Below are 111,085 nucleotides of genomic sequence, written 5' to 3' on the forward strand. Positions count from 1 at the left end.
GTGGCGCTGCGATGAAAAGGGGGCCTTCGCCCCGCTGGGCTCCATGGTGGGCAAGCTGACCGGCCGCCCGCTGCTGGGCGGCAACGCCATCGAGCCGATGCATGATGGTGACAGGGTCTACCCGCGCATGCTGGCCGCCATCAACGCGGCCGAGCGCAGCGTGCTGCTGTGCTCCTATATCTTCCGCGCCGACAGCATTGGCCGCCAGTTCTGTGATGCCCTGATCAGGGCCCACGAGCGGGGGGTGGCAGTGCGCGTGCTGGTCGATGGCGTGGGGTCGGGTTATTTCAATTGCGGGGTCGCCCGCATCCTGCGCCATGCAGGCGTGCCGGTGGGGCAGTTCATGCATTCCATGCTGCCGTGGCGCATGCCGTTCATCAACATGCGCGACCACAAGAAGATTCTGGTGGTCGATGGGGTGACCGGCTTCATGGGCGGGCTGAACATCGGCGAGGAAAACATCGCCGCCTCCCACCCTGCGCACCTGGTATCAGACACGCATTTCCAGCTCAGGGGGCCGGTCGTGCACCAGTTGAGCGAGGCCTTCGCGCGGGACTGGGCCTTCACCATGGGCGAGGAACTGACGGCGCACGTCTTCTTCCCCCCTCAGGCCAGTTGTGGCGAAACGCCCAGCCGCATTGTGACCGCAGGGCCGGACATGGATCTGGAAAAGATCGAGTACACCATGCTCCAGGCCTTCACCATGGCGCGGCACAGCATCAGGCTCATGACGCCGTATTTCCTGCCTGATGACCGGTTCCTGACCGAACTGGAACTGGCCTCGCTACGCGGCATCGAGGTGGATATCGTGGTGCCCGCGCACAGCAACCACACCCTGCTGGACTGGGCGCGGGCGGCCAACCTGCCGCGCTTTCTGGATTCAGGGTGCCGGATCTGGATGGCGCGGCCGCCCTTCAACCATTCCAAGCTCATGGTGGTGGACCGGCACTGGTCGTTCGTGGGCAGTTCCAACCTCGACGTGCGCAGCCTGCGCCTGAACTTCGAGATCAATCTCGAAACCTATGACGCTGCGCTGGCGGGCTCGCTTGATGATTTCATCGCCAGCCACCGCCACATCAGGCTCACGCACCATGATCTCGATCGCCGCCCGTTCGTACGCAAGCTGCGTGATGCGGCGGCCCGCCTCTTTCTGCCCTACCTCTAGGCGCGGCTGCCCGTGGGGCGCAGCGTGACCGATATGGGCCGGTGGTCGGAGGCGTAATTCTCGATTACATGCCGCTCGGCGCAGGTCAGGCCGCGCACCAGGCAGCGGTCGAGGCGTATGGGCAGCATGTCGGCCATGCGGTGGGTGGGCGCACGTGGCCCCACATCCTGAAAATGGCGGATCAGCGCCGGGCCAACCTGATTGAAATCCCCCAATATGGCAGCCCGATGCGGCAAAAGCTGCACGATGCGGCGCAACTGGCGGCGGTTGAGCAACTGCCCGTGTGAAAGATGCACGTTGGCTACGACAAGCGACCGGCATTCGATCACCTGCGCCACCCGGCGGATGAGCGTGCCCGCGGGCAGGGTGCAGGTCAGCGGCTGGCGGCGATAGGGCCACGGGCTCCAGCATGCCAGCCCGTGAATGCGCCCGGGCAGGGGCGAGCGCGCGTAGTGGCCGCCAATCAGGGTGGGCAGGGTGTCGATTTCCACCGTGGCCTCCTGCATGAGCAGAAGGTCCGGGCGCTCGGCGTGGATCAGGTTGATCACGTCGCGCACTGTCGCACCAATGCGGCGCAGCAGGTTCCAGCTGATGATCTTGACCCCATCTCCCTCACGCGCGGGCGGGGTCAGGTCCAGCCGTGGCGGCGTGCCGTGGCGCGGCTGGACGGAAGGCAGGCGGAGATAGGGGCGGGCAAGGGTCATGGTTCGATAAACGGCTCGCGGATTTCATCAGGAACGGGATCGCGGCGGCGCACGTCGCCCGCTGCGAATTCGGCGGTGAGCGTATAGCCCACGCCAATCAGCACGGGACCAAGGAAAATGCCCAGCCCCCCGAAGGTCAGCACGCCGCCAAGCACGCCAAGCACCGTCAGCAGGTAGGGCATCTGCGCGCCACGGGCAATGAACATGGGGCGGATGATGTGGTCGGCACCCGATACGATGATGGTGCCATACAGCAGCAGGAAAATGCCCCAGCCGGGATGGTGGGTGATGAGCAGGAAGACGGAGGCGGGAATCCAGATCAGCGGCGCGCCGATGGGCAGCACCGCGACAAAGGCGGTAACTGCGCCCAGCAGCACCGGGCTGGAAATGCCCGCGATGGCAAACCCGATTCCGGTCAGGATGCCCTGGATGATGGCCGTGCCCAGAATGCCGTAAACCGTGCCGCGTATGGTGCGGCCCACGATGCCCAGTATCCGGTCGGCATACACGCCCGCGATGCGCCTGACCACGGCCACGAACGTGTTGCCCAGCGCGTCGCCGCCCAGCCAGAAGAAGAAGGAAATGAACAGCGCCATGGCCAGATGCGCCAGCCCGCTGGCAAGCTGCATCATGGCGCTGAGCACCGACTGCCCGATGCGCCCGGCATAGGGGCGCACGACCTGGTCTATGCTGCCGACATCGGCCGACCATTTCTGCCATTTTTCAACAATTTCGGGGCCGAAATGCGGGATATGGGCAATACGCGCGGGCAGCGGCGGCAGGTGCAGCGCGCCAATGGCGTTGACCATGTACTGCAAGGTGGCGGGCACATCGGCAATGCTGCTCGACACCACGATGGCCAGCGGCACCACCAGCACCAGCGCGCAGAGCAGCGTCATGACCAGGGCTGCGGGCAGCAGCGACATGCGTGCGCGCAGCCGCATGAACACCGGCCAGGTGGAAAAGGTCAGGATCGCGGCCCAGAGCAGGGCCGTAAGGAACGGATAGAGGATGAGAACGCAGCCGAATGCGATCCCCCCCAGCATCAAACCCATCATGATACGTTCGACCATATCGGTGGCCTATCTCCTCCTGCCATGAAACGAAAGACAAATGTTCAGGACTTCCGCTCCCGTCGTGTATGCTGCACCTTATTGCCGAACACGCAATCGCTTGAAGACCGGGAGAAGGTATGCATCCGCTGATCTCAGCCAGTGATCTGGCGCAGGCCATCCACAATGGTGGTGATATTCTTGTGCTCGATGCCTCCATGGCTCTGCCCGGGCAGGCCTTCGACCCGCAGCAACGCTTTGCCAACGCACATATAGCCGGTGCGGTGCGCTTTGATATCGATAGTTTTTCCGATCCGGATTCTCCCCTGCCGCATACCATTCCCGGTCAGGCCCGCTTCAGCCGCCTTGCCACCGAGCGCGGCATGGCCAATACAAAGCGCATCGTGTTCTATGATCAGGACGGCATGGCCTGTGCCGCGCGCGCGTGGTGGCTGACGCGCCTGTTCGGCCATGAAAGCGTGCAGGTGCTTGAAGGTGGCCTGCCTGCATGGAAAAGTGCAGGCCTGCCGCTGGAAAGCGGGCCGGACCTGACCACGCCTGCGCCTTTCATCAGCCGCCCGCGCTATGATCGGCTGCACGGCACGGGTGACGTGCTCGACATCGTGCACGGGCGCGTGCCCGGCCTCATCCTTGATGCCCGCAGCCGTGGCCGCTTTGAAGGGCGCGACCCCGAGCCACGCGCGGGCATTGAATCCGGCCACATGCCCGGCGCGCGCAGCCTGCCTTATGGCGAACTGCTCGATGACAGCGGTCGTTTCCTGCCCGTTGCGGCGCTGAAGGCGAAATTCGAGACGCTGGGCGTGACCGACACCACCACCGTCACCTGCTCGTGCGGCAGTGGCATGACCGCATGCATGATCGCGCTGGGGCTGGTCTGCGCGCAGATGGGTGCTGGCGAGCCGGTGGTGTATGATGGCTCATGGGCGGAGTGGGCCTCGACGCCCGATGCGCCCATCGTGTGCGGCGCGTAAGGGCGGACAGGCAGCATGACCGATCCGATGAACCTGGTGCCGGCAGACCTGCTGGAAAGCGTGGTGCGCGGCTGGCGCGACCTCTCGCCCCGGCTCGTGCCCCTTGGCCGTGATGCGCCGCAGGGGGGAAAGGGCGTATTCGTCAACCCGCCTGCCGAGCGGGGCTCCACCGTGCTCTTCTCCAGCGTCGGGGCGATGGAGCAGGCGGGGCAGGGACGTTATGGGGATGAACTGATCTATGGCGCCATGGGCACGCCCATTGGCCACCGGCTGGAGCAGGCCATAGCCGACATCGAGGGCGGTACGCATGCGCAGCTCGTGCCCTCGGGGCTGGCGGCCTGCGCGTTGCCGTTCCTGGCTTATGCGCAGGCGGGCGAGCACTGCCTGCTCGCTGATTCCGTCTATGGCCCCACCCGCCGCTTTGCCGAGAAGGTGCTGCGCCGCTTTGGCGTGGAGATCACCTACTTCCCCCCCACCGCGACCGAGGCCGAACTGCGCGGCCTGATCCAGCCCAATACCCGCATCATCTTTGCCGAAAGCCCCGGCAGCCATTCATTCGAGGTGCAGGATGTGCCGATGCTGGGCCGCCTCGCGGCTGAAACCGGCGCGCGCCTGATCGTGGACAACACATGGGGTATCGGCCTGTTCAGCCCGTTTGCCCATGGGGCGCATGTGTCGGTGCAGGCGCTGACCAAATACCCTTCCGGCCATTCCGATACCATTATCGGCGCGGTCACGGTGGCAAGCGAGGCCGACTGGCGCCCCCTGCGTGATGTCGCCATTCAGGCAGGGCAGGTGGCAGGCCCCGATGACTGTGCGCTGACCCTGCGCGGCCTGCGCACCATGGGCGTGCGCCAGATGCAGCAGGCCGCAACCGCGCTGGCCGTGGCGCTGTGGCTCGAGGGTCGGCCCGAGGTGGCGCGCGTGCTGCACCCGGCCCTGCCATCGTGCCCCGGCCATGAATACTGGCAGCGCGATTTCACCGGCGCGTCCTCGCTGTTTGGCGTGGTGTTTGACGCGGCTTTCACCACTGATGACATGGTGGCGATGATTGACGGACTTTCCCTGTTCGGCATCGGGGCCTCATGGGGGGGATATGAAAGCCTGGTGCTGCCCACCACGGGCGGCATTTCGCGGCAATGCCCGTCGGTGACGCAGGCCGGGCCAACCTGCCGCCTGCATATCGGGCTTGAAGCGGGCGAGGCGCTGGTGGCTGATCTGGCCCGTGGGCTTGATGGCATGTCTGCTGCCCGCCACGGGCACGGGCCAGCCTGATACAGATCAAGGTTGATCTGCCGCCCCGGTGAAAGAGTCACACTCCGGATGCCGCCCCCGCCGCCCTGACCGGGCTGGCGGGCGGCAAGGTGCAACACCGGCCCGCTTAGGGCAGGGCAGTGAAACTGAAGGTGCAAGATGGCTGGCAAGATGAAGGCGGCGGTAGTACGGGAATTTGGCAAGCCGCTGACGATCGAGGAACTCGATATTCCGCAGATCAACGCAAACCAGATTCTGGTCAAGGTGGATGCCTGCGGCGTCTGCCATACCGATCTGCATGCCGCGCGCGGCGACTGGCCCACCAAGCCCAACCCCCCGTTCATTCCCGGCCATGAGGGAATTGGCCATGTGGTCGAGGTTGGCAGCAACGTCAACTGGATCAGGAATGGCGACGTGGTGGGCGTGCCGTGGCTGTATTCCGCCTGCGGGCATTGCGAGCACTGCCTGGGCGGGTGGGAGACGCTGTGTGAAAAGCAGGAGGATACCGGCTACTCGGTCAATGGCTGCTTTGCCGAATATGTGGTGGCCGATCCCAATTACGTCGCCCACCTGCCCAGGGACATTGATCCGATCAAGACCGCCCCGGTGCTGTGCGCGGGGCTGACCGTGTACAAGGGCCTGAAGATGACCGATACGCGGGCAGGGGAATGGGTGGCCATTTCCGGAGCGGGCGGACTTGGGCAGATGGCCATCCAGTATGCCGTAGCCATGGGACTGAACGTGGGCGCCGTTGACATCAGCGATGAAAAACTGGCCGAGGCCAGAAAACTTGGCGCGCGCGTAACCGTCAACGCGCTCAAGGAAGATCCGGTTGCCACCATTCGCGCGCAGACGGGCGGCACGCATGGCGTGCTGGTCACGGCGGTGTCGGACAAGGCCTTCAGCCAGGCCGTGGGCTATGCGCGGCGCGGCGGCACGGTGGTGCTCAATGGCCTGCCGCCAGGCGACTTCCCGCTTTCCATCTTTGACATGGTCATGAATGGCACCACGGTGCGCGGCTCGATCGTGGGCACGCGGCTCGACATGATCGAGGCGATGTCCTTTTTCACCGATGGCAAGGTGAGCACCGTGGTCAGCCCCGACCGGCTCGAAAACATCAACACCATTTTCGATAATCTCGAACATGGCCGGGTAGCAGGCCGCGTGGTGCTCGACTTCCGCAACGGGGCTTAAGGCAACCCGGACCGTTTTTGAGCGTTTGGTTCAATGACAGGGCAGGGTGCCCCCTAAGGGTGCCCTGCCGCAACAGAAAACGGACGGACAGGTAAAGACATCATGAAAAAGACAGTGATTGCGGCAGTGCTGTGTGCAACCGGCCTGAACGTGGCGACGCTTGCGCCAGCACTGGCTGATTCGTGCGATGGCGTAACCGATCATGCCGAATGCGAAGTGCGGCTCAAGGCGCACGAGACCAAGGAAGGCACGCGCCATACCGCGCACAAGGCCCACAGAAAAGCCGAGGAAGGCACCGATAGCGCCAAGGACTGGGGCGACCGCACCGGCAAGAAGCTGGATAACTGGGGGCATGACACCAAGGGTGACATGAGCCAGTTCTTTACGGGTCACCGTTAAGGCGCGTGTTTGAAACAACGCATTGATGAAATTTTCTGGATGCCGCCTTTTGAAAAAGGCGGCATTTCTTATAAGTCAGTATTGATGCGTCAGCATGACCTGTCTGTGCCTTCGCGTTTTACAGGGAAACGGTCACGGCATCGAGTTTGACATCAAGACTTTTGTCAAATTTACAGGAAAAGAAACCGACACCTGTTGAAGGCGCCGAGAAGCCAACATCATCTATTTTTGTATCGATTTCATTTTTATTATCATGAACAGCTTTATAATTTTGTAAAACAATCCGGATTTATCAAATGTTCCATACGGGATCCTGAATTCGACATTGTCTATGGTATAATCTTTTTTGAATTCAATTTTCAGCTCTGCTCCAAATTTATATGAAACAATACCTGCAATTCCAGAAACGCTGTGCCTGCGCATGGTATTTATAACAAATAAATCAGCTATATGGATCAGGTCCGTATTTTTTCAACAGGGAAGATATCCATAATAATGTTCTTTTTTCATTGTATAAAATTCAGGTAAAAATAGATCATTCATATCAGATTGACCAGACATTACGTGCCAAAGCGTTGTGTAAACACCTTGCCATTAAAACTATGCGTGCAGCAGGCGCATGTGGGTTTCAGGCTGTCCTCGTTCATCTCCGGCGCAACGAGGGATAGGATGCCATCCTCACCCACAAAAAGACCGCTGAAATAAGAATTTTCGTCCGCCCGGAAGTAAGCGCACCTGTCCGCTTCGCAGGTTGCGACCATCCAGAATATCGGCGCGGTGCCGTCCAGCCTTGCACAGGCTTCCCTGAATACATCGTCCCATCTCTGCCCAACGCGTGATAATAAAAACCGGAACAGCGGCGTATAATCGCGCCCATGCTGCTGGCCACCATGCATGGAAGCCTGCAGGGAGGGGTTGTTCAGGGCTTTTTTTGTGTGCCGGTCCCGACTGAATTTTTGACCTGAACCATGTTTTACGCCCCGCGTCCGGGTATTGACCTTTCTGTAAAGCGGTCTGGGTGTTCCACGCATCTGTACCTCGTGGCTGAAGGTATATGAAAAAGGGGAGGCGTTGCGCACGCCTCCCCCTGCTGGTCTGAATACAACCGCGCTTACGAGTGGTGGTGATCAGCCGCCTCATGCTCGCGCCAGCCGCTTTCAATGGCGTGCAGGAAGGTTTTGAAATGCTTCTTCACCTCATCGGGCGAGGCCTTTTCCATCACGTCCTTTTTGGCTGCCGTAAGTGTGGCGGCGGCATGGATCAGGGCTGCGTGGATGACGTCGGTCGGTTCTTTGCTCATGGAATTCTCTCCGTTACGTGATGCGTCACGATGGAATAGGACTTCCGCGCTGGCAACCATGCGCCCTGCATGACTGCCGTTCCCTCCCAGGCCCTTGATCTGGCGCATTGGCATCACGGGGGGCGTATCGCTTGTGCCGGGGAACTCCAGGGCCGCCCTGCCGTTGCCTTGGGCAGACACAGACCAGATGGGATATAATATGTTTTCAAGGCTTACCGCACTTGCCCTTGCCACCACGGCGGCTCTTGCCCTGCCGGTTGCAGCCCATGCCGAGCCGGGCGGCTGCGTCAAGGGCGCCGTGGCGGGCGGGGTGGCCGGGCATTTTGTTGGCAGCGGTCACGGCAAGGGTGGCGCTGCGGCAGGCTGTGCCGCAGGCATGGTGCGCCGGCACAATGCCCGCAAGGCCGAGCGGGAAGGGGCCGCGCAGCAGAACCAGCAGCCCGAGGGTGGCCAGCCCGGTGGCAATGGTGCGCCCCCGCCGCCGCCCACCAATGGCAGCAGCGAATAATACCGCACGCCATGGTCCGTCAGGGTACCGCCCTGACGGAGGATGCCCCCATGGCCCATGCGTAACACATGGTCAGCTGGTTGCGCGGGTCGGGGTTGATGCCAACGAAGATGATGTCCTTGTGCACATAAAGCAGCTTGTGTCGTGGCCCCATGGTGACCTGATGCAGTACGACCGGCTGGTCACGCGCCACCTGCGCGCGGGTGCTCACCGCCCAGTCATGGCTGATGCGGGCCAGCAGCGTCAGGTCGGGTATGACAATGGCCAGATGCATGACGGCAAGCCCCGCGCAGGTAACCGCCATGACCCGGCTGAAAACCGGCCCCACCGGGCATGAAAACAGCAGGCAGGCCAGATAGCACACCAGAAAGACACTGGCCGGATACGATACCCGGGCCGCCAGTGCCTGGCGGGGGAAAATGAGCAGCAGCAGCATGTAGGCCAGCGCCAGTGCGGCAAACATCCAGCCCCGCCCGCAGCGCAGGCAGGCGGGAAAGCGCAGCTGCCGTCGGCCTACAAACAGGCCGATGCCAATCAATAGCACGAATGGCACCCAGAACGGGTCGAACAGGCTGCCCAGATTGCCAATCAGCGCATCCAGCCGGTCGGGCGGCGAACTTGGGGTCATCAGGCGTTCCCGCACGTAGTTGCCAGGTGCGATGCCCAGCGTGAATGTGCCCAGCGCGTGGCCTGCCGCCAGCGCCCAGGGCACGGGGCGGCTGTTTTTCCACGCCCATGCGGCCCACCCCAGCAGGAACAGCGCCATCAGGAGCGAGATCGATTCCATGGCCGTGGCGATCAGGAACACCGCCCCGTACTGCGCCGCGTTCATGCGCGTGCGCCCCGCCAGCACCCGCGAGAGGATCCACATCTCGCCCGCAACAGCCCACAGATAGCCAATGGCGCCGGTTTTCCATAAGGCGACCTCGGCAATGGTGCGTGGCAGCCACCACAACATCAGAAAAACCAGCAGGCACTGCGCAAACCCGGTGCGCGCCGAAGGATCGGGTTCATGCCCCGCCTCGCGCCTGCACATATGCACCACTACATGCACCAGAAACACGAATACGCCTGCATTCACCACCGCAAACGCGACCAGCGAGCCATAATGGTGCAGGTCGAGAATGAAAAAGGTGACAAGGGTGATGAACCACCGCCCGGTCCAGAAAAAATAGTTGCCCCACACGATATGGAAGATCATCCGCGGGCTGAACGGGATGGTGCGGCAGTAATCATCGGCCCAGAGCGGCGTAACCCAGTTGGCCCACAGCAGAAACACGAAGCACAGGCCAAGGGCCAGCTTCTCACCGGGCAGGAAGCGGGGGGCGGTAGGGGCTGGCACGGTCATGGGGCGGGATCTTTTTGCGGTGTGGGGCCTGCGTGCGTAACACGGCATGGCGCATACGCGAAAATGATGACCCATAATGCGCCCTGAGGCGGGGTTGTGTCATGGATAAAGGACTGTTGCATCGCCTATGAAGGAAGAGTGAGCGGCGCACTCGATCCGAATGGCGCCGCAGCGCAGGGGATCAAGTCACGTGTCACAGCCCGTATCTTCGCCCATCGCCACGCCATGCCCGCCGCAGGCTTCGCCGCCGGGTGCCACGGGGGTGCGCGCGGCGTTGACCACCGCCATGGCGGGGCTGCTCGTAGGGCTCGATACCGGACTGATTGCCGAGGCGCTGGGCTTTATCGGCCACGATTTTCACGCAAGTGCGCGCGCGCAGGAGTGGATCGTGTCGGTGCTGATGATCGGCGCACTGCTCGGCTCGCTCGGGGCGGGAGTGTTCTCGCGCCGTTTTGGCCGCAGGCTGGCGCTGGGCACAGCCACGCTGCTGATCGGGGCAGGCGCGCTGCTTTGCGCCACCGCCGGGCTGATCGGGCAGATCCTGCTCGGGCGGTTCCTGATCGGGGTGGCGATTGGCATCTGCACCTTTACCGCACCGCTCTACATATCGGAACTGACCACCGGCAAGACGCGCGGCACCATGGTCTCCACCTTTTCCATGCTCCAGTCGTGCGGCATCCTGCTGGGCTATCTGGCGGGGGGGCTGTTTGCGGGCGGCGGGCACTGGCGGCTGATGGTGGGGCTGCCGGTGGTGCCAGCCATGGCGCTGTTTGCCGCATGCGCGGTGCTGCCTTCCAGCCCGTCCTGGCTTGCGGCCCGCGGCCGTTTTGAGGAGGCGCGCAAGGTACTGTGCGACCTGAGGGGCGATGAAGCCGAGGCCGACCGCGAACTGGACTGCATCCGCCAAGAACTCGGCGCAGGCCGCGCAGTGGGCGGCTTTGCCCTGTTGCGGGCGAAGCCGTATTTCCGCCGCTCGGTGGCGCTGGGCATCGGGCTGCAGATCATGCAGCAGCTCACCGGCATCAACGTGGTCATGTATTACGCCCCCAAAATTCTGGAAGGCGCGCATTTTGGCACCACCGCCGCCGCATGGGCCACGGTGCTGGTCGGGCTGGTCAATGCCGTGGTGGGCGTGGGGGCCATCTTTATGGTCTCGCGCTGGGGGCGTAGGCCGCTGCTGGTGTCAAGCTGCGTCATCATGGCCTGCGCCCTGGGCTGCGCTGCCGTAATCGAGGGGATGCACCTGCAGGGGCTGGGCGCCACGCTGAGCCTGATGGCGGCCCTGCTGGTGTTTGTGGCAGGCTTTGGCATGGGGGCGGGGCCGCTGGTGTGGACCCTGTGTTCCGAGATCCAGCCCATCGCGGGGCGTGACTTTGGCGTGGCATGCTCCACGCTTGCCAACTGGGGCATGGACTGGGCGGTGAGCAACACCTTCCTCACCATTGTCGGGGCAATGGGGGCGGGATGGACTTTTGCCGGGTTCAGCCTGATGAATATCGGCTTCGTGCTGTTTACCGTGCTGCTGGTGCCCGAGACGCGCGACGTGCCGCTGGAGGTGATCGAGCAGCACCTCGAGGCAGGCCTCCCGCTACGCCGCATCGGGCGCTAGTGTCCTGATTCTGAAGTTTCGCTGATTTTGGTAGTACGGAGGCAGAATCGCTTGACGGCCTGCAGGATGTCGTCGGCGGATCTGGTCCATTTGAAGGGCTTGGGCTGTTCGTTATGGACGGCGATGAAAGCCCTGATGTCGGCCTCCAGGGCTTCGGTCGAACGGTGAATGCCGCGCCTGATCTGCTTTTCAGTGACGAGAGCGAAAAACCGCTCCACCTGATTGATCCATGAGGCCCCGGTCGGCGTAAAATGAACGTGCCAGCGCGGGCGCCTGGCCAACCAGTCACGGATCAGCTTCGTCTTGTGGGTGGCATAGTTATCCATCACCAGATGGATATCGAGGTCAGTCGGCACATTGGTTTCGATCTGGTCAAGGAATTTGCGGAATTCCGTGGATCGGTGCTTCGGATAACACTTTCCAATGATGGTGCCGGTGGCAATGTCGAGAGCTGCGAACAGTGAGGTCGTACCGTGGCGGGTATAGTCATGTGTCCGCCGCTCGACCTGGCCGGGCCGCATCGGGAGCATGGGCTGGCTGCGATCCAGCGCCTGGATCTGGCTCTTCTCATCCACGCACAGTACCAGCGCACGCTCCGGCGGTGCCATATACAGACCAACGATGTCGCGGACCTTCTCCACGAAGAGGGGGTCGTTCGACAGTTTGAAGGTCTCTGTTCGATGCGGCTGTAACCCGAACGCTTTCCAGATGCGATGGATCGTTGACGGTGCATATCCCACGGCCTGTGCCATCGAGCGCAGCGACCAATGCGTAGCACCGCGCGGGGTTTCTTCCAGTGTCCGGCGGATCGTCTCCGCGATTTCCCCGTCGCCGATCGAGCGTGGTGTCCCCGGCCGGGGTTCATCGTAAAGCCCGTCCAGACGGTCCGTTGCAAAACGCCGGCGCCACTTGCCAACCGTGTTGATGTCCGCGCCCGTCAGGTCACGGATCGCCTTGTTCTCATGCCCATCGGCTGCGGCAAGGACAATACGGGCTCGCCGCGCAAGCGCCTGGCCCGTCTTGCGCGCCCTTGCCAGAGATTCCAGTTCCTGACGCTCCAATGCCGTCAGTTCAATCGCAACCGCTACACGTCCCATTCGATTACTCCTGCCATCAGGATAATCATATAAACTTCTCGATCAGGACACTAGAACCCGCGCATCGGCCCGTGGCTGTAGTGCAGCAGCATGCAGCCCACCGCCGTCATGTGCGTGCCAGCGCCCAGCACCACCATCACGTGCCACAGCACGTTGGAAAACGGCATGTTCTCGCGCATGTAGAACACCACCCCGATGCTGAAGAAGAAGAGCCCGAGCACGATGAGGAAAAAAATCGGGCTGGGCAGCATCCACGCCTGCGGGTCGGGGCACAGGAAGAAAACCCACGCCACGCACAGGTAAGGCACGACATGAAACCGGCGCGACCAGGTGAAAAAGCACATCTTGGCTACGATGCCTGCCGCAGCCATGGCCCACAGCACCGCGCAGAACCACAGGCTGGCGCGTCCCTGCCCGCCAAGCAGTATGAAGGGGGTATAGGTTGCGGCAATGGCGACGAAGATGATGGACTGGTCAATGCGCTGCAACCCGCCCTTGAGGAGGCAGGGCGGGCAGAAATTATAGGCCGCCGATGACAGGCAGGTGCCCAGTATGCCACCGCAGTAGAGCATGGTAACACCCGCCGCCAGGCCCGAATGCATCAGCATGGCCGTGTGCAGCAGCCACACGACGCCATAGCCAAGCCCCACGACGCCGATGATATGGACCGCAAGGTCGGCCGCCCGTTCGGCCACGGAATAGATGGGGAAACGCGTGCGGGTGCTCATGCGGCGGAAATTACTCCTTATTTCTGCTCTGGTCCGGTCCTGTAGCGTGAATAAGTCTGTTTCCCCATATGCAGAAGCGTTCAGGCCGCACCACGACAGCGCATGCCTGACCTGAGGCTGGCCTGCTGTCATAGCGTGCGGCCATGCAACGCGCAAAGCTGCCCCATGCGGGCGGGGCTTGCGGGGCAGGGACCTTGTGGCGCACAACGCGCCCCGAATGACAGGGAGAAAGCAGGACATGGCCCGATCATGGCCACTGGTCTGGGTGCTGGTTGCGCTGGCAGTAGGGCATTTTGCGTGCGGCGTAGCGCTTACGCCATGGCATGTCGTGGGCATGGTACTGGCGGGGCTGGGCTGCTTCGTGCTGGTCTGGGGGCTGTTTCTGGGCGGCCTGATGCTGCTGGCCTATGTCAGCAGCCTGTTTGAACGCACGGGCAGCAAGATGCGGTGGTAGGTGGCAGTCGCCAGCAGGTGCTGTTTACGGCGATGGTCTTGGGCAGCATCCCCTGCATTTTCTCCGTTGTGAAAAAATTGGCATCAGTGAAGTCATTTTCTGCCATGGAATGCGCTCTTGCGCCGTCGGCTGTTCCGTACATAAAAAAACAGGGGTTTCCCCCTGTTTTTCGTGGCGGTGCGGGCCGCTTCAGCGTGCGGTGCGTTCGCCGGTCACGTGGGCGCACAGGGCCTGGATCTCGGCTGCGGTTACGCCCTCGGGGTTGTGCTCGGCCTTCCTGGCGATCTCGTGCTCGGTGCCCGAGGCGCGGCCATGTTCCTTGGCAACATGCTGGGCAATGGCAATCACCTCTTCCTTCTGCAGCAGCTTGGGCTCTTTCAGGCCTTTTGCTGCAAGCTTGTGCATGTGTTCGCGGGCGGCGGCGGTGGGTTTGTCAGTCATGGTCAGGCTATCCTGTTAACGTGGCGCGCAGTCTGCGCGTAAGGGCGTGTTATAACTTATAGGATGCACGACCTCACATCGTATTTTACATATCAGCTTTGTGCTGCCCGGTGTGGGCAGTCCCCTTGACGGAAACCCATATGCAAACGCCCGTTCCCCCCGCGCCCGATAGCGCCCTGACACGCCTGGCACCCACGGTCGGGCTGACCGGCCCGCAGCAGGCGCTGATGGATGAAGTGCTGGCCTTCTGCCGTGCCCACACAGCCGATGCGCATGCGCTGTTCGTAATCGAGGGTGACGCGGGCACGGGCAAGAGCCTGCTGCTCAACACGCTGTTCACCGCCATTCAGCACGCGGCTCGTGGCCGGGATGCACAGGACCCGCTGCACGGCACCCATAACTGCCTGCTGGTCAACCATCCGGAAATGATCAAGCTGTACCGCAACATTTCCGAATCCCAGCCCAGCCTGCGCAAGAAGGATTTCGAGCGGCCCACTACTTTTATCAACCAGATGGCGGGGCATGGGCGGCGTGCCGATATCGTGCTGGTGGATGAGGCCCACCTGCTGCTGACCCGCAGCGACCCCTATAACCGCTTCAGGCAGGACAACCAACTGGCCGAGATCATCCGCCATGCCCGCATTGTGGTGATCGTGTTTGATGCAAGGCAGGTGCTCAAGTTCAAGAGCCTGTGGACCGATGAGCGCCTGCGCGCGCTTGTTGCGGGTTATCCGGTTGTAATCCGCAGGCTGGACCAGCAGTTCCGCATGCATGCCCATGCAGATGTGATGGAGTGGATCCGCGCCCTGCGCGATGGCTGGCTGCGCGCGCTACCGGCACCGCAGCCTTTTGATTTCCGTATTTATGATGATGCGCAGGCTCTGTACGAGGCCATATGCCAGCGCAACGCGCAGTACGGGCTGTGCCGCATGCTGGCCACCTATGATTACCCCTACACCCTGAACGGGCAGGACCATTTCATTACCGAAGGGCGTTTTCACCTGCGCTGGGACCGCGCCATGCCGCAGGCCCGCCTGCCCTGGGCGGAACGGGCGGATACGATTGATGAGGTGGGCTCGGTCTACACCATTCAGGGTTTTGACCTGAATTATGCGGGTGTGATCCTTGGCCCGTCCGTAACCTGTGACCCGGCCACCGACCGGATCGTGATCGACCCCACCCGCTATGAGGACCGCGCCGCCTTTACCGGGCGCGACGGGGTGGAGAACCCGCCCGCGGTCATGGCGCGGATCATCCTCAACTCCATCAACGTGCTCATGACACGCGGGGTGAGGGGACTTTACATTTATGCCAGCGATCCCCGCCTGCATGCCCGGCTCAAGGTTTTATGGAACGCGCGGCAGGCTGCTCCCGCCGCGCCGTAGGGGTTCAGCCCTTCTCGCCAAGGCGCTTGAGGTAGGGCAGGATTTCAGAGCCGGATTCAATGGCGTGGCCGAGAACGGTCTCGACGAGTGTTGCAAGCCCCTGCGCATCAAGCCGCGTGAGGATCACGCTCAGGTCATGCCTGTCGGCATCGGAAAGCTCGGGGGACTGGATGATGCGCCGTTCAATCGCCGCCTTCATGGCGTCGGTGGTGAAGGGCATGTCGATAATCTGGTCTTTGCTCATGGCCGTAAATTTCCTGCAAGAATAAAGGAACAGGCCATGGTACGGGTTGCCGGTTTTCCGGCAACCACCCTGCACGCGATGCGGTTATGCGTTTGCTATTACAGGTGTCTGGCAGGCTTTCAGCCCTGTTCGGGCTGATCCATGGTGGCCATGCGGTGCAGGCGTGCCGTTTGCGAAAAGCCACGCATTTCCTGTGCGATGCCCTGGCGCTCCAGCCGCCGCAGGCCCGTGGCATAGCCAATTTCCTGCTTGAGCTGACCGAGCAGCATGTTGGTGCGACCGCGGAGCATCGTCTTGAAACGATCCATGTCACATCTCCCCTAAAAGATTTACAGAGCAATGCTGCGTTAAACGCATGCCAGATAACAGCACGACGCATGGAGGAATGCAACGTCTAATGCATACCTGACAGACATTTAATGCATAAATGAGAGGAATGGCCGGGGTTCGGCTTGCGTGAAGGGCTATAGGCCCCAGACTGCGGCAGAAACAGGCATGACAGGCCGGATGAAGACCTCGCTCCTGCTCGGAAGTGCATGAGGAAGGGAAAGTTCCAAAGACCTGTTGCCTTGGAAAGCATGATGATCAATATATTTTGTAGAATTATGTTTCATTAATTGTAAAATAAAATACATGTCGTTAATATTATATATTGTTTCATGCAGAACAATAAAATCCCACGAAATTATGCTTTAAAGCATGCGTGGTAACTGACAGATTGATTATGTTGGACCCGGCCTGTCGTTTTACGGCCCCATGATAACGTACGGCCTGGCCTGAAAATTGTAGGGAAAGCAGAATAATGGAGAACAGGCAGGCGCTTTCCCTTAAAGAAAAGACGGCCTATGGCTGTGGTGATGCCGCCTCCAACATGATGTGGGGCATGACGTCATCCTACCTGATGTATTATTATACAGATATATATGGCCTGCCGCTGCCTGCCGTATCATGGATACTGCTGGTGGCCCGTGTTGTGGATGCTTTCTGCGATCCGGCCATTGGCTATTTTGTTGACCGCATGGGCGGGCTGATCGTGCCGCGCCTGATCCGTGCCCTTGCCATTCCCTTTGGCATGACGGGTTTCCTGTGCTTTCTGGCCCTGCCGCTTACGCCTACGGGGAAAATCCTGTGGGCTGGTGCAACCTATATCGTGTTCGGTGCCATCTATTCGTGCATCAATACACCCTATGGTGCGCTGGCCGTGATGATGAGCCGCTCCGCCACGGGGCGGGTTGGCCTCAATGCATTCCGCATGATGGGCTGTCAGGCCGGATCGCTGCTTGTGGCGCTGCTGACCATTCCCGCCATTACCTGGCTGGGTGGGGGCGAAAGTGCGGCGCAGCACCGGTATGGCATGGCGGTGTATGTGCTGGCCCTGTCGGTGCTTGGCAGTATGTTGTGGCTGTGCGTGGCGCGTGGCTGCACCGTAAGGCACCCATCAGCACCAGTCCGGCAGGATCTTATGATCACGCTGCGCCATCTTCTGGGAAACCGGCGATGGGTGCTGAGCAATCTGCTCGCGTTCTTCTATTTTGTAGGACAGGCGGCCCTGTTCGGGTTCGTGCTGTATTACGCCCGCATCATTCTGGGCGGCACGGAGCAACTGGGCGCCAATATCATTACCTTCGTCACCGTCCTGCTGTTTGTGGGCGTGCCTGTATGTCTTCCGCTTGCCAGGCGTATGGGCAGTATCCGAAGTGGGATCATATGCCTGATCGCGCAGGGAGCAGCCTATCTGGCAATGGCTGTGGCGGGTGCGTCCATGACAGGTTTTTTCCTGTCCATAGCGCTTCTGGCACTGGCGCAGGGCGTAATGTCTCCGCTGTATTACACCTTGCTGGCGGAAGCCGTGGATGACGGTGATGCGCAAACTTCGACCGGATCGGCCGGTCTGGCGTATTCGCTCAACACATGGGTCACGAAACTGGCGATGGGGCTGACCGGCTTCGTTCTGGCGCAGTTCCTGTCACATGGTCATTACGTTGAAGGTGGGGGAGTGCAGCCATCGGAGCTGTCATTCTGGATTATGGCCGGGTTTGTCTGGCTGCCGCTGGGGGCGGTCTGTATGCAGGCCCTCTGCCTGCTGGCATGGCGCGGCAGGGAATGAAGACTGGGTCATGCATCATGCTGTCTGCTCAATGCAGGGCAGAAAGGCGGCAGTTGCCTGATGCTGGAAAATTAAAGTCTCGTTTTGTATTTTTTTAAATAAAAGATCAGATCTCAGTCAGTCTGCATGCTCCGTTTGTTTTTTTACTTTCAACTCCTGTCAGGGCAAGGCAAGCAGGCTCGATATTCCCGACCCAATGCCATGCGTGGTTGGATATGGGCAGCCATATCACCACAAAAAATTATCAGGGTCAGCAGGTTACTTGCTCTCTCTATTGAGCAGACTTATTGTACAGGCAGATTTTTTCCAGTGCTGTCTGATATTTCCTGAAAAAGGTTTTCCCATGCGCGTCTGTGGCTGGTTGTGCGGTAGTTTCCTGCCCGTCATGCTCCTGTGGGCACCGGCTCTTGCCGCCCCGGCCTACCATCCCGGTTTTGCCTGCCCCCGGCCTGACGGAGCCGATGTGCTGGCAACGGCGCTCTGTGCCGATCCGGCCATGGCAAAAGCTGAACTCGACCTTGAAAAAGTGTTCTATGCCCATCGCGCGCAGGAGGGGACGGGGGCCTATTCGGCCATCAAGGCGCAGGCAGTTGCCTATGACACGGCCCTGCGCAATGCGTGCGCCATTCCGGCAGCGGGTACACCGGGCGCGGTCCTGCCATCGGGGGCGGCTTCATGCTACGTGAAGGTAACGGAGCAGCAGGCCGCCGAGTGGGCAAAAACCCTGAGCGGCCCGTATGCCCAGGAGGCCGCACGCGATATCGACCTGCATATTGCCCTGCAGCAGAAGCTCATCAATGCCGGGTATGCATCCTCTCCCATGGTCAAGGCCGATGGAATTTATGGCGATGGCACGCGCACGGCCATCAAAAGCTGGCAGGCGGCCTATGGGGATGGCCAGACGGGCGCGATTGCGGATGATGAAGTGCCCCATGTCGAGAAACTCGGCGTCTCGCGCGCCGTGCGCTGGGCCCATCAGTCGCCCGAGCCTTCCCTGAGCAGCGATACGAGCGCACCGCCCCTGCTGCGTATCTTCCAGCTCGACATGCTGGGCATCCAGCGCCCTTTTCTTGAGCAGATTGCGGGAATAGCCAAATATGTGAACCACTACTCGGACAAGACCGCGACCTATACTTACATGATAAAAGGCTGTGAACTGACAGCCTATGAACAGGGCGACCAGATTCAGGGCTATGGGCTGAAGGTCACGCCGTCGTGCTCGGTGCCGCTGACGCCGTTCATCCAGAATTCCACCCCTACGGTGGCCGAACTGACACTTGGCGACATAAGTGCCGCGTTGAATGGCAACGCCCGCCCGGTTTCCGACTGCCTTGAAGGCTGCGGCAATGCTGCTGACCCCAATATCGGGCTGATGGAACAGGGATCGCATGCCGAGGATTACGTGAATATTGAAGTCTATGCCCCGGTTGTGGACGATAAGGCGCTTGATGCGTCTTCAAACTGGCAGAATGCGATCAGGAAACATGAAACTGATGATTACATCGTGAACGGAAAGTTCAACTGTGATGGCAAATATGCCGCCGAGGGACTGCATGCCATGCGCGATGTGCCGGTAAAGGAGATTTATGTAGGCAGGGGAGAGTCGACTACTGGCCATGGCATCAATGCGCAGTGTGGCCAGTAAAAAAGACATTGACATCATGGGGTTGGGAAGGGGCGGCAGGGAACAGCGGACACATGTTGTTCTGAGTAACGAATGACTGTTGCATGGTTTTTTTTCATGTCAGTCTGCACATCACTGGTCGAAGGTCCCCTACAGGCTGCCTCTGGCGCCTGCTGCCCCCATAGTTACGAAGTTGCTTCAGGGCGTGATGAGCCTGATTACGTCTGCCCCTGCGCGATCTGGCCAGGCTGGGCAATCAGGCCGGATACCACCATAAGCTGCAGCGGACGCAGGCGCAGGAGAAAACGCGGCAGCCCAGCAGGCCACCTTCTGGCGGGGTGCAGGTGGCGGTGGCTTCGCACCCGTCATGGATCCGTACTGTCATGGCCGGGCAGTGTCCGTATTTGCGCCGCGCGCGCCCATCGCCATGCCGATGACCATCGAGAGATAGACCAGCGCCATCCTGCGCGGCGCCATGACCAGTTCCCACCCCGGCGTAAAACGTTTTGGGGTGGCCTTGTAATCCACCAGATAAGCAACCGGCCCGAGGGCTGCGGTAACGGCCAGCCTGCGCATGAGCCCCGGCTGCCTGCCCAGCGCCCTGTCATACAGCCACGCCCAGAACATGGTGGCGGCGGTGTTGGTGGCCAGCCCCACAAGGGTGGCCTGCCCGCCTGCCGCGTCCATTTGGGCGGCCCTGTCACCATATAGCCAGTGCGCGGTGCAGTTTATGCCTGGACCATACGCGCCCGTCTGCCTGTGGCCCTGCATCATGGCCATGGCTGATGACATGGCGGATCCCATAAGGGTGATCTTGAGTATGCGTGGTATTGCCATGAAACGATGCCCCTGAACTGCGTGTGACGGGAATGCCGCAAGGTTGCCTCACAGCCAACGCAGCCCTGTCCGCCCCGTTTCAATCAGCCTGCTTTCATGTGCAGTATCTGGGGGATATATGGCGCGTGTTGTCGATTACGGGGCATATGACAGCAGCATCGATGAGCGTGTATGTGCGCCATGCCGAGCAGAAAACCAGTGCCGTCAACATGACTCTCCCGGCCGGGAAGAATATCCTTTAGCCGCTCCCATTGGTCGTTGCGTAAACCATAACGCCGCATCTGTCTGCCTCCCCAAAAACCGGGACGACAGTCAGCACAGGCAGCCAGAAAGTACAACCCGCGGCCGCACGCTCGGAGCCTAACTGACTGACGACACGCCCAAAAGCTATCTAATTTATTGTCTTGAAAAGGAGGGAAAATATGCTGCAAATTATGTTATTACGAGTCCATAACACATATTTCCCATATGCATAAATAACAGGTTTATTTATTGCAATAATGAATGTGATGGTTCGAAATTTCAGAGAAAACCGCGAATTATTAGTATAGTTGTGCGCCTTATGCTCAGCATACGATTTCCTGGATTTCTGAAAAATCGATCAGGTATGCGCAAAATGCATATAAGACATAAAGTGACATCAGAATGCATCGTTATTATATATCCGCGATATATCTTTAAAATGAATATATATTACAAGAGGTTGTGAAATAATGAAGGGTATTGTTTTTAATATTCTGGAAGAGGTCGTGGAAAAGAACCACGGCGCGGAAGCATGGGATACCCTGCTGGAGGCCGCCAATGTCAGTGGCGCCTATACTTCGCTGGGCAGCTACCCCGATGCGGAAATGCAGGCGCTGGTAGTAGCAGCTTCAAAGCACCTGGGTATTACGCCGGCCGAATTGCTGCACAGCTTCGGGCGGGATGCCATGCCCATCCTCAAGCAACGCTATCCGGAACTGTTCAGTACGCATCCCAATTCGCGCAGCTTTATCCTGAGCGTGAACAGCATTATCCATCCCGAAGTGCGAAAGCTCTATCCCGGCGCGATGTGTCCGTATTTCCACATGAAGGAAAACGATGATGGCACGCTGGACATGACCTACAGTTCCGAACGCCACCTGATCGACCTGGCGCAGGGCTTTGTGCTCGGTGCGGCCGATGTGTTTGGCGACAGGGTTGAAGTCGAGCGTTTCCCACCCGGATCTGGCAAAGAAAACATGCTGCGGGTGAAGTGGCTATGACCATCAATTCTGGATTGGAGTCAGAAGTAACGGATTATGAAGCCCTGTACCGCCGCATCCGCCGCCGTTATGAGCGCGAACGCGAAGTGCGCATGGAAGCTGAACGCATCGCGGAGGACGGGTTGAGCCAGCTGTATGCGCGTAATCGCCAGCAGGCCTTGATGGAGGCGGTTGCAGCCCAGGCCAATAGTGGCCTGTCTGTGGAGGACATCGTCCGCTTTGCTTTTTCACAGGCCTGCGAGATGGGGCCATGGTGCATGGCACTGGCATGGTTGCCGGACAGTAAGGGCAGCGGCCGGGTGTTCCGTCTGGCCAGCCATCTTTCCGGACATGGAGGGTTCGAAAAACCCCTTGGCTCTGAATTGGTGGCTGTGATTCCATACCTTGTGTGATGATTGGGGGGATGGCTCATGAAGCAGCCGGGTTTCTTTGATGTTGACGAGCGGCTTGCCCGGTTAAGCGGGCTTGGCGATCAGTTGGAGGCATTTTCCCGGACTGTGGATTTTGAGGCGTTCCGCCCTGATCTGGAGAAGGCTCTGGCCTATTCAGACAGGAGCAAAGGCGGCCGTCCCCCGTTCGATCCGGTGCTGATGTTCAAGATCCTGGTCATCCAGACGCTGAACAATCTCTCCGACGAGCGAACGGAATATCTGATCAACGACCGCCTGTCCTTCATGCGTTTCCTCGGTCTGGGACTGTCGGACCGGGTGCCCGATGCCAAAACGGTCTGGCTGTTTCGCGAGCGTCTGACCGAGGCAGGCGCCATCCAGAAGCTGTTCGAGCGCTTTGACGCCACCCTGCGTAACGCTGGGTATCTGCCGATGTCCGGCCAGATCCTGGATGCCACGCTGGTGGCAGCGCCAAAGCAGCGCAATACCAAAGGGGAGAAAGCGGATCTCCGGGCGGGACGTATTCCAGAAGACTGGCAGGACAAGCCCGCAAAGATGTCGCACAAGGATCGTCATGCACGATGGACACTTAAGTTCACGAAGGCGAAGCGGCAGGACGATGGAACCATACCGTCGAGCGATCTCGCCATCCCGTTCTTTGGCTACAAATCCCACATCTCCATCGACCGGAAGTTTCGGTTCATCCGAAAATGGAAGACGACGGATGCCGCCGCCAGTGATGGTGCGCGATTGAGAGAGGGGCTGTTAGATAAAACCAATACGGCCTCAAGCGTTTGGGCTGATACAGCTTATCGCTCGAAAGCGAATGAGGACTTCATGGACAAAGAGGGTTTTGTCTCAAAGGTTCACAGAAAAAAGCCGCATCTCAAGCCTATGCCCCGACATATCCAGAAATCGAATGCTGGAAAGTCCGTGATCCGATCACGCGTCGAGCACGTCTTTGCCGACCAGAAATCACAGACGGGATTGTTCATCCGAACTGTCGGTATCACCCGGGCCACCATGAGGATCGGGCTGGCCAATATCGTCTACAACATGCGCCGCTTCCTCTTCCTCGAAAGGTTGAACGCGAGCGCGTAGTCATCCAGCGGGAGGGCAGTCCCCGATCTGCTCAAAACGCAGATCAAAAGCTACCCCAAAAACCGTAAATCAAATCGCCAAAACCCTGAAATCACGAGCCAGGCGCATCAACCAACGGTTCTTCGATCCCTCCACATGAGAATGCGGCTGCCGGCCGTGCACTGCCTACCGGGTCTGACAATGCGCTATTGCCCAGCATCTGCTCACGTTTGCAGATCGAGTCAGCGCCTCTGTGGCTCGTGGGTGAGGGTACCCGCTCAGGCATGCAGACCGTACTGATGGTGCCGGTCATGGTGAGTGGCCGCATGGCGATGGTACTTGAATTCGATGCCCTGTCGCGCCACGAAAGCGATCCCTATACGCTGGCCATGTTCTCCAACATCGCGCGTCAGTTGTCTCATGTGCTCGAACGGCGGGAGACCGCTGATCTCCTGCGCCACGAGGCCACGCATGATGCGCTGACAGGCCTGCCCAACCGCAAGGCTTTTCTTGCGCGGCTGGATGCTATCATGGAGCGCGACCGGAAAACTGGCCACGATCATGCGGTAATGTTCATCGACCTGGACAAGTTCAAGATGGTGAACGATAGCTTCGGCCATCATGCAGGCGACATGTTCCTGATCGAGATCGTCAACCGTCTGCGCCGCGTGTTCGATACCGAGGAGAACTGCTTTATCGCCCGTCTGGGCGGTGACGAATTTACCGCCATCATGACCGGCCCGCGCGACCAGGCCGCCCTTGAGAAGATCGGTGCGCGCATCTGTCAGGAACTGGAGGCGGAAATGGTGATTGATGGGCATCACCTGCGGCCTTCCGCCAGTATTGGCATTGTCACGTCCGATCACGACCATAAATCCTCGGCTGATATCGTGCGCGATGCCGATCTTGCCATGTATGAAGCCAAGCGTCGTGGTGGCGACCGGGTTATCCTGTTTACACCCGACCTGCTGGCACGCATGCACCACGCGCTGATCTTGCAGGGTGAATTGCCCGATGCGCTGGAACGCAACGAGTTTTTGCTGCATTACCAGCCCATCGTGGATGTGCAGGCCGGACGCGTGGTAGGCCATGAGGCCCTGCTGCGCTGGCGTGACCGGCGCGGCGTGCTGCATGACCCGGCGGCCTTTATCCGCAATGCAGAAGAAACAGGTCTGATCGTTCCTATTGGCAACTGGGTGCTGGAACAGGCGCTGCGCCATGTTGTGGCCTTCAACCGTGACCAGGCGCCGGGGTATGAAATCGCAGCCCATATCAATCTGAGCGCGAACCAGCTTCGCCAGCCCGACATGCCGCGACAGGTACGCGAACTGCTGGACATAACCGGTGCGAAGGCTGAATGGATTGTGCTGGAAATAACCGAGGACGCCCTGCTGCCGGACATGGACGCTTCCGTCCGCCATCTTGCCGCCCTGCGCGGTGCGGGCGCACGGATTGCGATCAACAGCTTTGGCGGCGGCCGCAGTTCGCTCTCGCATCTCGGCATCATGCCGTTTGACATCATCAAGACCGACCGTGGCTTCGTGAAAACCATGGGCACCCATGGCCATACGGTGGATGTGCTGCGCCTTATGGCCGATCTGGGCAAAAGGCTGGACAAAACGGTTATTATCGAGGGGGTGGAGACGCAGGCTGAACAGGACCAGCTACGGACGTTGGGCTTTCGTTATATGCAGGGCTTCCATATCGGTCGTCCGGCCTGACGTCACGCGGCCGGCATTCCAGAAAAGGATTGTCGGCCGTGTTCGCTATGCCATCTTCAAACCAGACCTGCCATGGCGGGGTATTTTCGTAACTTAGGCACAGTTTTCAGGCTGGTACTAGGGCGTGTCGTCAGTTATGGCGCGAGGTTTGAAGGAGCTTGTACTCCTGCCTGATCTGTGATGTTTTCTCCGGATAACCGTCTGTTTATCGAAGCCGTGCTGTATCGTTATCGCGCAGACATTCCCTGGCGTGACCTGCCTGTCCGTGCTCACCAGCATAATGCGGGCGCCCGTAAATAAAGGGGCACGGATCAGGCCATCGGACGGTCCCGTGGCCGACTGACCACCAAAATTCATGCCATTGTCGATGCTGCGTGAAAGGCTGTGGCGCTTTTCCTGACACCCGGGCAAAGGGCGGACATCACTGAAGCAGAGCCATTGCTCGATGAAGTCGATCCCGAGGCCTTCATCGCCGACAAGGCTTATGACGCCGATCCCCTCATCGAAAAGTTTGAAGGCCGGGGGATCACACCGGTTATCCCGTCCAAGGAATAACCGTATCTGTCCACGAACAACCCGTTTTTTCAATTTATAAAAAACGAAACATCATCGAACGGCTCGTCGCCAGACTGAAGCAGTTCAGAGGCATTGCAACACGCTATGACAAGCTGAAATCAACCTTTCTTGCAGCAGTGCAACTCATCTCCGCTGTCATCGGAGCTAACTGACGACACGCCCTAAAACAGGGGAGGGCAGTGTGCTAAAACCGCAAGTTACCGTGTCTGGCAACGGGCCTGAAAAAGCATAAAAATGTAGGGAAATCAATCCTAACGCAGATGGTAGCGGTGGACGGATTTGAACCGCCGACCAAGGGATTATGATTCCCCTGCTCTACCGCTGAGCTACACCGCCATCGCGTTAGGATGAGTGCGGAATACCCGCGCTCCTGGGGCAAGTCAACCCATGTTTTCGCATTCGGGTTCAAAACACATAAAAAAGCCCCGGATTTGGCACATCCACCGGATAGGGGGTACTAAGGCAGACCCACCCCCTAAAACTGTAACAACCAGCAAAAGGCTGCGCATCCTTCGTGAAAACCGAATTTCTCACACTTCTGACCCAGATCAGGCACCTGTTCGGATGGCTGCCGGGACTGCTGTCCTCCATCCTCATGCTGTGTGTGGCCGGGCTGGTGGCGGAAATGTTCAGCCGGTTCATCACGAAACTCATCGTGCGCATACCGGGGCAGAAGCGCGGGGCCTTCGTGCGTTCGTTCACCATGGCCATGCAGCGCCCGGTGCGCATCATGCTGGTCATCGTGTTTGTCGGCACGGCGCTGCCGGTATCGGGCCTGCCATATGACATCATGCAGGCCACCACCCACGCGCTGGTGGTGCTGTTCGTGCTCATGCTGGGTTATGCCGCCGTCGTGGCCACCCGCATCCTGTCCGATGCCTACCTCAAGCGCATCAACGGCAAGGATGACAAGGACGACATCCTGCTGCGCACCCACATGACACAGGTGCGCGTGCTGCGCCGCACGAGCGACCTGCTGATCGGCCTGCTCACCATAGGTGCTGCCCTGATGACATTCGAGCCGGTGCGGCAGTACGGGCTGAGCCTGTTCGCCTCAGCCGGTGCGGCATCGCTGGTTGTGGGTCTGGCTGCCCGCCCGCTGCTGACCAACCTGTTCGCGGGCATGCAGATCGCCATGACCCAGCCCATCCGCATGGAAGACCTCATCATCATCAACGGGGACTGGGCATGGGTGGAGGAAATCACCTCCACCTATGTCGTGCTGCGGGTGTGGGACTGGCGGCGGCATATCGTGCCGATCTCGTATTTTCTTGAAAACACGTTCCAGAACTGGACCCATAATTCGGCGGCCCTGATCGGGGTGGTGTTCCTGCATCTTGATTTCAACGCGCCCATGGACCGTATCCGCGAGCGCCTGCGCGAGATCGTGCATTCCGCGCCGTTGTGGGATGGCAAGGAATTCGCCGTGCAGGTGGCTGACTGCAATGCGCATGTCATGACCGTGCGCGTCATTGCCAGCGCGCGCTCGGCCATGCAGAGCTGGGACCTGCGCTGCGAAATCCGCGAACAGATCATCGCCTTCCTGCGCGATGAATGCCCCGAAGCACTCCCGCGTGAGCGTCTGTCGCATGTAGCATCCGTCTCGGGGCTGGATGTGATGACCGACCCGGCCTCGCTCTCGCCGCCCGTCAGGCGGCCGCCGCCGGGGGCCTATCTTGGCCCGCGCAATGGTGCGGGCGGTGGTGGCGTGGGGCTCAGCGATGGCGGGCAGGGCCATGGCTGAGCAGCCCATGCGGCCTGTTCAGAACGACAGGTAGAGGAACGCGATCACGCCCGCGCCCATGCAGTACCAGCCAAACGGGCGCAGCGCCCAGTCTTCATGGTCGCGGAAGTAGCGCATGAGGATGCCCGTGCACACCAGCGCCACAACGCCCGCCACAATGGCGGCAATGATGGCCATGTGCATCTGTTCGGGCTGGGGTGGGGCATGGCGCAGCTTCAGCGCCTCGAGCACGGTGGCGGCCAGAATGACCGGTTGCGCCATGAGGAAGGAGAAGCGCGCCGCATTCTCGTGCGAGAGCCCGCGCAGCAGCCCGCCCACAATGCACGCGCCCGAGCGCGACAGGCCGGGAAAGAAGGCAAGGCACTGGAACAGTCCGATCACCAGCGCCTCGCCAAAGCCGAGGGCTGCGAGCGGGCGGTCGTTGTGGTGGCGCAGGGTGGCGCGCATGCGGTCCACGGCCAGGAGCATGACGCCGTTGAGGGTTAGGAAAACGGCGGCATAACGCGCCGTGCCGAACAGGTTGCGGATGGCGTGCTCGAACAGGCCGCCAATCAGCACGGCGGGAATGGTGGCCACGCACAGCAGGGCAAGGATGCGGATGCTGTCCATCTGGCATGTCTCGCCATGACGGCCCGCAGCGCCGGTGAACAGTGCCACCCAGTCGCGCCAGAAAAAGACCAGAAGGGCAGCACATGTGCCCAGGTGCAGCATGACCAGCAGGGGCAGGAACATCTCCCCGTGCAGATCGAGTGGCCAGTGCAGCATGGCCGGCACGATGGCCGCATGCCCGAGGCTGCTGATGGGGAACTGTTCGGTTGCCCCCTGAATGATGGCAATAATGATAGCCTGAAGGAGTGTCATTGTCCCCCCGTCCATGACGCAGTAGAATGAAAAGATAAGGCAAGGTGTTGTGCCGCATTCCCCTCGCACCGCATTGCGGCAGCTTTCGGGATGGTGTGGCGCACAGGCGGGCAGGGAACCAGCATGGCACGGCAGAGAAGTGGGGCGATCATATGCAGCGGGCTGGTCCTTCTGGTGGCAGGCGGGTTCTGTATTTACGCCCGGGCCTCGCAAAGCGGTGGATCACATGATCGCTATCCCGTCATGGCGCGGTTCGTTTCAGCCAATGGGCTGAAAGTTGGCGCGGATGTTGACATGGATGGCGTGCCCGTAGGCCGCGTGACCTCCATTGCGCTCGACCCCGCCACCTACATGGCCAATGTGGGGTTTACACTCGACCGCACCGTGTTGCTACCGGAAGATACAGCCATTTCAATCGGTAGCCCCACGCTTACGGCCGATACCGCCCTGATGGTCGAGGCCGGGCAGGCCCCGGGCCGCATCGCGCCGGGTACGGTCATTACCAATACGCGCGAGCCGCTCAGCCTCGAGCAGCAGGTGAGCAACTACATTTTTGGCAATGGCGGCCTGCCCAGCAATTGAATCATCCCGTTATGGCGGATTTTTAACGAACAGCCTCGTGCTCTCGAGCGTGTGCTGCCTGAACCTTTCAGCCCCGATTATGATCAGTATCTTCCGGAAGCTGCCATTGTTTTGATCCGGCGGCACGCTCGCCCGACGGGTTCGGGTCAAGCCTGATCCTGGGCGCAGCACCCGCGCAAACACACCACCGTTCTGGCCAGCCTGCCCTTACGTGGCGCGAAATTGTCTTGTAAGGCAGGCAGGATCTGAAACTGCATTTCCTGTCTTGAGGTCGTGATGACTGTGCCCCGGATTGATCCTTTCCACGCCATGACCATTAGCGCGCTAGCGCATGAACTGGCAGGTGAGGGGCGCAGCATCATCCATATGGAGTTCGGCCAGCCTTCCACCGGCGCGCCGCGTGCCGCGATCGAACGCGCCCAGCACGTGCTCGCCACCGACCCCATGGGGTATTGGGAAAGCCAGGCGCTCAAGACCCGCATCGCCCAACATTATCACGACACCTATGGCGTTACCCTGGCGCCCGAGCAGGTCATCCTGACCTGTGGCGCATCTCCCGCGCTGGTGCTTGCCGTGACCGTCAGCTTCGTGCCGGGCGCCCGCGTGGCCATGGCGCGACCGGGTTACGTGGCCTATCGCAACGTGCTGCGGGCGCTGCATATGGAACCCATCGAGATCGCCTGCGGGGAGGCCGAGCGTTTCCAGCTCAGCGCACAGGCCATCGCCGTCCTTGACCCCGCACCCGACGGGCTGATCCTTGCCAGCCCCGCCAACCCGACTGGCACCATCCTTTCAGCGGATGAAATGCAGGCCATTGTTGCGGTCTGCCGTGCGCGCGGCATCCGCATCATTTCCGACGAGATCTATCACGGCCTGAGTTATGGCGAGCCTGCCCACAGCGTGCTGGAATATGACCCGCAGGCGCTGGTGGTGAACAGTTTCTCCAAATATTTCAGCATGGCTCCGTGGCGGCTGGGCTGGCTTGTCGTGCCGCCTGAAAAAGTGGAGGCCGCCCGGGCGCGCATGGGCAACCTGTTCCTCACGCCCGCGGCATTGAGCCAGCATGCCGCCCTTGTGGCATTTGACTGCGGGGCCGAACTTGACGGGCATCTGGCTACCTACCGGCGCAATCGTGACCTGCTGCTCAAGGCCCTGCCTGAAATGGGCCTGACCCATATCGCACCGCCTGATGGCGCGTTTTATATCTATGCCGATATCCGCCACCTGACCGATGACAGCATTGGTTTCTGCACGCAACTCCTGCGCGATACGGGTGTCACTACCGCGCCGGGCGTCGATTTTGACCCCGTGGATGGAAAGCATTTCATCCGCTTCAGTTTTGCCGTGTCGACTGACCTGATCGAGGAAGCCATCCGCCGCATGGTTCCGTGGTTTCGCGCGCAGGCTGAAAAGGCGTAAAATGCCCTTCATGGTAACTGATGGAGCCTGGCCTGCCGCGCGACCGGACTGGAAGAGCGCAAGAGCTGATACTGGTATTGTTTTCTATTCAATATTATAAATTATTGAAATCATACACACGCCTGAGCGTATATTTTGGAAATATTACGGTTAATTAATTATTATTTGGATTATATGGCGGTTTTTTGTGTAAATATTTTATAAATGCTCTATATTATAGGATTTATCTCCCTGATCGGGGCTATTCTGGCCTATATCAATAGAGATCAGGCTCAGGAACCTTACCAGTCGCATTTTAACGGCCAGTTCAGCCTGTTCCTGCGCGTGCTGCTTTATATGGCTATCGGCGCCGTGCTTTATCTGGTGGCTATGGGTATTACCGCCCTCACGGCTAGAGCCTGTTAGATCTTGAATTTCTTCCCATATTATAGGGATGGAAGAAGGAGACGGAACAGGCACTTTTACGGATGAGACGTGGGCGATCTGGGAGCACCTGATTGAGGCGGTTCGCCCGCGGGGCAAGACGCCACCACATGATCTGCGGCGGACGATAGCAGCGATTTTCTGGCGTCATGAGAATGGTGCGAAATGGCGGAGTATCCCGACTGAACTGGGGCCTTGGTGGCGGGCGGCACACTCGGTATGACTTTTCTGGATGGTACGAACATCAGGGCTCACCACAAGGCGGCGGGAGCCCAAAAAAAGGGGCCTCTTTCGAAGAACGAGACCATCGTGAAGTGCTTGGCCGTTTTCGCGGCGGCTATGGCACAAAAGTCTGCGTGATCGCTGATGGACATGGAAAAGCTTTCGGTTTTGCGCTGGCCCCTGGACAGGCTCATGAACTGCCTCTGGCACCAGCCATGCTCGACAGCCTTCCCGCCATTCCCGCGAAACGACGGGATGGGTCGGTCGCCTGCCCAAAATGGGCCTATCGGTGTCGGCATCTTGTCGAGAACCTCTGGGCTCGCCTCAAGGAGTGGCGCGCTGTCGCAACCAGATACGAAAAAACAGCAACATCGTTCCTCACCGTCATCCACATCGCTGCCGCAGCAGACTGGATCAAGACCTAACAGGCCCTAAAACTGCAAGTCCCTTTTCGTAATCCATTGCCATCTCTGCGCTGGCATTATACTGGGCAACATTTGAAGCAGCCCCGGCACCGCTGATCGCATCGACAGAAGAGTTTCCTCTCACGGCTCCGCCGGCCGCCCCCAGTCCCGCGCTGGCTGCCGTTTCGATCGTATTGGCTATGGCATATTGGGCATCACGATCGTTCGGCGCAATGGGCTCTGCAATACCGGCGGCCACTGGCAGGGTGACAAGGTTTCCAAATCCGGCCGCCGACGTGGCAAGAGCGGATCCGCCAATGCTGCCATGGCCCAGCGCGGCGACACCGGCGTTTCCTGCCGTTTCCAGTAGCACACGGCCGTATCCGGCTTCCTTGAAGGCAGCCAGACCTGAAGCCGCAAGGCTGTCCGAAACCATTCCCCCGACCATTCCCGCGACCTGCGATCCGACCTGCTGGATCTGCAGGTCGTTCTGCATCTGCCGGGCGTCGAAGCTGTTGGTCAGCGGGTGGCTGGACGTCGAGGGCGAGCGGGACAGGTCGCCACTGGTGCTGCCGGCTGCGACCTGCACGTTCGACCCGATGGCCGACTGCGTGACCGAACTGGCATCCTGATGGGTCGCGGCCCGCAGCAGGCCACCGGCATTGGCCGTCACCATCAGCGTGTTCCCCGCAGCCGCTGTCGAGCCTTCCGCCGTCGTACTGGTGACGGTCATGCTCGACTTCTCAAGGTCAAACCCGATATTGGACTTCACCGCGATCAGGTCGATGTTGCCTTTGACGGTGTCATCCTTCTCAAACAGTTTGGAAATGGCATGCCCCCGAGATGCTTATCATCCCATCAAATCCAAACCATAAAAATCTGAATCTCTCTTTTTATCAGTAATGAAAAGTGAGGGTATGCCATACACCAAGATCATGCAGTAAATAATTATGAATATAAATTTCCCCAATTACTCTTATTGTTACTATAATAATATTTTTTATATTTAATATCATATATTATCTAAATGGGTTATGTAAGTTTATATTATTATCGTCCCAATAATACTCTAAATAACGCCATCCTTTATTTTCAAGTATATCTTTTTCTGAATTTGTAATTGGAACAATCCATATTGCAAAAATTTCTATTTCAACCAGATTAATCTGAAATTCATCACTCCTGTATACTGGAAATGTGAAATATATCCCACATATATTATCATTTGACCATATATGATCAAATTTTTTAGGAAAAATAATAAAGCTTCCCCTCTTTGGAAATGGTATATTCCCCTCTATTAGCATCGATGCGTAGTAATCTAGAACCGATGCGGCATTTTCAGAAGCCAGATCTCCATCGAATTCCATAAACCACTCAGATTTTATATCTCTATTATTTAAAACATTACTCAATCCAAGCGTACTCACAAACTGTGTTTCAAATTTTTTTTTGTACTTAATTATTTGAACTTTCTTTTCTATTGTATTAAACATAGATAATTGGATATCACCAAATTCATGTTCAAAAATTAATGGCAATTCATTTTTTGAATTGTTTGTCATTATTTCTTCCACTACATTTACAATTTGAACATTCAAGAGATACACTCTCTTGATAAGAGTCCAGAACGTCCTTCCGTTTAATGCTATGATCAAATACTCTATTGGACCACGATGGATTATGACTCGCATCCCAATCCCTAGGGCCTGTTAGGGCTTGATCCAGTCTGCTGCGGCAGCGATGTGGATGACTGCGAGGAACGATGTTGCTGTTTTTTCGTATCTGGTTGCGACAGCGCGCCACTCCTTGAGGCGAGCCCAAAGGTTCTCGACAAGATGCCGACACCGATAGGCCCATTTTGGGCAGGCGACAGGCCCATCGCGTCGTTTCGCAGGAATGGCAGGAAGGCTGTCGAGCATGGCTGGAGCCAAGGGTAGTTCATGAGCCTGTCCATGGGCCAGCGCAAAACCGAAAGCTTTTCCATGTCCATCAGCGATCACGCAGACTTTTGTGCCATAGCCGCCGCGAGAACGGCCAAGCGCTTCACGATGGTCTCGCTCTTCGAAAGAGGCCCCTTTTTTGGGCTCCCGCCGCTTTGTGGTGAGCCCTGATGTTCGTGCCATCCAGAAAAGTCATGCCGAGTGCCACTCCCTGTTGGCCCTGAACCCGTTCGAGCAGGCGTTCCCACACACCCAGTTTCGCCCAGCGGATGAAAAGCTGTGCCGCGCGCCACCAAGGACCGGGTTCAGCGGGGATACTCCGCCATTTCGCGCCATTCTCATGACGCCAGAAGATCGCTGCTATCGTCCGCCGCAGATCATGTGGCAGCGTCTTGCCCTGCGGGCAAGACGCCTCAATCAGAGGTTCCCAGATCCCCCACGTCTCATCCGTAAAAGTGCCTGTTCCGTTTCCTTCTTCCATCCCTATAATATGAGAAGAAATTCAAGATCTAACAGGTCCTAGCCTTGGTTTCGTGTTCATGCTGCTGCCCGTGGGGGTTGGCCTGTGGTGGTTCGTCAAGACCCTGATTGCCATCATCCGTGGCATGCAGGCGCTGGGTCGTAACAGCCAAGCAACCTGTTCATGAAACTGGCTACCATGACCTGAAAAAGGGCATGCGTGGCCAGTTTTGCTTTATGTGGCTTTCCTGAAAAAACCGTCCCCACCCACCACGGGCGCATGCAGCAGGCGTGCTGCGTCGCTCGTGCCGCCTCAGTCGTTAAGCGGATAGGCGGCCATGAGTTTGCGCTGGCGCAGCCAGGATCGCAGCATGGCCATCGCGCCACTGCTTTTCCAGCCTTCGCGGCGCTTCTTGGCGCCGATGCGGAAGGTCTCGCCATAATGCAGGAACTGCGTGGCGTAGGCCTCGCGCAGGGTGGTACGCGCATCCCAGATATGGGTGGCCTCGGAGCCGACGCCATTGATTTCGATGATCTGGAAATCCTTGCCCTCGCGCAGATGGGCCAGACTTATGGCCTTGGCGTCGATACGGCCAAAATGAAAATCGGGAATGTCGCGCATGATCGCGTTCACCTGTGCCGTCAGTTCGGGCGTAATGTCGATGGCGCAGTCATGAAAGATCGAGCCCTTGCAGTGATTGCCCGCAAAAACGAGCGGCAGCGACTGGCCTGCGGGCGGCACTTCCTGCAGGCGCGGCCTGAGGCGGGGAATGTAGATCTGCGGTACGAGGCGGGTGCGCGGGTCGGCGTGGAGCAGTTCCTCCACCGTGGAGTGGCCATCGCCCGTAAGGCAGGGCACTTCCTTGTAGGTGAGGGAGGTGATGCGCCCCTGAGCCTCATCAGGGTGGCGGATGTAGAATATGCCCACCTCATGCCCGTAGGGGATCAGGTGCTGGAGCATGACCGCAACCCCGCGGCCAAAGGCGGCCAGGCCTTCGCGCAGGCTGTCGGCATCGCGCATGATGCGCACGCCCGTGCCATTGCACCCCACATCGGGCTTGAGCACGACAGGAAAGGACAGGCCCGCCTGCTCCATGGCGGCCAGCGCGCGGGTGGTGTCATTCTCGCCCGTGGTCAGCACCGCGTAGGGGGCGATCCATTTGCGCGCCTCGTCGCCTGCCATGTCCAGGATCGAGCTTTTGCTCTCGCCACACAGCCCGCCGGTCTCGATGCGGGGGTTGGCGGCGGTGGGCAGGCTGAAATCGCGGTAGCGCAGCCCGAGCACGATCCAGTACAGCACGATGGGGGTATAGAAGATCCAGCCGGGCCAGAACTCGAAGGCGGAAACCGTGGGGGCGGCAGGCTGCGCATCGGGCCGGGCGTTCACGGTGGTGGTGGTGTCGGTCATCTGGTCTCGTTACCCTGCAAACGTGCGATCATGCGGCTTATCAGAAGGATGGTCAGGACAAAACCGCCCATGCCCGCCCATTTCCACGTTCCCAGATGGTCGATCAGGAACTGCCCCACCTGGAGCGAGACGAGAAACAGCATGGTTGTCCAGATCAGCGTGGCTGCGATGGCGGCAATGCAGAACAGCCCGAACCGGGCATGGAAGAAACCACACGCGGTATAAAGCGGCAAGCGGGCACCGGGCACGAAGCGGCTGATGAACACGATGCGGAACACGTTGCGGTCGAACCATTTGCCCTCGCGCGCGCCGCCGGGCAGCGTGATCCACCGCCGCGCTGGCGGCCACAGGGCTGCCAGCCTGCCCATGCCATACAGCCCCATGTCACCCACCACGATGCCGATATACAGCGCCACCAGCGCCACCCACAGCGCTACATGGCCGGTGCGCACCTGCATTGCGGTCAGGATCGTGGCAGCATCCTCCAGTATGAAGGTGCCGACGATGATCGCCAGCGCCTGCATGAAGGGGGAGGCGCCCGCCGTGGCAAGGAAGGCTGTCAGCGACGCGGGCATGCAGCGCGCTTTTGCACATCCGGGCGGGGCGGGCGGGGTAAACCGTGGCTGGACAAGAACATGCCTTCTGGTCAGCCCGGCATGCGGGCGGGGCATGCGGGCAGGTAATTAAAGATCGGCCATCCGCCCAACGCGGGGCGGCGTCCGGCGTTCTTGTTGCATGCTTCGCCTATGGTCACAAACGCGAAATTATGTCGCATAATGTATCGCGCTGCCTGCCAGAGGGGCGCAGTCGCAAGTCAGAGATTGAAACGGGCGTGGTGGCGTGGCACAGCATCTGACATGCTCGTACGTCGTCGTCTCCTCCATACAGCCGCTGCTTCCCTTGCCGGGGCGGGTGCCGCGTGGCTGCTGCCCGCGCAGGCTGCGCGCCACAAGTCCCCTGCATTACCGGCGGGCGGCGGGGATTACCCTGGCTTTCTCGCCGCCATCCGGCGCGAGGCGAGTCGGCAGGGGCTGAACGCGCCTGCCGTGACCCAGGCGCTCGACCTGCAGGCGCCCAATGCGCAGGTGATCCAGCGCGACCACAACCAGCCGGAATTTCATCTGACCTGGGCGCAGTACCGCAGCCGCGTGCTCGGCGGGCGCAAGATCAGTGACGGGCGCACGGCCTTCGCCACCCAGCGCGGCGTGCTCGAGCAGCAGGTGCTGACCCGCTACAATGTCTCGCCCGGCGCGGTGATGGGCATCTGGGGGCTGGAATCGGGCTATGGCGCCATGACCGGCAAATTCAATGTGGTCGATGCGCTGTGCACGCTGGCCTTCGAGGGCAGGCGGGCACAGTTCTTCCATGATGAACTCTTTCACGCGCTTGCCATTCTCAATGCGGGCGACATCACGCCCGAACTCATGATCGGCAGCTATGCCGGCGCCATGGGCCAGCCGCAGTTCATGCCCAGCGCCTACCTGAAATATGCCGTGGATATTGATGGCGATGGCAGGCGCGACATCTGGCATTCCATCCCCGACATCTTCGGCTCCATCGCCAACTATCTGGCAGGTTCGGGCTGGGTGGGGGGCGAAAGCTGGGGGCAGGAAATCACCGTGCCCGACAGCGTGGCGCAATCCGAACTCGGGCGCACCCACACCCGCACCCATGCAGAGTGGATGGCCATGGGTGTGCGCCAGATGGGCGGCGCGCCCTTTGCCGACCCCACCACCACCGGCGCGGTGCTGCGCCCCGATGGGCCTGGGGGCGAGGCTTTCATGGTCTATCGCAATTTCGCCGCGATCCGTCGCTACAATCCTTCCGATTTCTATGCACTGGCCGTGGGCCTGCTCGGCAACGAAATCACGTGACGCCTTCCGTCACGCCAGTCGTGCGCGCGGCTGGCACCTACCGGACCAAGGACGCAATGCACACCCGACGTTTTCTTCTGGCTGGGGCCACCAGCCTTCTTGTTTCCTCTACGGCGCTTGCCGCACCTGCGGCCCGGCGCCGCCACCCTGCCGGTCCTGCCGCCGTTGATGCGGCAGCGCCTGTCGTTGCGTCCTCGCCTGCCAACAGCCTGATCGGCCCGATCGACACCATTGCGCGCTGGGCGTGCATTGTCGATTACACCACCGGCGCGGTCATTCTGGAGAAGGCGGCCGACGAACGCATGCCGCCCTCATCGCTGACCAAGATGATGACAGCCTATATCGTGTTCAGCATGCTGCGCGCGGGCAGGCTGACGCTGGAGCAGATGCTGCCGGTGAGCGAGAAGGCATGGCGCATGCAGGGCTCGAAGATGTTCGTGCCGCTCAACGGCACCGTGGCCGTGGCCGACCTGATCCAGGGCATGGTGATCCAGTCCGGCAATGATGCCTGCATCGTGCTGGCGGAAGGGGTGGCAGGCTCCGAGGACCAGTTTGTCAGCCTGATGAACGCACAGGCCGCACAGCTGGGCATGACCAATACCCATTTCCTCAACGCGACCGGCTGGCCGATGGACGGGCATTACATGTCCGCGCGCGACGTGGCGACCATCGCCATGCACCTGATCCATGATTACCCCGAATATTACCATTTCTTCTCGGAAAAGAGCTTCCGCTACAACAAGATCGCGCAGGAAAACCGCAACGCGCTGGTGGTCAAGGGCGTGGCTGACGGACTCAAGACCGGCCACACCGATGCCGGTGGCTTCGGCCTGTGCGCAAGTGCCGAGCGCGGCGGCAACCGCGTGGTCATGGCCATCAACGGCCTGCCCAGCAGCAACGCGCGCGCCAATGAGGGCGAGCGTCTGTTCGAGTGGTCGTTCGTCAATTTCGAGAACGCGACCCTGCTTCATAATGGTGCTGTGGTGGAGCATGCCCCGGTCTGGCTGGGGCAGGCGCCCACCGTGCCGCTGGTGGCCACCCGTGATGTCACGCTCACCCTGCCGCATGGCTGGCAGAACCGGGTGCATGTGAGCATGGACTACCGCAGCCCCGTGGCCGCCCCTGTAACCGCAGGCCAGCAGCTTGGCGAGATGGTGATTGCCAATACGGGTCTTGCCGAGATCCGCATTCCGCTGGTGGCGGGTGCCGATGTGCCGCGCCTTGGCCTGATGGGCCGCGCCACGGCGGTGCTGGGCCGCAAGCTGGGGCATGGCTAGGCCATGACGGGCCTGTTCATTACGCTTGAAGGCGGCGAGGGGGCGGGCAAGTCCACCCAGGCGCGGCTGCTGGCCGAATCCCTGCGCGCGCAGGGTCATGAGGTGGACCTTACCCGCGAGCCGGGTGGCACGCCGGGGGCGGAGGCGCTGCGCGAGCTGCTGCTGTTTGGCGGGCACGGCCTTTCGGCCCGGGCCGAGGTCATGGCCCATTTCGCCGCCCGCGCCGACCATGTCGAGCAGCGCATCGCGCCCATGCTGGCCCGTGGCGGCGTGGTGATCTGTGATCGCTTTGCCGATTCAACCGAGGCCTATCAGGGCTACGGCCTGAGCCATGGCGACCCCGCCATGCTGGGCCTGATCGCCACCCTGCGTGGCCTGATTCCGGTGGTGCCTGACCTGACATTCATGCTCGAGGTGCCGCCCGCGGTGGCCGGGGCGCGTCTGGCCGGGCGGGGCAATGCCCGCACCGATCGCTATGAGGCGGAGGGAGCAGCCTTCCATGCCCGCGTGGCCGAGGGCTTTGATGCCATTGCCCGGCGCGATGCCACGCGCTGCCGCCGCATTGATGCAAGTGGCACGACGCAGGCGGTGCAGCAGGCCCTGCGCGATGTCGTAACGCCGCTGCTGCCCCATGCCTGATCCGCGCACCTGCCGCCATCTGCTGGGTCATGATGCCGCATGGCGGGAATTCCAGGCGGTCATGCGCACGGGGCGGCTGCACCATGCCTGGCTGCTGACCGGACCGGAGGGCATCGGCAAGGCCAGTATGGCCTTTCTCATGGCCCGCGCCCTGCTGCGGGCCGAGGACCATGACAGCCCGGTGGGCCGTCGTGTCACCGCAGGCACCCATGCCGACCTGCTGGTCATCGCGCGTGGCATGGATGAAAAGCGCAATCGTCTGCGCCGCGAGATCGTGGGCGATGACATCCGCCCCATTGGCGCCTTCCTGCGGCGCACGGCAGCCGAGGGCGGCTGGCGGGTGGTGATTGTCGATGGCGCGGAATACATGAACCGCACGGCGGCCAATGCCATTCTCAAGATTCTGGAAGAACCGCCCGAGCGCGCCATCCTGATCCTGACCACAGCCGTGCCCGGCCGCCTGCTGCCCACCATCCGCAGCCGCTGCCGGGTGCTGGGCCTGTCCGCCCTTGATGAAGCGACAATGCGCACCGTGCTGGCCGCCATGCCCGATGCACCCCGGCATGATGCGATCGAGGCCATCATTCCGCTCGCGCATGGCGCGCCGGGCAAGGCGCTCGAACTGCTTGGCGGCGATGGTCCGGCCCTGTCGCGGCTGGTGGCCGGGGTGATGGCGGGCACGGCAGGCGAGGGGGCGGAGTATGACATTGCAGCACAGGTCACAAAACGGGAAAATGACTTTTGCGTCTTTTTCGATCTGCTGTGTGATGCCATATCTCAAAAGGCACGTGCCTTGGCCGCCAATACGGACAGGGTGCAAAAAGCGGATCTGCGCCCGGCCCGTCTGGCCCTGCTGTGGCAGGACATGATGCGGCTGCGCGCGGAGACGGAACAGTTCAATCTGGATAAACAGCAGGCGGTCCTTACGGCCCTTGCGCGGGTGAGTGAAACATGACACGGCGCTACTACGTCACAACACCAATCTATTACGTGAACGGGGCGCCTCATATCGGCCACGCCTACACCTCGGTTGCAGCCGACGTGATTGCCCGCTTCAAGCGGCTGGCAGGCTTTGACGTATTCTTCCTGACCGGCACCGACGAGCACGGCCAGAAGGTGGAGCAGGCTGCCGGGGCAAAGGGCATGCAGCCGCAGGCCTTTGCCGATGCCGTCGCGGCCGATTTCCGCGATATGTACGACAAGATGGACATCTCGTATGATGACTTCATCCGCACTACCGAGCCGCGCCATGTGCAGGCGGCGCAGGCGCTGTGGAAGAAGCTCGAGGAAAACGGCCACATCTACCTCGATGCCTATGAAGGCTGGTACGCAACCCGCGATGAATGCTTCTATGGCGAGGAAGAACTGATCGACGGACCCGAAGGCAAAAAGGTTGCCCCCACGGGCGCTGCCGTTGAGTGGGTGAAGGAGCCGTCCTACTTTTTCAACCTGTCCAAATTCAGTGACAGGCTGCTTGAACTCTATGAAACCCGCCCCGGCTTCATCGAGCCGCAGAGCCGCCGTAACGAGGTGAAGAGCTTCGTGAAGCAGGGATTGCGCGACCTGTCCGTCAGCCGCACCAGCTTCAACTGGGGCATTCCCGTGCCGGGCGACCCCAAGCATGTAATGTATGTGTGGGTTGATGCGCTGGCCAACTACCTCTCTGCCGTGGGCTACCCCGACGAGACGGCGGCGCGGTGGGATTTCTGGCCGCCCAACCTGCATCTTGTGGGCAAGGATATCCTGCGCTTTCACGCCATCTACTGGCCCGCGCTGCTCATGGCAGCCGACCTGCCATTGCCCGAGCGCGTGTTCTCGCATGGCTGGTGGACCATCGAAGGCCAGAAGATGAGCAAATCGCTGGGCAATGTGGTGGACCCGCGCGACCTGGTGAAAACCTTCGGCCTCGACCCCATCCGCTTCTTCCTGATGCGCGAGATGCCTTTTGGCGGTGACAGCGATCTGAGCAGGCGCGCCATCATCACGCGCATGAATGTCGAGCTGGCCAATGACCTCGGCAACCTTGCCCAGCGCACGCTCTCGCAGGTTGCACGCAACTGCGAAGGCAGATTGCCCGCACAGGGCAAACATACCGATGAGGACCGCGAACTGCTGGCCACCGCCAGCCTGCTGCCCGACATCATGCACCAGCAGATCGACCGGCAGGCCCTGACCGATGCGCTGGAGGAAGTGTGGAAGCTGATCCGCGCGTGCAATGCCTATATCGACCATCAGGCGCCGTGGAAGCTCAAGAAAACCGACCCCGAACGCATGGCCGACGTGCTGCGCGTGCTGACCGATGCGCAGCGGGTCATCGCCACCGTGCTCCAGCCCTACATGCCCGGCAGCATGGACAAAATGCTCACTCAGCTTGGCGTGGAAGAAGGCGAGCGTGATTTTGCCGCCCTCGATACCCCGCTGCCCGCAGGCCGCGTGCTGCCCAAGCCGGAGGGCGTCTTTCCGCGTTATGAGGAGCCGGAGGCATCATGACCCGCACGGGACTGACCGACTCCCACTGCCATCTCGACCACTTCTCCGCTGAAGAAATGCCTGAAGTCCTGGCCCGCACGCGCGCAGCCGGGGTGGACGGGCTGGTGACCATCGGCACACGGCTGTCACGCGCGGAGCAGCAGAAGGCGCTCGCCACGCTCGATGCGCCGGACCTGCGGGTGTGGTGCACTATCGGCACCCATCCCGACCATGTGGATGAGGAGGCGCTGCCGACTGGCGCCGAACTCGCGGCCATGGCCGATGATGCCCGCGTGGTGGGCCTTGGCGAGAGCGGGCTGGACTACTTTCACGGCCAAAAAGATGTCCGCCCCCGCCAGCAGGAAAGCTTTCGGGTGCATATAGACGCCGCCCGCCGCACTGGCCTGCCGCTGGTCATCCACACCCGTGAGGCTGATGACGACACGCTGGCCATTTTGCGTGACGAGACCGGGGCACGGGGTGCGTTTCCGTTCCTGATTCACTGCTTCTCATCCGGGCCGGAGCTGGCACGGGGCGCGCTGGAGCTGGGGGGGTATATCAGCTTTTCGGGCATCGCCACCTTTAACCGCGCGCAGGCGGTGCGTGATGTGGCGGCATCCGTGCCTGCTGACCGGCTGCTGGTCGAGACCGATTCGCCCTACCTTGCCCCGGTGCCAAAACGCGGCAAGCGCAACGAGCCGGGTTACGTGGCCTATACTGCCCGCATGCTGGCCGAACTGCGCGGCATGGAGGACGCGGCATTTGCCGAGATGACCACGCGCAATTTCAGTCGACTGTTCACACAGGCGGTATAACGGCATGGACATGATCATACTGGGCTGCGGCGGTTCGGCGGGCGTGCCCATGCTGGGCGGGCCTGACGGGGCAGGGGAGTGGGGCGAATGCGACCCGACCGAGCCGCGCAACCGCCGCACGCGGGCCTCGGTGCTGATCGATGACGGTCCGGGCCGCAGGCTGCTTGTCGATACGGGGCCGGATCTGCGCGCGCAGTTCCTGGCGCAGCGCATCGGCATGATCGATGCCGTGGTCTACACCCATGCCCATGCCGACCATATTCTGGGGCTCGATGAACTGCGTGCCATCAACCGCATCATCAACGGCGCGATTCCCATCTACGGCACGGCGGAAGTGCTGGACGAGATCCGCACCCGCTTCGATTACGCCTTCCGCCCCTGGACGCCGCCCGCCATCTTCCGCCCCATATTCGACGTGAATGTCGTAAGCCTGCCCTCCACGCAGGTCATGGCCGGGATGGAGGTGCAGGTTTTTGCCCAGACCCATGGCCGCACCGAAACGCTGGGCCTGCGCGCGGGGCCGATGGCCTACTGCACCGACGTGGCCGAGATGGACGCGCACGCCCTTGCCGTGCTGCGCGGGGTCGATACGTGGGTGGTGGACTGCTTCCAGCGCGCCACTCACCCTTCGCATGGCTGGCTGGAGCGCGTGCTGCAATGGCGCGAGGTCATACAGCCGCGCCGCACCGTGCTGACCCATATGGGGCCGGATATGGACTGGGCATGGATGCAGGCCAACCTGCCCGAAGGGGTCGAGGCCGCGTATGACGGCCTGCGCCTGACAGCGTAAAGGCAGCCTGCCGGGTGTTTTTTTGCCCTGCATGGGCAGAAAGCGCATGAAGCCCGCGCGTAATGCTTGCCAGCGCCTGCTTAGCCCCCTAAGAGGGGGCGCCAACGGTCGGTGACCCGAGGCGCGGGGTAGCCGCCATCTGCTGACGAGGGCCCTGCATCATGTCTTCCATTTCAAAAACTACATCGACTTCCCGGCTTGAGGATCGCATCCGCGAGGCCCTCGCTTTTGATGACGTGCTGGTCGTTCCCGATGAATCGAGCGTGCTGCCTTCGCAGACATCGACAAAAACCCGGCTGACCCGCAAGATCACCCTCAATATTCCGCTGATTTCCTCGGCCATGGACACCGTGACCGAAGATAATATGGCCATCGCCATGGCGCAGAACGGTGGCCTGGGCGTCATTCATAAAAACCTGACCATCGAGCAGCAGGCCGAGCAGGTCCGCCGCGTCAAGCGCTTCGAATCGGGCATGGTGGTCAACCCGGTTACCGTCTATCCTGACCAGACACTGGCTGAAGTGAACGCCACCATGTCGCGCCACGGCATCAGCGGCCTGCCGGTGGTCGAGCGCGAGACCAACCGCCTCGTGGGCATCCTGACCAACCGCGACGTGCGCTTCGCAACCGACCCCGCCCAGCGCGTGTATGAACTCATGACGCGCGAAAACCTCGTGACCGTGCGCAACGGCGTGGACCGCGACCAGGCCCGCCAGCTCCTGCACCGCCACCGCATTGAAAAGCTGCTGGTCGTTGATGACGAGGACCGCTGCATTGGCCTCATCACCGTCAAGGACATGGACCGCGCGGTGCAGTACCCGCAGGCCAACAAGGACAGCCTTGGCCGCCTGCTGTGCGCCGCCGCCACCGGCGTGGGCGACGATGGCGTGGCCCGTGCACGTGAACTGATCGCGGCAGGCGTGGACGTGGTGGTGATCGATACCGCCCATGGCCATTCGGCAGGCGTGCTGAAAAGCATCGAGCGCATCCGCGCCATCGAGAACGATATCCAGATCATCGCGGGCAATGTCGCAACACCCGAGGCTGCGCAGGCGCTGATCGGCGCGGGCGCTGACTGCGTGAAGGTGGGCATCGGCCCCGGCTCGATCTGCACCACGCGCGTGGTGGCGGGCGTGGGCGTGCCGCAGTTCTCCGCCGTGATGGAAACCTCGGCCGCGTGCCATGAGCTTGATGTGCCCGCCATTGCCGATGGCGGCGTGCGCACCTCGGGCGATATCGTGAAGGCGATCGGTGCGGGCGCTGACGTGGTCATGATCGGCTCGCTGCTTGCCGGCACGGAAGAGGCGCCGGGCGAGGTGTTCCTGTATCAGGGCCGGACCTACAAGTCCTATCGTGGCATGGGCAGCCTTGGCGCCATGTCGCGCGGGTCGGCAGACCGCTACTTCCAGCAGGACATCAAGGACACGCACAAGATGGTGCCCGAGGGCATCGAGGGCCGCGTGGCCTACAAGGGCGCGATGGGTGCCGTGGTGCACCAGCTCGTGGGCGGCCTGCGCGCGGGCATGGGCTATACCGGCTCGGCCACCATTGCCGACCTGCAGACCCGCGCGCGCTTCCGCCGCATTACCGGCGCGGGCCTGCGCGAGAGCCATGTGCATGACGTGTCCATCACGCGTGAAGCCCCGAACTACCGGCAGGACTGATCCTGCCGGCCTTCTCCACAATAACGGTTCCCTGATTCATGACACCCAGCGCACGGCTTTCCGCCGCCATTGACCTGCTTGCCGCAATGGAGGCCACGCCGCAGCGCCCCGCCGATGCGCTGGCCAATGCCTTCTTTCGTGAACGGCGTTATATTGGCGGCGGCGACCGCCGGGCCATCTCGGCACGCGTGTGGCGCGTGCTGCGGCACTGGCGCAGGCTGCACTGGTGGATTGAACGCGTGGGGGGCAAGGTCACGCCCCGCACGCTGGTGCTGGCCATGATGGCGCTCGACCCCGATGCGCGTGAAAACCCGCAACATCTCTTTACGGGCGAGCGCTACGCGCCGCTGGGGCTGATTGGCTCCGAGAGCAGCCTTTATACGCAGCTTGAGGGGCAGGGGCTGCTGCACCCCGACATGCCGGCCGCCGTGCGGCTGGAAGTGCCGGACTGGCTGCTGCCCCGCCTTGAACGCGCTTTTGGCGAAGGGCTGGAAGCCGAACTCGCCGCCATGGATGGCGAGGCGACGCTGGACCTGCGGGTCAACCTGCTCAAATCCGACCGCCCCACCGCGCAGGCTGCCCTTGAGGGGGAGGGCATCCATGCGGTTGATACCACGCTCTCGCCCTGGGGGCTGCGGGTTGCGGGTCGCCAGCCCATTACGTCATGCGCGGCCTTTCGTAGCGGGCTGATCGAAATCCAGGATGAAGGCAGCCAGCTTGTTGTCGCTGCCGTGGGTGCGCGGCCGGGCATGCGCGTGCTCGATTACTGCGCAGGTGCTGCGGGCAAGACGCTGGGCATGGCCATGACCATGGAGAACCGTGGGCATATCGTGGCGTGCGATGTGTCCGAGCCCCGGCTGGAGGGCGCAGTGCGCCGCCTGCGCCGCGCGGGCGTGCATAATGCCGAGCGCCACCTGCTGGTGGCAGGCGACCGCTGGGCGCGCCGCCGCAGTGGCAGCTTTGACCGCGTACTGGTCGATGCGCCGTGCACCGGCACTGGCACATGGCGGCGCAACCCCGATGCCCGCCTGCGCCTGCGCGAGCAGGATCTTGTGGAACTGACCGAAAAGCAGGCCGCGATCATGGACCGCGCCGCAGCCCTTGTGCGGCCGGGCGGGCGGATGGTCTATGCCACCTGCTCCGTGCTGCGCGAGGAAAATGGCGACCAGATCGCAGCCTTTCTGGCCCGCAACCCAGCCTTCTCGCTGGTCGTGCCCGATGGCACGGAGGATGATCTGCCTGCAGGGCTGAGCAGGGACGGGCAGGTCAGCCTTACGCCGCGCCAGCACCATACGGATGGCTTTTTCGCCGCCATCATGCAGCGTGAAGCGGGCTGAAACCGTTATTCCGGAATAAAAAGAAAAGTTTTTGGGTGTCGCTTTTTTTAAGGCGACGTTCCTGAAGCTTTTTGAAAAAAGCTTCACCAAAAACTTTTATAATTTCAGGGTATTATGAGGTCCGTCTTTTCAAGAAGGCGGTATTTTATGGCATCCTGTGCCCGTCCTGTAGGGGTGAAGGCAGCCATCAACAAAGCGTCAGCACAACAAAAGAAAGTCAAAGCGCGCCTGCGGGGTCTTTAACATTCGCGCCGTATTCTGTTGCGGCAAGAAATATTTTTGGCTTATCTATGACGGGCTGGTTCTGGTTTCCTGTCCTGAGGCGTTATTGTTGCACATATACAGTGTCATGTGCCGAAGCTGACGGGATCATGGATGCGGCGCAGGCATGGGCGTGCGCGGGCCTGAGGGGGCGTTCCCCTCCATGATCGACCGGCAGGCTGGCACCAGCGCCATTTGCAACATTATGGGACATCGGGATGCAGGCAACAAACCTGGCAATTGGAATTCTGTTCGTGCTAGGCGGCGGCATTGCGGCCCAATGGGTGGCGTGGCGCTTCAAGCTGCCTGCCATCGTGCTGCTGTTCGCCCTCGGGCTGATCTGCGGACCGGGGCTTGGCATCCTGCATCCGGCCACGGCCATCGGGCCGTATTTCCACCCGCTTGTTTCCATGGCCGTGGCGTTCATCGTGTTCGAGGGCGGGCTGGCGCTTGACCTGCGGCAGTGGCGTGAATCGGGCGAGGGCGTGCTGCGCCTGACGGCTGCCGCCCTGCCCATCAACTGGGTGCTCGGCTCGCTGGCCGCGCATTACGTGGGGCATCTGAACTGGGGCACGGCGTGGCTGTTCGGCGCCATTGTGGTGGTGACGGGGCCCACCGTAGTGCTGCCCCTGCTGCGCCACACCAAGCTGCGGCCAAGGGTGGCGGCCTTCCTGCGGTGGGAGGCGATCGTGAACGATCCCATCGCTGCCATTCTGGCAACCCTGATGCTGGAATGCCTGCTGATCAGTTCCAGCCACACATCCGATGCGTCGCTTGCAGCGGTGGAAATCGGGCCGCACCTGCTGTTTGCCACCATGTTTTCCATCGGGTGCGGCATTTTGCCTGCCCTGCTCATCAAGTTCCTTTCGGCGCGCGACCTGCTGCCCGAGATCCTGCGCATTCCCATGATCCTGGCCTTCGCCATGGGGGTTGCGGCCGTGTGCAACCTGCTCATGCAGGGCGCGGGCCTCATGGCGGCCACCGTGTTCGGCATGGCGCTGGCCAATCTGCACGTGACCGGCATGTCGGAGCTCCAGCGCATCAAGGAATCGCTGGGCGTGATCGTGGTTTCGTGCCTGTTCGTGCTGCTGACGGCGGATCTGCAGCGCACGGTGCTGTCCGAGCTGTCCTGGCCGATCATGGCGCTCACGTTCACGGTCATGTTCGTAGTAAGGCCGCTGGGCATCTATCTCTCCACCATCGGGGCGAGCATGTCGTGGCAGGAGCGGCTGTTCGTGGGCTGGATCGCGCCGCGCGGCATCGTGGCCGCCGCCGTGTCCGGCGTGGTGGGGCTGCAGTTGCAGGAGGCCGGTTACGCGGGGGCCAACATGATCACGCCCGCCGTGTTCGCGCTGATCGCCTCGACCATGATCCTGCATGGCTTCTCGCTCAGGCCGCTGGCGCGCGCGCTCAGGCTGACCCTGTCCGATGAGCCGGCACTGGCCATCATGGGGGCCAATGCGTGGTCCACCAACCTGGCCCGTGTGGTGCATGACCGGGGTGTGCCGGTGCTGCTGGTCGATACGTATGCGCCCGCGCTCAACAAGGCGGCGGGGCTGGGCATACCGGTGCTGCGCGCCGAACTGCTCTCGGTCGAGGGGCAGGAAAGCCTTGAGGAACGCCCTGCCGATTACCTGATCGCCACCACGCCGGATGCCATCTATAACGGCCTGGTCTGCGCGCGCATGGCGCCAGATCTGGGGCGGCAGCGCGTGTTTCAGGTCAGTCCGGGTATTGCGCGGCTGGACCTGTATCACGGGCTGAGCCGGGATTCGCGCGGCAAGGTGCTGGGCGAGCCTGCATGGAATTTCTCGCTCATCGATTCCCGCTACGCCAAGGGCTGGCGCTTTGGCAGCTATATTGCCGATGAAACCATCAGCGAAACCCAGCTGACCGATGGCCCGGCCATGCTGTTCATGATTATTCGCAAGGGTACGGCGATCTGGGTTTTCTCTGCCGAAGATGCGATTCCGGCCGAACCGGCTGAGGGTGACATCATCGTGCTGTTCATGCCGCCGGGGCAGGATGCCACCCGCACGGACCTGCCCGTGGTCGATGGGCCTATTCCGGCGGCCTGACCTCGATTTCCGCAAGGCCCGCAGCGAGCAGATGGCGCAGTGCGGGCTCGGGCAGGGCGATGCAGCCTTCCGTGGGCCTGCCCCCCTTTGGCGGCAGGTGGAGGAAGATGGCCGACCCCGCACCGGAATGGACAGGCGCGTCGTTATAACCAAGCACCACCACAATGTCGTAAACGTGATCCTCGCGCCACAGGCGCTCGTGCCGGGCCGGGTGGGGCAGGGTGACATGGCGGTTGTAATCGGGGCTGGAGGGGTCATCGCACCAGCCATCAAGCGGCGAGAGGGGTTCGACGGGCAGATGACAAACAGGTGATGCCACCCGGTCGGCGCGATAGAACACGCGCCGCAATGGCAGAATACCGGCAGGCGTTGCGTGATCTCCCTCGATTTTGCGGGTTTTTACGCCGCCCGCGCCGATGATGGCGGGCATAATTTCGCGAATGCAATGCAGTTGTGCATCCAGCCCTGTATTCGTTTGCAAAATAGCGCGTATCATGAATTCCTCTGGATCGGGTCGTATTTATGTTATCTCCGGCCTCATCCGGTCTGCATACGGCATCGGGGCCGGCGGGTCATGGGCCTGTCGGGCATGAGGCCAGGCATGAACAGCAAGACAGAGACCGGCTCGATAAAGGGCCGGCCTTAAAGTGATAAAGAGGGTTCGATGGCAGGAGCACGTCCCATACTGATAGCGGACGACGATCAGACTTTACGTCAGATGCTCGTTGAACAGCTACAGATTGATGGTGAATTTGAAGCGATCGAGGCTGGCTCCGTCGCCGAAGCCTGGGAAAAGCTGCAGAAACCGGGGGCGCGTTTTGACGCGATCATCCTCGATGTATCCCTGCCTGACGGGGACGGGCGTGATTTCTGCGCTGACCTGCGGCGCAAGGGCAAGCGCATTCCCATCATCATCCTGACTGGCTCTGATGACGAGACGGATGTGGTGCGCGGCCTTGATGCGGGCGCCAATGACTATGTGGCCAAGCCGTTCCGCATTGCGGAGCTTCTGGCCCGGCTGCGTGCGCAGATGCGCATTTTCGAGAACAGCGAGGACGCGGTCTTCGCCATCGGGCCGTATATCTTCCGCCCCTCCGCAAAGCTGTTGCAGGAGACGGCCAAGAATCGCCGTATCCGCCTGACGGAGAAGGAAGCGGCCATCCTGAAGTTCCTGTACCGCGCGGGCACGCGCCCCGTGCCCCGGCAGGTGCTGCTCAATGAGGTATGGGGCTACAACGCAGCCGTGACAACGCACACGCTGGAAACCCATATCTACCGCCTGCGCCAGAAGATCGAGCCCGACCCCACCAATGCCAGCCTGCTGGTGACGGAAGGCGGCGGCTACCGTCTCGACCCCGAAGGCGGCAAGAGCGCCCTTGCCTGAACGGGCCGCGCTCTGAACCATGGATTGTGACGGGCCGCCCGGTTTCGGGCGGCCCGGTCGCGTTTAAAAAACTGATTTATAAAGATAAAAGTTTCTGGTGAAGTTTTTTCAAAAAGCTTCGGAAGGCGCTGTCTTGCGCTCAGCCTTCAAGGTCGATCAGCACCGGCACATGGTCCGAGGGCTTTTCCCAGTTGCGGGCGGTGCGCAGGACCTCCATGCCGCGCAGGGCAGTACGCAGGTCGGGCGTGACCCACACATGGTCCAGCCGCCGCCCCCGGTTTGACGCACTCCAGTTGCGGTTGCGGTAGGACCACCACGTATAAAGCTTTTCATCCGGCGGTACGAATTCGCGCATGGCATCGATGAAGCCGGTCTGCTGCCAGGCCAGCAGACGTTCCGTTTCCTCGGGCGTGTGGCTGACGATCCTGAGCAACTGCTTGTGGCTCCATACATCCTGCTCAAGGGGGGCGATGTTCAGGTCGCCCACCAGCACGGTGCGCTGCATGTTGCGCGCGGAGAACCACGTGCGCGCCTCATCCACGAAAGCCAGCTTGTGGGCGAATTTGGGGTTCTCAACCGGGTCGGGCACATCGCCGCCCGCAGGCACGTAGAAATCATGCACGTCAATCGCGTCGGCCCCCGTGCCATGGCGCACGGCAATGTGGCGGCAGTCACCCTTTTCGCACCAGTCCGGCGTATCTTCCAGCACGGTTACGGGTTGGCGTGACAGGATGGCCACCCCATTATATCCCTTCATGCCACGAAACACGACATGGCCGAAGCCAAGGGCGCGCACGTCCTCAAGCGGGAACAGGGCATCAGGCACCTTGGTTTCCTGCAGGCAGACGATATCGGGCGATGTTTCCTGGCACAGCCGGGCAAGCAGCGGCATCCGCAGGCGGAGGGAATTGATATTCCAGGTGACGATACGCATATCGGCTGCATTGCCGATCCGTGGCAGGCTGACAAGAATATTTTTTTCTCCTACATGGCGCAGCGCAGGACGAAAACAGGAACGAATGGCAAAAGGCGGCTGATATTTCCTGCAAAAATGCAATCCGGTGAGCACGACACACAGATGCCATAATTTGTCCACCTGTGGGGTTGACAGCCCTGAATCCGGCCTGTCGTGGAGCGGATTTTTTTTCCGGGCTCCGGCTTGTCCAATATAATCGTTTAAAAACAGTAGGTTGTTGTTAGTGATGTTTTTTTGGGCAATCCAAGTACAGGAACGGAAAACCGCCACCCGCACGTTTTTTTCGGCCCCTGCTCCACAGACTTATCCACATTATCGGTGGATGAACGGCTGCCGTCCATGACAACTGCCATTTCCGATGCACCGACCCGCCCGGTAGGGGTGGATGCGATCCATCATGCCCTGCGCACCATGCCGCAGGCCCCCGGCGTGTACCGCATGCTCGGTGAAAAGGGGGACGTGCTGTATGTGGGCAAGGCGCTGAACCTGAGGAAGCGCGTGATCTCCTACACCCATGTCAGCCGCCTGACCGAGCGCCTGCGCCGCATGGTGTCGGAAACGCGCAGCATGGAAATCGTCACCACCCATACCGAGGCCGAGGCCCTGCTGCTCGAGGCCAACTACATCAAGCGCATGCAGCCGCGTTACAACATCCTGCTGCGTGATGACAAAAGCTACCCGTGGATCATGCTGACCGACCGGCACGACTTCCCCCAGATCAGCAAGCACCGCGGCAAGCCGGTCAAGGGGGCTTCGTACTGGGGGCCGTTTGCCTCGGCCTGGTCGGTTAACCAGACGCTGAACCTGCTCCAGCGCACCTTCCTGCTGCGCTCGTGCTCCGATAGCGAGATGCAGGGCCGCACGCGCCCGTGCCTTCTGCATCAGATCCATCGCTGCTCCGCGCCGTGCACCGACCGCATCAGCCGTGAGGACTATGCCGAGCTTGCCGCCCAGGCGCGCAGCTTCCTGGCGGGCAAGGACCCGGACATGCGCGAGAAGCTGGGCCTTGAGATGGAACAGGCTGCCGAGGCGCTGGAATTCGAGCGCGCCGCCGCCATTCGCGACCGCATACGCGGGCTTTCGGCCCTGCAGCAGGATTCCAGCGTCATCAACCCCTCCAGCGTGAGTGATGCGGACATCATCGCCATCTGGCAGATTGCCGGGCAGTCCTGCATTCAGGTGTTCTTCATCCGCGCGGGGCGCAACAATGGCAACCGGGCATTCTTTCCCAGCCATGCGCGCGATGAGAACGCGCCCGACGTGCTCGCCGCCTTCATGGCGCAGTTCTACGATGACAAGCCTCCGCCTGCGCAGGTGCTCGTCAACCAGGACCTGCCGGAGCTTGACGTGCTCACCGCCGCTCTGAGCCTGCGCCGGGGCCGCAAGGTCGAGATCTTCCACCCGCAGCGGGGCGAGAAGCGCGGCGTGATCGAGCATGCCGCCCTGAACGCGCGCGAGGCGCTTGAGCGCAAAATGGCCGAAAGTGCCGGGCAGGCGAAGCTGTTGCAGGGTGTGGCCGACCTGTTTGGCCTCGACTCTCCGCCCAAACGCATCGAAACCTACGATAACAGCCACATTCAGGGGGCAAATCCCTATGGCGTGATGGTGGTGGGCGGCCCGGAAGGGTTTGAAAAACGCGCCTACCGCAAATTCTCCATCAAGGGACCGGTCACGCCGGGCGATGACTTCGCCATGATGCGCGAGGTGCTCGAGCGACGCTTCCGCCGGGCGCTCAAGGACCGCGAGGAAGGCGTGCGCCCAGAGGACTGGCCCGACATCCTGCTGATTGATGGCGGGGCAGGGCAGTACACCGCCGTGCGCGGCGTGCTCGATGAACTTGGCGTGACGGGCGTGACCCTGGTGGGCATTGCCAAGGGGCCGGACCGTGATGCGGGGCGGGAGTGGTTCCATACCGCCGACAGGCCACCCTTCCAGTTACCGCCGCGTGATCCGGTGCTGTACTACCTCCAGCGCCTGCGTGACGAGGCGCATCGCTTCGCCATCACCACCCACCGCGCCGGGCGCTCCAAAACGCTGGTGCGCTCGGAACTTGATGATATTCCGGGCGTTGGACCGGCACGCAAGCGCGCGCTGCTCAAGCATTTCGGCTCGGCGCGTGGCGTGCGGCAGGCTGGTCTGGGGGAACTGGAGCATGCGCCGGGAATCAACCGCGACATGGCGCGGGTCATTTACGGATTTTTCCATCCCGACTGGACAGGAGAGTGAGGGGCTGTCATGCAGATGTGAGCCTGCAAACTGCCTGATAGGCGTTATCGGTATCTTGGCTTTCTCCCTTTCTTGGTTATAGCAGTATCAGCATGCTTACCGACCTGCCCAACCTCCTGACCCTGTCCCGCATCATCGTGGTGCCGATTGTCGTGGCGCTTGTGGTCATCCACACGGCCCAGACCGATTGTGCCGCGTGCGTGCTGTTCATCCTGGCGGGCATTACCGATTACTTCGATGGCAAGCTGGCGCGGGCGTGGAACCAGAATTCCGACCTTGGTCGCATGCTCGACCCCATTGCCGACAAGTTGCTCGTCGGCGCGTCGCTCATGGTCATGGCGGGGCTGGGGCGGCTGCCTTACTGGTGCCTGTACCCCGCCATCATCATCCTGTGTCGCGAGATTCTGGTCAGCGGCCTGCGCGAATATCTGGCTGCCACCCGCGTTGGCCTGCCGGTGACGAAACTCGCCAAATGGAAGACCGGATTCCAGATGACGGCGATTGGCTTCCTGCTGGCAGGCGACAGCACGGCAGGGCTGCTGCATATCGACTGGCTGCCGGTCAATGCTCTTGGCGCCGTCATGATGTGGATCGCCGCCGCCCTGACGCTGATTACCGGGTGGGATTATGTCTCCACCGGGCTGCGCCATGTGGGGCGCGGCACTTCGGGCGCCACCAAATTATCTTCCTGACCTACATGAAAAATTAACGCGCTTCATGGCTGATCGTCCCTGCGGGCCATGCGCCCGCCGGTCTGGCGAGGAGGCGAGGGAAGAGCGTGGTGCGCAATGCAATGGTGCTGTCATTGCTGGTGGGGCTGGCAGGATGTGGCGGGTTCGGGCCGATTCTGGCCGATAACACCGAATTTCCCGGCAGCCTGCCCAATACCCCGCGTGCGGAGGGAGAAAACATGCGCCGCGTGAGCGGGCAGGCCCCGCAGGTGCTGCCGATCATGCCGCAGGCGCGCAATATCTGGCCTGTGCTGCCTGATGGGCGGGCGGTTCCGGCGACCGGGCAGGCGATGGCGGCCATCGTGCCCGGTGGGGTAGAGCATGACCTGCCCCCGGGCAGCGAGATGCAGATCGGCAACGATGCAGCGGACGATGGGCTGCCCGGGCACGTTTCCGCATTGTCTTCTGGACAGGGGGCGACGCATAAGGACGCATCGGATGCGGCGATCATCGTGCCCAATGGCGATGGCACCACAACCGAGGTCAGCGCCGATGGCACGGTGCATGAACAGCAGGCCCCCTGACGTGACCCGCCCCGGCGGGGTGCCGGGCCTGCCCTGAGTGGGAGAGAAGAGCGGAATGCTACGCATTCTTTATTTTGCATGGCTGCGCGACCGCCTCGGCCGCTCCGGCGAGACGCTGCCCGTGCCGCAGGGTGCACATTGCGTGCAGGACCTGATTGCAGCGCTCAACGCGCGTGGCGGGGAATATGCCGCCATCTTCGCCAGGCCCGAACTGATCCGCGTGGCGGTGAACCAGAGTTTCGCCACGATTGCCGCCCCTATTGCCGCGCATGACGAGATTGCCTTCTTCCCGCCGGTAACAGGGGGCTGAGACCATCATGCCGCGTGTCACGATCCGCGTTCAGGCCGAAGCGTTTGATAGCGCCCATGAAACCGCGCTGCTGCTGCGTGGGCACGAGGATGTGGGGGGAGTCGCAGCCTTTACCGGAATCGTGCGGGGTGGTGGCGGGCTGATGGCGCTGGAACTCGAACATTATCCCGGCATGACCGAATCCATGATGCGTCGCATAGCCGAATCGGCCTGTGCGCGATTCGGGCTGGTGGGCTGCACGGTCATCCATCGGGTGGGAAGGCTGGCGGTGGGCATGCCCATCGTGCTGGTGCTGTGTGCCGCCGCCCATCGGGGTGCTGCGCAGGATGGCACCGCCTTCATGATGGACTGGCTCAAGACCAGTGCACCGTTCTGGAAACGCGAGGAATTTGAAAACGGGCATAGCGCCTGGGTCGAACCCCGCGCGCAGGATGAGGCAGCAAAGGCACGCTGGGGCAGCCTTACGGCCTGAGGCGGGGAAAAGAAAAATTAAAAAAATAATCTTTCCCTAAACGCCTTGACGCTAAGCTTGCCGCTGATTCGGGACAACGCTCCCCATTTTCCCGAGCTACATTATCTAGTGCAAAGCAGCATGAAATAGTCCATATATAGGGGCATATCATAAAGCCCCGTCCCACCACGCTGGCGCCCGAAAGGCCCTGCGTGCCTTGGCGCGGGCCGATTACGGAGAATGTAAATGGTCCTGGATGACGTATCCGGCGGCATGGCCGATCGTTCTGCCAACGGGGATGGGATCGTCCAGGGAAAGGACAGTACGCCCATGCCTGACACGTCTGACATGCTGGACAGCGTGGTCCAGCTTCCCGGTCATCATCCCGTGCGCGTGGACCATTCCCGCGATGCGCTGCTCACGGCGTTTGGCAAGGCAACGCTCAACAACCGCTACCTCCTGCCAGATGAGAGCTATCAGGACCTGTTTGGCCGCGTGGCCTCGTATTACGGGGCCAGCCCCGCCCATGCCCAGCGGCTGTATGACTACATCTCGCGGCACTGGTTCATGCCGGCCACCCCGGTGCTCTCCAATGGCGGCACCTCGCGGGGGCTGCCCATCTCGTGCTTCCTCAACGAGGCCAATGACAGCCTGCGCGGTATCGTTGACCTGTGGAACGAGAATGTGTGGCTGGCCTCAAAAGGCGGTGGCATCGGCTCCTACTGGGGCAACCTGCGCTCGATTGGCGAGAACGTGGGTCGCAACGGCAAGACCTCGGGCGTCATTCCCTTCATCCGCGTGATGGACAGCCTGACGCTGGCCATCAGCCAGGGCTCGCTGCGGCGCGGCTCGGCTGCGGTGTACCTGCCGGTCTGGCATCCCGAGATCGAGGAATTCATCGAACTGCGCCGCCCGACCGGCGGCGACCCCAACCGCAAGGCGCTCAACCTGCATCACGGCGTGCTGGTGTCGGATGCGTTCATGCGCGCGGTGGCCGATGATGATGAATGGGCGCTGCTCTCCCCCAAGGACAACACGGTCATCCGCAAGGTTTCGGCCCGTGCGTTGTGGATTCGCATCCTGACCGCGCGCATGGAGCAGGGCGAGCCGTACATCATCTATTCCGACCACGTGAATAACGCCCGCCCCGAGCACCACAAGCTGGCGGGGCTCGAGGTCAAGACATCGAACCTGTGCGCCGAGATTACGCTGCCCACCGGCATGGATCACCACGGCCGTGAGCGCACGGCGGTGTGCTGCCTCTCCTCGCTCAATCTCGAAACATGGGATGAATGGAAGGATGATCCGCAGTTCATCGAGGATGTGATGCTGTTCCTCGACAACGTGCTGCAGGACTTCATTGACCGCGCACCCGATGACATGGAGCGCGCCCGCTACGCCGCCATGCGCGAACGCTCGGTGGGGCTGGGGGTCATGGGGTTCCACTCCTTCCTGCAGGCCAAGAACGTGCCGTTCGAGAGCGTTGTGGCCAAGAGCTGGAACCGCAGGATTTTCCAGCATATCCGCGCGCAGGCCGATGCCGCCTCGCGCAAGCTGGCTGAAGAGCGTGGACCGTGCCCGGATGCGGCGGAATATGGCGTGATGGAGCGCTTCTCCAACAAGATGGCGATCGCGCCCACGGCATCGATTTCCATCATTGCGGGCAATGCCAGCCCCGGCATCGAGCCGATCGCGGCCAATGTGTTCCTGCAAAAAACGCTGTCCGGCTCGTTTACCGTGCGCAACCGCCACCTTGACAAGCTGCTGACCAGCAAGGGCCGGAACACCAGCGATGTCTGGTCGTCCATCACGCTCAACAAGGGCAGCGTGCAGCATCTCGACTTCCTGACCCAGCAGGAGAAGGACGTGTTCAAGACCGCGTTCGAACTCGACCAGCGCTGGGTGATCGAGCATGCGGCGGATCGCGCGCCGTTCATCTGCCAGGCGCAGTCGATCAACATCTTCCTGCCTGCCAACGTGCACAAGCGCGACCTGCACCAGATCCATTACATGGCCTGGAAGCGGGGGGTGAAATCGCTGTATTACTGCCGCTCGCTATCCATCCAGCGCGCCGATGCGGTGAGCGATGGCCAGGAAAAGCGCGACGTGCCGCCCAAGGATGGCGCCAGCCCTCCCGCGACATCGGGTGACTATGAGGAATGCCTCGCCTGCCAGTAAGGTCAGGGGGAAAAGTTTCTGGTGAAGCTTTTTTAAAAAAGCTTTGAGAGAACGCCGCCTTTTTGGAAAAAAGGCAGCGCCCGGAGACTTTTATTCTTTGCAAAAATCCATGCGTCGTTCAGGCCGTAAGCGGCATGCCCTGCTCCAGTATGGCGCGGGCCTGTGGCGTAAAGCGCCCATCTGCCTCATGCAGCACAAGGCCGGGCAGCATTTCGCTGCCGGCGCGTGAATTTGCCCGTCCCTGCACCAGCATGATCCGCGCTGCCTGCCCCGCGCGGGGCCAGAAGGGCAGCACCCTGATCCGGCCCAGCTGCGCGCTCTCCATGGCCGTGCAGCAGGCTGCCAGCAGGCTGCATGGCAGGGCCAGCGTCAGCGTGCCGTGGTGGCGCAACTGGGCGGCGAGAGCACGCACCCAGCCGCCCAGCGCGCCGGTGGGCAGGCGGCGCGCTAGATCGCGCTGGCTGTGGGGCGAGGCTGACGAATCCTGCCCATGCCATGGCGGGTTGGCAAAGGCATGGTCGATGCGGCGCAGGCCGGGGCCGGACAGCAGCGGGTCATCGGGCAGGGCAGGCAGGGTGGCATGGCGCACATGCAGGGCGTGGCAATGGTTGAGCATGAAGTTGTGCCGGGCCAGTGCTGCGGTGGCGCCATCATGCTCCAGCCCGATTCCGGTCAGGCGGGGTACCCGATTCGACAGGCAGAGCAGTCCGGCACCCGCGCCGCATCCACCTTCCATTACGAGCTGGCCGGGGCGTGCGGGCACGAAAGCAGCCATCAGAACAGGCTCAAGTCCGGTCCTGTTTCCGGTCGAAAACTGGCGATAGACCACCTTTCCGCCCAGCAGGTGGCCTGTGGTTACAGGGTCCATGCCTGTGGGGGGGAGAGGCAGGTCATGCGCCGCTCCGTGCCGTGTGCCTGTGTGCTCCGGCTTGACCGTTATTCCAGCGCCGCCCATATACTCATTCTATGTTCATACATTCGGAACCGGGAGAGTAACCTTTTGGCCCTAGCAGTTAGTCTGCCGGAATCCGACGAAACGGCAAGTCAGAAAGACGAAGGGGCTCGCCGCCCGATGGCAGATGGATCAGAAGTCGCCCTGCGCGATCTGGCGGAATATCTTGCGGATGACATGGCGGCGTGCAACCGCGCCATTGTCGAGCGGATGGACAGCCCGGTCGCCCTTATTCCCCAGCTTGCAGCCCACCTTGTGGCCGCCGGTGGCAAGCGGCTGCGCCCGCTGCTGACACTGGCCTCCGCCCGGCTGTGCGGCTACCAGCCCGATGCCACGCACCAGCGCCACGTGGCCCTGGCCGCCTGCGTGGAGTTCATCCACACGGCAACGCTGCTGCATGATGACGTGGTGGATGAAAGCTCGCTGCGCCGGGGCATGGCCAGCGCCAATGCGGTGTTCGGCAACAAGGCCTCGGTTCTGGTGGGGGACTTCCTGTTCGCCCGCTCGTTCCAGCTCATGACGGATGATGGCTCGCTCAAGGTCATGAATATCCTCTCATCCGCTTCCGCCACCATTGCGGAAGGGGAAGTGCTGCAGATGTCCACGCAAAATGACCTCTCAACACAGATTGATCAGTATCTGGAAGTCATTCATGGCAAAACTGCGGCACTGTTCGCCGCAGCCTGCCGCGTGGGGGCTGTCGTGGCCGATCGGGGCGAGGAGGAAGAGCGTGCGCTCGAATCCTACGGCACCAATCTGGGCATGGCCTTTCAGCTGGTTGATGACGCGCTGGATTATGCCGCCGATCAGGCCCGCCTGGGCAAGACGGTGGGTGATGACTTCCGTGAAGGCAAGATCACCCTGCCGGTGCTGGCAGCCTATGCTGCGGGCTCGGCCGAGGACCGTGCCTTCTGGCAGCGCGTGATCGAGGAAAGCGAGCAGAAGCCCGAGGATCTGGATCATGCCCTGCGCCTGATCGAGCAGACCGGTGCCATCCGCATCACCCTTGACCGTGCGACGGAATATGCCGATGCGGCGCGTGAGGCGCTGTCCATCTTTCCGCCCGGTCGCCTGCGCCAGATGTTGCAGGATACGGCGAGCTACACCGTCAACCGCCTGCGCTAGCAGGCGGGGCACCGGAGTCCTGTAGCTGCGGGGCAGGATATGCCCTTCAGGGGCGGCTCGGAAAGCTTCTCCCCCGCCAGAATCTGGAAATCAGAAGAAGTTTTTGGTGAAGCTTTTTTCAAAAAGCTTCGTTCAACGCTGCTTTCTTGAAGAAAGACGGCACTTGGGAACTTTTACGCTTTGTGTTCAATAGCCGGGCTGGCATCAAATGGCTTGAGCGCATCCTGCCTGTAGCCAAGGGCCGATAGTCCCGGCTCCAGGGCTGCGAGGTCACGCGGTAGGGCGGTAAAGCAGAACTGGTCAGGCAGAGTAGAGACGGCTCCTGTCAGGACAGGGCATGCGGCCAGCACGCGGGCGACCTGCCGGGCCACGGCGGGGGCTGGGTCCAGCCAGGTGACATGCGGCGGCATGGCGTCACGCATGGCGTCGAGCAGGAAGGTATAGTGCGTGCAGCCCAGGCCCACCACGTCGATTGCGCTACCGCCGGGTTGAGCGAACAGGCCCGCAAGTTCCGCCCTGAGCAGGGCAGGGTCGGGCGGGGTGCCACGAAAGGCGTTTTCCGCCATGTCCGCCAGGCCGCGTGCACCGTGGGCGAGCAGGGTGCAGTTGGGCGCAAAGCGGGCACTGAGGGCCTTCAGGTAAGGGCGGTGCACGGTAGCCCGCGTGGCCAGCAGCCCGATCGTGCCGGTGCGGGTCTGGTCGGCAGCCCATTTTATGGGGGGCACGCAGCCCACGAAGGGCACGTCATAAGCCGCGCGCAGGCTGTCGAGTGCAAGTGTGCTGGCAGTATTGCATGCCACCACCACCACGCTGGGCCGCAGGCGATCAATCGCCGCGCCCACCAGGCGCACGATCCGCGCGCGCAACTGGGCATCGGGCTGTTCGCCATAAGGGAATACGGCCGTATCGGCCAGATAGTCGATCGGTATGCCCGGCAGGAGCGGGCGGAGCTGGGCTACAACACCCAGTCCCCCAATTCCCGAATCGAAGGCAAGAACGCGCGGCATCAACTGGCCCGTGGGTCAGGCCCCGGCATCACGCTTGGCCTTGAGCGCCAGCGCCTCTTCAGCGCTGCCTACGCCGCCATGCTTGGCTGACCAGGCGCAGGGGTCTTCAAGGAAACGACGCACCTCGGCGGCATCCTTTTCCGAGAAATAGGGTTTGCCCGCGCAGGCTTCCAGCACATCCCACCAGGTGCACAGCGCGTGCAGGCTGATGTCCATATCCGCCAGCGTACGGTACGCACCGGGGAAGACGCCGTAGAAGAACACGACAAAGGTGTGGTCCACGATCGCGCCCGCCTTGCGCAGCGCGTTGGCGAACTGCACCTTCGATGAGCCATCGGTGGTCAGGTCTTCCACCAGCAGGGTGCGCATGCCCTCGGGCACATCGCCCTCGATCTGTGCATTGCGGCCAAAACCCTTGGGCTTTTTGCGCACATAGGCCATCGGCGCCATCATGCGATCCGCAATCCATGCCGCGAAGGGAATGCCCGCCGTCTCGCCGCCCACCACGGCATCGATGCTTTCATAGCCGACATGGCGGCCGATCTTTTCCACTGCCAGTTCCATGATTTTCTGGCGTGCGCGGGGGAAGAAGATGATGCGGCGGCAATCGATATAGACCGGGGATTTCCAGCCCGAGGTCAGGGTGTAGGGATCATCGGGGCGGAAGTTGACGGCCTTGATTTCCAGCAGCAGGCGCGCGGTCATGAGGGCTGCGTCGCGGTCCCATGCGGTTGTGCCTGTTGAAAGTCCTGCCCCATTCCCCGTGGCGTCGTGCATACCCTATCTCCGGCCAAATGAATTGCGTGTACTGAATGTCAGCACAGACGATTAACCGCAACACGGCGGAAAATCCATCGGTGTCGGGGCCAATGGGGGCGGAATTGCCAAAAAAAGGCCGCATCGGAAATATAACGTGACCGGATCAGCAGAGTGTGAGTGCCGGGGTACCTTGCCCCCACGGGGTATTCGCTCTAGTATCTCAATATTAATAATCATTCTCACTAGTGGATCATCGCATCGTGTCTGTTGAAAACAGTCGCATCGCCCGCAAATGCGAGCGTGCCGTAATCACCGCCTACCAGGAACTGCGTGGCGTCGGGACCAGCGATGTGTCGGCTTTCCATGCCTGCACGACCCTCTACCGTATCCATCACCCCGAATCCTCCCTCAACGAGGCAAGGCGTCTGGTATCGGAATGGATCGACCATCATGTGATCCAGAAGCGCCCCGGCCCTACGCCGGGCTGTGAGTGCGACTGACGTAGGGGGGGCCTTCATTCAAAGCCAAAGGGGCAACTGCATCAGCAGTTGCCCCTTTTTGCGTGCCTCGGTCAGACAGAGGATAGTCTGAAAACAGCCTGTGATCATCAGGTTGTTCCTGATGAGGCTTCTTGCGGAAATTTTTCCGGAACGCAGGCTGTTTGAAAAGCGGGGTACCGGGAAGTGTTTTTAAACATGTGACCTGGGGTCAGAAGGCCGCCAGAGAGGCAATATGCCCCCTGGCGGCCGGGCCGTCGTTCAGGCCCGCTTGTCAAACGGCACGAAGTCGCGCTGGGGCGAGCCGGTATAGAGCTGGCGGGGGCGGCCGATGCGCTGGCCGGGTTCCTCGATCATTTCCTTCCACTGGCTGATCCAGCCGGTGGTGCGGGCTACGGCAAACAGCACGGTGAACATGCTGGTGGGGATGCCCATGGCCTTGAGAATGATGCCGGAATAGAAATCGACATTGGGGTACAGGCTGCGCTTGACGAAATATTCGTCGTGAATCGCAATCTTTTCCAGTTCGATCGCAAGGTCGAGCAGCGGGTCGTCCTTGATGCCAAGCTCGCCAAGCACCTCGTGGCAGGTGGCCTGCATGATCTTGGCGCGGGGGTCGAAGTTCTTGTACACCCGGTGGCCAAAGCCCATCAGGCGCACGCCGCTGGTCTTGTCCTTCACCTTGGCGATGAACTCGGGGATGTTGTCCTTGTGGCCGATCTCGGCCAGCATCTTCAGCACCGCCTCGTTGGCCCCGCCATGGGCAGGCCCCCACAGCGCCGCGATACCTGCGGAAATACACGCAAACGGATTGGCCCCCGTCGAGCCCGCAAGGCGCACGGTGGAGGTCGACGCATTCTGCTCATGGTCGGCATGCAGGATCAGGATGCGGTCCATGGCGCGTGCCAGCACCGGATTGATCTTGTAGGGCTCGCTCGGCACCGCGAACATCATGGACAGGAAGTTCTCGGCGTAGGACAGGTCATTGCGCGGGTAGATGAATGTCTCGCCCTGCGTGTATTTGTAGGCCCAGGCCGCGATGGTCGGGATCTTGGCTATGATGCGCATGGCCGACTGGTAGCGCGTGGTCGCATTCGAGACATCCAGCCCTTCATGATAGAAGGAGGACAGCGCGCCAACCGTGCCGCACAGGATGGCCATGGGGTGCGCATCACGACGGAAACCGTTGAAGAAATTGCGGATCTGCTCGTGCAGCAGCGTGTGGTGCTTGATGGAATTCACAAACCCGTCGTACTGCGCCTTGTCGGGCAGTTCGCCGTTGAGCAGCAGGTAGGCCACTTCCATGAAGGTGGCCTGTTCGGCCAACTGCGCGATGGGGTAGCCACGATGCAGCAGCACACCCTTTTCACCATCGATGAAGGTGATCTTGCTGGAGCATGACGCGGTCTCGCCATAACCGGGATCATAGGTGAATACGCCCGCCTGGGCAGGCAGCTTGCGGATGTCGACGACCTCCGGCCCCATCGTGCCGGACAGCATGGGCAGTGCAACATCCTTGCCGTTTAGCGAGATTGTGGCAGTTTTTCCGGACTCGCTCATCTACAACTCTCCTCCTGGGGGCACGCCTGCGCTGGTGGGGCAGGGGGCCCATGTCTCCAACCTCCGGGCATTCTGCCGTTCATGCGGCAGTTTATGGATATGCCCAAATTATATGCCCTGTGTGCCGCAAGGTGCGGCAGTCATCGGGCCTCGGCTCTGACGATAGGAACGAAACCCCCGGCGTGGCAATCCATGCCCCCCCATGCAGCAATGACATTATTGGCAAGACAGGGCGTTCAGGTGGATTTCCCGATCGGTGGCGGAATTCCATGGTTTTTCGGCAGTAAAGCAGGCGATCGAGGCCGGTGGAAAGCCGCGCTGCATCGCCCCTTCAAGGTCAGGCGGGCAACGTTGCGCCCCCCAACCAAACACCAGGGCGCCCAAGGCCGGATTGTGCCCTAATATCATGATATTGCTTGTTTTTTCTGCAATGGCATAGAGCATGTCGCGCACTGTTTCGGCGGTTGCCTCATACAGTTCGTTCACATATCGGATATCGGGTTTCTGATCGCCATAAAATGATCCCAGCGCCGCAAGCGTTTCGACCGTGCGCTGCGCGGGGCTGACAAGCACCAGTTGCGGGGCAAAGGCGCGCGCCCTCAGCCACGCGCCCTGGGCGCGTGCGCTGTCACGGCCATGCGGGGTCAGCGTGCGGTTGAAGTCGGCCTGCGCGCCGATATCGCCAAACGCGGCGGGGGCGGCCTGGGCATGGCGCATAAGTACGAGCTGGTGGGGCATGGCAGCGGTTACTGATCTGTGCCCGCGGCAATGGCCTCATGGTGGCGAATGACCTCGCGGATGATGAAGGCCAGGAATTTTTCCGCAAAATCGGGGTCCAGATGGGCGGCGGTGGCGAGTTCGCGCAGCCGGGCCACCTGGCGTGCCTCACGCGCGAGGTCGGCGGGCGGCATGTCGTTGGTGGCCTTGAGCCTGCCGACCGCCTGCGTGTGGCGAAAGCGCTCGGCCAGCATGTAGATCAGGGCGGCATCGATGTTATCGATGCTGCGGCGCAGCTCTTCGAGCTTGAGCCTGGCTGCATCCTGTCTGGCCTCGGTGGTGTTCATCTGTGTCCGCGCTCCTGCGTTGAAAAAAAGGGGGATGAAAAAAGACTTACAGCACCGGCGGGAGGTCAATCCACGCCAGATGCCCCCCCTTGCCAGCCCCGGTATCGGTAAAGATGGCCCGCCCGCCCATGCGGCCGTGGCGCACCCAGGGCCGCCCGTCGGTGGAGCGGCGGTCATGCCCGCAATAGACCGTATAGCCCGGCGGAATATGATCGACCCAGTTCAGCCTGCGCTCGGGGTAGCCATCCTTCTGCATGCGGCCCGTCGTCTCGCCAAACAGGGCGCGTGACAGCAGGGGCGTGACCGTGCCCAGCCCCGGCGGCGGCAGTTCGCCCAGCATGCGGGCATGAAAGCCGCCATGCACGAATATGGACTGCCCCAGCACGATCCACGCGGGCGCGCGGGCAAGATCGGCCAGCGCGCGCTGGTACACGTCGCTGTTCTCCTCGCGCAAAAAGGCGGCCAGCGTTTCCATCAGCGGCGGGTCGCGGCGCATCTTGCGGCCCTGCAGCGCGCGGGCCAGCTTGCGGTCATGGTTGCCCAGTATGAACAGGCCGCGCCCTTCATCGATCAGGCGCTGCATCAGCCGGAACGCGCCCGCGCTGTCCGGCCCGTAATCCACCAGGTCGCCCAGTTGTATGACAAACCGGTCGGTCGCGGCAGCATGGCGGAAGGCATGCAGGTCGCCATGCACGTCGCCCACCACGCGCAGGGGGCGACCGGCCAGCAGCCCTGCCAGCGGGTGCGCAGGCAGGGGAGGAGGGCCTGGAGGCATGGCGGCTTCCCGCTCGGCGGGGGACGGTAATATGGCATCCCGTGCCATGACAGGCCGATGAGAGGGAAATCGACGTCTCAAACGAAAATCCTCTCCTGTTGGTGGCCGGTCCGGGTTGTGCCCCTTGCTGGGTCTGGTCTCCTATTATTCACAAGATTGGCCGCCATGCACTAGGGGGATAGGTAATAATGTATCCTTAATGACACAAACCGGTTGCATCCGGGTAACGATATTGTACAGGAAAAACCGGAATATATTACCCCCGACACAGACCGGCAGAAGGTATTGAGCCCCTGCCGGTGGCGTGCCTGATGGAGCAAACGTGAAACCGCCAACCGGAGTCCGGGTGCTGTGTCACACTCTTTTGTTGTGACGTAGCCTGCAGTACGGAGAACAGATGAAGGCGTCATGCTGAAGTGAAACGCAGGGAGAGGCGCTCTGGTGCAAAGGGAATACCCGCGCCAGTGCTGCCGCCCCGGCAGATCGGCCCCGGCCAGGGCCGTGACGACGGCATACGACATATCCGGCGCGGTCTCGACCGGCCGGGCATAACGATAAGAGTTTGAGGGAAAGTTCATGATCGACCACACCCGAATCCGGAATGCGGCGCTCCGGGCCAAGATCACCACCGCCGAGCAGGCGGCCTCCCTTGTCCGCCCGGGCAGCACGGTGGGCACCAGTGGCTTTACCGGCGCCGGTTACCCCAAGGCCGTGCCGCAGGCGCTTGCCGCATTGATGGAGCGCGCGCATGCCGAGGGCAAGGAGCACCGCATCCGGCTGCTCACGGGCGCTTCGACCGGGCCGGAGCTTGATGGCGCGCTCGCCAAGGTCAACGGCATCTCCTTCCGCATGCCCTATAATTCCGATCCCGGCCTGCGCGCGCGCATCAACAAGGGCGAGACGGAATATCTCGACATGCATCTCAGCCATGTCGCTCCCATGGCCTGGGCGGGTTTCTTTGGCACGATCGACACCGCCATCATCGAGGCCACCGCCATCCGTGAAGATGGCAGCATCGTGCCGTCCTCTTCCGTCGGTAATTCCAAGACATGGCTCGACACCGCCAAGCAGGTGATCATCGAGGTCAATAGCTGGCAGGACGCAGCGCTCGAGGGCATGCACGACATCTGGTACGGTGCCGCCCTGCCGCCGCACCGCCAGCCCATTCCGCTGCTGCGCCCCGATGACCGCATCGGTGGCACTTCGCTCAAGGTCGACCCCGCCAAGATCGTGGCGATTGTCGAGACCAATGCGCCCGACCGCAACGCCCCGTTCTCGCCGCCAGACGAGACCGCGCGCGGCATTGCTGGCCACCTGATGGAATTCTTCCGCCATGAAGTGAAGATGGGCCGCCTGCCGCCCTCGCTCCTGCCGCTGCAGTCTGGCGTGGGCAACGTAGCCAATGCCGTGATGGGCGGTCTTGAGGAAGGTCCGTTTGATGACCTGACCGCCTACACTGAGGTGATTCAGGATGGCATGCTCGGCATGCTGGAAAGCGGCAAGATGCGGGTGGCGTCGGCTACGGCCTTCTCGCTCAGCCCGGAAGCGGCGGAATCGCTCAACAGCCGCATGCGCGAATTCCAGAAGAAGATCATCCTGCGCCCGCAGGATATCAGCAACCATCCCGGCCTGATCCGCCGCCTGGGCTGTATCGCCATGAACGGCCTGATCGAATCGGATATCTATGGCAACGTGAACTCAACCCAGATCATGGGCTCCAAGATCCAGAACGGTATCGGCGGCTCGGGTGATTTTGCCCGCAATGCCTATATTTCCGTGTTCATGACGCCGTCCACCGCCAAGGGCGGCAAGATTTCGGCCATCGTGCCCATGGCGTCGCACGTCGATCACATCACGCAGGATTCGCAGGTGCTCGTGACCGAACAGGGGCTGGCCGACCTGCGTGGCCTCTCGCCCAAGCAGCGCGCGGAAGTCATCATTGCCAACTGCGCCCACCCCGATTACCGCCCGATGCTGCAGGACTACTACAAGCGCGCCCGTGCGGGCTCGTTCGGCCAGCAGTCGCCGCACCTGCTGAACGAGGCGCTGTCATGGCACCAGCGCTTCATCGAGACCGGCAGCATGATGCCGTAAGGGCCTGCTGGTAGTGGACGGGATGCGGGCAGGTACCGCCCCCGTCACACCATCTATCGGCAATCATAACAGTTTGTGGGTGCCGCCTTTTTTCAAAAAGGCGGCGTTTTCTTGTCAATCTGTTATCTGACCGGTTCGGCATCCACCATTTCGGTCGCGCGTTCGAGGTCAACCGACAGCACACGGCTGACCCCGCGCTCCTGCATGGTCACACCATACAGGCGGTCCATATGCGCCATGGTCAGCTGGTGGTGGGTCACGACAAGGAAGCGCGTGCCCGCTTCCGCCACCATATCGGCGAGCAGGGCGCAGAAGCGGCCCACATTGGCATCATCAAGCGGGGCATCGACCTCATCAAGCACGCAGACTGGCGCAGGGTTGCAGCGGAACACCGCAAAGATGAGCGACAGCGCGGTGAGTGCCTGCTCTCCGCCAGAAAGCAGCGAAAGTGTTGCGAGTTTCTTGCCCGGCGGCTGGGCATAGATTTCCAGCCCGGCCTGAAGCGGGTCGTCATTGCCCACCATGCCCAGATGCGCGCGCCCACCATTGAACATGCGGGCAAACAGTGCCTGAAAATGCTGGTCGATCTGCGAGAACACGGCCATCAGCCGCTCACGCCCTTCACGGTTGAGCTGCCCGATCATGCCACGCAGGCGGGCAATGGCTGATTGCAGTTCGTCACGCTCATGCAGAATCGTGTCGATCTTGCCCGATGCCTCCTGTGCTTCAAGCTCGGCACGTAGGTTGACCGGGCCAAGCTCATCGCGCTGGCGGGTCAGGCGGGCGACCTTGCGGCGCAGGCCGGTCTCGGCGTTCACGCTCAGGTCAGCGGGCACCACGCCCGCTGGCGGCGTTGAGTCCGCCTGCAACTGGGCCAGCAGCACCTGTGCCTGTTCGCGCCTGCCTTCGGCGCGGACCACGGCTTCACGCGCTGCGGTCAGCACCTCTTCCGCCGTGCGGCGGCCCTGCTGCACTTCCGCCATGCGGGTTTCGGCCTGTTGCAGTTCCTCCATGGCCACATCATGGCTGGCTTCGTGCTGCGCCAGTTCGGTTGCAATCGCATCGCGCCGTTCGCGCACGGCAACTGGTTGGGGGGCAACGCGCTCATGCTCGGCCCGGGCGTTGCGCAGGCGGGTCTCGGCGGCCTCGGCTTCAAGGCTGGCGGCCTCCACGCGGGCGGTCCATTGCGTCATGTCCTGCCCGGATGCATCAAAGCGCTGGCGCAGCGTGGCATCCTCGGTGTGCAGGCGGGCCAGGGTCTCGCGCTGTTCGGTTTCCTGCGTGCGCAGGCTCTCGGCCTGTTCACGCAGGCTGGCTAGCGCGTGTTCCAGCCCGCTCATGTCGGGCAGGGCCTCAAGGCGGCCACGAGCGGCCGCAACGGCTGCCTGTGCCTGTTGCAACCCGTCGGTCAGATCGGCCATGCGGGCCTGCCGGGCTTCAAGCCGGGCGCCGGTCTCGCGCATTTTCTGCTCAAGGGCGGCGCGTGCGGCGCGGGCCTGTTCAAGCCGGGTCGTGGCGTCTTCCACCACTATCCGGGCCTGTTCCAGCGCCTGCGCCGCCTGCGTCGCGGCAGCGGTGGCCTGCCGGGCAGCATCCTCGGCCAGTGCCGGGGCAGGCAGGGCGGCAAGCTGTTCGCGCCGGGTGGCCAGTTCCTGGCTTGCGGTGTCGCGGTCGTTTTCCAGCCGGGCCTGTTCGGGCAGCAGGGCCTGCAGGCGTGTCTCCGCTTCTCCATGCCGGGTCGTGGCAGCCTGCAGGGCGCGGCGGGCCTGTTCAAGTGCGGCTTCAGCATGCTGGACGCGGGTGCGCAGCGCCTTTTCTGCCTCCTGGGCCTGTGTTGCAGCCTGCGCCGCCTCCTGCTGGACGCGAGTCAGTTGGTCGAGATCGGGCAGGTCGGCTTCCTGCGCGGTGGCGCGCGTGCAGGCGGCTTCGGTATCCGTCAGGGCAGCCTGTGCCGTGGCCTGCTGGACCGAGAGCGTATCGATCTGGGCCGAGATGGTGGCGTGCTGGCGGGAAAGCTCGGCCTCTGCCGCGCGGGCGGTCTCCAGCGCGTTCTCGGCGGCCATGCGGGCGTCGCGTGCCGCCGTCAGGGCTTTGCCTGCCTGCTGGCGGGTGGTCGCAGCGGCCTGTACGGCCTGTTCCAGCGCCGGAAGCGTGGCGCGCAACTGCTCGAGTTCTGCGCGCAGGCTGCGCAGGCGGCCGAGTTGTTTGAGCCGGAGTGCCGCGCGGTCGGGCAGGTTGGGGGCCTGTGTATAGCCATCCCACCGCCATAGCGCGCCCTCGCGGGTGACAAGGCACTGGCCTGCGGTCAGGCTGGCCTGAAGGGCCGCTCCATCCATGCCATCAGGCAGCAGGCCTGCCGCGCCAAGTGCGCGTGACAGGGCAGGCGGGGCCTCGAGCACGGCGGAAAGCGGCTCGATCCCCGCGGCAGGAAAGGGCGCAGGTGTTGCGGGCGGCAGGTCATGCCATGAGCGGGGGGCCGTGCCCTTGACCACCGCCTCAAGCCCATCGGACAGCACCACGGCCAGCGCGGTTTCCAGCCCGGCGGGCACATGCAGGCTGTCGGCCAGCGTCGCGCCGTGGGCGTGGTCGGCCTGTGTGTCGCTGTGCAGGGCGCGGGCAAGGCCATCGGCTTCCGCTTCCAGGCCCGACAGGCTGGCGCGGGCCTCGGCAAGGCGGGCGGCACAGGCTTCATCTTCCTGTGTGGCGGCAACGCTTGCGGCCTCAGTCATGGCCATGTGCTGGCGGGCGGCTTCCAGTGCGGCGGCGGCGGATTCGCGTTTTGCCACGAGCGCCTGCAGGGCCGCATCGGGCACGGCCTGCCCGCGCAGGCGGGTCATGCTGGCGGCAAGCGTATCGACTTCGTCGCGTGCCCGCTTGTGGGCCGCCTGGGCAGCGCGGAGGGCTTCCTCGACGGCGGTGCGGGTGGCGCGGGCTTCCTTCAGGCGGGCATTGGCCTGAATTTCGGCCTGTGTTGCCTGAGCGCGGGCGTCCTCCGCCGTGGCGCGTCCGGCGCGGAGGGTATCAAGGGTGGCTTCAGCCTCGGTGGCAGTTTCGGCCAGACGCGTGCGCTCGGCCTCGGGCACAAGGTCCGCGCGGGCGTTGCTGACATGATTGCCCAGCGTTGCCACGTCGCGCGCAAGGGCTTCGAGCCTGCTGGCGGCGGTGGCGGCATCCTGCGTGGCCTGCGCATGCACGCGCAGGCTCTCGGTCGCGGCATTGCGGGCAAGGTCAGCCTGTAGCGTGGCATCCGCATGGGCGCGGGTAGCGTCCTCGCGCGCGCTCAGGGCGTGGGCAGCCTGTGCCTCGGCCAAGGTAATCTGTTCGTCATGGGCGGCGATGGCGTCTGCCGTCGGCATGTCGGCTTCGAGTGCCGCGATCTCGGTGGCGAGGGTTGCGTGCTGGGTTGCGAGGCGCTCATGCGCGGCGGTGGTGGTGGCCAGCCCTTCGCGGGCCTGCGTGGTCTGCAGTTCGGCCTCGCGCACGGTGGTGGTGGCCTCTTCCACGCGGGTCGCCATCTCGGTCATGGCCTGTGCCAGCGTGGCGCATTCGGCCTGCGCTGCCTCACGCAGGGCGGGCAGGACGGACAGGCGTTCCTCTACCTGAACCCGCTCGGCCTCAAGCTGCCCGAGCATGAGAGTGGCATCATCACGCCGCGCAAGGGCTGAGACATGCACGCCCTCGCATTCGGCAAGGCGGGCCTGTGCCTGCTCCAGCGCGGCTTCGGCGCGGGCCAGTTCCTCGGCAATGGTCTCGGCGCGGACCTTGAAGCGTTCGAGCGCCGTGCGCCGCGTATCCAGTGCCTCGCGCAGGGCGGGCAGGGCCTTTGTCACTTCGTAATCGGTGAGTACGGCGGTTTCGGCCATCTCTTCGGCGGCCCTGAGGTCGGTGCGGGCGGCGTGCAGGCCCGCCTCGCCCTCGGCCACGCCCTTGTGGGCGCGGGCATGCAGCAATGCCAGAAGGGCAGTCTCGGATTCGCGCAGGCCCTGCGAGAGTTCGCGGTACCGGGAAGCCTGTTCGGACTGCTCTTGCAGGTCACCAAGCCGGGATTCGAGCTGCAGGCGCAGGTCTTCCGCGCGGGCGAGATTGGCCTCGGTCGCGCGCAGCTTGAGTTCGGCCTCATGGCGGCGGCCATGCAGGCCGGTAATGCCCGCTGCTTCCTCCAGAATGCTGCGCCGTTCCTCGGGGCGGGCATTGACCAGCGCCGAGACGCGGCCCTGGCTGACCATGGCCGATGAACGCGCCCCCGAGGCCAGATCGGCAAACAGGGTCTGCACGTCGCGCCCGCGCGTGGTGCGGCCATTGATGCGGTAGCCGCTACCTGCCCCGCGCTCGGCCCGGCGGCAGACCTGAAGCTCATCATGCCCGGTAAAGGGGGCGGGGGCGATTTCGGCCGCCCCTTCCAGCGTCAGGGTCACTTCCGCCATGTTGCGGGCGGCTCGCGCGGTGGTGCCGGCGAAGATCAGGTCATCCATTTCGCCGCCGCGCAGGGCGCGGGCATTGGTTTCGCCCATGACCCAGCGCAGGGCCTCGACCACGTTGGACTTGCCGCACCCGTTGGGCCCGACAATGCCGGTCAGGCCCGGCAGGATCTCGACGGAGACCGGGTCAGCGAAACTCTTGAAACCTGCGATGCGCAGCCGGACGAAACGGGCGGTCATGCTCAGCGGGCCGCCGCTTCAACCTTCTGGGCAAACTGCTCGTAGGTCAGTTCCTGCGCCACCTGCTCCTTGTCATTGAAGCGGAAGGTGGGGGTGCCGTCGATCTTGTACTGGGCCTGGGCGCGGTCTTCCTCATCCATGATGGCATGGCGCAGCTTGTCGTCATGGATGGTCTGCTGGAACAGGTCGGACGACATGCCGGCAAGGGCCGCCATTTTCTGGATCTCGGCCTCTGCTTCCGCCGGTTCCTTGCCAAAGGCCCAGTGATCCTGGCTGGACAGCAGCGCAAGTACGAACGGCTCATAGCGTTCGGGGGCGAGCGTGCGCGCGACCATGCAGGCGGTCAGCGCCACCTGGTCGAGCGGAAAATCGCGGAAAATGTAGTACACCTTGCCCGTATCGATCAGCTTGCTGCGCACTTCGGGGAAGACCTCGGCAGCAAAACGCGCGCAATGCGTGCAGGTGAGCGAGAAGAATTCCTCCACATGCACCTTGGCCGCAGGGTTGCCCACGGCGCGGATGGACAGGCGCGGGTCCGCCGCCTGCGCCATGGCCCGGCCAGACAGCAGGCCACCAGCCATGAGGGTGGGGGTAAGGGCAAGCAGGGTGCGGCGTGTGATGGGCATTACGGTCACTCTCCGGTGGGGGACAGGGGAAGGCGTGGGGCATGGCCCCGGTGGGTATCAGTATTAAGGCGGCGCGGGCCGCGCGTAAATCCATCGTGCCACCATCGGATGGCGCGCCCGTGCCGGCGCGCCATCCGGTCAGGCCTGCTGCGGGGCTGCCTCGCGCGGGGGCAGACGCACGCGCACGCGGCGGATATGGCGGGCATCCGAATCAAGGATGCGGAACACCATGCCGCTTTCATGCGTCACGATCTCGCCGCGCGTGGGCACATGGCCCGCGAGGCGGAACACCAGGCCGCCCACGGTCTCGATCTCGGCCTCGCGTTCCTCGCGCGTGAGCACGGGGCCGACTTTTTCCTCAAAGGCGGCGACGGGGGTGCGGGCATCGACATCGAGCGTGCCGTCGGGGCGTTCGCGCACCATGCTCACGGTCGGTTCGTCATGCTCGTCGGAAATATCGCCCACGATGGTCTCGATCAGATCCTCGATGGTGACGAGGCCGTCGATGCCGCCGTACTCGTCAATGACGAGGGCAAGATGCACATGCCGCAGTCGCATCTGCAAAAGCAGGTCGAGCACGGGCAACTGGGGGGCGACCATGAGCGGCTGGCGCAGCAGCGGCTCCATGCGGAAGGCTTCCGACGTGCCGACATAGGCAATCAGGTCCTTCACATGGATCATGCCCACGATGTCATCAAGCTGGTCGCGATAGACCGGCATGCGGGAATGGTTTTCCCGCCGCATCATGGCCAGGGCCTCATCAAGGCTGATATCGACCGGCATCGCCACGATGTCGGCGCGTGGAATCATCACGTCATCCGCCGTGATGCCGCGCAGGCGCAGCACATTAGCCAGCAGCGCGCGCTCCTGCCGGTCGAGTTCGGAGGCGTGGGGATTGGCGTCATCCCCCGCCGCATCATCGGCTTCCTTGACCAGCGCGGCAATGGAATGGCGCAGCCCCGGTTCAGCGCGCCTGCGGCTGAACAGCGACAGGAATCCCTTGCCGCGCGATCCGGACGGAGGCTCCTCGTTGGCATCGGTTCCGGGGCGGCTCATGAGCGTGCCTCCCGGCTCACCATGCGGCCCGGCTTCCATGGGTTGGCAACGCCAAGGCCGGACAGGATGCGGGCTTCGAGCATTTCCATCTCGCGGGCCTCGCCGGGGTGGTGGTGGTCATATCCGGCCAGGTGCAGCACGCCATGTACCACCAGATGCGCCAGATGGGCGGCCATATCGCGCCCTGCCGCATGCGCCTCGCGCGACACGGTCTCAAAAGCGATGATGATGTCGCCGCCCCATATGCCGCCCGCGATCGGGTATTCGAATGTCAGGACATTGGTGGGCTTGTTGCGCCCGCGATGCTGCCAGTTCATGCGGGCCACCGTGCGGTCATCGGCCAGCACCACCGTGACCGGGCCGTGGCAGCCCGTGGCCATAAGCGTGGCGCGCGCCGCGCGGTCAACCACGCGGGCAGGGTGGGGGACGGCGCGGTTCCAGCGCCTGTCCGCCACCGTGACATCGGGGCCGTCAGGCCCGGCCTTCAGGGCGGCCTGCGTGGCCCGCCCTGCTGCGACCCCGCCCTTGTGGGCAGGGCCTGTGCTACTTCGAGGTTTCATCGTTCTCCTGCTGCGACCGGGCGCGGTGGGGGCGGCGTTCGGCCCCGGCACGCTGGTCGTATGCCTCCACTATACGCGCCACCAGCGGGTGGCGCACCACGTCACGCGATTCAAATCGCATCATGCCGATCCCGGGCAGGCCGTCTAGGGTATCGACCGCCTCCCGTAGGCCGGATGTCACGCCACGCGGCAGGTCAACCTGGCTCAGGTCGCCGGTAATGACCATGCGCGTGCCTTCACCCATGCGGGTGAGGAACATCTTCATCTGGGCAGGCGTGGTGTTCTGCGCCTCGTCCAGAATGACAAAACAGTGCGCCAGCGTGCGCCCGCGCATGAAGGCGAGGGGCGCGACCTCGATCTCGCCCGTGCCCATGCGCCGGATCACCTGATCGCCCGGCATCATGTCATGCAGGGCGTCATACAGCGGGCGGAGGTAGGGGTCGATCTTTTCCTTCAGGTCGCCAGGCAGGAAGCCCAGCCGCTCGCCTGCTTCCACCGCAGGCCGCGACAGCACGATGCGGTCAACCTGGCCCGCCTGCAGCATGGCCACGGCCTGGGCCACGGCAAGGTAGGTCTTGCCGGTGCCAGCCGGGCCGAGGCCAAACACCATTTCCTGCCGCGCGAGCATGGCCATGTATTCAGCTTGGCCAACCGAGCGCGGGGCCACGGGGCCGCGCCGGGTCATGATGGTGGGCAGGTCGGCAAGTGACGGGCCTGCCGGTGCCGTGGCGGTACGGGTGTCGGGCATGGGGGGCACTCCTCCCGTGACATGGCGTGGCGCGGGTGCGGAAAAGGCATGGGCGGCCAGCCGGATGGCGGTATCGACGGTGGCGGTATCGACTGCCTGCCCGGCTGTTGCGCGGCGGTAGAGTTCGGTTAGCGTGGCCTGTGTCAGTTCCACCCGCTGGGCCGCACCCGTAATGGCGATGCGGTTGCCCCGGCAGGCCAGCCGGACATCAAATCCACGTTCAAGATGCAGCAGGTGGCGGTCATGGTCGCCCACAAGCTGTGCCAGCAGCACGTTATCTTCAAACTGCATGGTCACGGTGCGGTCATTGGCCGCGGCCGTGCCACCGGGGGTACGCCGCCCGCCGCTGCGACGGGGGGCGTGGAGCGTGGATTGTGTCTGTTCTCTCAAGCCCTGTCTGTCTCCTCTGTCAGGATACCACCAAGCGAGTTGGTGTACCTGTGGCGGATATCCACATTGGCGATCTGGCCGATCAGGCTGTCCGGGCCTTCAACGCTCACGGCCTGCAGCCATGGGCTCTTGCCCGAAACCTGACCGGGCTTGCGCCCCCGGCCCGTAAAGAGCACGGGCACTACCTGGCCTATGGTTGCATCATTGAATGCATCCTGCTGCACGCGCAGCATGGCCTGGAGTTCCTGCAGACGGGCATCCTTCAAGTCCTCGGGCACATGCATGCCGGCACCTGCGGCGGGCGTGCCGGGGCGGGAGGAGTATTTGAAGGAATAGGCCTGCGCAAAGCCGATCTCGTCAATCAGGCGCATCGTGTCGGCAAAATCGGCATCCGTCTCGCCGGGATGGCCCACGATGAAATCAGATGACAGGGCAAGGTCGGGCCGCGCATCACGCAGGCGGGCCACGAGCGTGCGGTAGTCATCGGCCGTGTGGCCCCGGTTCATGGCGGCGAGCACCCGGTCGGAGCCGGACTGTACCGGCAGGTGCAGGAACGGCATGAGCTGCGGCAGGTCGCGATGGGCCGCAATCAGGTCATCCTCCATGTCGCGCGGGTGCGACGTGGTGTAGCGGATGCGCTCGATGCCCAGTTCCCCCGCCAGCACGCGGGCAAGGCGGGCAAGGCCCCAGGTGCGGCCATCGGGACCTTCACCATGATAGGCATTCACGTTCTGGCCCAAAAGCGTGATCTCGCGCACGCCGCCAGCCACGAGCCTGCGGGCCTCATCAAGCACGGCCTGCGCGGGCCGGCTGCTTTCCGCCCCGCGCGTGTAGGGCACGACGCAGAAGGAGCAGAATTTGTCGCATCCTTCCTGAATGGTGAGAAAGGCGGAGCCGCCCGCAGGGGTCGCGCGGTCGGCGGGCAGGAAGTCGAATTTCTGCTCGACGGGGAAATCGGTCTCGATCACCGCACCTGCCGCGCGGGCGGCGCGTGCCACCATCTCGGGCAGGCGGTGATAGGTCTGGGGGCCGAGCACGATATCGACATAGGGCGCGCGGGCCAGGATTTCCTTGCCCTCCGCCTGCGCCACGCAGCCTGCCACCGCAAGCACGGTGGCCGCACCCTGCTCGGCGCGCGCCTCCTTGACCTTGCGCAGGCGACCGAGTTCGGAGAACACCTTCTCCGCCGCGCGGTCGCGGATGTGGCAGGTGTTGAGGATGATCATGTCAGCCGCATCAGGCGTGCTCACGGCCCGGTAGCCGAGCGGGCGCAGCACGTCGGACATCCGCTCGCTGTCATACACGTTCATCTGGCAGCCCCATGTTATGACATGAAGCCCCCTGGTGGATGACATGCTGGCTTGTGGCGTGGCCACGCCGGGGCGGGGAGACAGGCTGTTCACGGGTCAGGTATCCTCAGGCATCATCGCGGGCACGCGCCCGCGCAACGGGGGCAAGACATCGGGCCTTGCCTGCGTGCGGTCAAGGGTCTTGCCGCCGATAAAGCCGGGAACACATGGTCTGCCCATCAACGCTCCTGGTGTGAAGGGTGAGGTGCCGGACACGGCCCCCTTGCCCGATTCAACCCGATCATGCCTGCGGGAATCGGGGGTATGTCAAGTCAGGAACGCGGGCGTGGAGACAGTTTGCAACATCCCCGGCGCGTTTTGCCCTTCAATGCGACAAATTCGGAACTTATTAAGGGAGAAGCGTTAATATCGGTTTGATCATGCATGGCGGGAATGGCAGACAATACCCTGTGGGCAACTGACCGCATGAAAGAAGACAGCAACAGGGGCAGCACCGTTTGACACGATTGCGTCATCTCCGCCTGGCAGCCAGTGCCAGGCGCGGGGCCGGTTATGTTAGCCTGTTTGCGGTCATGACGGTTCTGCTGCCGGGGCTGCCTGCGGCTTTTGCGGCTGATCCGCAGGACTACACCACGACCATCCGCCCCACCGGCAATGCCGACCTCGATGCAGCGCTCAAGGCGTCTTCCGACCTGCTTTCGCTCCAGAAAACGCAGGCCGTCAGCCCCTTTGCCCTGACCGGGCGCATCCACAACGATTATTCCCGCCTGATCAGCGCGCTGGAAAGCTACGGCTATTACGCGGGCAGCATTACCATCACCATAAGCGATGGCAGCCACAAGGGCGCCCCCTCCACCGATGGCGGGCAGGACGGGCGCGACCCCGACCTGCCGGAATGGATGCAGGCCCTGCCCGCGGGCCACAAGGCGCAGATCAGCATCACGGCCGCTACCGGCCCGCTATTTCGCATCGGCACGGTCACGCTCAACCCCGACAAGGGCGACGGTCCCATCCACCTCAACCCCACCGAGGCAGCAGCCTTTGGCATGAAGCCGGGTGCTGCAGCACAGGCCGAGGCCGTGCTGACGGCGGGGGCGGCACTCCAGACCGCGCTGACGGAGGAAGGCTACGCGTTGGCACATGTCAGCACCCCGCAGGCCTGGCTGCGGCCTGCAACCCATACGCTCGATATTGCCTATACGGTGCATCGTGGCCCGGTGGTGAACCTTGGCGCCTTTGCCTTTGGCGGGCTGCAGCGCACGCACCCGGCCTATATCGCGCGCAGGCTGACCATTGCACCGGGCGAGCTGTACCAGCCCTCGCGCATCGAGCGCGCCCGGCAGGACATTGCCTCGACGGGGCTGTTCTCCGATGTGCAGGTCAATCATGGGGATACCCTGGCCCCTGATGGCAGCATGCCGCTCGATTTCGGCTTTCATGAAGGCAAGCGCCACAGCGTGGGGGCCGAGGGCGGCTATTCAACCGATCTCGGTGGCCGCGCGGGTGTGACATGGACACATAACAACCTGTTTGGCAATGCCGAGCGGCTGCGGCTTACCGCGCTGATCACCGGGCTTGGCGGCTCGGCGGAGCAGGGGCTGGGCTATGATTTCTATGCCGACCTGATGAAGCCCGATTTCGGCTCGCGCCAGCAGAACCTCAGCGCCCGCCTCGAGGGCATCAAGCAGGAACTCTATTCCTACCGCCAGACCGCGCTGCTTGCGCGCATCGGCATCGTGCGCCACGTCAACCGGCACTGGAACGTGTCGTTTGGCGGGCAGATCGAGCAGGAACAGATCGAGCAGATGGGCACCACCAACAGCTATTTCATCCTCTCGGCGCCGCTCACCGCCAATTACGACGGCACGGGCGTGGACAACCCCATCACGCCCGCCACCCATGGCGTGCGCGTGGGGGCCAGCATCACGCCATCGGCCTCATTGACCGATGGCACCTCGTTCTTCGCCATCATGCAGGCCACGGTCTCGACCTATTTCGACCTCAGGCATTTTGGCCTGAGCCGCCCCGGCCGCAGCGTGCTGGCGTTTCGCGGCACCATTGGCAACGTGGAAGGCGCCTCGACCTTCGCCATTCCGCCCGATCAGCGGCTCTATGCCGGTGGCTCGGCCACGGTGCGCGGCTTCCGCTACCAGGGCGTTGGCCCGCAATTTGCCAATACGCGCTACGCCATTGGCGGCACGTCGATGGATGCGGGGTCGTTTGAATACCGCCAGCGCATATTGCAGAAATTCGGCGCGGTGGGCTTTATCGATGCAGGTCAGGTCACGGCGGACCGCACGCCCTTCCAGGGCACGGTGCGGGTGGGTGCCGGGGCCGGGGCGCGCTACTACACCCCCATTGGCCCGGTGCGGCTTGATGTGGCGGTGCCGCTCAACCGCCCCGCCAAAGGCGACAAGTGGGAGCTGTACGTGGGCCTGGGGGAGACATTCTGATGCCGCAAGCTACGCCATCCTCTCCCGCGCCGCGCACGGGGCGGCGCATTGCACGCGCCTGCGCGCTGGGCGTTGGCATTCCCTTCGGGCTGGTGGCCGCAGCACTGGCCATGGTGCTGGTGGCGGCCAATACCGGGGCGGGCCAGCGCGAGATCGAGCGCCGCCTGCCGGGGCTGACCGGGGGCAGCGTGCACCTGTCGGGGCTGGGGGGGCGCTTTCCAGATGCGCTGCATGTGCAGCATCTTGAACTTGATGATTACAAGGGCGCGTGGCTTTCGATCGATGACCTCCAGCTTGACTGGTCGCCCCTGCGGCTGCTCACGCGGCGGGCGGTCATCACCAACCTGTCCATGGCGCGGCTGGCCATTCCGCGCCTGAGCGAGGATGACCCCGCCCACCCGCCCAAGCCTGAAAAGCCCTCGAGCGGCAGCATCCACATGGGCGTGGATATCAGGGCGGTGCATGTGGCGCGGATCGATGTGGGCGCTGCCCTGGCGCAGGTTCCCGCCGCCTTCAGCCTCAATGGCCATGCCAGCCTGGCCGACATCGCCCCGGTGCTCGACCATTTCTCGGTGGCAACCCTGCCGCCAGCCGATATCGCGCTGAAGCTGGTCCGGCTCGACCATCCCGGTAGCCTCGACCTTGTAACCAGGCTGGGCAACAAGGGCGACGTGGTGCTCGACCTGCATGCAAGCGAAGGGGCGGATGGCTTCCTTGCCACGCTCAGCCATGTGCCCGCCCTGGCACCGCTTGACCTCTCGCTGGGGCTGCATGGCCCGCGCGCGAACACGCAACTCGCACTTGCGCTGACTACGGGGGACATTCATGCCAACGCGCACGGGCAGCTCGGGCTGCTTGACCACCATATGGCGCTGGATGTCGCAGCCCATAGCGGCGCTGTAACGGCAACGGGCGGCACGGGCTGGCAGGGCGCGGACCTTGCCGCCAGGCTGGGTGGCACGCTCGACCGCCCCACGGGCAACGGCACGCTCGACATTGACCGCCTGACCTATAACGACACCAGTTTCACCAACCTGCATATGGTGGCCGACGGGCTGAGCGCCCCGGTTGCGGGCCAGCCGGAACACGCGGCGGTGCATGCCACCGTCACGGGCCTGCGCATTCCCGGCAGTCAGCCCATGCTGTTTGCCGCCGATCCGCTGAAACTTGATGTGCTGTGGCGGCCTGACGCGCCAAAGGGGCCGGTTGAACTTGCGCTGTCCCACCCGCTGGCGCAGGTGACCGGGCAGGCCACCACCACGCAGCCGATTGCCGCCACCTTCCATGCCGACCTGCCCGACCTTGCCCCGCTGGCAGCAGCAGGCGGCACGGACCTGCATGGCCATGCAGGCCTTGATGGCAGCGTAAGCCTGCCCGCAAAGGGGCAGGACGGGCAGTTCGGCCTCGAGAGTCAGATCGTGCTTGATGGTGGCCTGCCGGCGGCGGTCGGACTGGTGGGTGATAAAGGGCATGTGAGCATTGCGGGCACGATTACGCCGGGCGGGAAGGGGGGTGATACAATCCGCTTCACCACGTTGCAGGCGCAGGGCCGTACCCTGCAGCTTGATGCCACGCCGACCCGGATCGTAACCGGCACGCCGCTCAATGTGGATGCCACGGCGCACCTGGCCCTGTCGGACCTGCATGCGCTGGCGCCCACGCTCAAGGGGCACATGCAGGCCGACCTGCATGCGGCGGGGCCGGTCAATGACCTCATGGCCAGCCTGAAAACCCAGGCCAGCATCGCGGCCAGCAACACGGCGGCGGGCGATGTGCAGGCCAGCCTGACCATGGCGCACCTGCCGCAGGTCAGGCAGGGGGAACTTGCCATTTTCGGCACGGTGGACCGCGCCCCCATACAGGTCAGCGCCCATCTCGACAGCAATGCCGATAACAGCCGCCACCTGCAGATTGCCCAGTTGGGCTGGAAGAGCCTTGGCGGCACGGCAGACATGACGCTGCCCGATGGCCACAAGGTGCCAACCGGCATGCTTGATGTGCACATGACCCGCCTGGCCGACCTGCATGACCTGACGGGCCAGGACATCAGCGGCCATGTCGCCGCCACCCTGCGCACCACCAGCGCCACGGCCACGACGCCTGCAGCACTGGCGGTGAATGTGGATGGCGCGCTTAATGCCGCCATCGGCCGCATCGACCGGGTGGTGCTCAAGGGTCATGTGCTCGACCCTACGGGCAATGCGCCTACGACCGACCTCGACCTTGCAGTGGATAACGCCCATTTCCGCGATATGGGGGGGCGGGCGCATGTCACGGCAAAGGGGCCGCTTGCGGGGCTGGACGTCAATGCCCAGTCCACGCTCGATACGCCCTGGACCGGCCCCGCCACGCTGGATACGGCGCTGGTGGCCAATATCAGCGGGCAGTCGGTGAATGTACGCCGCCTTGTGGCACAGGCGCGCGGCGAGCAGGTGCGCCTGGATGGCCCGGTCAGCGTGGCGTATGGCAAGGAGATCGCGCTCGACCATCTGCGCGTCAGCCTCACGCCGCCGCGCGGGCAGGCGGGCAGTGTTGAGGCCAGCGGCAAGGTCAGTCCGGCGCTTGACCTGCATGTGGCGATCAACCGCCTCTCGCCAGACCTGGTGGCTCCCTTCGTGCCCACGCTGCACGCGCAGGGCCAGCTTTCGGCCGAGGCCCGGCTGACTGGCACGCCCGCCAGCCCCACGGGCAAGGTCACCCTGCACGGCACGGACCTCAGATACCACACCGATTATACCGCCTCGCTCGCGCCAGCCTCGATCGAGGCCACGGCCAACCTCAATGCAGGTATGGCGCGGGTCGATGCGCAGATCGAGGCGGGGCCGCAGGTCAATCTGGGGCTGCATGGCACGGCGCCGGTCAATAAGGCCGGGCAGATCACCCTGCAGGCCGATGGCAGGGTGGATCTTGCGGTGGCTAATGCCTATCTGGGCGCGCAGGGCATGCAGGCGGGGGGCAACCTGCAGGTGGCGCTGGGCGTGCGCGGCACCCCGGCCCAGCCCCGGCTCAATGGCACGCTCAGCCTGAGCAATGGCCTGTTCCATGACTTTGGCGAGGGCATACAGCTTTCGGGCATGCAGGGCACGGTCAATGCCATGGGCGACAGGCTGGTCATCGCCACACTCACCGCGCAGGCGGGCAAGGGCAGTATCGCGGCCTCGGGCAGTTATGGTGTGCTCCAGCCCGGCCAGCCGATCGACCTGCATATCCATGCCGATAATGCCCGCCCGCTGGCCAGCGACCTGATTACCGCAACACTCAATGGCGACCTTGGCATAAAGGGGCAGCTTTCGAGCCGGATCGACGCGACCGGCAACATCACGCTCAAGCGGGTGGACATCAACATTCCCGATTCCCTGCCCAGTTCGGTCGCCCATCTGGATGTCATCCGGCCCGAGGATGAGAAAAATCAGGACAGAACAGCCAAGGCCGCCCCGCTGGTGGTCGGGCTGGGGCTGGATGTGACCTCGCCGGGGCAGTTCTACGTGCGCGGGCACGGCCTGAACACGGAAATGCACGGCCATGTCCACGCAGGCGGTACCGCAACCGCGCCGGTGATGACGGGTGCGTTCTCGCTGGTAAAGGGCGGGTTCTCGCTCGGCGGTATCTCGCTCGATTTCAGCAAGGGGCAGGTGGGGTTCAATGGCATGGGCGTGACGCATGCCATCGACCCGACGCTGGATTTCGTGGCCGAGCGCAGCACCAATGATGGCACCGCCCGGCTGAACGTGGGCGGCTATGCCAGCGCGCCCAAGATCACTTTCTCGTCCTCGCCGCCGCTCTCGCAGGACCAGATTCTGGCCATTCTGCTGTTCGGCACCGATACGCAGTCGCTCTCGCCCACGCAGATGGCCTCCATCGCCGCAGCCGTGGCCAGTGTCAGCGGTGGTTCCGCCTTTGACCCGCTGGGCATGGTGCGCAAGACGCTGCATCTGGACCGGTTGCAGATGAGCAGCTCCTCCAACGGCTCGGGCGGCAACGATACTGGGGCCATCGAGGCAGGCAAATATGTCATGCGCGGGGTGTATGTGGGGGCCAAGCAGGCCACATCGGGCTCAGGCACGCAGGCGCAGGTGCAGGTTGACCTGACCAAGCGGCTCAAGATCAACACTACCGTGGGCACGGGCGGCAACGTGACCGGCTTCACCACGCCGGAAAATGATCCGGGCAGCAGTATCGGCCTGCTGTACCAGTTCAAATACTGACCGGCTGAAAGCAAGGGCCGATCCGGAAAAAGCAGCCCCAAAACAAAACCGCTGGCACGGGGCCAGCGGTGTCTTGTCGGTTTGGTGGGGATGGGGCGGGATCAGGCCGCCTTCATCACCTCGGTCAGGTTTTCCAGCACTTCGGTCGGCTCCTTGCCTTCGAGCACGGCCACCTCGGCCACGAAGCGTTCCTGGGCGGCCTCGAACAGCTTGCGCTCGCTGAAGCTGCCATCAAGGCTGTCGACATTGCGGCGCAGGTCGCGCAGCACTTCGGCAATCTGTACGAGGTCGCCGGAGTTGATCTTTTCCTGATAGGCCACGGCGCGGCGGGCCCACATGCCACGGCTGACATGGGGCTTGCCCTTGATGATGGCCATCGCCTTGTCCACGATCTCGCGCGAGACGATCTTGCGCAGGCCCGACTTGCGTGCCTTCGAGAGCGGGATGCGCAGCGTCATCTGGTTGCCGGGGAACGAGATCTGGATCATTTCCAGCTTCGTGCCCGCGATTTCGTCGACCCCGATCCGGTCAACGCGGCCCACGCCATGCGCGGCGTAGACGATGGCATCGCCCTCGCGGAACGGATCTTCATCTTTTACAGCCGTGCTGGACTTGGCCTCGGCTGCCGTGGTCGCGGCGGCGGTCCGCGCCATGGCATCGGTCACAGTGCCCTTCTGGGTGGTTCTGAACATGCTCATGTCCACCCTATAGCATAAATTGCGCCTGCTGTCTTGAGGCGCTTGCACGGTGGCGTGTCAGCCCTGTATGCCCCTGACAGGCGTGAGCGGCGGCGGGGCAGGCAACCCGCAGGACTGCATGAGGTCGATCTCGATGGTGCGCGATATGGTCAGCATCGGCATGCCGTGCGGCGTTGAGCCAAAGGGGTCCTGCAGGTCGCTGCCGACCTTGTCGAGAGCCACGAACAGAACCCCCACGAGCGATGAACCGAGCGGCGTGATCCACCCCAGCGTCTGCACCATGGAAAGCGGCAGGATGATGCAGAACACCGCCGCCACGACCTTGGGCAGCACCGAGAACTGGATGGCCAGTGGCGTGTTGCGGATGCGCTCGAGCCCGCCCTGCGCGTTGCTCATGTCGGACAGGATACGGTCGATCTGGCCCTGCAATGCGCCATCAATATTCATCCTGCGGCATTCCGCATCCACCCGCAGCCCGATCTGGAACAGGATGGCAGCGGGGATGTTGGCGCGGCCTTCGATGCCGGGCTTCATCGAATCAGGCAAAAGGCGCATGACGTCCTGCAGGTCATCAAGCCGGCCGAGTGCGCTGCGCAGCGCGTAGGGGTAGGCGGCCATGGCGCAGGCCAGGTCCGGGCAGCCACGCAGGATGGTGCCTGCCTGCCGCGCAAACGAGCGGCTGTTATTGGTCACGGCCCCCCACAGGGTGCGCCCCTCCCACCAGCGGTTATAGGCGGTGTTGTTGCGAAAGCTCATGAACAGCACCAGCGCCGAGCCGATGAGCGATATGGGCAGGGTGGGCTGCTCCATCCATTCCTGATGGAAGATCTGGAACATCATGACCACGACCACATCCCACGCACATAGCAGCACAAGCGAGAGCAGGCTCTCGCGCATGAGGATCCACAAACCGATTTTGCGATTGATGACCATATGGTGTTCCTGGAACGGTTGAAAAAAGCGGGGCGCCGCGGCCAGCCCCGCTTTCGCGCTTATCACATCCTGCCCGGGCCATGGCAGCGCGGCATGGCGCGTGGCATCATTTGTCACTCAAAGAGCTTAACGCTTTCCTGACCGGGCAACATTGACGCATCCGTCCATGAGGCCCTTAATCGTTGCAAACTGGTACGGGCCCCGGCCCGCAACGCATGCAAGGAGAGACTGGTCATGGATGTAAGGGCCGCCGTTGCCTTTGAGGCAGGCAAACCGCTTGAAATCGAGACCGTGCAGCTCGAAGGTCCGCGTGAGGGCGAGGTGCTGGTGGAAATCATGGCTACCGGCCTGTGCCACACCGACAAGTTCACCCTTTCGGGTGCTGACCCGGAGGGGCTGTTCCCCGCCATCCTTGGCCATGAAGGGGCAGGGGTGGTGCGTGAGGTGGGCCCCGGCGTGCGGCACCTTAAGCCCGGTGATCACGTAATCCCGCTCTACACGCCGGAATGCCGGGAGTGTAAATCCTGCCTGTCGCGCAAGACCAACCTGTGCACGGCCATCCGCTCGACACAGGGCAAGGGGCTGATGCCTGATGGCACGTCGCGCTTTTCGTTCAGGGGGCAGCCGATCCATCACTACATGGGCTGCTCCACCTTTGCCAACTTCACCGTCCTGCCCGAGATAGCACTCGCCAAGATCCGGCCCGATGCCCCGTTTGACAAGGTGTTCTACATCGGCTGCGGCGTGACCACCGGCATTGGTGCCGTGCTGTTTACCGCCAAGGTCGAGGCCGGGGCCACGGTGGCCGTGTTCGGGCTGGGTGGCATCGGGCTGAACGTGATCCAGGGCGCGAAGATGGTGGGTGCCGAGCGCATCATCGGCATCGACATCAACCCCGAACGCGAGGCCATTGGCCGCAAATTCGGCATGACCGATTTCATCAACCCCAGGGACCTCGGCCCGGATGGCGATCTTGTTGGCCATATCGTGGAACTGACCGGGGGCGGGGTGGATTACTCGTTCGAATGCGTGGGCAACCCCACGCTCATGCGCCAGGCGCTGGAATGCGCGCATCGGGGATGGGGGGTTTCCACCATCATCGGCGTGGCAGGCGCGGGGCAGGAGATCAGCACGCGTCCCTTCCAGCTCGTGACCGGGCGGCGGTGGATCGGCTCGGCCTTTGGTGGCGCGCGTGGGCGTACCGACGTGCCGCGCATCGTGGACTGGTTCATGGAGAACCGCATCGACATTGACAGCCTAATCACCCACAGGCTGCCGCTCGAGCGCATCAATGAAGGCTTTGACATGATGGCTAAGGGCGAGAGCATCCGCACCGTTGTCGAGTTCTGATCCATGGGCCAGATCACAACGCTTGAGGAACACGCAAGCTGCGACGGGCGGGTTGGCTTTTACAGCCACCCTTCCACCGCGCTGGGGCTGGAGGCGCGTTTTGGCGTGTTCCTGCCCGCCCGGGCGCTGGCAGGCGAGAAGGTGCCGGTTGTATTCGTGCTGGCGGGCCTGACCTGCACGCAGGAGACCTTCCTCATCAAATCCAACGCCGTGCGCTTTGCCGCCCGGCACGGGCTGGCGCTGGTTGCTCCCGATACCTCGCCGCGCGGTGCCGCCGTGCCGGGCGAGGACGCGGCATACGACCTTGGCACCGGTGCCGGTTTTTACCTTGATGCCACCACGCCCGCGTGGCGGGCGCATTACCGCATGGGCAGTTACATCGATACGGAACTGCCGCAACTGGTGCAGGACCATTTTGCCATTGATGGCGCGCGGCGTGGCATCATGGGGCACTCCATGGGCGGGCATGGCGCGCTTGTGCATGCGCTCACGGCCCCGCAGGCATGGAAATCCGTTTCGGCCTTTGCGCCGATCTGTCATCCCACCATCGTGCCATGGGGCGAGAAGGCGTTTGCCGCCTATCTTGGCCCCGACCGCAAGGCCTGGGCGCGGCATGATGCAACGCTGTTGCTTGAAGCGGGCCATACCCACCCCACCACCATCCTGATCGATCAGGGGGAGGCGGACCAGTTCCTGCACAACCAGCTCAGGCCCGACCTGCTGCATACGGCGGCAGGTGCTGCGGGACAGGGGCTACAACTGCGCGAGCATGCAGGGTATGACCACTCCTACTGGTTCATCCAGTCCTTCATTGCTGACCATATCAACCATCATGCTGCAATCCTGAATGCGACGTAATCGGAACGGCATGAGAGATTGCAAATAATGCGTTGATAAAAGTTTTCGGGTGCAGCCTTTTTTAAGAAAAAGGCTGCATTATTCTAAAGCTTTTTAATTATTCGCCCATCAGGTGCAGCACGATCTCGCGTCGGTGGGGGCGGGCGCGGTGCTCGAACAGGTATAATCCCTGCCATGTGCCCAGTACCGGCCTGCCACTGGCCACAGGGATTGAAAGCTGCGTGTTGGTGAGCATGGCGCGCAGATGGGCGGGCATGTCATCCGGGCCTTCATCATCATGGATGTAGCGACCGGGCTGCTCGGGCACCAGCGCCTCGAAATACCGCTCGATATCCGTACGCACGGTCGGGTCGGCATTTTCCTGCACACATAGCGAGGCAGAGGTGTGGCGGCACCACAGGGTGAGCAGGCCGGTTTCAATCCCGCTCTGCCGCACCCATGCCAGCACCGGCCGGTCGATCGGAACCAGCCCCTTGCCATGCGTGCTTACCTGAAGGCTGTGCAGTTCCTGGCGCATGGGGCGGTTCCTTTCGGGTCTATTTCAGGAAGCCGATCAGTTTTTCGGCTTCCGATACGATGGGCTCGGCAATGACGCGGGCCCGGTTGGCCCCTTCGCGCAGGGTGTCGCACAGAAAGCCGGGTTCTTTGAGCAGCCGCTCCGTCTCGGTAGCGATGGGACAGACCGCGCCCACCACTACCTCGGTCAGCGCCGCCTTGAACGGACCAAAGCCCTGGCCGCCAAACTGCCTGAGCACATCGGCAGTCGTAAGCCCGGAAAGTGTTGCGTAGATGGTTACCAGATTGCGGGCCTCGGGCCGGTTTTCAAGGCCTGCTTCCTCCGATGGCAGGGCCTCGGAATCGCTTTTGGCACGCTTGATCTTGTTGGCAATGGTATCGGCGTCATCCGTCATCTCGATCCGGCTCTGGGCGGAGGGATCGGATTTGGACATTTTCTTGGTGCCGTCGCGCAGGCTCATCACGCGCGCGCCCTGCGGCGGAATGAGGGCCTCGACCTGCGGGAAGAATTCAACCCCGTAATCATGGTTGAATTTCTGGGCAATGTCGTTGGTCAGCTCAAGGTGCTGCTTCTGGTCCTCGCCCACCGGCACGGCGGTAGCCTTGTAGGCCAGGATATCGGCTGCCATCAGGTCGGGATAGACATAAAGCCCGGCGGAATGCTTCTCGCGGTCCTTGCCTGCCTTGTCCTTGAACTGGGTCATGCGGTTGAGCCAGCCCAGACGCGCGACACAGTTGAAGATCCACCCCAGCCGGGCATGCGCGCTGACAGCGGACTGGTTGAACAGGATATGCTTTTGCACATCAATGCCCGAGGCCAGCAGCACGGCGGTCTGGGCCAGTGTCTGCTGGCGCAGGGTGGCGGGGTCCTGCCAGGTGGTGATGGCGTGCATGTCCACCAGGCAGAAAATGCAGTCATGGTCGCGCTGGAGCGCAACCCAGTTGCGGATCGCGCCAAGGTAGTTGCCAAGCTGCGGGATACCGGTCGGCTGAATGCCGGAAAACAGGCGTTGCATAAAAGTATTTTCCGTTTTTTTGCCCGCGCTGGTCAAGGTGCGCGGTGGTCAGGGCAGGGGATGGATCGCATCAAGGTGGCGGCGTTCATCGGCCACCATGCTGCTGCTCAGGGGGTGGGCGCGCTCACGGGCAACCTCGGCTGCGGTAAAGACCGGGGCAGGGTGCGTGTCGCCGCGCGTAGCCAGATAGCTCAGGATGGAGGCGATCTCCTCATCCGACAGATGGGCGCGAAACGATGGCATGAAGAAGTTGTAGGGCACGCCATCGATCTTTAGCGGCCCATTCAGCCCGTTCAGCAACACATGCATGAGGTACTGCCTGCCCTCGGGCGAGGTGGCGATCCTGTCCACGCGGCCGGTTATGGGCGGGATCTCGCCCTTCAGCCCTTCACCGCCATGGTGGCAGATGCCGCAATTGGTGCGGTAGCGCGCATAGCCTTCCTGCCCGTGGCGCGTGCAGGCGGCGAGCAGCGCCACGCCAGCAAGCAGGCAGCCCCCGCGCAGTACGGATGCCATGCGTCCGGTTGCAATACCCATGTCGGTTGTCCGGTTCCTGTCCCATCATGTGAAAAGAGCCACCCACCCGGCGGATGAATGGCTCTTTCAGGGCTTAGCGGCCGCCGGGCGAGACGCCGAGCAGCTGGATCTTGAAAATCAGCGGGCTGTCCGGCTGGATGATGCCCATTGACTTGTGGCCATAGCCAAGCTCGGGCGGCACGTACAGCATCCACGTATCGCCCACATGCATCTTGGGCACGGCTTCCTGCCAGCCCTTGATCACCATTTCCAGCGGCATCTGCATATACGCGCCGTGGCCATGCTGGTCGGAGCTGTCAAAGATGCCGCCATCGGGCAGGCGGCCTTCATAGATCACCATCACGCTGTCATTGATGGTGGGCTGCGCCCCGTCCTTCGGGCCGGACTGGAGCACCTTGTAGGCCAGTCCGTCAGGCAGGGTCTGGACACCGGGCTGCTTGCGCACGTTGTCCATGAACTGCGCCGGGGTCAGTTCCGGCTGGTCATCCTTGTTTCCACCACAAGCTGCAAGCGGCAGCGCCACCACGGCTGCGGCAAGAAGGGGAATGACACGGGAAAAGCGTTTCATGACACCTCGGCAGGCTGTTGAAGGGATGAAGGAGGGGCGCAGGTGATCAGAGCGCGCCGCCACGGCGGCCGATCTTGGCACCAAGCCGCAGGCGCAGCGCGTTGAGCTTGATGAAGCCCTGCGCATCGGCCTGGTTGTAAGCACCCTGATCATCCTCAAAGGTGACGACGCGGGTGTCATACAGGCTGTTGGGGCTTTCACGGCCCACGCAGATCACGTTGCCCTTGTACAGCTTGAGCCGCACGCGACCGCTGACAGAGTGCTGGCTGCGGTCGATCAGTGCCTGCAGCATGTGGCGCTCGGGCGAGAACCACAGGCCGTTATAGATCACCTCGGCATAGCGCGGCATCAGGCTGTCCTTGAGGTGCATGGCCTCGCGGTCGAGCGTGATGCTCTCGATGCTGCGGTGCGCGGTCAGCAGGATCGTGCCGCCCGGCGTCTCGTAAATGCCGCGCGACTTCATGCCCACGAAGCGGTTTTCCACCAGGTCGAGGCGACCGATGCCGTTGTCGCGGCCGAGTTCGTTCAGGCGCGTGAGCAGCGTTGCGGGCGACATGGCCACGCCATTGATGGCCACCGGGTCGCCGGACACGAAATCGATGGTGATCTCGGTTGCCTTGTCAGGCGCTGCCTCGGGCGAGATGGTACGCTGGAACACGATCTCATCGGGGCCGACGGCCGGGTCTTCAAGCAGCTTGCCTTCGGATGACGAGTGCAGCAGGTTCGCATCGACCGAGAAGGGGGCCTCGCCGCGCTTGTCCTTGGCGATGGGGATCTGATGCTCTTCGGCGAAGGAAAGCAGGCGCGTGCGCGAGGTCAGATCCCATTCGCGCCACGGGGCAATGACGGTGATGTCGGGCTTGAGCGCGTAATAGGCCAGCTCGAAGCGCACCTGGTCGTTGCCCTTGCCGGTGGCGCCATGGGCTACGGCATCGGCGCCGACCTGTTCGGCAATCTCGATCTGGCGCTGGGCGATCAGCGGGCGGGCGATGGAGGTGCCCAGCAGGTACTGCCCCTCATACAGCGCATTGGCGCGGAACATGGGGAAGACGAAATCCTTGACGAAGGTCTCGCGCAGGTCCTCGACGAAGATTTCCTTCACGCCAAACATCTCGGCCTTGCGGCGGGCGGGTTCGAGTTCCTCGCCCTGGCCGAGATCGGCGGTGAAGGTCACGACTTCACAGTTATAGGTGGTCTGCAGCCAGCGCAGAATCACGGAAGTATCAAGACCGCCCGAATACGCGAGAACGACCTTTTTGACACCCTTGGCGGTCATGGGAGAAGGCTCCTGTCGACAAAACTTGGACAATACTTTGCCGGGAAAACCGGCGGCCTGCCCTCCTAGCACCCCAAGCTGCGGGCGACCAGAAGCGAAAGGCGGATTTTTACCTCATTCCACCGGATCGGGCGCACTTTCAGGGCGGCCCGCGCGGCGCAGGCGCTGGCTTTCGGTGCGCAACTGCCCGCAGGCGGCCAGAATATCGCGCCCGCGCGGCATGCGGATGGGCGAGGCGAAGCCCGCATCCATCACGATATTCGCAAACTTCTCAAGCTGCTCGCGCGTCGAGGGTCTGTAGCTGCTGCCCGGCCACGGGTTGAACGGGATCAGGTTGACCTTGGCCGGAATGCCCGAGATCAGCCGCACGAGTTCACGTGCATCGGCCTCGCTGTCATTGATACCGCGCAGCATGATGTATTCAAACGTGATGCGCCGTGCATTGCTGGCAGCGGGGTAGCGGCGGCAGGCGGCAATGACGTCCCTGATGGGGTATTTGCGGTTCAGCGGTACTATCTCGTCGCGCAGGTCATCGCGCACCGCGTGTAGTGACACGGCAAGGTTGATGCCAAGCTCGGCACCGCATTGGTCCATCATCGGCACCACGCCGGAGGTGGAAAGCGTAATGCGCCGGCGTGACAGGCCAATGCCCTCGCCATCCATGATGATGCGCATCGCCTTGGCCACGTTATCGTAATTGTAGAGCGGCTCGCCCATGCCCATCAGCACGATGGTCGAGAGCAGGCGCGGCGTGTCGCCCTTGGGGCTGGGCCATTCGCCATAGCTGTCGCGCGCGGCCATGAACTGGCCCACGATCTCGGCAGCGCCAAGGTTGCGCACCAGCGCCTGCGTGCCGGTATGGCAGAAGGTGCAGGACAGCGTGCAGCCCACCTGCGAGGAAATGCATACCGCACCGCGATCTTCCTGCCGGTCGGGGATATAGACGGTTTCCGCCTCCTGCCCGTCACGGAAGCGGAAGAGGAACTTGCGCGTGGAATCCTGCGAGGTCTGCTCCGTCACCACGTCGGGGCGACCGACAACAAAGCGCTCGGCCAGCTTTTCCTGCAGGGGGCGGGCGATGGAACTCATGCGCGAGAAATCGGTGGCACCCTGGTGGTAGATCCAGTGCCACAACTGCTTGGTGCGGAATGGCTTTTCGCCAATTTCGACCATGATCTCGGTCAGTTCCTCACGCGACAGGCCCACAAGGTCGCGCCTGCCATCGGGCAGGGCAGCAGTCGGCGGCGCGAACTGGGCGGATTTGGCCCGGATGCGCGTGCGCTCCGCATCATCAAGGAGCGAGGCCGCGGTCCCGTCACGTAACCGGGAAGGAGAAGTTGCGGGGGCTGCGGACATACCGGGGCTGCCTCTGTTTTTCATGTCATGCGTAAGGGGAGCGGCGTTGCATGCCGCTCTTCAGGTCTGTGTATCACAGCCGGGGTCGTGGATGCGACTGCCGATCAGCTGTCCTTGCGGGCCGCGATCAGGAATTCCCGGTTGCCTTCCGGCCCGGTAATGGGGCTGGCATCAATGCCTAGCACGCGCCAGCCCGGCAGGTCTGCCCACCAGTCGCGTATCATCGCGCACACGGCCTCATGCACCGCCGGGTCGCGCACCACGCCCTTGGGGCCGACCGCATCGCGCCCGGCCTCGAACTGCGGCTTGATCAGCGCGATGGCCCAGGCGCCGGGCACGCACAGGTCAAGCCCTGCCGGCAGCACCGTGCGCAGGCCAATGAAGCTGGCATCGCACACCAGCGCATCAATCGGGTCGGGGATGATCGTGGCATCAAGCGCGCGGGCATTGCATTTTTCCAGCACCACGACCTGCTCGGTGTTGCTGCGCAGCTTCCATGCCAGTTGGCCATGGCCAACATCGACCGCATAGACCTTTTTGGCCCCTTCATGCAGCAGCACATCAGTAAAGCCGCCGGTCGAGGCGCCTACGTCAAGGCAGGTCAGCCCCGCAGGCGAGAGGCCGAAATGTTCCAGCCCGTGCGCCAGCTTGATCCCCCCGCGCGAGACCCACGGGTGGTCCTGCCCCTTGAGCGCAAGTGGCGCATCTTCGGGCAACTGGTCGCCCGCCTTGGCAATGCGCCGGTCAGATGTATAGACCAGCCCCGCCATGATAAGCGCCTGCGCCCGGGTGCGGCTTTCCACCAGCCCCCGGTCCACCAGCATCTGGTCAACGCGTCGTTTTGCCATGAGCGGTGCTACCCCGACCGGCCCGCTGCTCAGGCCATCTGCCGTGACTGCGGCACGCCAAGGGCGGAGAGCGCGGTTGCCACGATGGCGGGCGCATCCAGCCCGGCCTCATGGTACTGGGCCTCCTGGCTGTTATGGTCGATGAAGCGGTCAGGCAGGGTCATGGGGCGGAAGCGCACGCGGTCGAGCAGGCCGGTTTTGGCCAGATGCGTCATGACAAAGCTTGCAAATCCGCCAACCGAGCCTTCCTCGATGGTGATCAGCACCGCATGGTTGCGCGCCAGCTGCTCGATCAGCGCGGTATCGAGCGGCTTGGCGAAGCGGGCATCGGCCACGGTGGGGGCCAGCCCCTGGGCGGCCAGCATGTCAGCGGCCTTCAGCGCATCGGCCAGCCTTGGCCCGAGCGAGAGGATGGCGATGCCGCCCTGCTCGGGGCCGGACTGGCGCGCCATTTCACGCACGATTCGCCCGCGCCCGATCTCGATGATCTGGCCCGCCGCCGGCAGGTCCAGCCCCAGCCCCGCACCGCGCGGGTAGCGCAGGCCAACCGGGCCTTCGTCAAACGCGATCGAGGTCGCGGTCATGTTCAGCAGTTCAAGCTCGTCGCTTGGCGCCATGAGCGTGATGCCGGGCAGGCAGCCCAGATAGGCGATGTCGAACGCACCGGCATGGGTCGCGCCATCGGCGCCGACCAGCCCCGCACGGTCGATGGCGAAGCGCACCGGCAGCTTCTGCAGCACCACGTCATGCATCACCTGATCATAGGCGCGCTGCAGGAAGGTGGAATAGATGGCGCAGAACGGGCGCAGCCCTTCGGTCGCCATGCCGGCAGCAAAGGTCACGGCATGCTGCTCGGCAATGCCGACATCAAAGAAGCGGTCGGGATAGGCCCTGGCGAACTTGTCGAGCCCGGTGCCCGACGGCATGGCGGCAGTGATGGTGACGATTTTGTCGTCAGTCGCCGCCTGGCGGACGAGTTCTTTCGCAAACACCGAAGTGTAGCTCGGCGGGCCGGACGGGCCTTTCTTCTGCTCGCCGGTGACCACATTGAACTTGGAGACGGCGTGATACTTGTCACCCGCCGATTCGGCCGGGCTGTAGCCATGGCCCTTCTCGGTGATGACATGCAGCAGCACGGGGCCGACATCCTCGGCATCACGCAGGTTGCGCAGGATGTGGACGAGCTGGTTCATGTCATGCCCATCAACGGGGCCGACATAATAGAAGCCGAGTTCCTCGAACAGCGTGCCGCCGGTCATGATGCCGCGCGCGTATTCATCGGCCTTCTTGGCCGTGCGCTCGAGCCGGCCGGGCAGGCGCTTGGCCATCTTGGCGGCGAGTTCACGCAAACTCAGGAACTTGCGCGAGGACATCAGCCGCGACAGGTAGCTCGACATGGCACCCACGGGGGGTGCGATCGACATCTCGTTGTCGTTGAGCACCACGATCAGGCGCTCTGCACCCGGGCCGCAATGCGAGGCGTTGTTCATCGCCTCATACGCCATGCCCGCCGAGATCGAGCCATCGCCGATCACCGCAATCACGTTGCGTTCACGGTAGGAGGGGTCTTCCTCCGCGCGCAGGTGGTGGGCGACGGCCATGCCGAGGCCGGCGGAAATGGAGGTGGAGGAGTGGGCCGCGCCAAACGGGTCGTATTCGCTCTCGCTGCGGCGCGTAAAGCCCGAAAGCCCGCCCGGCTGGCGCAGGGTGCGGATGCGCTCGCGCCGCCCGGTCAGGATCTTGTGGGGGTAGGTCTGGTGGCCCACATCCCAGATCACGCGGTCGGCGGGCGTGTCGAACACGGCATGGAGTGCGACCGTGAGTTCAACCACGCCGAGCGACGCGCCAAGATGGCCGCCGGTGGTGGACACGGTATCGATCGTTTCCGACCGCAGTTCCTCCGCAAGCTGCTTGAGCTGCTCGACCGAGAGGTTGCGCATGTCGTGCGGCCACTGCACCCGGTCAAGCTGGGCGTAGCGCCCAAGGGTAGGGATGGTGGAGGACGTGTTGCTCTCGCTCATGTCGATCAGTTCCTGCGCTCGACCACGTAATGCACCAGGTCGCGCAGGCGATCCGCCTCGGGCCCGAAGATGTCGATATGGGATTCAGCCTGTTCGGCCACGCGCCGCGCCTCGCGCGCGGCCCCTTCAACGCCGAGCAGGGCGACATAGGTGGACTTGCCCGCTGCCTCGTCCTTGCCTGCGGTCTTGCCGAGTTCCTCGGCGCTGGCGGTGGCGTCGAGCACGTCATCGGCAATCTGGAAGGCAGCGCCAAGGTCGCGGCCATAGGCCGAGATGCGCCTGCGCACGTCATCGCTGGCCTGGCCAAGGATGGCTCCGGCCTCGGCGGCATAACGGATCAGGCAGCCGGTTTTCAGCGCATGCAGGCGGGCGACTTCCTCAAGCGAAAGGGCGCGGCCTTCGCCTTCCATGTCGATCATCTGGCCGCCCACCATGCCGGCAGCGCCAGAGGCATCGGCCAGCGCGCGCACGAGGTTGATGCGCACTTCGGCTGAGGCATGCGTCAGCGGATTGGCAAGGATGTCGAACGACATGGTCTGCAGCGCGTCGCCGGCGAGGATGGCGGTGGCCTCATCAAACTTGCGGTGGGTGGAAGGCTGGCCCCGGCGCAGGTCATCATCATCCATGGCGGGCAGGTCGTCATGCACCAGTGAGTAGGCATGCAGCATCTCGACCGAGGCCGCGACACGGTCAGCCGCGTCAGTGCCGGCCTTGAACAGGCTGGCCACTTCGGCCACCAGGTAACCACGCAGGCGCTTGCCACCGCCCAGGGTGGCATAGCGCATGGCATCGATCAGGCGGGCCTCGCCGCCTTCCACGCGCGGGAGCAGGCGGTCGATCATCGCCTCGATGGCGGTGGCGCGCGCGGACATGGATGCACGCAGACGGACCATGCGATCCGTTCCGTCTGTTTGGGACGAGGGTGCTGTTGTTTGGCTCATCTGGTGCATCAATCCATTGGTTTCGCTTCCAGCGCACCATCGGCACGCTGGACAATCGCCTGAACGCGGGCCTCGGCCTCGTCCAGTTTCTTCTGACAGTACTGCCGCAGGGCGGCGCCACGCTCATAGGCGGTGATCGCGTCTTCCAGCCGCAGCTGGCCGACCTCAAGCTGGCGCACGATGGCTTCAAGTTCGGCCAGAGCCTCCTCGAAGGAAAGGTTGGTCAGGTCATCGGTCATGTGGGCGCGGCACTTCCTGCAATAACGGGGCTGGCGGAGGCATTACATCCTTGAAGGCCCTCCTGCCAAGGGGACAACGCGTTTTACGGCATTTTGGAGTCTAGGCCGAGGCCGGTGACGCGGCGGGTCCGGGCGTTGCCTCGGGCCTGCGGCGGATGACGAAGGAAAGCGTGCCGCCTTCCTCGCCAAAAGCGATGAGGGCATGGCCTGTTTCGCGGCAGAAAGCCTGAAAATCCGCAACCGAGGCCCGGTCGGTCGCGATCACGCGCAGCCGCGCGCCGGGAGGGAGTCCGCGCAGCATGCGGTTGGCCTTGAGCACGGGCAGGGGGCAGGTCAGGCCGCGCGCGTCTAGCAGGATTTCACTCATGGGTGGCCATGCCTCCTTGGTGGTTGGCAGCTATGCCCTTGCATCAGGGTTTGATGTTGCGTGCAGGTACGATCATAAAAGCAAATGCGCCACTGATAAAACATGATGAAAGAAAGACTCCGGATGGCCGACTATCGTACTGGAATTGATTTTGGCGGTACCAAGATCGAAATAACCGCCCTCGGCATGGATGGTGCCGAGCTGCTGCGTCGCCGTATTGCCAATCCTGGCAACTATCCTGCAGCCATTGAGGCCATGTGCGACCTGATCCGGGGTGTTGATCAGGAGCTCGGGGGCACCGGCACGGTTGGAATCGGCATTCCCGGCTCCATCAGTCCCGATACGGGCGTGATCAAGAACGCCAATGCCACATGGCTCAACAACCAGCCCCTGATCGTTGACATGACGACGGCGCTGGGTCGTGCGGTGCGCATCGAGAACGATGCGAACTGCTTTGCGCTGTCCGAGGCGATTGATGGTGCGGGGGCGGGCCATCACAGCGTGTTTGGCGTGATTATCGGCACCGGCATGGGCGCTGGCATCGTGGTCGATCAGAAGCTGTTGATCGGCCATAACCACATTGCAGGCGAATGGGGGCATGTGCCGCTGCCCTGGCCGCGCATTGAGGAATTTCCCATGCCCAAATGCTTCTGCGGCAATGAAGGGTGCATGGAGCGCTTTCTCAGCGGCTCGGCGCTTGCACAGGACTGGAAAGGCCCCGGCCACCGCAGTGCCGCCAATATCGAGCAGGAGGCCGAGGCTGGCGACCTGACCGCCATCGGCGCACTCGACCGCTACATGGACCGCATGGCCCGCGCCTGCGCCATGGCCATCAACTTCATGGACCCCGACATCATTGTGCTTGGTGGCGGCGTGTCGAACCTTGATTCGATCTATGACCGCGTGCCCCGCCTCATGCGGCGCTATGTCATCACCCCCAACTGCACCACGCCGATCGTGCGCAACAAACATGGCGACAGCTCTGGCGTGCGGGGCGCTGCATGGCTGTGGGATGATCACCACACGGCATGAAGGCCCGGCGGGGGAGGGTGGTTTCAGCCTTCCCCTTCGCCATCAAGCCCACGAAAGCCGGTGGCGACTACATAAAGCTCGCTGGATTCCTTGCGGCTTGCTGGCGGCTTGGCGTGGCGCACCTGCGTGAACAGGCGTTTGAGTTCAGCGAGCATCTGTTTTTCCGACCCGCCCTGGAACACCTTGGCTACGAACGCGCCGCCGGGGGCGAGAATGCGCGTTGCGAAATCCAGCGCGAGTTCGGCAAGGCCAATGATGCGCAGGTGATCGGTCGGCGCATGGCCCGTTGTGTTGGGCGCCATGTCGGACATGACCACGTTGGCTCGGCCGCCGAGCAGCTCCGTCAGGCGGTCCGGCATGTCGGGGTCGTTGAAATCCCCTTCGATGATGGTGGCGCCCGGCACCGGATCGACCGGCAGCAGGTCGACGCCCACCACCCTGGCCGCACCCCGCTTGACTGCGACCTGCGTCCAGCCGCCAGGTGCTGCGCCAAGATCGACGATGCGCGTGCCAGGCGTGATCAGGTGAAAACGGTCATCGAGTTCGATCAGCTTGAAGGCCGCGCGTGAGCGCCAGCCCTGCTTCTGGGCGGCCTGCACGTAGGGGTCGTTGAGCTGGCGCTGCAGCCAGCGGTGCTGGGCGGTCGTGCGCCCGCGCGCTTTCTTTACGGTTACGGTCTTGGTGCGGTTGGTCTGGGCGGCCTGCCCGTCGGCCGCGCTGTCACCCGTGCCGGGGGTGAGACTGCTGGTACGGGCCTTGCCCGGAATGCGGGTAGTGGAACGCTGCTTCATGGCGGGACGCGGTCAGGGACTGACCTGGTGCTCCAAACGATTGTACAGGGAAAAGGAAGGCGGCGCGGTGGCTGGGGCCGCCTGTCGCCTGCGGTCGCCAATCATGCGTAAAAGCAGGCCGTCGCGCAATCCCCGGTCGGCCACGGTCACTTCCGGCATGGGCCATGTGGTGACGATGGCCTCGAATATGGCGCAGCCCGGCAGGATGTAGCGCGCGCGCTCCGCCCCGATGATGGGGTTGCGCACCAGCCCCTCGAGCCCGCCCGTGCGCAGGGTGTCGATCATGCTCAGGGCGCGGGGCACGGACAGGGCGGAGCCATCAATGCTGGCCCGGTCGTAACGGTCCTGGCCCAGGGCAAGGCTGGCCAGCGTGGTCACGGTGCCGCTGGTGCCCAGCAGCATGACATTCTGGCGCGCGATTTCACGCGCAATGCAGTGCACGTCATCAAAGCCGCGCAGCACGTCACTGATTTCGGATACGACGCCGTGATAGCCCCGATCGGTAAAGATATCGGCGCCATGGCGCTCGGCCAGGGTCATGATGCCCACCGGCAGGCTGACATAGCCCGAAAGGTCATGCCGCCGGGCCTCGCGGTCAATGCGCGCCCAGGCGATCTCGGTCGAGCCACCGCCAATATCGAACAATAGTCCGCGGCTGGTGCCCGGCTGGCCGCCCTGCAGCAGCGAGGTGCAGGCCGCGAGTGCGAGTTCAGCTTCCTCCCGCGCGGAAATGACGGATATGTCGAGCCCGGTCTCGTGCAGTACTCGGCCGATGAATTCCATGCCATTGGCCGCCCGCCTGCAGGCCTCGGTGGCGATGGCGCGGTGGCCGTGCAGGTCATACAGCCCCATGCGTGCCACGCAGGCCCGAAGGGCGGCGAGGGTACGCTCCATGGCGGCATCGGCGAGTTGGCCGGAATGGTGCAGCCCTTCACCAAGGCGCACGGCGCGGCTGAAGCTGTCGATCACGCGCAGGCCGTGTTCGCCCGCGCGGGCAACGAGCAGGCGGCAGTTATGGGTGCCAAGGTCAATGGCGGCATAAAGCGGCGCGCGCATGGAGCGGCGGTGCATGGCGGGCGGGAAAGGGGCAATCCCTGCCTGCGGGCGTATCTGTGCACTGTGCGGCTGCTGGACCATGTTCATCCCAAACCCGTTTTACGGCCAAGGTATTACCTATTGTGTTAAGTGTTCTGCGCAAAACGCAAGACAAAAGAGAAAAGTTTATAAAAATGTGCGGCAGGGGGTTGCACGCCCCAAAGCAGGCGGGTATATGCCTGATCACCGCAGCGCATCGCGCCGCTCTCTCCTTGCTGGGGGATAGTTTAGCGGTAGAACTACCGGCTCTGACCCGGTCAGCCCTGGTTCGAATCCAGGTCCCCCAGCCAAACTTCCCTTTAAAACTGGCCGTTATTCACAGTCTGCTTCAGGCAGGGCTGTTTTTTTGTGTTTGCGCTACCGTTCCACCCATCGGCTGAGCACGCGGGCAAGCAGCGGGCCGGTAAACAGCACGAGCACGAAGCGCACAGTCTGCATGGCCATGACAAACGGCACGTCAACGCCCGGCGTGGTGGCCGCGATGATGGCCACCGTATCCTCGCCCCCCGGGCTGGTCGCCAGATAGGCGGTCAGCAGCGAGACATGCCTGAAACGGACCAGCGCGAGCGCCATGACCCCGCAGCCTGCAATCATCAGCGCGATGGCCATCAGGATGTAAGGAAACGCGCGGGCGGCATAATGCAGCGTGGTGCGCGTAAAGCGCAGGCCGATGCCCCAGCCCAGCACCGCGTAACCGGCAGCGAGAAACCATGGTGGCAGGTCGATCGAGAGCAGCCCCGCATCCTGCAGCCCGGTTGCAAGAATAAGCGGCAGCATGAGCGCACCGGCTGACAGCCGTAATATATGAGCCAGGCAGACACCGGCCACGATGACGCCAATCGTCACGCCAAAGGCTGGCGCGGATGCAGGCATGGCCCAGAACGCATCTGCGCCGTCAGCCGTGACCGGGGTCGTGCTGCGCGCCATGGTGGTCGCCGCTATGGCAACGGCGGCGGCGCGGAAATACTGCATGAAGGCGACAAGCCGCATATCCGCGCCATAAGCCTGCGACATCAACGTCATGACCGTGGCGGCACCCGGCGAGGCACCCCACAGGGCCGTGCTGCCGGGCAGAACCTTCCATCGTGCCAGACAGAAGCCGATCAGGGTGCACAGCACGATCACGCACATGACCCCGCCCAGAAAAAGCGGCCCTTCGCCCATGACCTTGGCAAAGATGCTGAGCTGCAGGCTGCGCGCGATCATGCATCCTACAATGCCCTGCGCCAGCAGAAAGGCGCAGCCGGGAATGGGGAGGTGAACCTCATTGACCGCCAGCACGACGGCGGCAAACATCGGCCCGATCAGGATGGCAGCGGGCAGGTGCAGGGCATGTAGCGGCACGGTAAAGGCAACCGACAGGGCAAGCAGGCAGCACCATTTTACGTATATATTGTCATTACGGAACGAAAGCCGCGTGCTGGCAGCATTCGGGGCAGGGGAAAGCGTTGGGTCTGGCATGAAAATTCCCGATCGGACGCAGGCGGGCATCAATGCCACGTTCCATCCCGTCCGGATACGGTTTTGCGGTGCTGTGGGCGCGAATGGCTGATCATGCCACAGGGAATGGCTTCATGAGCCGATGCATGCTTCGTGGAGCCGGGCGGCGTGGTCGTGCCGCCCGGACCTTCAGGCGCCGTTCAGGCCGTGATGCCGCCATCTGTTGTCAGCGCCGAGCCGGTAATGAAGCTGGCCTGCGGGCTGGCAAGGAACGAGACCACGGTGGCGATGTCGCTCACCTGCCCGTATTCCTTGTGGCACATGAAGCTGCGCAGCAGGTCGGCGGCAGGCCCGGTGGCAGGGTTCATGTCGGTATCGATCGGGCCGGGCTGGACCACGTTGATGGTGATGCCGCGCGGTCCGAGATCGCGCGCCGCACCCCGGGCAAACCCGTTCAGCGCCGCCTTGGAGGCCGAATAGAGCGAAATGCCGGGGAAGGGAGAGCGATCGGCAAAGGCCGAGCCGATCAGGATGATGCGGCCGCCCTTGCTCATGTGGCGCGAGGCCTCGATGGCCTCGATCATGACAGCGCGCACGTTCAGGCCCAGCACGGCATCGACCTGAGCGTCGGTCATCTCGCTCACGTCGCCATGGGGGTAGACGCCAGCGTTGCACACCAGTGCATCGATGCGGCCGAGATCACGCACCACCTGCTGGATTGCGGCACGGTTGCCATTGCCTTCGCCATCGCAGCAGATGGCCATGGCGCGGCGGCCCATGGCGCGGATTTCGGCCACGGTTTCCTCGGCGGCCTTCTCGTTGCGGGCGTAGGAGATGGCAATGTCATACCCGTCCTTTGCCAGTGCCCTGGCAATGCCCGCGCCAATGCCGCGGCTGCCGCCGGTTACGTAGGCTACGCGTTGGGTCATTTTGTTTTTCCTCCCGGTTATTATGGTGCTTTTTCCTCCTACAGCATGGGGCGGGCAGGGGAAAGCACGGCGCGGGCCATCAAGGGGGTTGATCGGGCCTGTCAGGTTGTCTATAGCCTGCCTGTTCGCGCGTCCGGGCCTGTAGGGCATGCCCGGCCGCAATGGCGTCATTGCCTGTAACAGGGCAGGGCGCAGCCTTTAACCTTTAAGGAGAAGCAAATGCCCAAGATGAAGACCAAGTCATCGGTCAAGAAGCGGTTCAAGATCACCGCCACCGGCAAGGTGCTGGCAGGACCCGGCAACAAGCGCCACGGCCTGATCAACCGCTCGCAGAAGATGAAGCGCACGAACCGTGGTTCGCAGGTGCTGACGGAAATGGATGGCCGCACTGTAAAGCAGTGGGCCCCCTACGGCCTGGCATAAGGAGCACCTGAGATATGGCACGTGTAAAACGCGGCGTAACGACGCTCGCCCGTCACAAGAAGGTTCTGGCAGCTTCCAAGGGCTTCCGGGGTCGTTCCTCCACCAATTACCGCATCGCGCTGGAACGTCTGGAAAAGTCACTCCAGTATGCCTACCGCGATCGCCGCAACAAGAAGCGTGAGTTCCGCGCTCTGTGGATCCAGCGTATCAACGCTGCGGTGCGCGAGCATGGTCTGACCTACAGCCGCTTCATCAACGGCCTGGACAAGGCTGGCATCGAGATCGACCGCAAGGTTCTCGCCGCCATCGCCTATGACGACGCGGCAACCTTTGCCGAGATCGTGAAGAAGGCGCAGGCCGCTCTGGCCTGATTCCTGTTTCCGCCCGTGTGGCGACAGGTCCACGAAACGGGTCGTCCGCAGGGGCGGCCCGTTTTGTTTTATACGATGCCCGCGCGCCCTTGTGGTTGCGGGCGCAGACACGCGCCGGGTCTGGTGGCCAGACTGATGTCCCTTGCCAGCCCGCCTGATTTGAGAGCCTGTGCGAGGTGCTATGAGTGACGATCTCGAAACCCTGAGGGAACAGACAGTTCAGGCACTCGCTGCCGCGACCGACCAGCGCGCGTGGGACGCCGTGCGCGTGGGCACGCTGGGCAAGTCGGGCACGCTGACCGCGCTGCTCAAGCAGCTTGGGCGCATGACGCCTGACGCGCGGCGCGCCCGTGGTGCCGCACTCAACCGCCTGCGTGATGACCTGACCCGTCTGATCGAGGCGCGTGGCCAGGAACTCGAGGCGGCGGCACTCAATGCCCGCCTTGCTGCCGAGCGCGTGGATGTTACGCTGCCCGGCGTGCCCGAGGCTGAGGGCCTGCTGCACCCCATCACCCGCACCATCGAGGAAATGGCCGCCATCTTCGGGTCCATGGGCTTCCAGATTGCTGAAGGCCCGGATATCGAGAGCGACTGGCACAACTTCTCGGCGCTCAACACTCCCGCCCATCACCCCGCCCGGACCGATCAGGACACGTTCTACCTGCCGCCCGAGGCCGAGGGCCAGCCCGAGCGCGTGCTGCGCACCCAGACATCGGGCGTGCAGATCCGCACCATGCTGGGCCAGGAGCCGCCCATCCGCATCATCGCCCCCGGCCGCACCTACCGCGCCGACCATGATGCCACGCATTCGCCCATGTTCCACCAGTGCGAGGGGCTGGTGATCGAGAAGGGGATCACGCTCGGCCACCTCAAGGGCTGCCTGTCGGACTTCCTGCGCGCATTCTTCCAGATGCCGGACCTGCCGGTGCGTTTCCGTGCCTCCTACTTTCCGTTCACCGAGCCATCGATGGAAATCGACATCGGCTGGTCACGCAGGACGGGCCAGATCGGCGCGGGCGATGACTGGCTGGAAGTGCTCGGCGCGGGCATGGTCCACCCCCGCGTGCTGGCCAATTGCGGGCTTGATGCGCGTGAGTGGCAGGGCTTTGCCTTTGGCATGGGCATCGAGCGGCTGACCATGCTGCGCCATGGCATCCCCGACCTGCGCTCGTTCTATGAAAGCGATGTCCGCTGGCTGCGCCATTACGGCACCAGCCCCCTGTCTCCCGCCCTGCTGCACGAAGGTCTGTGATCGATGAAGTTCTCCCTGTCCTGGCTGCGCGAACACCTTGAGACCACAGCGACGCTGGAAGAGATCACCGCCACGCTGAACACCATCGGCCTTGAGGTGGAAGGCGTGGAAGACCCCGGTGCGGCGCTGGCGTCGTTCCGCACCGCGCGCATCATCGAGGCCGTGCAGCACCCCAATGCAGACCGCCTGCGCGTGTGCCAGGTCGATGCGGGCGAGGGGTTCGAGCGCGTGCAGGTCGTGTGCGGCGCGCCCAATGCGCGTGCGGGGCTGCATGTCATCTTCGCGCCGCCGGGCACGCATATTCCTGCTTCCGGCATTACCATCAAGGCAGGCAAACTGCGGGGCGAGGCCAGTGGCGGCATGCTGTGCTCGCTGCGTGAGCTCGGCCTTGGCGAAGACCATGACGGCATTGCCGAACTGCCCGAGGGCACGGCGCCCGGCCAGTCCTACCCGCTGTTTGCCAGGCTGGACGATCCCGTGATCGATATCGCCATCACCCCCAACCGGGGCGATGCGCTGGCCGTGCGTGGTGTCGCGCGTGATCTGGCGGCAGCAGGACTGGGCAGGCTGAAGCCGTGGCTGGTCGAGACCGTGGAGGGGCAGGGCGAGAGCAGCATCAACTGGCGCATCACCTACCCCGAGGCCTGCCCGTGGGTGCTCGGACGCACCATCCGTGGCGTGAAAAATGGCCCCAGCCCGGCATGGCTGCGTCGCAGGCTGGAATCGATCGGCCTGCGCCCGATCTCGGCGCTGGTCGATATCACCAATTTCTTCACCCATGACCTTGGCCGCCCGCTGCATGTGTTCGATGCCGATAAAATCCGTGGCGGTGAACTGACTATCTGCCGGGGCGCGGGCGAGAGCTTTACAGCGCTTGATGGCAGCGAACACGTCATGACCCCCGATGACTGCGTGATTGCCGACAGCAGCGGCGTGCTGTCGCTTGCGGGTATCATGGGCGGGGCGGAAAGCGGCGTGAGTGATGATACGACCACCGTGTTCGTGGAATGCGCGCTGTTCGACCCCGTGGCCATTGCGCTGTCCGGGCGGCGGCACAACCTGCATTCCGATGCCCGCCAGCGCTTTGAGCGGGGCGTGGATCAGGCCCTGCCGCCCGTGGCCCTTGAGGCCGCGACGCGCATGATCATCGAACTGTGTGGCGGCGTGGCTGATAACGTGGTCTCCGCCGGGGCCGAGCCCGCATGGCAGCGGCAGGCGCATCTGGAATTCGCCCGGCTTGAAACCCTTGGTGGCCTGTTGGAAGAACCCGATCACGCCGTGCACCTGCTTGAGGGGCTGGGCTTTGAGGTGCGCGCGTGCGACGCCCGCCACGTGGTGGTGGATGTGCCCTCCTGGCGCAACGACATTGCAATGCCCATGCTGCTCGACCAGAAGCCCGACCTGCCCGAAGCGCGCGCCAGAGCTGCGGCGGAAGGGGCTGTGGCGATCAACCCCGAAGTGGACCTGATCGAGGAAGTACTGCGCCTGCGCGGGCTTGATAGTGTGCCCGCCGTGTCGCTGCCGGTGCACAGCGCCGTGCCGCTGCCAGCCCTGACCCCCCGGCAGGCCCGCACCGCCAGCCTGCGCCGCACGCTTGCCGCGCGTGGACTGCTCGAGACGGTCGGCTTCTCCTTCGTGGCGCAGGAACAGGCGGCACAGTTTGGCGAAACCCCCGGCGATCTGCATCTGCTCAACCCCATTGCGGCTGATCTGGACCAGATGCGCCCGACCCCGCTGGTCAACCTGCTGGCCGCGATAAAGGCCAATGCGGCGCGGGGCTATCCTGATATCGGGCTGTTCGAGGTTGGTCCCGGCTTTGATGCCGATGGCCAGAAACAGGTTGCAGCCGGTATCCGCAGTGGTCATTCCGCCCGCCAGCCCGGTCAGCCGGCACGGCCTGTTGACCTGTGGCAGGTCAAGGCCGATGCGCTGGCCGGGCTCTCGGTGATGGGTGCTGCGATGGAAGGGCTGAGTCTGAGCGCCGATGCGCCTGCCTACTACCATCCGGGCCGCTCGGGCGTGATCCGGCAGGGGCCGAAGTTGGTGCTGGGCCATTTCGGGCAGTTGCATCCCGCCCTGCTGGCCGCGCGTGGCATTGATGTGCCGGTGTGTGCGTTCACGCTCTACCCCGATGCGGTGCCCGAGCCCAAGCGCAGGCGCAGGGGACCGCCCGCACTCTCGGCCTTCCAGCCGCTCAAGCGTGATTTTGCGTTTGTGGTGAGTGCGGACGTGCCGGCAGAAAAACTGCTCAAGGCCGTAAAGGGCGCGGAACGCAACCTGATCGTGGCCGTCAGCCTGTTTGATGTGTATGAGGGCGACAAGGTCCCGGCGGGTCACAAATCGCTGGGCATCGAGATAACCCTGCAGCCGATGGACGGAACCCTGACCGATGCGGAGATCGAGGCTGTGTGTGAACGGGTGGTGGCCGCCGCGCATAAAAGCTGCAATGCCGTCCTGCGGGGTTAAGCCGCAGGGGCGGGGCATGCGGCGCGCCTCGAGCATGGGGCTGGCGGTCTTGCTGACCATGGCCAGCCTGCCTGCCTGGGCCACCGACATAACGGGCGCTGGCTCCAGCTTTGGCGCGCCGATTTATGGCGCGTGGGGAGCTGGTGTGGCAAAGGCCACCGATATCCGCCTCAATTACCAGACCATCGGCTCGGGCGCGGGGCAGAACCAGGTCAAGGCCCGCACGGTGGATTTCGGGGCTTCTGATGCGCCCATGACTGTAGCCCAGTTACAGCAGAACGGGCTGGTTCAGTTCCCCACCGTGCTCGGCGCCATCGTGCCGGTGGTGAACCTGCCTGGTGTTGATGCCAGCCAGTTGCGGCTGACCGGCCCACTGCTGGCCGATATCTATGGCGGCGAAATCAGCATGTGGAACGACCCGCGCATTGCCGCCGAAAACCCGGGCCTGAGCCTGCCCGCCATGCCCGTGGCCCCGGTGCGCCGGGCCGACGGGTCGGGCACGACCTTCGTGTTTACGTCCTATCTTGCCCGTGTCTCGGAGCACTGGGCGCATGAGCAGGGTAGTGGTACCTCGATTGAATGGCCGGTAGGCGAGGGCGCGCGTGGCAATGACGGCATTGCCGCCGCCGTGCGCAACACCGAGGGCAGCATCGGTTACCTTGAATACGCCTATGCGGCAGGCAATCACATGCCCATCGCCCGGCTGCGCAATCACCATGGTGATGTGGTGGCAGCGGATGATGAAAGCTTCCGTCAGGCCGTGACCACCGCCCACTGGTCAAATGATGCCAGTCATTCCGCCGATGTGCTTGATGGTGATGGCCCGGGGGCATGGCCCATCATGGCCGCGACCTATGTGCTCATTCCAACCGACCGCACCGATACGCCGCAGGGTCGGGCGGTGCGGGAATTCTTTACCTGGAGCATGGCGCATGGCAGCGAGGCGGCGGTGATGCTGAACTACGTGCCGCTGCCCGATGATATCCGCTCCAGCATAACAAACCTGCTCAAGACCCCGTAAACGGGCAGAAAATCTTTTTGGTAAAGCTTTTTTCAAAAAGCTTCAGACAAAGGCTGTCTTTGTAAAAAAGGCAGCGGTCTGAAATGGTCAGAGCCAGCATGGGGCAGGGGGCAGATATTTTTGCCACTGCCATTTGCGCCTTTTGTCCCGACACGATAAGCCGGTCTGGCATGACCAAGCCTTCATCCTCCCCTGCGCCTGCGGGCCATCTCTCCTCCGGCCCGACCATATGGATCATGGCGGGAGAAGCCAGTGGCGACGTGCTCGGCAGCCGCCTCATGAGCGCGCTGCACCAGTTGCGGCCTGACCTGCATTTTGCGGGCATCGGGGGGGAGCGCATGCAGGCGCAGGGGCTGCAGTCGCTTTTTCCGCTGCGTGACCTTGCGGTGATGGGTCTGCTTGAGGTGCTGCCGCGCCTCCGCCACCTCTCGCGCAGGCTCGATCAGGCTGTGGCGGATATTACGGCGCGCAGGCCAGCGCTGGTCATTACCATCGACAGCCCCGGCTTTACCCTCCGCCTGCTGCGCCGGATCGCGCCGCTTTCCATTCCCCGCCTGCATTATGTGGCTCCGCAGGTCTGGGCATGGCGCGAGCACAGGGTGCGCAAATTTCCCGGTCTGTGGGAGCGCATGCTGTGCCTGCTGCCCTTCGAGCCGGGATTCTTCGCCCGCCATGGCATCGAGGCGCGTTTTGTTGGTCATCCGGTCGTGCAGTCGGGGGCAGATGAGGGGTCGGCTGCGGCGTTCCGGGCGCGTTACAATATCGCGCCGGATGCGCCCATTCTCGTGCTCATGCCTGGCAGCCGCCGCTCGGAGGCGCCGCGCCTGCTGCCGGTATTTGGCCGCATGCTGGCCCTTGTTCAGCGCAACAGGCCCGATATCGTGGCCGTGGTGCCGGTCTCGCCCGTTATTGCCGATATCGTGCGCGCGGGTGTGGCCCGGTGGCCGGTGCGGCCCCTGATCGTGACCGATGTGCACGACAAGCATGATGCCTTTGCCGCCGCCTCCGCCGCCCTGACCAAATCAGGCACCTCCACGCTGGAACTGACCATGGCCAACGTGCCCATGGCCGTGACCTATCGCGTCAATCCGCTGACGGCAGCCATTGCGCGGCGGTTGATCCGCGTGCCGTACGTAGCCATGGTCAACCTGTTGGCAGGTCACAGGCTGGTGCCCGAACTGCTGCAGGAGCGCTGCACGCCCGAACTGCTGGCCGCCACCGTCGAGCGCCTGCTGGCAGATCCGGCCAGCCGTGAGTTGCAGCGCACGGGGTTTGCCCATATCCGCGCGGCCCTGCATGGCCCGGGCGAAAACCCGGCCCATGCGGCGGCCCGTGAGGTTATTGACCTGCTGGAGGCGGGGCAGGCGGTTGCGCCGGCGCGGCCTGATCCGGCGTAGCAGGCGCAGTTGCTGCCGCAGGCGGGGAGGCGGGTTCGTTTTCCGATATCAGGGCATGCATTTCGTTGCGCAGCATGAAAAAGCCCATGAGGACCGTGCCCACCACGGTAATGCCGATCCAGACCAGCTTGCTGATCTGTTCGCGTCTTTCTTCCTCGTTTTCCTGCATGATCCGTTCAGCCCTTGCCATAAAGTGTTTCAGCCGCGACCTCGGGCTGCGTGATCTCCACGATCCCTTCGGGGCGCAGCGCGTTATAGAAGCAGCTGCGCCGCCCGGTGTGGCAGGCAACGCCCTTCTGGTCGACAAGCAGCAGCACGGCATCGCGGTCGCAATCGAGGCGCGCATCCACCAGCGTCTGCACCTGGCCTGATGTCTCGCCCTTGCGCCACAGGCCGTTACGGCTGCGTGAGAAGTAGCACACGCGGCCCGTGCGCAGGGTCTCGTCGAGTGCCTCGGCATTCATCCAGGCCAGCATCAGCACCTCGCCACTGTCATGCTGTTGGGCAATGGCGGCAATCAGGCCATCGGCATTGAATTTGACGCGCTCGATCATGGCGGCGCGCGTGGTCGGTTCAGGTGGCGTGTAGGACATGGATATTGACTCTGGAATGTGAAAGGACAGGCGGCCAGGGCGCCTTATTGTGGCTTGGCGGGCAGGCTGAACCACTGCGGCAGATGCACCTGCACCGCGTGGCCGGCCGCTACAAGGCCCGTATCGTGCAGATGCTCGCTGCGAATCATGGCCAGCCCCGCGCCATCGCGTGAGGAGCGCATCTCGCCCACCGTCTTTTCCCCCGCCATGATGGGCGTGCCCGGCACGGGGAGGTCATGGCGGGCGGATACGGGCACGAGATGGCGGCGCACCAGTCCCCGGTAGCGCGTGCGCGCGGTCAGTTCCTGGCCCATGTAGCAGCCCTTGGTCCATGAAATGCCATTGAGCTGGTCGAAATTGGCCTCGAGCAGCAAAGTCCTGTCACTTTCGCAGTCGCGCGGCCCATCGGGCAGGCCGAGGGCAAGGCGATGACGGTCGTACTCCACGTCATCCGCCGTAGGGTGAGGCATGGGGTGACCAAGCAGGAAGCGCCAGCCCGCCCCGGCCACACGCGGATCGGGGGCGGCGGGGTAGCCTTCGGGCGCAGTGAAGCCTTCGCCCCAGGCCGCGTGCACGGCGTAGCCGGTCTCGCCGAGCTCAACCTGCGCGCGCAGGCGGTAGCGCGACAGGCGCTGGCGCAGCATATCGGCCTGGCTGGCCGTGCAGTCGAGCAGCAGGCGCTCGCCCTCGGGATCGGCAAAAACAAAGAAATCCGCCAGCCATTTGCCCTGAGCGGACAGGAATGCGGTCCAGACCGCCCGGCCGGGGGCAACCGTGGTCATGTCGTTGGAGACAAGCCCCTGCAGGAAAGAGACGCGATCCGCGCCTGTCACGCTGAGCACGCTGCGGTCGGGAAGGTGAGCTGTTCTGGCCATGGGTGCAATCTGGCCATGCCCGTGCCCGCAGGCAAGGGCAAAGAGAGGTTGGCACGCACGCAAAACCTGACTAGCACCAAAAAATGCACATCCTGTTCATCACATCCACCCGGCTGGGTGATGCCATTCTCTCTACCGGGCTGCTCGATACGCTGCTCAGGCGCTATCCCGATGCCGATTTCACCATTGCGTGCGGGCCGGTGGCGGCCGGGCTGTTCGCGCACATGCCGCGACGCGTGCGCACGATCGAGATGGTCAAGCGCCCGCGCAACATGCACTGGGTCGATCTGTGGCGGCAGTGCCGGGGGCGCAAATGGGATCTGTGCGTGGACCTGCGCAGCTCGATCGTGAGCTATTTCCTGCGCGTGGGCGAGCGCCATGTCATGCAGGGCGGGCGGCGCAGGGGGCCACGGATCACGCATATCGGCAACCTGCTGGACCTAGATCCCGCACCGCTGCCGGTGACATGGACAAGTGCCGCCGAGTGCCAGGAGGCCGCGCGCATGCTGCCTGATGATGGCACGCGCTGGATCGCCCTTGGCCCCACCGCCAACTGGGATGGCAAGATCTGGCCGCCCGAGCGGTTTGTCGCGGTATTCAAAGCCCTGCAGGCTGATGATCCGCGCCTGCGGCCGGTCATTCTGTATGGCCCTGGCGAGGCGGAGCGCGCCCGTGCCCTGCCGGTGATCGAACGCCTGCCCGATGCGCTGGACACGGGGGGTAGCCTGACGGTGACGCAGGTCGCGGCCGTGCTTGCGCGGTGCACGCTGTTCATTGGCAATGATTCGGGGCTCATGCATCTGGCCGCTGCCAGCGGAATTCCCACGCTGGGCCTGTTTGGCCGCAGCAAGGCGATGGAATACGCGCCCGCTGGCCCATGGGGACGGGTGGCAATGGCGCCCGGCCCGGTGGGCAACGCACCGATGGAGGGGCTGGGCGTGAAGCAGGTCGTGTTGATCGCACAGAGGCTCCTGCACGACTGGATGCATGCGAAAGGGTGAAAAAACCCGATTTTTTGCATTTTCCGCCCGCTTATCGCTGGCGGTGCAAAACAGGCCGGTCTATGTGATCGAACAGGCAGAAATGGGCCGCGGCACTGGCTGGGTGGTTTGCCGTGCCGCGCCGGGCCGGATATG

The 111,085-nt window shown here is 63.0% G+C and carries 106 protein-coding genes, 2 tRNA genes and 3 pseudogenes (1 of these 111 running past the window's edge); 54 read left to right on the forward strand and 57 right to left on the reverse strand.

All coding sequences use genetic code 11. The annotated features are described in order from the left end of the window. On the forward strand, positions 1-1,165 hold the 3' portion of the coding sequence (gene cls / locus FMA36_RS12020) for a cardiolipin synthase (RefSeq protein WP_159262532.1). It extends 254 nt beyond the left edge of the window; the window shows 1,165 of its 1,419 coding nt (coding positions 255-1,419); its start codon lies off the left edge, out of view; the stop codon is at positions 1,163-1,165. Here cls and FMA36_RS12025 read toward each other — a convergent pair. Together FMA36_RS12025 and FMA36_RS12030 are read right to left on the reverse strand one after the other, a co-directional pair. Continuing rightward, positions 1,162-1,869 (reverse strand): endonuclease/exonuclease/phosphatase family protein, encoded by a 708-nt coding sequence (locus FMA36_RS12025; RefSeq protein WP_159262534.1) that lies wholly within the window; start codon positions 1,867-1,869, stop codon positions 1,162-1,164. The genes cls and FMA36_RS12025 overlap by 4 nt on opposite strands. Then, a complete protein-coding gene (locus tag FMA36_RS12030; protein ID WP_159262536.1) occupies positions 1,866-2,942 on the reverse strand; it encodes an AI-2E family transporter in 1,077 nt (358 codons plus the stop codon). The genes FMA36_RS12025 and FMA36_RS12030 overlap by 4 nt, the downstream gene beginning before the upstream one ends. A 119-nt stretch (positions 2,943-3,061) precedes the next feature. On the opposite strand from FMA36_RS12030, the gene FMA36_RS12035 reads away from it, so the two are divergent. The 4 genes from FMA36_RS12035 to FMA36_RS12050 all read left to right on the forward strand — a co-directional run bounded on the left by FMA36_RS12035 (position 3,062) and on the right by FMA36_RS12050 (position 6,760). Beyond that, complete coding sequence (locus FMA36_RS12035; RefSeq protein ID WP_159262538.1) at positions 3,062-3,913, forward strand: sulfurtransferase; 852 nt, start codon at positions 3,062-3,064, stop codon at positions 3,911-3,913. 15 nt (positions 3,914-3,928) lie between these two features. Further along, positions 3,929-5,188 (forward strand): cystathionine beta-lyase, encoded by a 1,260-nt coding sequence (metC, locus tag FMA36_RS12040; protein ID WP_159262540.1) that lies wholly within the window; start codon positions 3,929-3,931, stop codon positions 5,186-5,188. A gap of 138 nt (positions 5,189-5,326) precedes the next feature. Further along, entirely contained in the window at positions 5,327-6,361 is a 1,035-nt protein-coding gene (adhP, locus tag FMA36_RS12045) for an alcohol dehydrogenase AdhP (protein WP_159262543.1), read from the forward strand. Between the two features lie 102 nt (positions 6,362-6,463). Beyond that, on the forward strand, positions 6,464-6,760 hold the full coding sequence (locus FMA36_RS12050) for a hypothetical protein (RefSeq protein ID WP_159262544.1): 297 nt from the start codon (positions 6,464-6,466) through the stop codon (positions 6,758-6,760). A 560-nt stretch (positions 6,761-7,320) separates the two neighbouring features. Here FMA36_RS12050 and FMA36_RS12055 read toward each other — a convergent pair. Beyond that, positions 7,321-7,791 carry a hypothetical protein gene (locus tag FMA36_RS12055; protein ID WP_159262546.1) on the reverse strand — a complete coding sequence of 157 codons (471 nt, stop codon included), beginning with the start codon at positions 7,789-7,791 and terminating at the stop codon, positions 7,321-7,323. A gap of 80 nt (positions 7,792-7,871) precedes the next feature. Then, positions 7,872-8,060: a hypothetical protein gene (locus FMA36_RS12060; RefSeq protein WP_078527645.1), complete on the reverse strand. Its 189-nt coding sequence runs from the start codon at positions 8,058-8,060 to the stop codon at positions 7,872-7,874. Between the two features lie 199 nt (positions 8,061-8,259). Between FMA36_RS12060 and FMA36_RS12065 the strand changes: the two genes are divergently transcribed. Further along, positions 8,260-8,568 carry a hypothetical protein gene (locus FMA36_RS12065; protein ID WP_159262548.1) on the forward strand — a complete coding sequence of 103 codons (309 nt, stop codon included), beginning with the start codon at positions 8,260-8,262 and terminating at the stop codon, positions 8,566-8,568. Positions 8,569-8,587: 19 nt separating this feature from the next. Here the strand turns inward: FMA36_RS12065 and FMA36_RS12070 are convergent, their stop codons facing one another. Further along, positions 8,588-9,916, reverse strand: a complete 1,329-nt coding sequence (locus FMA36_RS12070; protein ID WP_159262550.1) for a DUF6056 family protein — start codon at positions 9,914-9,916, stop codon at positions 8,588-8,590. 214 nt (positions 9,917-10,130) lie between these two features. Between FMA36_RS12070 and FMA36_RS12075 the strand changes: the two genes are divergently transcribed. After that, positions 10,131-11,525, forward strand: a complete 1,395-nt coding sequence (locus FMA36_RS12075) for a sugar porter family MFS transporter (RefSeq protein WP_408885659.1) — start codon at positions 10,131-10,133, stop codon at positions 11,523-11,525. Here FMA36_RS12075 and FMA36_RS12080 read toward each other — a convergent pair. Then, positions 11,522-12,622 carry an IS630 family transposase gene (locus tag FMA36_RS12080; protein ID WP_019092710.1) on the reverse strand — a complete coding sequence of 367 codons (1,101 nt, stop codon included), beginning with the start codon at positions 12,620-12,622 and terminating at the stop codon, positions 11,522-11,524. The genes FMA36_RS12075 and FMA36_RS12080 overlap by 4 nt on opposite strands. 50 nt (positions 12,623-12,672) lie before the next feature. Beyond that, a complete protein-coding gene (gene trhA, locus FMA36_RS12085) occupies positions 12,673-13,350 on the reverse strand; it encodes a PAQR family membrane homeostasis protein TrhA (RefSeq protein WP_159262554.1) in 678 nt (225 codons plus the stop codon). Positions 13,351-13,588: 238 nt separating this feature from the next. Here trhA and FMA36_RS12090 point away from each other — a divergent pair, with 238 nt between their 5' ends. Further along, positions 13,589-13,804: a hypothetical protein gene (locus FMA36_RS12090; protein WP_159262556.1), complete on the forward strand. Its 216-nt coding sequence runs from the start codon at positions 13,589-13,591 to the stop codon at positions 13,802-13,804. Between the two features lie 189 nt (positions 13,805-13,993). Here the strand turns inward: FMA36_RS12090 and FMA36_RS12095 are convergent, their stop codons facing one another. After that, complete coding sequence (locus FMA36_RS12095; protein ID WP_159262558.1) at positions 13,994-14,245, reverse strand: hypothetical protein; 252 nt, start codon at positions 14,243-14,245, stop codon at positions 13,994-13,996. 140 nt (positions 14,246-14,385) lie between these two features. Between FMA36_RS12095 and FMA36_RS12100 the strand changes: the two genes are divergently transcribed. Beyond that, positions 14,386-15,630 carry a DUF2075 domain-containing protein gene (locus tag FMA36_RS12100; RefSeq protein ID WP_159262560.1) on the forward strand — a complete coding sequence of 415 codons (1,245 nt, stop codon included), beginning with the start codon at positions 14,386-14,388 and terminating at the stop codon, positions 15,628-15,630. A 4-nt stretch (positions 15,631-15,634) separates the two neighbouring features. Here the strand turns inward: FMA36_RS12100 and FMA36_RS12105 are convergent, their stop codons facing one another. Both FMA36_RS12105 and FMA36_RS12110 read right to left on the reverse strand, forming a co-directional pair. Next, the gene (locus FMA36_RS12105) at positions 15,635-15,874 is read right to left on the reverse strand and encodes a hypothetical protein (protein ID WP_159262561.1); all 240 of its coding nucleotides are present in this window, start codon (positions 15,872-15,874) and stop codon (positions 15,635-15,637) included. 119 nt (positions 15,875-15,993) lie between these two features. Continuing rightward, positions 15,994-16,182 carry a CsbD family protein gene (locus FMA36_RS12110; protein ID WP_159262563.1) on the reverse strand — a complete coding sequence of 63 codons (189 nt, stop codon included), beginning with the start codon at positions 16,180-16,182 and terminating at the stop codon, positions 15,994-15,996. Positions 16,183-16,676: 494 nt separating this feature from the next. Here FMA36_RS12110 and FMA36_RS12115 point away from each other — a divergent pair, with 494 nt between their 5' ends. Both FMA36_RS12115 and FMA36_RS12120 read left to right on the forward strand, forming a co-directional pair. Continuing rightward, entirely contained in the window at positions 16,677-17,981 is a 1,305-nt protein-coding gene (locus FMA36_RS12115) for an MFS transporter (protein ID WP_159262565.1), read from the forward strand. 343 nt (positions 17,982-18,324) lie between these two features. After that, on the forward strand, positions 18,325-19,626 hold the full coding sequence (locus FMA36_RS12120) for a peptidoglycan-binding domain-containing protein (RefSeq protein WP_159262567.1): 1,302 nt from the start codon (positions 18,325-18,327) through the stop codon (positions 19,624-19,626). Positions 19,627-19,823: 197 nt separating this feature from the next. Here the strand turns inward: FMA36_RS12120 and FMA36_RS12125 are convergent, their stop codons facing one another. From FMA36_RS12125 to FMA36_RS12135, 3 genes and pseudogenes are all read right to left on the reverse strand, one after another. After that, positions 19,824-19,967, reverse strand: coding sequence for a hypothetical protein (locus tag FMA36_RS12125; RefSeq protein ID WP_159262568.1), 144 nt, complete (start codon positions 19,965-19,967; stop codon positions 19,824-19,826). A gap of 19 nt (positions 19,968-19,986) precedes the next feature. Beyond that, entirely contained in the window at positions 19,987-20,442 is a 456-nt protein-coding gene (locus FMA36_RS12130; protein WP_240906344.1) for a hypothetical protein, read from the reverse strand. 197 nt (positions 20,443-20,639) lie between these two features. After that, positions 20,640-20,723 (reverse strand): annotated as a pseudogene (locus FMA36_RS12135) (IS5/IS1182 family transposase); the annotation flags it as partial. Between the two features lie 432 nt (positions 20,724-21,155). On the opposite strand from FMA36_RS12135, the gene FMA36_RS12140 reads away from it, so the two are divergent. The 5 genes and pseudogenes from FMA36_RS12140 to FMA36_RS19480 form a co-directional block, all read left to right on the forward strand. Next, entirely contained in the window at positions 21,156-21,686 is a 531-nt protein-coding gene (locus FMA36_RS12140) for a heme NO-binding domain-containing protein (protein ID WP_159262569.1), read from the forward strand. Continuing rightward, positions 21,683-22,078 (forward strand): hypothetical protein, encoded by a 396-nt coding sequence (locus FMA36_RS12145; protein ID WP_159262571.1) that lies wholly within the window; start codon positions 21,683-21,685, stop codon positions 22,076-22,078. Before FMA36_RS12140 ends, FMA36_RS12145 begins: the two co-directional genes overlap by 4 nt. An 18-nt stretch (positions 22,079-22,096) precedes the next feature. Beyond that, positions 22,097-23,176, forward strand: a complete 1,080-nt coding sequence (locus FMA36_RS12150; protein WP_010516652.1) for an IS5 family transposase — start codon at positions 22,097-22,099, stop codon at positions 23,174-23,176. 263 nt (positions 23,177-23,439) lie between these two features. After that, entirely contained in the window at positions 23,440-24,876 is a 1,437-nt protein-coding gene (locus FMA36_RS12155) for a putative bifunctional diguanylate cyclase/phosphodiesterase (RefSeq protein ID WP_159262573.1), read from the forward strand. Positions 24,877-25,068: 192 nt separating this feature from the next. Further along, positions 25,069-25,604 (forward strand): annotated as a pseudogene (locus FMA36_RS19480) (IS5 family transposase); the annotation flags it as partial. Between the two features lie 109 nt (positions 25,605-25,713). Here FMA36_RS19480 and FMA36_RS12170 read toward each other — a convergent pair. Then, a tRNA-Met gene (locus FMA36_RS12170) sits at positions 25,714-25,788 on the reverse strand. Positions 25,789-25,966: 178 nt separating this feature from the next. On the opposite strand from FMA36_RS12170, the gene FMA36_RS12175 reads away from it, so the two are divergent. Further along, positions 25,967-27,196: a mechanosensitive ion channel family protein gene (locus FMA36_RS12175; protein WP_159262576.1), complete on the forward strand. Its 1,230-nt coding sequence runs from the start codon at positions 25,967-25,969 to the stop codon at positions 27,194-27,196. Between the two features lie 18 nt (positions 27,197-27,214). On the opposite strand, the gene FMA36_RS12180 is transcribed toward FMA36_RS12175, so the two are convergent. Next, positions 27,215-28,057, reverse strand: coding sequence for an undecaprenyl-diphosphate phosphatase (locus FMA36_RS12180; protein WP_159262578.1), 843 nt, complete (start codon positions 28,055-28,057; stop codon positions 27,215-27,217). Positions 28,058-28,180: 123 nt separating this feature from the next. Here FMA36_RS12180 and FMA36_RS12185 point away from each other — a divergent pair, with 123 nt between their 5' ends. The 4 genes and pseudogenes from FMA36_RS12185 (at position 28,181) to FMA36_RS12200 (ending at position 31,128) form a co-directional block, all read left to right on the forward strand. Continuing rightward, positions 28,181-28,639, forward strand: coding sequence for an MlaD family protein (locus tag FMA36_RS12185; protein WP_159262580.1), 459 nt, complete (start codon positions 28,181-28,183; stop codon positions 28,637-28,639). A 276-nt stretch (positions 28,640-28,915) separates the two neighbouring features. Beyond that, positions 28,916-30,058, forward strand: coding sequence for a pyridoxal phosphate-dependent aminotransferase (locus FMA36_RS12190; RefSeq protein WP_159263908.1), 1,143 nt, complete (start codon positions 28,916-28,918; stop codon positions 30,056-30,058). 204 nt (positions 30,059-30,262) lie between these two features. Continuing rightward, positions 30,263-30,463 carry a hypothetical protein gene (locus FMA36_RS12195; protein ID WP_159262582.1) on the forward strand — a complete coding sequence of 67 codons (201 nt, stop codon included), beginning with the start codon at positions 30,263-30,265 and terminating at the stop codon, positions 30,461-30,463. Positions 30,464-30,491: 28 nt separating this feature from the next. Continuing rightward, positions 30,492-31,128 (forward strand): annotated as a pseudogene (locus tag FMA36_RS12200) (transposase). On the opposite strand, the gene FMA36_RS12205 reads toward FMA36_RS12200, so the two are convergent. The 5 genes from FMA36_RS12205 to FMA36_RS12225 form a co-directional block, all read right to left on the reverse strand. Then, positions 31,118-31,879, reverse strand: a complete 762-nt coding sequence (locus FMA36_RS12205; protein ID WP_159262584.1) for a hypothetical protein — start codon at positions 31,877-31,879, stop codon at positions 31,118-31,120. The pseudogene FMA36_RS12200 and the gene FMA36_RS12205 overlap by 11 nt on opposite strands. A gap of 247 nt (positions 31,880-32,126) precedes the next feature. Further along, entirely contained in the window at positions 32,127-32,672 is a 546-nt protein-coding gene (locus FMA36_RS12210) for a suppressor of fused domain protein (RefSeq protein WP_159262586.1), read from the reverse strand. 147 nt (positions 32,673-32,819) lie between these two features. After that, positions 32,820-33,531 (reverse strand): IS5 family transposase gene (locus tag FMA36_RS12215; RefSeq protein ID WP_206065095.1). Its coding sequence is split into 2 segments (ribosomal slippage): positions 32,820-33,192 and positions 33,191-33,531, totalling 714 coding nucleotides; the frame shifts between segments, so codons are not numbered across the junction. A 291-nt stretch (positions 33,532-33,822) separates the two neighbouring features. Next, on the reverse strand, positions 33,823-34,917 hold the full coding sequence (locus FMA36_RS12220) for a D-alanine--D-alanine ligase (RefSeq protein WP_159262588.1): 1,095 nt from the start codon (positions 34,915-34,917) through the stop codon (positions 33,823-33,825). Beyond that, positions 34,914-35,492 (reverse strand): DedA family protein, encoded by a 579-nt coding sequence (locus FMA36_RS12225; RefSeq protein WP_159263910.1) that lies wholly within the window; start codon positions 35,490-35,492, stop codon positions 34,914-34,916. The genes FMA36_RS12220 and FMA36_RS12225 overlap by 4 nt, the downstream gene beginning before the upstream one ends. A gap of 282 nt (positions 35,493-35,774) precedes the next feature. Between FMA36_RS12225 and FMA36_RS12230 the strand changes: the two genes are divergently transcribed. The 10 genes from FMA36_RS12230 to FMA36_RS12275 all read left to right on the forward strand — a co-directional run bounded on the left by FMA36_RS12230 (position 35,775) and on the right by FMA36_RS12275 (position 48,121). Beyond that, a complete protein-coding gene (locus FMA36_RS12230) occupies positions 35,775-36,791 on the forward strand; it encodes a lytic murein transglycosylase (protein ID WP_167518027.1) in 1,017 nt (338 codons plus the stop codon). Further along, the gene (locus FMA36_RS12235; protein WP_159262590.1) at positions 36,788-38,068 is read left to right on the forward strand and encodes a D-alanyl-D-alanine carboxypeptidase family protein; all 1,281 of its coding nucleotides are present in this window, start codon (positions 36,788-36,790) and stop codon (positions 38,066-38,068) included. Before FMA36_RS12230 ends, FMA36_RS12235 begins: the two co-directional genes overlap by 4 nt. Before the next feature lie 3 nt (positions 38,069-38,071). After that, positions 38,072-38,707, forward strand: coding sequence for a dTMP kinase (tmk, locus tag FMA36_RS12240; protein ID WP_159262592.1), 636 nt, complete (start codon positions 38,072-38,074; stop codon positions 38,705-38,707). After that, positions 38,700-39,662 carry a DNA polymerase III subunit delta' gene (locus tag FMA36_RS12245; protein ID WP_159262594.1) on the forward strand — a complete coding sequence of 321 codons (963 nt, stop codon included), beginning with the start codon at positions 38,700-38,702 and terminating at the stop codon, positions 39,660-39,662. Before tmk ends, FMA36_RS12245 begins: the two co-directional genes overlap by 8 nt. Beyond that, positions 39,659-41,197 (forward strand): methionine--tRNA ligase, encoded by a 1,539-nt coding sequence (gene metG / locus FMA36_RS12250; protein ID WP_159262595.1) that lies wholly within the window; start codon positions 39,659-39,661, stop codon positions 41,195-41,197. Before FMA36_RS12245 ends, metG begins: the two co-directional genes overlap by 4 nt. Beyond that, entirely contained in the window at positions 41,194-41,991 is a 798-nt protein-coding gene (locus FMA36_RS12255; RefSeq protein ID WP_159262596.1) for a TatD family hydrolase, read from the forward strand. Before metG ends, FMA36_RS12255 begins: the two co-directional genes overlap by 4 nt. Positions 41,992-41,995: 4 nt before the next feature. Further along, entirely contained in the window at positions 41,996-42,781 is a 786-nt protein-coding gene (locus FMA36_RS12260; protein WP_159262598.1) for an MBL fold metallo-hydrolase, read from the forward strand. A 161-nt stretch (positions 42,782-42,942) separates the two neighbouring features. Beyond that, positions 42,943-44,445, forward strand: coding sequence for an IMP dehydrogenase (gene guaB / locus FMA36_RS12265; protein ID WP_159262600.1), 1,503 nt, complete (start codon positions 42,943-42,945; stop codon positions 44,443-44,445). Positions 44,446-44,483: 38 nt separating this feature from the next. Further along, positions 44,484-45,782 carry an RsmB/NOP family class I SAM-dependent RNA methyltransferase gene (locus tag FMA36_RS12270; RefSeq protein ID WP_159262602.1) on the forward strand — a complete coding sequence of 433 codons (1,299 nt, stop codon included), beginning with the start codon at positions 44,484-44,486 and terminating at the stop codon, positions 45,780-45,782. Between the two features lie 479 nt (positions 45,783-46,261). Continuing rightward, a complete protein-coding gene (locus FMA36_RS12275) occupies positions 46,262-48,121 on the forward strand; it encodes a cation:proton antiporter (RefSeq protein WP_159262604.1) in 1,860 nt (619 codons plus the stop codon). Here the strand turns inward: FMA36_RS12275 and FMA36_RS12280 are convergent. Then, positions 48,105-48,617 (reverse strand): L,D-transpeptidase family protein, encoded by a 513-nt coding sequence (locus FMA36_RS12280; protein ID WP_167518028.1) that lies wholly within the window; start codon positions 48,615-48,617, stop codon positions 48,105-48,107. The genes FMA36_RS12275 and FMA36_RS12280 overlap by 17 nt on opposite strands. 168 nt (positions 48,618-48,785) lie before the next feature. Here FMA36_RS12280 and FMA36_RS12285 point away from each other — a divergent pair, with 168 nt between their 5' ends. After that, positions 48,786-49,505, forward strand: coding sequence for a response regulator transcription factor (locus tag FMA36_RS12285; protein ID WP_061273227.1), 720 nt, complete (start codon positions 48,786-48,788; stop codon positions 49,503-49,505). 139 nt (positions 49,506-49,644) lie between these two features. On the opposite strand, the gene FMA36_RS12290 is transcribed toward FMA36_RS12285, so the two are convergent. Beyond that, positions 49,645-50,439, reverse strand: a complete 795-nt coding sequence (locus FMA36_RS12290; protein WP_159262606.1) for an exodeoxyribonuclease III — start codon at positions 50,437-50,439, stop codon at positions 49,645-49,647. Between the two features lie 381 nt (positions 50,440-50,820). Here FMA36_RS12290 and uvrC point away from each other — a divergent pair, with 381 nt between their 5' ends. From uvrC to FMA36_RS12320, 6 genes are all read left to right on the forward strand, one after another. Then, positions 50,821-52,707: an excinuclease ABC subunit UvrC gene (gene uvrC, locus FMA36_RS12295; RefSeq protein ID WP_167518029.1), complete on the forward strand. Its 1,887-nt coding sequence runs from the start codon at positions 50,821-50,823 to the stop codon at positions 52,705-52,707. Between the two features lie 92 nt (positions 52,708-52,799). Further along, positions 52,800-53,399, forward strand: coding sequence for a CDP-diacylglycerol--glycerol-3-phosphate 3-phosphatidyltransferase (pgsA, locus tag FMA36_RS12300; RefSeq protein ID WP_159262610.1), 600 nt, complete (start codon positions 52,800-52,802; stop codon positions 53,397-53,399). Between the two features lie 101 nt (positions 53,400-53,500). Continuing rightward, complete coding sequence (locus FMA36_RS12305) at positions 53,501-53,962, forward strand: hypothetical protein (RefSeq protein ID WP_159263916.1); 462 nt, start codon at positions 53,501-53,503, stop codon at positions 53,960-53,962. A 55-nt stretch (positions 53,963-54,017) separates the two neighbouring features. Beyond that, positions 54,018-54,272, forward strand: a complete 255-nt coding sequence (gene moaD / locus FMA36_RS12310) for a molybdopterin converting factor subunit 1 (protein ID WP_159262612.1) — start codon at positions 54,018-54,020, stop codon at positions 54,270-54,272. 7 nt (positions 54,273-54,279) lie between these two features. After that, complete coding sequence (locus tag FMA36_RS12315; RefSeq protein WP_159262614.1) at positions 54,280-54,744, forward strand: molybdenum cofactor biosynthesis protein MoaE; 465 nt, start codon at positions 54,280-54,282, stop codon at positions 54,742-54,744. A gap of 309 nt (positions 54,745-55,053) precedes the next feature. Beyond that, on the forward strand, positions 55,054-56,901 hold the full coding sequence (locus FMA36_RS12320; protein WP_240906346.1) for a ribonucleoside-diphosphate reductase subunit alpha: 1,848 nt from the start codon (positions 55,054-55,056) through the stop codon (positions 56,899-56,901). Between the two features lie 118 nt (positions 56,902-57,019). On the opposite strand, the gene FMA36_RS12325 is transcribed toward FMA36_RS12320, so the two are convergent. Continuing rightward, positions 57,020-57,769, reverse strand: a complete 750-nt coding sequence (locus FMA36_RS12325) for a tRNA1(Val) (adenine(37)-N6)-methyltransferase (RefSeq protein WP_159262618.1) — start codon at positions 57,767-57,769, stop codon at positions 57,020-57,022. 204 nt (positions 57,770-57,973) lie between these two features. On the opposite strand from FMA36_RS12325, the gene FMA36_RS12330 reads away from it, so the two are divergent. Next, entirely contained in the window at positions 57,974-58,978 is a 1,005-nt protein-coding gene (locus FMA36_RS12330) for a polyprenyl synthetase family protein (protein ID WP_159262620.1), read from the forward strand. 173 nt (positions 58,979-59,151) lie between these two features. Here the strand turns inward: FMA36_RS12330 and murI are convergent, their stop codons facing one another. Both murI and FMA36_RS12340 read right to left on the reverse strand, forming a co-directional pair. Next, positions 59,152-59,985, reverse strand: a complete 834-nt coding sequence (gene murI / locus FMA36_RS12335; RefSeq protein WP_159262622.1) for a glutamate racemase — start codon at positions 59,983-59,985, stop codon at positions 59,152-59,154. Between the two features lie 15 nt (positions 59,986-60,000). Continuing rightward, on the reverse strand, positions 60,001-60,762 hold the full coding sequence (locus tag FMA36_RS12340; RefSeq protein ID WP_061273257.1) for an orotate phosphoribosyltransferase: 762 nt from the start codon (positions 60,760-60,762) through the stop codon (positions 60,001-60,003). 227 nt (positions 60,763-60,989) lie between these two features. Here FMA36_RS12340 and FMA36_RS12345 point away from each other — a divergent pair, with 227 nt between their 5' ends. Beyond that, on the forward strand, positions 60,990-61,244 hold the full coding sequence (locus FMA36_RS12345; protein ID WP_159262624.1) for a hypothetical protein: 255 nt from the start codon (positions 60,990-60,992) through the stop codon (positions 61,242-61,244). 258 nt (positions 61,245-61,502) lie between these two features. Here FMA36_RS12345 and gltA read toward each other — a convergent pair whose 3' ends face one another. The 4 genes from gltA to FMA36_RS12365 form a co-directional block, all read right to left on the reverse strand. Further along, positions 61,503-62,801 (reverse strand): citrate synthase, encoded by a 1,299-nt coding sequence (gene gltA, locus FMA36_RS12350; protein ID WP_159262626.1) that lies wholly within the window; start codon positions 62,799-62,801, stop codon positions 61,503-61,505. A gap of 216 nt (positions 62,802-63,017) precedes the next feature. After that, the gene (locus FMA36_RS12355) at positions 63,018-63,539 is read right to left on the reverse strand and encodes a SixA phosphatase family protein (RefSeq protein WP_159262628.1); all 522 of its coding nucleotides are present in this window, start codon (positions 63,537-63,539) and stop codon (positions 63,018-63,020) included. Positions 63,540-63,547: 8 nt separating this feature from the next. Next, entirely contained in the window at positions 63,548-63,865 is a 318-nt protein-coding gene (locus tag FMA36_RS12360; RefSeq protein ID WP_159262631.1) for a chorismate mutase, read from the reverse strand. 46 nt (positions 63,866-63,911) lie between these two features. Continuing rightward, positions 63,912-64,640 (reverse strand): metallophosphoesterase, encoded by a 729-nt coding sequence (locus tag FMA36_RS12365; RefSeq protein ID WP_240906347.1) that lies wholly within the window; start codon positions 64,638-64,640, stop codon positions 63,912-63,914. Between the two features lie 576 nt (positions 64,641-65,216). On the opposite strand from FMA36_RS12365, the gene FMA36_RS12370 reads away from it, so the two are divergent. Continuing rightward, positions 65,217-66,734 carry an acetyl-CoA hydrolase/transferase family protein gene (locus FMA36_RS12370; protein WP_159262633.1) on the forward strand — a complete coding sequence of 506 codons (1,518 nt, stop codon included), beginning with the start codon at positions 65,217-65,219 and terminating at the stop codon, positions 66,732-66,734. Positions 66,735-66,856: 122 nt separating this feature from the next. Here the strand turns inward: FMA36_RS12370 and FMA36_RS12375 are convergent, their stop codons facing one another. From FMA36_RS12375 to FMA36_RS19755, 7 genes are all read right to left on the reverse strand, one after another. Continuing rightward, entirely contained in the window at positions 66,857-71,392 is a 4,536-nt protein-coding gene (locus tag FMA36_RS12375; RefSeq protein WP_159262635.1) for an AAA family ATPase, read from the reverse strand. Between the two features lie 2 nt (positions 71,393-71,394). Further along, positions 71,395-72,018, reverse strand: a complete 624-nt coding sequence (locus tag FMA36_RS12380; protein WP_159262637.1) for a thioredoxin domain-containing protein — start codon at positions 72,016-72,018, stop codon at positions 71,395-71,397. Positions 72,019-72,156: 138 nt separating this feature from the next. After that, a complete protein-coding gene (locus FMA36_RS12385; RefSeq protein WP_159262639.1) occupies positions 72,157-73,074 on the reverse strand; it encodes a hemolysin family protein in 918 nt (305 codons plus the stop codon). Beyond that, positions 73,071-73,634 (reverse strand): rRNA maturation RNase YbeY, encoded by a 564-nt coding sequence (gene ybeY, locus FMA36_RS12390; RefSeq protein WP_159262641.1) that lies wholly within the window; start codon positions 73,632-73,634, stop codon positions 73,071-73,073. The genes FMA36_RS12385 and ybeY overlap by 4 nt, the downstream gene beginning before the upstream one ends. Further along, a complete protein-coding gene (locus FMA36_RS12395; protein WP_159263920.1) occupies positions 73,618-74,679 on the reverse strand; it encodes a PhoH family protein in 1,062 nt (353 codons plus the stop codon). The genes ybeY and FMA36_RS12395 overlap by 17 nt, the downstream gene beginning before the upstream one ends. Before the next feature lie 89 nt (positions 74,680-74,768). Beyond that, positions 74,769-76,127 (reverse strand): tRNA (N6-isopentenyl adenosine(37)-C2)-methylthiotransferase MiaB, encoded by a 1,359-nt coding sequence (miaB, locus tag FMA36_RS12400; protein ID WP_167518060.1) that lies wholly within the window; start codon positions 76,125-76,127, stop codon positions 74,769-74,771. A 51-nt stretch (positions 76,128-76,178) separates the two neighbouring features. Next, positions 76,179-76,301, reverse strand: a complete 123-nt coding sequence (locus tag FMA36_RS19755; RefSeq protein ID WP_276612582.1) for a hypothetical protein — start codon at positions 76,299-76,301, stop codon at positions 76,179-76,181. Between the two features lie 287 nt (positions 76,302-76,588). On the opposite strand from FMA36_RS19755, the gene FMA36_RS12405 reads away from it, so the two are divergent. Beyond that, positions 76,589-78,535: an autotransporter assembly complex protein TamA gene (locus FMA36_RS12405; protein WP_159263921.1), complete on the forward strand. Its 1,947-nt coding sequence runs from the start codon at positions 76,589-76,591 to the stop codon at positions 78,533-78,535. Then, a complete protein-coding gene (locus FMA36_RS12410; RefSeq protein ID WP_159262645.1) occupies positions 78,535-82,740 on the forward strand; it encodes a translocation/assembly module TamB domain-containing protein in 4,206 nt (1,401 codons plus the stop codon). Before FMA36_RS12405 ends, FMA36_RS12410 begins: the two co-directional genes overlap by 1 nt. Before the next feature lie 101 nt (positions 82,741-82,841). On the opposite strand, the gene FMA36_RS12415 is transcribed toward FMA36_RS12410, so the two are convergent. Together FMA36_RS12415 and FMA36_RS12420 are read right to left on the reverse strand one after the other, a co-directional pair. After that, positions 82,842-83,438 (reverse strand): CarD family transcriptional regulator, encoded by a 597-nt coding sequence (locus FMA36_RS12415; RefSeq protein WP_078524182.1) that lies wholly within the window; start codon positions 83,436-83,438, stop codon positions 82,842-82,844. 57 nt (positions 83,439-83,495) lie between these two features. After that, complete coding sequence (locus FMA36_RS12420; RefSeq protein WP_167518031.1) at positions 83,496-84,371, reverse strand: bestrophin family protein; 876 nt, start codon at positions 84,369-84,371, stop codon at positions 83,496-83,498. Between the two features lie 234 nt (positions 84,372-84,605). Between FMA36_RS12420 and FMA36_RS12425 the strand changes: the two genes are divergently transcribed. Both FMA36_RS12425 and fghA read left to right on the forward strand, forming a co-directional pair. After that, on the forward strand, positions 84,606-85,721 hold the full coding sequence (locus FMA36_RS12425) for an S-(hydroxymethyl)glutathione dehydrogenase/class III alcohol dehydrogenase (protein ID WP_159262646.1): 1,116 nt from the start codon (positions 84,606-84,608) through the stop codon (positions 85,719-85,721). Positions 85,722-85,724: 3 nt separating this feature from the next. Then, complete coding sequence (gene fghA / locus FMA36_RS12430; protein ID WP_159262648.1) at positions 85,725-86,579, forward strand: S-formylglutathione hydrolase; 855 nt, start codon at positions 85,725-85,727, stop codon at positions 86,577-86,579. A gap of 97 nt (positions 86,580-86,676) precedes the next feature. On the opposite strand, the gene FMA36_RS12435 is transcribed toward fghA, so the two are convergent. From FMA36_RS12435 to FMA36_RS12485, 11 genes are all read right to left on the reverse strand, one after another. Then, complete coding sequence (locus FMA36_RS12435) at positions 86,677-87,096, reverse strand: secondary thiamine-phosphate synthase enzyme YjbQ (protein WP_159262649.1); 420 nt, start codon at positions 87,094-87,096, stop codon at positions 86,677-86,679. A gap of 19 nt (positions 87,097-87,115) precedes the next feature. Beyond that, positions 87,116-88,111 carry a tryptophan--tRNA ligase gene (trpS, locus tag FMA36_RS12440; RefSeq protein ID WP_159262651.1) on the reverse strand — a complete coding sequence of 332 codons (996 nt, stop codon included), beginning with the start codon at positions 88,109-88,111 and terminating at the stop codon, positions 87,116-87,118. Between the two features lie 48 nt (positions 88,112-88,159). Then, positions 88,160-88,648, reverse strand: coding sequence for a c-type cytochrome (locus FMA36_RS12445; RefSeq protein WP_159262653.1), 489 nt, complete (start codon positions 88,646-88,648; stop codon positions 88,160-88,162). A 73-nt stretch (positions 88,649-88,721) separates the two neighbouring features. Next, positions 88,722-89,216, reverse strand: a complete 495-nt coding sequence (locus FMA36_RS12450) for an FKBP-type peptidyl-prolyl cis-trans isomerase (RefSeq protein ID WP_159262654.1) — start codon at positions 89,214-89,216, stop codon at positions 88,722-88,724. A 46-nt stretch (positions 89,217-89,262) separates the two neighbouring features. Next, on the reverse strand, positions 89,263-90,492 hold the full coding sequence (locus FMA36_RS12455; protein WP_159262657.1) for an argininosuccinate synthase: 1,230 nt from the start codon (positions 90,490-90,492) through the stop codon (positions 89,263-89,265). Positions 90,493-90,606: 114 nt separating this feature from the next. Then, positions 90,607-91,848, reverse strand: coding sequence for a dual-specificity RNA methyltransferase RlmN (gene rlmN, locus FMA36_RS12460; RefSeq protein ID WP_159262658.1), 1,242 nt, complete (start codon positions 91,846-91,848; stop codon positions 90,607-90,609). Between the two features lie 104 nt (positions 91,849-91,952). Beyond that, positions 91,953-92,696 carry a TlyA family RNA methyltransferase gene (locus FMA36_RS12465; RefSeq protein ID WP_159262660.1) on the reverse strand — a complete coding sequence of 248 codons (744 nt, stop codon included), beginning with the start codon at positions 92,694-92,696 and terminating at the stop codon, positions 91,953-91,955. Between the two features lie 29 nt (positions 92,697-92,725). Further along, positions 92,726-94,717 carry a 1-deoxy-D-xylulose-5-phosphate synthase gene (dxs, locus tag FMA36_RS12470; protein WP_159262662.1) on the reverse strand — a complete coding sequence of 664 codons (1,992 nt, stop codon included), beginning with the start codon at positions 94,715-94,717 and terminating at the stop codon, positions 92,726-92,728. Positions 94,718-94,722: 5 nt separating this feature from the next. Next, on the reverse strand, positions 94,723-95,610 hold the full coding sequence (locus tag FMA36_RS12475) for a polyprenyl synthetase family protein (RefSeq protein ID WP_159262664.1): 888 nt from the start codon (positions 95,608-95,610) through the stop codon (positions 94,723-94,725). A 56-nt stretch (positions 95,611-95,666) separates the two neighbouring features. Next, positions 95,667-95,897, reverse strand: a complete 231-nt coding sequence (locus FMA36_RS12480) for an exodeoxyribonuclease VII small subunit (RefSeq protein WP_061271667.1) — start codon at positions 95,895-95,897, stop codon at positions 95,667-95,669. A gap of 100 nt (positions 95,898-95,997) precedes the next feature. Continuing rightward, entirely contained in the window at positions 95,998-96,264 is a 267-nt protein-coding gene (locus FMA36_RS12485) for a sulfurtransferase TusA family protein (RefSeq protein ID WP_159262665.1), read from the reverse strand. Between the two features lie 123 nt (positions 96,265-96,387). Between FMA36_RS12485 and FMA36_RS12490 the strand changes: the two genes are divergently transcribed. After that, entirely contained in the window at positions 96,388-97,296 is a 909-nt protein-coding gene (locus tag FMA36_RS12490; protein ID WP_159262667.1) for an ROK family protein, read from the forward strand. 23 nt (positions 97,297-97,319) lie between these two features. On the opposite strand, the gene FMA36_RS12495 is transcribed toward FMA36_RS12490, so the two are convergent. Both FMA36_RS12495 and FMA36_RS12500 read right to left on the reverse strand, forming a co-directional pair. Next, on the reverse strand, positions 97,320-98,087 hold the full coding sequence (locus tag FMA36_RS12495) for an RlmE family RNA methyltransferase (RefSeq protein WP_159262669.1): 768 nt from the start codon (positions 98,085-98,087) through the stop codon (positions 97,320-97,322). 12 nt (positions 98,088-98,099) lie between these two features. Further along, the gene (locus FMA36_RS12500; protein WP_159262671.1) at positions 98,100-99,230 is read right to left on the reverse strand and encodes a Ppx/GppA phosphatase family protein; all 1,131 of its coding nucleotides are present in this window, start codon (positions 99,228-99,230) and stop codon (positions 98,100-98,102) included. A gap of 168 nt (positions 99,231-99,398) precedes the next feature. On the opposite strand from FMA36_RS12500, the gene FMA36_RS12505 reads away from it, so the two are divergent. Continuing rightward, positions 99,399-99,472 (forward strand) — tRNA-Gln (locus tag FMA36_RS12505). 67 nt (positions 99,473-99,539) lie between these two features. Here the strand turns inward: FMA36_RS12505 and FMA36_RS12510 are convergent. Continuing rightward, the gene (locus FMA36_RS12510; protein ID WP_159262672.1) at positions 99,540-100,643 is read right to left on the reverse strand and encodes an AbrB family transcriptional regulator; all 1,104 of its coding nucleotides are present in this window, start codon (positions 100,641-100,643) and stop codon (positions 99,540-99,542) included. 179 nt (positions 100,644-100,822) lie between these two features. Further along, positions 100,823-101,551 (reverse strand): SDR family NAD(P)-dependent oxidoreductase, encoded by a 729-nt coding sequence (locus FMA36_RS12515; protein ID WP_159262674.1) that lies wholly within the window; start codon positions 101,549-101,551, stop codon positions 100,823-100,825. Between the two features lie 219 nt (positions 101,552-101,770). On the opposite strand from FMA36_RS12515, the gene rpmI reads away from it, so the two are divergent. The 5 genes from rpmI (at position 101,771) to pstS (ending at position 107,084) form a co-directional block, all read left to right on the forward strand. Continuing rightward, positions 101,771-101,974 (forward strand): 50S ribosomal protein L35, encoded by a 204-nt coding sequence (gene rpmI / locus FMA36_RS12520; protein ID WP_007400447.1) that lies wholly within the window; start codon positions 101,771-101,773, stop codon positions 101,972-101,974. A 14-nt stretch (positions 101,975-101,988) separates the two neighbouring features. Continuing rightward, complete coding sequence (gene rplT / locus FMA36_RS12525) at positions 101,989-102,345, forward strand: 50S ribosomal protein L20 (RefSeq protein WP_014104634.1); 357 nt, start codon at positions 101,989-101,991, stop codon at positions 102,343-102,345. A 181-nt stretch (positions 102,346-102,526) separates the two neighbouring features. Continuing rightward, entirely contained in the window at positions 102,527-103,597 is a 1,071-nt protein-coding gene (gene pheS / locus FMA36_RS12530; RefSeq protein WP_159262676.1) for a phenylalanine--tRNA ligase subunit alpha, read from the forward strand. A gap of 3 nt (positions 103,598-103,600) precedes the next feature. Further along, positions 103,601-106,063 carry a phenylalanine--tRNA ligase subunit beta gene (gene pheT / locus FMA36_RS12535; protein ID WP_159262678.1) on the forward strand — a complete coding sequence of 821 codons (2,463 nt, stop codon included), beginning with the start codon at positions 103,601-103,603 and terminating at the stop codon, positions 106,061-106,063. Beyond that, a complete protein-coding gene (gene pstS / locus FMA36_RS12540) occupies positions 106,044-107,084 on the forward strand; it encodes a phosphate ABC transporter substrate-binding protein PstS (protein ID WP_159262680.1) in 1,041 nt (346 codons plus the stop codon). The genes pheT and pstS overlap by 20 nt, the downstream gene beginning before the upstream one ends. On the opposite strand, the gene FMA36_RS12545 is transcribed toward pstS, so the two are convergent. Next, positions 107,071-107,256, reverse strand: a complete 186-nt coding sequence (locus FMA36_RS12545) for a hypothetical protein (protein ID WP_159262682.1) — start codon at positions 107,254-107,256, stop codon at positions 107,071-107,073. The two genes, pstS and FMA36_RS12545, sit on opposite strands and share 14 nt — an antisense overlap. On the opposite strand from FMA36_RS12545, the gene lpxB reads away from it, so the two are divergent. Then, a complete protein-coding gene (gene lpxB / locus FMA36_RS12550) occupies positions 107,255-108,481 on the forward strand; it encodes a lipid-A-disaccharide synthase (protein ID WP_159262684.1) in 1,227 nt (408 codons plus the stop codon). The genes FMA36_RS12545 and lpxB overlap by 2 nt on opposite strands. Here lpxB and FMA36_RS12555 read toward each other — a convergent pair. The 3 genes from FMA36_RS12555 to ygfZ are packed head-to-tail and all read right to left on the reverse strand — an operon-like array spanning position 108,423 to position 109,949. After that, entirely contained in the window at positions 108,423-108,650 is a 228-nt protein-coding gene (locus tag FMA36_RS12555) for a hypothetical protein (protein WP_240906351.1), read from the reverse strand. The genes lpxB and FMA36_RS12555 overlap by 59 nt on opposite strands. A 7-nt stretch (positions 108,651-108,657) precedes the next feature. Then, positions 108,658-109,074, reverse strand: a complete 417-nt coding sequence (hisI, locus tag FMA36_RS12560; RefSeq protein ID WP_159262687.1) for a phosphoribosyl-AMP cyclohydrolase — start codon at positions 109,072-109,074, stop codon at positions 108,658-108,660. Between the two features lie 44 nt (positions 109,075-109,118). Continuing rightward, positions 109,119-109,949 (reverse strand): CAF17-like 4Fe-4S cluster assembly/insertion protein YgfZ, encoded by an 831-nt coding sequence (gene ygfZ / locus FMA36_RS12565; protein WP_159262689.1) that lies wholly within the window; start codon positions 109,947-109,949, stop codon positions 109,119-109,121. Positions 109,950-110,032: 83 nt separating this feature from the next. On the opposite strand from ygfZ, the gene FMA36_RS12570 reads away from it, so the two are divergent. Further along, positions 110,033-110,950, forward strand: a complete 918-nt coding sequence (locus FMA36_RS12570; RefSeq protein ID WP_159262691.1) for a glycosyltransferase family 9 protein — start codon at positions 110,033-110,035, stop codon at positions 110,948-110,950. Positions 110,951-111,085: the final 135 nt, after the last annotated feature.

This window comes from Komagataeibacter xylinus, from assembly GCF_009834365.1.
Classification (GTDB): Bacteria; Pseudomonadota; Alphaproteobacteria; order Acetobacterales; family Acetobacteraceae; genus Komagataeibacter; species Komagataeibacter xylinus_D.

What these genes read in the sequence shown, in the direction of transcription:
- FMA36_RS12425 (WP_159262646.1), top strand. Translation starts at nt 84,606, where the DNA reads ATGGATGTAAGGGCCGCCGTTGCCTTTGAGGCAGGCAAACCGCTTGAA.
- FMA36_RS12070 (WP_159262550.1), bottom strand. Translation starts at nt 9,916, where the DNA reads ATGACCGTGCCAGCCCCTACCGCCCCCCGCTTCCTGCCCGGTGAGAAG.
- FMA36_RS12365 (WP_240906347.1), bottom strand. Translation starts at nt 64,640, where the DNA reads ATGCCTCCAGGCCCTCCTCCCCTGCCTGCGCACCCGCTGGCAGGGCTG.
- pgsA (WP_159262610.1), top strand. Translation starts at nt 52,800, where the DNA reads ATGCTTACCGACCTGCCCAACCTCCTGACCCTGTCCCGCATCATCGTG.
- moaD (WP_159262612.1), top strand. Translation starts at nt 54,018, where the DNA reads ATGCTACGCATTCTTTATTTTGCATGGCTGCGCGACCGCCTCGGCCGC.
- FMA36_RS12195 (WP_159262582.1), top strand. Translation starts at nt 30,263, where the DNA reads ATGCTCTATATTATAGGATTTATCTCCCTGATCGGGGCTATTCTGGCC.
- FMA36_RS12475 (WP_159262664.1), bottom strand. Translation starts at nt 95,610, where the DNA reads ATGGTCCGTCTGCGTGCATCCATGTCCGCGCGCGCCACCGCCATCGAG.
- FMA36_RS12060 (WP_078527645.1), bottom strand. Translation starts at nt 8,060, where the DNA reads ATGAGCAAAGAACCGACCGACGTCATCCACGCAGCCCTGATCCATGCC.
- FMA36_RS12120 (WP_159262567.1), top strand. Translation starts at nt 18,325, where the DNA reads ATGCGCGTCTGTGGCTGGTTGTGCGGTAGTTTCCTGCCCGTCATGCTC.
- uvrC (WP_167518029.1), top strand. Translation starts at nt 50,821, where the DNA reads ATGACAACTGCCATTTCCGATGCACCGACCCGCCCGGTAGGGGTGGAT.
- FMA36_RS12110 (WP_159262563.1), bottom strand. Translation starts at nt 16,182, where the DNA reads ATGGATCGTTTCAAGACGATGCTCCGCGGTCGCACCAACATGCTGCTC.
- FMA36_RS12185 (WP_159262580.1), top strand. Translation starts at nt 28,181, where the DNA reads ATGGCACGGCAGAGAAGTGGGGCGATCATATGCAGCGGGCTGGTCCTT.
- ybeY (WP_159262641.1), bottom strand. Translation starts at nt 73,634, where the DNA reads ATGAAACCTCGAAGTAGCACAGGCCCTGCCCACAAGGGCGGGGTCGCA.
- FMA36_RS12410 (WP_159262645.1), top strand. Translation starts at nt 78,535, where the DNA reads ATGCCGCAAGCTACGCCATCCTCTCCCGCGCCGCGCACGGGGCGGCGC.
- FMA36_RS12495 (WP_159262669.1), bottom strand. Translation starts at nt 98,087, where the DNA reads ATGAAGCAGCGTTCCACTACCCGCATTCCGGGCAAGGCCCGTACCAGC.
- FMA36_RS12155 (WP_159262573.1), top strand. Translation starts at nt 23,440, where the DNA reads ATGCAGACCGTACTGATGGTGCCGGTCATGGTGAGTGGCCGCATGGCG.
- FMA36_RS12150 (WP_010516652.1), top strand. Translation starts at nt 22,097, where the DNA reads ATGAAGCAGCCGGGTTTCTTTGATGTTGACGAGCGGCTTGCCCGGTTA.
- tmk (WP_159262592.1), top strand. Translation starts at nt 38,072, where the DNA reads ATGACGGGCCTGTTCATTACGCTTGAAGGCGGCGAGGGGGCGGGCAAG.
- FMA36_RS12245 (WP_159262594.1), top strand. Translation starts at nt 38,700, where the DNA reads ATGCCTGATCCGCGCACCTGCCGCCATCTGCTGGGTCATGATGCCGCA.
- FMA36_RS12480 (WP_061271667.1), bottom strand. Translation starts at nt 95,897, where the DNA reads ATGACCGATGACCTGACCAACCTTTCCTTCGAGGAGGCTCTGGCCGAA.
- FMA36_RS12285 (WP_061273227.1), top strand. Translation starts at nt 48,786, where the DNA reads ATGGCAGGAGCACGTCCCATACTGATAGCGGACGACGATCAGACTTTA.
- ygfZ (WP_159262689.1), bottom strand. Translation starts at nt 109,949, where the DNA reads ATGGCCAGAACAGCTCACCTTCCCGACCGCAGCGTGCTCAGCGTGACA.
- FMA36_RS12380 (WP_159262637.1), bottom strand. Translation starts at nt 72,018, where the DNA reads ATGCCCATCACACGCCGCACCCTGCTTGCCCTTACCCCCACCCTCATG.
- FMA36_RS12490 (WP_159262667.1), top strand. Translation starts at nt 96,388, where the DNA reads ATGGCCGACTATCGTACTGGAATTGATTTTGGCGGTACCAAGATCGAA.
- fghA (WP_159262648.1), top strand. Translation starts at nt 85,725, where the DNA reads ATGGGCCAGATCACAACGCTTGAGGAACACGCAAGCTGCGACGGGCGG.
- FMA36_RS12090 (WP_159262556.1), top strand. Translation starts at nt 13,589, where the DNA reads ATGGCCCGATCATGGCCACTGGTCTGGGTGCTGGTTGCGCTGGCAGTA.
- FMA36_RS12330 (WP_159262620.1), top strand. Translation starts at nt 57,974, where the DNA reads ATGGCAGATGGATCAGAAGTCGCCCTGCGCGATCTGGCGGAATATCTT.
- FMA36_RS12225 (WP_159263910.1), bottom strand. Translation starts at nt 35,492, where the DNA reads ATGCCCGCGTCGCTGACAGCCTTCCTTGCCACGGCGGGCGCCTCCCCC.
- FMA36_RS12465 (WP_159262660.1), bottom strand. Translation starts at nt 92,696, where the DNA reads ATGGCAAAACGACGCGTTGACCAGATGCTGGTGGACCGGGGGCTGGTG.
- FMA36_RS12325 (WP_159262618.1), bottom strand. Translation starts at nt 57,769, where the DNA reads ATGGACCCTGTAACCACAGGCCACCTGCTGGGCGGAAAGGTGGTCTAT.
- FMA36_RS12340 (WP_061273257.1), bottom strand. Translation starts at nt 60,762, where the DNA reads ATGCACGACGCCACGGGGAATGGGGCAGGACTTTCAACAGGCACAACC.
- FMA36_RS12485 (WP_159262665.1), bottom strand. Translation starts at nt 96,264, where the DNA reads ATGAGTGAAATCCTGCTAGACGCGCGCGGCCTGACCTGCCCCCTGCCC.
- FMA36_RS12435 (WP_159262649.1), bottom strand. Translation starts at nt 87,096, where the DNA reads ATGCGCCAGGAACTGCACAGCCTTCAGGTAAGCACGCATGGCAAGGGG.
- FMA36_RS12290 (WP_159262606.1), bottom strand. Translation starts at nt 50,439, where the DNA reads ATGCGTATCGTCACCTGGAATATCAATTCCCTCCGCCTGCGGATGCCG.
- FMA36_RS12455 (WP_159262657.1), bottom strand. Translation starts at nt 90,492, where the DNA reads ATGACCGCCAAGGGTGTCAAAAAGGTCGTTCTCGCGTATTCGGGCGGT.
- FMA36_RS12095 (WP_159262558.1), bottom strand. Translation starts at nt 14,245, where the DNA reads ATGACTGACAAACCCACCGCCGCCGCCCGCGAACACATGCACAAGCTT.
- FMA36_RS12360 (WP_159262631.1), bottom strand. Translation starts at nt 63,865, where the DNA reads ATGAACACCACCGAGGCCAGACAGGATGCAGCCAGGCTCAAGCTCGAA.
- pheS (WP_159262676.1), top strand. Translation starts at nt 102,527, where the DNA reads ATGAGTGACGATCTCGAAACCCTGAGGGAACAGACAGTTCAGGCACTC.
- FMA36_RS12570 (WP_159262691.1), top strand. Translation starts at nt 110,033, where the DNA reads ATGCACATCCTGTTCATCACATCCACCCGGCTGGGTGATGCCATTCTC.
- metC (WP_159262540.1), top strand. Translation starts at nt 3,929, where the DNA reads ATGACCGATCCGATGAACCTGGTGCCGGCAGACCTGCTGGAAAGCGTG.
- FMA36_RS12420 (WP_167518031.1), bottom strand. Translation starts at nt 84,371, where the DNA reads ATGGTCATCAATCGCAAAATCGGTTTGTGGATCCTCATGCGCGAGAGC.
- rlmN (WP_159262658.1), bottom strand. Translation starts at nt 91,848, where the DNA reads ATGTCCGCAGCCCCCGCAACTTCTCCTTCCCGGTTACGTGACGGGACC.
- FMA36_RS12320 (WP_240906346.1), top strand. Translation starts at nt 55,054, where the DNA reads ATGCCTGACACGTCTGACATGCTGGACAGCGTGGTCCAGCTTCCCGGT.
- FMA36_RS12375 (WP_159262635.1), bottom strand. Translation starts at nt 71,392, where the DNA reads ATGACCGCCCGTTTCGTCCGGCTGCGCATCGCAGGTTTCAAGAGTTTC.
- FMA36_RS12220 (WP_159262588.1), bottom strand. Translation starts at nt 34,917, where the DNA reads ATGACCGACACCACCACCACCGTGAACGCCCGGCCCGATGCGCAGCCT.
- FMA36_RS12275 (WP_159262604.1), top strand. Translation starts at nt 46,262, where the DNA reads ATGCAGGCAACAAACCTGGCAATTGGAATTCTGTTCGTGCTAGGCGGC.
- FMA36_RS12100 (WP_159262560.1), top strand. Translation starts at nt 14,386, where the DNA reads ATGCAAACGCCCGTTCCCCCCGCGCCCGATAGCGCCCTGACACGCCTG.
- FMA36_RS12280 (WP_167518028.1), bottom strand. Translation starts at nt 48,617, where the DNA reads ATGATACGCGCTATTTTGCAAACGAATACAGGGCTGGATGCACAACTG.
- FMA36_RS12025 (WP_159262534.1), bottom strand. Translation starts at nt 1,869, where the DNA reads ATGACCCTTGCCCGCCCCTATCTCCGCCTGCCTTCCGTCCAGCCGCGC.
- adhP (WP_159262543.1), top strand. Translation starts at nt 5,327, where the DNA reads ATGGCTGGCAAGATGAAGGCGGCGGTAGTACGGGAATTTGGCAAGCCG.
- FMA36_RS12105 (WP_159262561.1), bottom strand. Translation starts at nt 15,874, where the DNA reads ATGAGCAAAGACCAGATTATCGACATGCCCTTCACCACCGACGCCATG.
- FMA36_RS12145 (WP_159262571.1), top strand. Translation starts at nt 21,683, where the DNA reads ATGACCATCAATTCTGGATTGGAGTCAGAAGTAACGGATTATGAAGCC.
- guaB (WP_159262600.1), top strand. Translation starts at nt 42,943, where the DNA reads ATGTCTTCCATTTCAAAAACTACATCGACTTCCCGGCTTGAGGATCGC.
- miaB (WP_167518060.1), bottom strand. Translation starts at nt 76,127, where the DNA reads ATGTCATCCACCAGGGGGCTTCATGTCATAACATGGGGCTGCCAGATG.
- pheT (WP_159262678.1), top strand. Translation starts at nt 103,601, where the DNA reads ATGAAGTTCTCCCTGTCCTGGCTGCGCGAACACCTTGAGACCACAGCG.
- pstS (WP_159262680.1), top strand. Translation starts at nt 106,044, where the DNA reads ATGCCGTCCTGCGGGGTTAAGCCGCAGGGGCGGGGCATGCGGCGCGCC.
- metG (WP_159262595.1), top strand. Translation starts at nt 39,659, where the DNA reads ATGACACGGCGCTACTACGTCACAACACCAATCTATTACGTGAACGGG.
- rplT (WP_014104634.1), top strand. Translation starts at nt 101,989, where the DNA reads ATGGCACGTGTAAAACGCGGCGTAACGACGCTCGCCCGTCACAAGAAG.
- FMA36_RS19755 (WP_276612582.1), bottom strand. Translation starts at nt 76,301, where the DNA reads ATGGGCAGACCATGTGTTCCCGGCTTTATCGGCGGCAAGACCCTTGAC.
- FMA36_RS12555 (WP_240906351.1), bottom strand. Translation starts at nt 108,650, where the DNA reads ATGCAGGAAAACGAGGAAGAAAGACGCGAACAGATCAGCAAGCTGGTC.
- rpmI (WP_007400447.1), top strand. Translation starts at nt 101,771, where the DNA reads ATGCCCAAGATGAAGACCAAGTCATCGGTCAAGAAGCGGTTCAAGATC.
- FMA36_RS12370 (WP_159262633.1), top strand. Translation starts at nt 65,217, where the DNA reads ATGATCGACCACACCCGAATCCGGAATGCGGCGCTCCGGGCCAAGATC.
- FMA36_RS12050 (WP_159262544.1), top strand. Translation starts at nt 6,464, where the DNA reads ATGAAAAAGACAGTGATTGCGGCAGTGCTGTGTGCAACCGGCCTGAAC.
- FMA36_RS12305 (WP_159263916.1), top strand. Translation starts at nt 53,501, where the DNA reads ATGGTGCTGTCATTGCTGGTGGGGCTGGCAGGATGTGGCGGGTTCGGG.
- FMA36_RS12385 (WP_159262639.1), bottom strand. Translation starts at nt 73,074, where the DNA reads ATGAGCCGCCCCGGAACCGATGCCAACGAGGAGCCTCCGTCCGGATCG.
- FMA36_RS12065 (WP_159262548.1), top strand. Translation starts at nt 8,260, where the DNA reads ATGTTTTCAAGGCTTACCGCACTTGCCCTTGCCACCACGGCGGCTCTT.
- FMA36_RS12445 (WP_159262653.1), bottom strand. Translation starts at nt 88,648, where the DNA reads ATGGGTATTGCAACCGGACGCATGGCATCCGTACTGCGCGGGGGCTGC.
- FMA36_RS12515 (WP_159262674.1), bottom strand. Translation starts at nt 101,551, where the DNA reads ATGACCCAACGCGTAGCCTACGTAACCGGCGGCAGCCGCGGCATTGGC.
- FMA36_RS12270 (WP_159262602.1), top strand. Translation starts at nt 44,484, where the DNA reads ATGACACCCAGCGCACGGCTTTCCGCCGCCATTGACCTGCTTGCCGCA.
- murI (WP_159262622.1), bottom strand. Translation starts at nt 59,985, where the DNA reads ATGCCGCGCGTTCTTGCCTTCGATTCGGGAATTGGGGGACTGGGTGTT.
- FMA36_RS12450 (WP_159262654.1), bottom strand. Translation starts at nt 89,216, where the DNA reads ATGAAACGCTTTTCCCGTGTCATTCCCCTTCTTGCCGCAGCCGTGGTG.
- FMA36_RS12230 (WP_167518027.1), top strand. Translation starts at nt 35,775, where the DNA reads ATGCTCGTACGTCGTCGTCTCCTCCATACAGCCGCTGCTTCCCTTGCC.
- FMA36_RS12355 (WP_159262628.1), bottom strand. Translation starts at nt 63,539, where the DNA reads ATGCCCCACCAGCTCGTACTTATGCGCCATGCCCAGGCCGCCCCCGCC.
- FMA36_RS12545 (WP_159262682.1), bottom strand. Translation starts at nt 107,256, where the DNA reads ATGCCAGACCGGCTTATCGTGTCGGGACAAAAGGCGCAAATGGCAGTG.
- trpS (WP_159262651.1), bottom strand. Translation starts at nt 88,111, where the DNA reads ATGCAACGCCTGTTTTCCGGCATTCAGCCGACCGGTATCCCGCAGCTT.
- FMA36_RS12255 (WP_159262596.1), top strand. Translation starts at nt 41,194, where the DNA reads ATGACCCGCACGGGACTGACCGACTCCCACTGCCATCTCGACCACTTC.
- dxs (WP_159262662.1), bottom strand. Translation starts at nt 94,717, where the DNA reads ATGAGCGAGAGCAACACGTCCTCCACCATCCCTACCCTTGGGCGCTAC.
- gltA (WP_159262626.1), bottom strand. Translation starts at nt 62,801, where the DNA reads ATGAGCGAGTCCGGAAAAACTGCCACAATCTCGCTAAACGGCAAGGAT.
- FMA36_RS12130 (WP_240906344.1), bottom strand. Translation starts at nt 20,442, where the DNA reads ATGGCAATACCACGCATACTCAAGATCACCCTTATGGGATCCGCCATG.
- FMA36_RS12030 (WP_159262536.1), bottom strand. Translation starts at nt 2,942, where the DNA reads ATGGTCGAACGTATCATGATGGGTTTGATGCTGGGGGGGATCGCATTC.
- FMA36_RS12210 (WP_159262586.1), bottom strand. Translation starts at nt 32,672, where the DNA reads ATGACAAACAATTCAAAAAATGAATTGCCATTAATTTTTGAACATGAA.
- lpxB (WP_159262684.1), top strand. Translation starts at nt 107,255, where the DNA reads ATGACCAAGCCTTCATCCTCCCCTGCGCCTGCGGGCCATCTCTCCTCC.
- FMA36_RS12140 (WP_159262569.1), top strand. Translation starts at nt 21,156, where the DNA reads ATGAAGGGTATTGTTTTTAATATTCTGGAAGAGGTCGTGGAAAAGAAC.
- hisI (WP_159262687.1), bottom strand. Translation starts at nt 109,074, where the DNA reads ATGTCCTACACGCCACCTGAACCGACCACGCGCGCCGCCATGATCGAG.
- FMA36_RS12190 (WP_159263908.1), top strand. Translation starts at nt 28,916, where the DNA reads ATGACTGTGCCCCGGATTGATCCTTTCCACGCCATGACCATTAGCGCG.
- FMA36_RS12315 (WP_159262614.1), top strand. Translation starts at nt 54,280, where the DNA reads ATGCCGCGTGTCACGATCCGCGTTCAGGCCGAAGCGTTTGATAGCGCC.
- FMA36_RS12035 (WP_159262538.1), top strand. Translation starts at nt 3,062, where the DNA reads ATGCATCCGCTGATCTCAGCCAGTGATCTGGCGCAGGCCATCCACAAT.
- FMA36_RS12055 (WP_159262546.1), bottom strand. Translation starts at nt 7,791, where the DNA reads ATGCGTGGAACACCCAGACCGCTTTACAGAAAGGTCAATACCCGGACG.
- FMA36_RS12415 (WP_078524182.1), bottom strand. Translation starts at nt 83,438, where the DNA reads ATGAGCATGTTCAGAACCACCCAGAAGGGCACTGTGACCGATGCCATG.
- FMA36_RS12500 (WP_159262671.1), bottom strand. Translation starts at nt 99,230, where the DNA reads ATGAACATGGTCCAGCAGCCGCACAGTGCACAGATACGCCCGCAGGCA.
- FMA36_RS12180 (WP_159262578.1), bottom strand. Translation starts at nt 28,057, where the DNA reads ATGACACTCCTTCAGGCTATCATTATTGCCATCATTCAGGGGGCAACC.
- FMA36_RS12260 (WP_159262598.1), top strand. Translation starts at nt 41,996, where the DNA reads ATGGACATGATCATACTGGGCTGCGGCGGTTCGGCGGGCGTGCCCATG.
- FMA36_RS12115 (WP_159262565.1), top strand. Translation starts at nt 16,677, where the DNA reads ATGGAGAACAGGCAGGCGCTTTCCCTTAAAGAAAAGACGGCCTATGGC.
- FMA36_RS12080 (WP_019092710.1), bottom strand. Translation starts at nt 12,622, where the DNA reads ATGGGACGTGTAGCGGTTGCGATTGAACTGACGGCATTGGAGCGTCAG.
- trhA (WP_159262554.1), bottom strand. Translation starts at nt 13,350, where the DNA reads ATGAGCACCCGCACGCGTTTCCCCATCTATTCCGTGGCCGAACGGGCG.
- FMA36_RS12510 (WP_159262672.1), bottom strand. Translation starts at nt 100,643, where the DNA reads ATGCCAGACCCAACGCTTTCCCCTGCCCCGAATGCTGCCAGCACGCGG.